Raw genomic sequence first — 106,256 nt, 5'->3', positions numbered from 1 at the left:
ATTCTTCATTTAATAAAAAGGTTACGGTAGAGGTTGTTATAGGCTTAAGAGGAGATTTAACTAGTCCGGAACCAAATTTTGATATTCAGTTTCCTTCTGTAAGTAATGTTTTAAAATCAGAAATACAATATAAACTGGATGACAAAGACATTCGTCAGACTCAGGCATTATATTTATTATCCACTGGTTCTTTTATGAGTACAGATGGTTTTAGTCAGGGAGATTTGTCAGGAACATTGTCTGAAACAGCTATGAGCTTATTGGGAGGGATAATTAAGTCAGATAATGATAAAATCAATGTTGGGTTTAATTATGTTTCTGCAGACAGACGTATTGGTCAAGAGGCTGATGGTCGGGTTGTAGCAACTGTAACGTCGCAAATTAATGAACGTATTGCTATTAACGGAAAACTTGGAGTGCCGGTAGGAGGTGTAAATGAATCGGCAATTGTAGGTGATATTGAAGTACAATACAGAATTAATGAAGATGGAACTGCAAACCTTCGTTTATTTAATAAGGAAAATGATATTAGTTATGTAGGTCAGGGAATTGGTTACACACAAGGTGTTGGTATTAGTTACGAAGTAGATTTTGATACTTTTAGCGAGTTAGTCAATAAAATTTTCAAAAAATATAAATTAGAAAAAACGGGTAAAAATTCCAATGACTTGCAGGATTCTAATTTAAACCCAGATTATATTAATTTTGTAAACTCTAAAAAGAAGCTGAAAAGGATAAAAAGAAGTCCGATAAAAAAGAAGAAAAGAAACAAGAACAACAACAAAATAACAACAATCAGGGACTAATACCAGACAATGACTTTTAAAAATATCATTATAAATTTAACCCATTGGGAAATTGATTACATTTGATTTGATGAAAAGACAGATCTGAAATGTAATTTGAGTATAAAAACATTCTTAATGAAAATTTGTCATTATGAGTTGAAGGCTTTTAACAGAAATGGGTTTTGAATCTAAAATTAGCACATATTTTTATTCGTCAAAAGGTTGTGATATAATATTTTAAACATCTTTTCTAAATCATTATAAAATACAAAATTTTGTAACACTTCATTTCTGGATTGTTAATTTTACATTTTTAATTAAAAAAGGATACTTTTATTATTTTAAATGAATTTTTTGCGATATAAAAACTTATTAACCGAAAACGTTTGAATTTGGTGATTTACCAATTTATAATAATCATCTACTGAAAAGTGGTGAATGTTTGCTAATTTTACACTTTAATACTTAAATAATGCCAAAAACAATAAAAAAAGTAGGTGTTCTTACTTCAGGAGGAGACTCACCAGGAATGAATGCCGCAATACGATCAGTTGTTCGAACATGCGCCTATCATAATATAGAATGTTTGGGAATTTATAGAGGTTATCAGGGAATGATTGAAGGAGACTTCAAAGAAATGGGACCTAGAAGTGTAAATAATATTGTAAACAAAGGTGGAACGATTTTAAAATCGGCACGTTCAATTGAATTCAGGACACCTGAAGGAAGAAAAAAGCACACGACAATCTTGTAAAAGCCGGGGTTGATGCTTTGGTAGTTATAGGTGGAGACGGAAGTTTTACCGGGGGTTAATTTTTAATTCTGAATACGGTTTTCCTGTTATGGGTATTCCGGGTACAATTGATAATGATATTTTTGGAACAAGTCATACTTTAGGTTACGATACTGCCTTAAATACAGTTGTAGATTGTATCGATAAAATTAGAGATACTGCAAGTTCACATAACCGATTGTTTTTTGTGGAAGTTATGGGTAGAGATGCAGGTCACATTGCTCTTAATGCCGGTATAGGTGCAGGGGCAGAAGAAATTCTTATTCCTGAGGAAGATTTAGGTCTTGAAAGGCTTTTAGATTCTCTTCAAAAAAGTAAAGCTTCAGGAAAATCATCAAGTATAGTAGTAATCGCTGAGGGTGATAAAATTGGTAAAAATGTATTCGAATTAAAAGACTATGTTGAAGCTAATTTACCTGAGTATGACGTGCGTGTATCTGTTTTGGGACACATGCAGCGTGGAGGTTCTCCTTCATGTTTCGACCGTGTTTTAGCAAGTCGTTTAGGAGTAAAAGCAGTAGAGTCATTAATAGATGGTAAATCAAATTACATGGTTGGTTTACAGCAGGATAAAGTAGCTTTGACTCCGTTGGAACAGGCAATTAAAGGAAAGTCTGAAATTGACAGAGAATTATTAAGAGTATCAGATATAATGTCAACATAAAAAGAAACGAAGTTTATAGTGAGAAAATTAAACTTTAAATAGTTAAATAAAAACAAAAACAAAATCGAGTAAAATGTCAAAAGTAAAATTAGGAATAAACGGATTTGGACGTATTGGAAGAATCGTTTTCAGAGAATCTTTCAACAGAGATAATGTAGAAGTAGTTGCAATCAATGATTTATTAGATGTAGATCACTTAGCTTACTTATTAAAATATGATTCAGTTCACGGTCGTTTCGACGGAACTGTAGAAGTAAAAGAAGGAAAACTTTATGTAAACGGAAGAAATATCCGTATTACTGCTGAAAGAAATCCAGCTGACTTGAAATGGAATGAAGTTGATGTTGATGTAGTAGCTGAATGTACTGGTATTTTCACAACTATCGAAACTGCAAATGAGCACATTAAAGGTGGTGCTAAAAAAGTAATCATTTCTGCTCCTTCTGCAGATGCTCCAATGTTTGTAATGGGTGTAAACCACGAAACTGCAAAAGCTTCTGATTTAGTTGTTTCTAACGCTTCTTGTACTACAAACTGTTTAGCTCCTTTGGCTAAAGTTATTCACGATAATTTCGGAATTGTAGAGGCTTTAATGACTACTGTTCACGCTACAACTTCAACTCAAATGACTGCTGACGGACCTTCTAGAAAAGACTGGAGAGGTGGACGTGCAGCGGCAATCAATATCATTCCTTCTTCAACAGGTGCTGCAAAGGCGGTTGGAAAAGTTATCCCTGAATTAAACGGGAAATTAACTGGTATGGCTTTCCGTGTACCTACTGCTGACGTTTCTACAGTAGATTTAACGGTAAAAGTGGCTAAAGAAACTTCATACGAAGAGATTATGGCAGTTTTGAAAAAAGCTTCTGAAAATGAATTAAAAGGTATCTTAGGATATACTGAAGATGCAGTTGTTTCTCAGGATTTCATTTCTGATAAAAGAACTTCAATCATTGATGCTACTGCAGGAATTGGTTTAAATTCAACTTTCTTCAAATTGGTATCATGGTACGATAATGAGTACGGGTACTCTAGTAAATTGATTGATTTATCTGTGCATATCGCAGGTTTAAAATAATATTTTATTAAATGATAAAATCCCGTTATCTCAAAGTAACGGGATTTTCTTATTTTGTTATGTCTTTAATTAATGTGAAAAACACACTTTTAATTAAAGTTAAACTAACTAAAAAAAACTAAACTAAAATGAAATTAATAGTTGATAGCGGTTCTACTAAGGCTGATTGGATAGCGATTGATGATAATGGTAAAGTATTGTTTACTACGCAAACTTTAGGATTGAACCCGGAAATTCTTGATGGTCCTGAAATTATTGAAAGAGTAAATGATCGTTTTGATATTTCTCAAAATCGAAAAGAAGCTACACATTTGTTCTTTTACGGTGCAGGTTGCGGAACTGAAAGAATGCAAACTGCATTAAAAGAGGTGTTTAGAGTGTATTTTGAAAATGCAATTGTAGAGGTTCATGAGGATACCTATGCAGCAGTTTATGCAACTACACCAAAAGGAGAAGAGGCAATTGTTAGTATTTTGGGTACTGGTTCTAATTGCAGTTATTTTGATGGGAAAATATTGCACCAAAAAGTACAGTCATTAGGCTATATTGCGATGGATGACTGTAGCGGAAATGTTTTTGGAAAAGAATTGATCAGAAAAATATTATTTCAATAAAATGCCTAAAGAACTGGCAGTTGAGTTTGAAAAAGAATACGATTTGGATCCTGATTTTATTAAAAATAAATTATATAAAGAGCCAAACCCAAATGCTTATTTAGCAACTTTTGCCAAGTTTTTGATTCAGCATAAAGAGTCTGAGTTTTGTAGAAAAATAATTTTCAAAGGGATGAAATCTTTTGTTAAAAACTATATTAAACAATATGATAATTGCCAGGAAGTTCCTGTTCATTTTGTTGGTTCTATAGCTTTTTATTTAAAAGATGAATTACAGGAAATATTTGATAAGTATGAACTTAAATTAGGTAATGTTTTGAGACGTCCAATTGACGGTCTGATAGCTTATCACGTTGCTAATAAATAAGAATTTAGAATGGAAATTGCAATTATTGCACATGATGGTAAAAAAGCAGACTTGATTAATTTTTTAATTAAAAATACAGAGGTTCTGCAAAATGAGAATGTAAGTTTAATTGGTACTGGTACAACAGGAGGCAAAGCGGAAGCAGCCGGTTTTAAAACAAGGCGAATGCTCTCAGGGCCTTTGGGCGGAGATGCTCAGATTGCCGGAAGAGTAGCCGAAGGATTAACTCAAATGGTTTTCTTTTTTAAAGACCCTTTGTCCAGTCACCCGCACGAAGCAGATATAAATATGTTAATAAGGGTTTGTGATGTACATAATGTGCCATTGGCAACCAATGAAGCAACGGCACAATTATTATTAGAGGCTATTGCACAGCGATTATAGAAATCTCAACATTTACATTTTTTGGCAAACAAGCCACTTGAACCGTTTCACGTGCTGGAGCGGTTTTTTCATTAAAATAAGATCCGTAAACAGTGTTTATTGCTGCAAAATTATTCATATCCATAATAAAAATAGAAGCCTTTACAATATTCTCAAATGTCATATTTGCGGCTTCAAGAATGGCAGAAATATTTTGCATAACCTGATGTGTTTCATCGTTTATGTTTTCTGTAACAAGTTCTCCTGTAGACGGGTTTATAGCTATTTGTCCGGAAGCATACAATGTGTTTCCTGATAAAACAGCCTGATTATAAGGTCCTATTGGTGCCGGTGCTTTTTCGGTAAAGATTATTTTTTTCATATCACAAAAAGATTAAAATTGTATTTTGATTATCTGTTAGAAGCGCTTCGTTTATTCCATTTAATATCACTAAGCATTCCTGATTTTATTCCAATAAAGAAATTCCAGTTAGCATAGGTACCAAGAGGTGTCCAGTTAAAAGACATTCTCCAGCTTAATAAATCTCTTTCAAAACGCAGTTGGGTAAAAGTAACGCCTTTTTGTACAAAATCATAACCGGTTGAGATTCCGCCTTTCCATTTAGGGGTAATATCCATATTTGCAGAAATCATTAAAGAATTACCCGAAATCTTATTTTCTCTTTTTGTATTTGTATAAGTCAACGAATAAGCCATAGTCATGTCCCAGGGAAGTTTTGAATTGAAGAATTCTGTAATTACATTCTCAGAATCTTCTTCGGCAAATTGGCTTTTCCTGGTGTCATTAAGGTCGGTGTTTGTTCCAAATAAATCATCACTACGGCCTCCATTTCGCTCACTTTGTTTGTTTTCATCCTTTTTGTCGTTTTTGTTTGAAAAAGAATAATTCAGGGTCATATTGGCACTTGTCATTCTAAACAAGCTTCCTCCATTATTGATGTTGAATACATTAATTTGCTGTCCGGAATTATCAATAGCATAAGGGTTTAATGTTGCGGCAAAATTGACATTCATTTTATTATCAAACAATTGAGTTCCTCCACTAACCCGAACAGGCTCAAGTGCGAATGTTGTTTTTCCGTCAGCATTAAAATTATAACTGGTGCTGAAATTTAAATTATTTAACAACATCACTTTCTTAGGCTCTGTTTTAGTGCTGTCCTTATCTGTTACTTTTGCTTCAAAAGTATTGCTTAAATCAAAACCGATTATATTAGAATTTGATTTTCCTGGTTGTCCGTAAACTCCGTTTTCAAATCGGGTGTAATCTTTATAAGTGGCTCCGGTTGCATCTATGGCGTATGTGTCATAATATCTTTCAAAACTAGGTGTGTAGGAGTAGGAGAATGATGGGCGCATTACATGTCGTATAGCTTGTATTTTCTTTGTGTCCCCAAATTTGAAAGTACCATAGATAGTGGTTCCTAAACTTGAACTAAAGTTATACGTTCTAAAGGCATCAAAACCATTAACTGTTTTATCAACAACAGTATTTAAGTCGCTATCAAAAGATCTGTTAATTGTTTTTGTTACCCAGGTCTCCTGATAATTTGTTGATGCACTAGCACTAAAATATTTGAATATTTTAAAATTGGTGCTAAGAGGGATGCTGTGTTGCATTCCAATTTGTGCGTTATCAAACATTTGAGGTTTAAAAAATAAAGAATCAGTAGTTACAAAACTGTTTTTACCACTCAGATTGTATTGTAGGTTAATATTTTTAATTAGACCTTTTTTGACACCGTCTTTTCCAACAAATGGATAAATACGATCAACACTTGCCTGTAACGAAGGTAAAGTCATATTTATTTCTTCGGTTTGTGTATTTTGAGAATGCGTTGCAGTTAAGGCTATTCTGGCTTGTGGGATAGTATTGAATGTTTTATTCCACGAAATGGAAGAACTAAGTGTGTTGTTTAAACTGGAACCAATATTAGCCTGATTAATGGATTGTTTGAAATATTTACTACTACCCATATTCACAGAAGCAGAAAAACTCGAATTAGGATTCGATTTGGAATCTTTTGAGTGTGACCACTGAATATTGTAAATATTTTGTTTAGAATAATCAGGATAGCCTCTTTCGCTTGATATTAAATTCTCAAATCTAAAATTAACATTCCCTCTATACTTGTATCTTTTTGCATATGAGGATTCAAAACGCATAGCATAACTGCCGTTGGTATAGTAATCTCCTAAAACAGTTAAATCATAATTGTCACTTAAAGCAAAATAATAACCTCCGTTTTGTAATGAAAACCCTCTGGTGTTTGAGTCGTTATAACTGGGAACAATAATACCCGAAATGCTTTTTTCTTCGCTCATTGGGAAATAGGCGTATGGTAATGCAATTGGAGTAGGAACATCTGCAATAACCATGTTTGTTAATCCGGTAATTACTTTTTTTCCGGGAACAAATTTTACTTTGCTCGTTCTGAAATAATATTCGGGGTTGTCAACGTCAGTCGATGTAGTAAAACGAGCTCCTTTTAAATAGTAAACCGAGTCATTCTCCTTTTTGGTGATTTCTGCTTTAATTTTAAATTCTCCCTGTTCTGTTCTGGAATTATAAATTAAAGCCTTTTTTGTTTTGAAATTAAAGCGAATTGAATCCGGTTGAACTTCATTAGCCCCTTGTTTAAAATTCGGATATTGTACCAAAACACCTGCAGAATCTTTTATCCTTCCGGCGTATACTTCATCATTTTTATAATCAAGAATAATAATTCCGGATTTTAATTCAATATCTTTATAATACAATTCGGCTTCATCATAAAGAGTCAGGGTATTCTTTTTTTTATCTATCTTTTCGTAACCTTTGGCATTATGTTTAAGTAGTCCCTCGAGAAAAGCTTTTTTGGGCTTAATGCTGTCAATTTTAATTGTATCCGTTATAGTCTTTGTAGTATCTGTAGAAGCTTTTTTTGATTTATCAGATTGTCTTGCAGCCGGTAACGGAGTTTTTTTTGGTTTTATTTCCTGAGAATATAAATTACCACATCCTATAGTTAGGAAAAATGATATTAAAACGATATTAAATAAGTTTGTATGCAAAGGTTTAAATGCTATTTTTGTAAAAGTATGGCTTGTTTTTTGACATGTCAAACTTACATATAATTTTTGGCAAAAATAATCAATTGTAAAAATTATAGCTTTGCATTTTATTAAAATTAACTTTTAGATTTATGAACATTTTTAACAAAACTAAACTAATATTTATTTTTTTTCTGACCATAACGTGTTTTTCTGTTTACTCTCAGTCAAATGTTTTTAAAGTAACACTTGATGCAGGACATGGAGATCATGATTTTGGTGCTGTTTATAGTGGTCGTATTGAAAAAAATATTGCTTTGGCTATTGTTTTGAAAGTAGGAAAGATTTTAGAACTTAATCCAAATGTTCATGTTATATATACCCGAAAAACGGATGTTTTTATTGATTTGGTAGAAAGGGCCAATATTGCTAACAGAGCCAACTCCAATATTTTTGTTTCGATACACTGCAACGCCAATAAAAATACAGCTGCAGACGGAACAGAAACATATGTAATGGGTTTGAGTAAAGTTTCTTCGAATCTTGAAGCAGCGAAAAAAGAAAACTCGGTTATTACACTCGAAAAAGATTATAAACGTAAGTATGAAGGATTTGATCCCAATTCGCCTGAGTCAATGACGGCAATGATGTTGATGCAGGAAGAATATTTGGATAACAGTATTTCCTTAGCTAGTAAAATTGAAGATAATTTTGCAAAACTTGGAAAAAAAATTAGAGGAGAAGGAGTAAAACAAGCTCCTTTTATGGTACTTCATAAGGCTTACATGCCAAGGGTTTTAGTAGAAACAGGATTTGTTTCTAATCCTACTGAAGGAGATATTTTAAATTCAGAAGCAGGACAGGATGATATAGCTCAGGCAATTGCTCAGGCTATTTTAAGTTATAAAAGAGAATACTTTGGAACAGGCGCCCCAGAAATAAACGACATAAAGCCTGCAAGAGACACTTCTATCCCTGCAAAGCCTAAAACCGTTCAAAATACTCCAAAAACAGTTAAGGATACTGTAAAAGGAACTTTTTTTAAGGTGCAGCTTATTGCCAGTATAAAAAAGACACCTTTAGAGCCTAAAAACTTCAAGGGGTTAAAAAATGTAACGATGATCTATGAAAATAATATTTATAAATATTTTTATCAGGAGACTTCAGATTACGAAAGCGCTAAAAAATATTTGCAAGAAGCTAAAAGTAAAGGATATGGTGCTTCTTTTTTAGTAGCGACTAAAAATGGTGAAAAAATCAACATTCAGGACGCCATCAAATAATACTGGTAAGTTCGAATATTTATATTATTTTTGTACAAACACTTACAATTTTGAAACTAACAAGAGAAATCAAAACGGCTATTTTAGTCATCGCATCAATTTTATTATTTATTTGGGGGTATAGTTTTTTAAAAGGGAAAGACCTTTTTACTAATTATCAGACTTTATATGTTGAATATGATAATGTAGAAGATTTGCCACAGTCAGCTCCAGTAACTTTAAACGGACTTGGGATTGGTAAAGTAAGTAAAATTACAATCAATGAAACAACAGGTAAGTTATTAGTAGAGCTTCAGTTAAAAACTGATTTTCCAATTTCTAAAACCAGTAAAGCAGCATTATATTCCCCAAGCTTAATTGGAGGAAAACAAATTAAAATTATACCAAATCTGGAAGATAAAAACCTTGCGGTAGATGGGCAAACTCTGGAGGCTGCTATAGAATTAGGATTAACAGAGTCCTTAGGTGGTAAAATTGAGCCAATTCAGCAGCAATTAAATTTAATGCTTGCAAATATTAATACTTTGGTTTCCGGACTAAACAATGTTTTGGATAAAAAAGGACAGGAAGATTTAAAGAAATCATTGTCAGAATTGAGTCAGACTATGGAGCAGTTTCATAGAGCTTCAGGAAGCCTTAATTCTATTTTAGATACTAATAAAGGGCAGATTAACGGAGTTGTGACAAATTTTAATAAAATGTCAAGCAATTTTAATAAAATTTCTGATTCTTTAAACAAGGCCGATTTAGGTAAAACGGTTAGAAATCTAAATCAGACACTTGCAAAAGTTGACGGTATTATGAGTAATTTGAATTCGGGGAAAGGAACTGCCGGAAAATTACTTAATGATGATGCCCTGTATACTAATTTGTCAAAAACTTCAAAAGAATTAGAATTATTATTACAGGATGTGCGCCTTAATCCAACACGCTATGTAAATGTTTCTGTTTTTGGAAAGAAAAATAAACCTTATGTAGCTCCGACAGAAGATGTAAATTCGACAACTAAAAAATAATAGTAATGGGCTATCTAGATAATATTTTATTTGCTATAGTGCTGATAGCTGGTTTCGCTTTTTTTGCTTCAAACGTAAAAAAAATCATTCGAAATATCAATTTGGGAGTTGATGTAGACAGAAAAGATAATCCTAAAGCACGTTGGGCAAATATGGCTTTGATTGCACTGGGACAATCAAAAATGGTTAAGCGTCCTATAGCCGGAATACTTCATATTGTTGTCTATGTGGGGTTCATAATTATTAATATCGAATTACTTGAAATAATTATTGACGGGTTATTTGGAACTCATAGAATTTTTGCCCCTTATCTGGGATTTGTTTATGATATCTTAATAGCTTCTTTCGAAATATTAGCAATACTTGTAATTTTTGCAGTAACAGTTTTCTGGATTAGAAGAAATCTGATTAGATTAAAACGTTTTATACATTCGGATTTAACCGGATTTCCTAAAAGTGATGCTAATTATATTTTGTATTTTGAAACCGTTCTTATGGTTTTGTTTTTACTGATGAATGCCTCTGATTTGCATTTGCAAAATGTTCCGGGAGGAGTTTTTCATAAGGCAGGAAGTTTTCCGGTAAGTCAATTCATAGCTCCTGTTTTTAACGGAATGTCAAATGAATTGGTGGTTTTGTTATTTGAAGTTTTTTGGTGGTTGCATATTGTTGGTATTTTGGTTTTTATGAACTACTTGTATTTCTCAAAACACCTTCATATTCTTTTAGCATTTCCAAATACTTATTTTGCAGATTTAAATCCTAAAGGAAAATTTAATAATCTTGAGTCGGTTACCAAAGAAGTAAAATTAATGATGGATCCAAATGCCGATCCGTTTGCTGCTGCTCCTGTAGATGAAAATGCAGTTCCTGCAAAATTTGGTGCAAGTGATGTTCAGGATTTAAACTGGGTACAATTATTAAATGCTTATACGTGTACAGAATGTGGACGTTGTACATCTTCTTGTCCTGCAAATCAAACAGGAAAAAAATTATCTCCTCGTAAGATTATGATGGATACGAGAGACCGTTTGCAGGAAGTAGGAAAAAATATAGATAGCAATAAAGGTATTTTTGTTCCGGATAATAAAACATTATTAAACGATTATATTACTCCCGAAGAATTGTGGGCTTGCACGTCTTGCAATGCCTGCGTTGAAGAATGTCCCGTTAATATAAGTCCGCTGTCTATTATTATGGATATGCGTCGTTATTTGGTAATGGAACAAAGTGCTGCCCCGATGTCATTAAACGCTATGATGACAAATATTGAAAATAATGGTGCACCTTGGCAATACAGCCAGCAAGACCGATTGAACTGGAAAAACGAGAATTAGGATTTATTGTTTAAATGGTTGCTTGTTTATAACCGTTTGCCGATTTTAAAATAATTTAGGTTTTACAAATGGGTTGTCAATTCGTTATCAACGTTTAAGCAATTCAATGATTAACCGATATAACAAAATAATAAGATGTCAGAAAGTTTAGTAGTACCAACAATGGCAGAGATGTTAGCAGAAGGAAAACAACCGGAAGTGTTGTTTTGGGTTGGTTGTGCAGGAAGTTTTGATGATAGGGCAAAAAAAATCACAAAAGCTTTTGTGCGAATTCTTAATCGTACAAACGTTTCTTTTGCTGTATTGGGTGCTGAAGAAAGCTGTACCGGAGATCCTGCAAAAAGAGCAGGAAATGAGTTTTTATTTCAGATGCAGGCCATGATGAATATTGAGGTTTTGAATGCTTATGAAGCAAAAAAAATAGTTACTGCCTGTCCACATTGTTTTAATACTTTAAAAAATGAATATCCTGAATTGGGAGGTAATTATGAAGTTATTCACCATACGGAGTTTTTGAAGTCATTAATTGACGAAGGAAGACTTACTGTGGAAGGTGGTCAGTTTAAAGGCAAAAAAATTACTTTTCATGATCCGTGTTATTTAGGAAGGGCTAATAAAATTTATGAAGCACCAAGAAATTTAATTGAGAAACTGGACGTTGAATTAGTTGAAATGAAACGTTCAAAAGCTAATGGTTTGTGTTGTGGAGCTGGGGGAGCACAGATGTTTAAAGATGCAGAACCCGGAAATAAAGAGGTAAATATTGAAAGAACCGAAGATGCACTTGAAACCCAACCCGATATTATTGCAGCAGGTTGTCCGTTTTGCAATACGATGTTAACGGACGGTATCAAAAACAAAGAAAAAGAAGGTCAGGTTAAAGTAATGGATATTGCTGAGTTAATTGCGAATGCACAAGATCTTTAGTTAGGATTCTGAGCTATTAAGAGGCTAAGGTTCTAAGTTTTGAAACCTGAAACTTGAAACAAAAAAATAAAATCTAAAATTAAAAATGTATATACCTTTTGAAAATTTACCAGGTGAATCCAGAGTTTGGATTTATCAATCGAACAGAAAATTTTCTGAGGAAGAATTTTCTGATATTGAAACTGATTTAAAAGCTTTTGTAGAAGAATGGGCCGCGCATGGAACAAGTCTTGAAGCTTCTTTTTTGCTTAAATACAATCGATTTATAATATTGGCTGTTAATCAGGATGTGCAGGCTGCTACAGGCTGTTCAATTGATAGTTCTGTTGAGTTTATTCAGGGTTTAGAGAAAAAGTATAATGTTGATTTATTGGATAAAATGAACGTAACTTTTAAACTTGGAGAGCATATTGCCCACAAAACATTAATTGATTTCAAGAAAATGGTTAAAGATAAATCGGTATCTGAGAATACGATAGTTTTTAATAATTTAGTAAATAATATTGAAGAGTTTAATGAGTCTTGGGAAGTTCCTGCCGCCGACAGCTGGCATAGCAGATTTTTTTAAAAATAATACTATTTATCGAAAGGCATGAAATTCATTTTTCATGCCTTTTTTGTTTATAAAAATAGGTTTTTACTTATTAAAAATGTATTATTGTAAACAAATACTAAAATAAAAAGATAAATACTTATGAATGAAGAAATTAAGATTATTGCTAAAATTACAGCAAAATCATCCTTCAGATGGTTTACAATTGTATCGGTTGGAACTTTATTTACATTAATATGTTTTTTAATAATTCTATTTCAGGACAATGGTGGAGCTGGAGGCGGACACGGAAGTATATATGTATACCTGATAAATCTATTTTCTCATAATTTCTGTGGATTTCTTTTATTTATTGGCGCTCCAATGTTTATTTTGGCCTATTTCATGTTTGCAAACAAAGTAGCTATCCAGACTGCTATTCATCAAATTTGGGAAAACAAGATGGGAGGTTACATTGAAGGGAAAATTGTCTTACTTGTAGATAAATTGACAGCTTCTAATAATTGGACTAATTCAATTTCGAATAAAACAATGCTAAAATTGAAACTTTTGGAAGCGAATAAAAATGATAAGGAAAGTTCTAAGATCAAGAAAAAAGTAATTAGTTATTTACTCAATAAAATCAGTTTTGATAATGTAGATTTCGCTAATAAAGATCTTAAACTATCCGAAGTTATTTCAGGTAATATAAAAAGATTTGTGTCTGAAACTATTGAACCTTCATTTTTGGTTTTCTGGCTGCTGCTTTTGTTTCAGTTGGTTTTAATAGTTGTTGCTATATTTTTTTAGACAACAGCTTTGGTAGATTTTGAATTTAGTTTTTTTAATTAATATTGTAATCTTATTTTTATTTCTTATAAAAACGAAACCTCTAAACTAGCCCCGATGGGAGTTTTATCCTTTTATGGTTTCGTTTTTTAACCAGACCATAAAAGATTTAACGGACAGCGGGATAAATTGTTTTTTGAAAATTGATTTTTTGCTCCTTAAGCTAAATAAGAAACTCTTGGTTTTAAGTTGAATTTATAGATTATTATCCTTTAACTTTAATAAGGATAAAAGAAGTAAGGAGTTGAAGTTTTCTAAAAAATCTAACATTGTAAATACTTATTTAAACGTGATTTTTGAGTATTTTCGTAGTATTAAATTTAATACATGAAAATAGCAATAGTTTGTTATCCTACATTTGGTGGTAGTGGGGTAGTAGCCACAGAGTTAGGTCTGGAATTAGCCCGAAGAGGACACGAAATACATTTTATTACGTATAGCCAGCCGGTACGATTAGCACTTTTAAATCCGAATGTTCATTATCACGAAGTAAACGTTCCTGAGTATCCTCTTTTTCATTATCAGCCTTATGAATTGGCTTTGTCAAGCAAATTGGTTGATATGGTGAAACTTTATAAAATAGAGTTGCTTCATGTTCATTATGCAATTCCACATGCTTATGCGGGTTATATGGCGAAGCAAATGCTAAAAAACGAAGGGATTAATCTTCCAATGATTACAACGCTTCACGGAACGGATATTACGCTGGTTGGAAATCATCCTTTTTATAAACCTGCAGTGACCTTCAGTATCAATAAATCTGATTATGTGACTTCTGTTTCGCAGAGTTTGAAAGATGATACGCTGAAATTGTTTAAAATTAAAAATAAAATTAAGGTGATTCCTAACTTTATTGAATTAGATAAAGTTAAAAAAGACCCGCTTGCTCCTTGTCATCGTAATGTTATGGCAAAGGAAAATGAGCGTATTATTACGCATATCAGTAACTTTAGAAAGGTAAAACGAATTCCGGATATTATTAAGATTTTCTATCAGATCCAGAAAGAAATGCCAGCTAAATTGATGATGGTTGGTGATGGTCCTGAAAAAGAAAAGGCAGAAATTTTATGTCAGAAGCTGGGAATTTATGATAAGGTAATTTTCTTTGGAAACAGTAATGAGATTGATAAAATTTTACTTTTGACAGACTTATTTTTGCTTCCTTCAGAAACAGAAAGTTTTGGTTTGGCCGCTTTAGAAGCGATGGCATGCGGAGTACCGGTGATTTCAAGTAATTCAGGTGGTTTGCCGGAAGTAAATTTTGATGGTATTTCAGGATACCTGAGTGATGTAGGAGATATTGAGCAAATGGCTTCAAATGCGATTAAAATTCTTAAAGATGATGCAGTTTTGAAAGAGTTTAAAAATAATGCTTTAGAGGTTGCAAAAAAATTCGATATTAAAAACATATTACCTATATATGAAGCGTTATATCAAAAAGCAATAGACGATTATAAAGAATAGATTTAACCCATAAAAAAAAAACGGTAAATGAAAAAAGTAATTTCGGTTTTAGCAGTTTTTGTTTTGATTTCCTGTGGAGCAAAAAAAACATCAAAATCAAATGTCGCATTGTATGAAGTTTTAACACAACAATCTGACGGTGGTGGAAATATCAAATTTTTTGAGATTTTGAGTGAGCCAAATGAAATTTTAATGCTTCAGAATGACCCGCTTTTAAAGAGTAAGATGAAACAGGATGATATTAATAATTCTAATTATGTGATTCTGAATATGGGTGAAAAGAACAGTGGAGGCTACTCAATAGGAGTTGAAAAAGTAGAAGAAACAGAAAAAAATATTATTATTACTGTTAAAGAAAATGCTCCTGCTAAAGATGCTATGGTGATCCAGGTAATTAGCTATCCTTACACGGTTGTTAAAGTACATTCTAAAAAAGAAATAATTGTTAAGTAAAAAAAATCCTGTCGCATAAACGACAGGATTTTTTTTATAAAGTAGATGATTTATTTAGAAATTTAGAATCTAAATCTTGCTCCTAGACCTACATCGAAGCCAAAGTTATCGTCATCGTAATATCCTGATCCAATTTCAGGTCTGGCATCTAATGATAAGGTAAGAGGGAACTCTTTAAATCTGTATTCTATGCCAATATCACCGGCTGCAAAAATATATGTGTCACTACGATCTCCATCATAATCACCAGGACCATCATAATCCCAGGCTGCAACACCACCTCCAACACCGGCATACCAGTTGAAACCTCCTTCAATGTTCCAGACCCATTGATATAGAGCAACTCCTTTTATAGCATTAACATATTTACTGTCTCTCAACCCTAAGTCAAATTCAAGTCTGTTTTTTTGGTTCAACCCTAATTGGTATGATACTTCTCCTCCAAATCCGTTATTGTCTCCCAGACGTAATCCTAATGCATGTTTAGAAATTTGTTGTGATTGCGCAGTAAACGCTATACCTAATAGCGTAATAGCAGATAAAATGATTTTTTTCATAAAAAATGGTTATTAATTTTTGTTCAAAATTATAATTATTGTTCAACTCAAACGTATAAAATTATTTAAAATTGTTATGTAATTCCCATATTTTATCAAAAAAACATCTACTGTTAAGCTAATTTTTAGGTAAGTTGTTAGTTGTTAAAAAGTTACTTTTGTTTTATGATCGAAGTAATTAATTGTGATGTTAAAATATCTTCCATTTCAAAAAGATTTTCGTCTGTTTCAGTAAAGTCTGCATTAGAATACGAGAATAATTTCCATCGTTTTTTGTGATATTCCAAGGCAGTTAAATTTTCAATCCAGTCTCCCGAGTTTAAATATAAAGTTGAACCATACTTATTTTCTTTTTCAATAATTTTGGGTTCATGAATGTGCCCACAGATAACATAATCGTATTTTTTTTCTATGGCGAGATCAGTAGCAGTAGTTTCAAAATCTGAAATAAATTTAACGGCTTTTTTTACACTGGCCTTTATTTTTTTTGAAAATGAATAAGGTTCTCTTCCTAGTTTGGCTAAAAACCAATTTACAAATCGATTGCATAGAATTAAGTAATCATAACCTAAACCACCTAATTTTGCAATCCATTTAGAATGTTGTACAGATGCATCAAAAACGTCACCGTGAAAAATCCATGCCTTTTTATCGTCTAATTCTAAAACTAATTTATCTAACAAAGAAAAATTCCCCATATTCATATCACTAAATTTTCTCAGGATTTCATCATGGTTTCCAGTAATATAATATACTTTTGTACCTTTTGAAGCCATTCCAATTATACGCTGAATAACTTTTAAATGTGATTTTGGGAAGTAAGATTTTCTAAATTGCCAGGCATCAATGATGTCTCCATTTAAAACTAATGTTTTTGGTTTAATGCTTGAAAGGTAGTTGTTTAGCTCTTTTGCATGGCTGCCGTAAGTTCCTAAATGTACATCGGAAATGATGACTAATTCGACATTTCTTTTTTTCAATTTTTCTTAATTTGAAGTTTAACAAATTAAAGAAACTGAAATGAGTTTTGTTTTATCATAAGGTTATCAATTTAGCTTCAGTTTTAATAAATTATGATTTTTCAAAAGAGAGTTATCGGGGAATACTAATTTTAAATTTTTTAATTTAATTCATAAAACTTACATTTGCTCAAAACTAATTATAATGGCAGGAAATAGCTACGGCACACTATATAAAGTTACCACATTTGGAGAATCTCATGGGGAAGCTTTAGGCGGAATCATAGACGGTTGTCCATCAGGAATTGAACTTGATTTTGAAGCGATTGAATTGGATATGGCCCGAAGAAAACCGGGACAGTCCGCAATTGTAACTCAACGAAAAGAACCGGATGCAGTTCAGTTTTTATCAGGTATTTTTGAAGGAAAAACTACCGGAACTCCAATTGGATTTGTTATTCCGAATACCAATCAAAAATCAGATGATTATTCACATATAAAAGATAATTACAGGCCAAGCCATGCTGATTATGTATACGATCAGAAATATGGTTTTAGGGATTATCGCGGAGGCGGAAGAAGTTCGGCACGTGAAACTGCAAGCAGAGTAGTAGCAGGAGCAATTGCGAAACAAATGCTGCCTGAAATTAAGATTAATGCCTACGTTTCATCAGTAGGTCCAATTCATTTAGATACACCTTATCAGGAATTGGATTTTTCAAAGATAGAAAGTAATCCTGTACGTTGTCCTGATGAAAAATCAGCAGCAATTATGGAAGAGTATATTCGTGATATCCGCAAGCAGGGAGATACAGTTGGTGGAGTGGTTTCATGTGTAATTCAGAATGTACCTGTTGGTTTAGGGGAACCGGTTTTTGATAAACTTCACGCAGAATTAGGAAAAGCAATGCTGTCTATTAATGCAGTAAAAGGTTTTGAATACGGAAGCGGTTTTTCTGGTTCAGAAATGAAAGGAAGCGAGCATAACGACTTATACAATCCTGACGCAACTACAAAAACAAATCTTTCAGGAGGAATACAGGGCGGAATCAGTAATGGGATGGATATTTATTTCAGGGTAGCTTTTAAACCTGTTGCGACTATCATGCAAACTCAGGATTCATTAGATAATAAAGGAAATATCACACCAATGACCGGAAAAGGACGTCATGATCCTTGTGTAGTGCCAAGAGCTGTGCCTATCGTAGAAGCTATGGCAGCTATTGTTTTGGCTGATTTTTATTTGATCAACAAGACATATTAATTTAAAAGCAGGCAGTGAGGGTCTTTTTTTAATTATAAATTCAAACAATAATGGATACAATCCAAAAGCAAAAAAAATCTTTTTTTTCCGGACTGACAGGTCAAATTTTAATAGCCATGATTTTGGGTGCTATTTTAGGAATCATATTGCATAATTCGATTTCAACTGAAGCAGCACAATCGTTCAGCAATAAAATAAAAATGCTGGCAACTATTTTTATTCGATTGGTTCAAATGATTATTTCTCCGTTGGTTTTCACTACTCTGGTAGTCGGAATTGCAAAATTGGGAGATATTAAAAGTGTTGGAAGAATTGGAGGTAAGGCACTTGGATGGTTTTTTACTGCTTCTTTTATATCCTTATTAATAGGGCTTTTTTATGTAAATATTTTAGAGCCGGGTGTTGGTATTAAATTAGGGAATGTTGATATGGGAGCTGCTTCTGAGGTAACGGCTAAAACGCAAAATTTATCTTTTGAGAATTTTGTTGAGCATATTGTTCCTAAGAGTATTATTGAAGCTATGGCAACTAACGAAATTCTGCAGATTGTAATCTTTTCAATATTTTTCGGATTAGCTGCGGCATCTTTAGGAGCTAAAGTAAAACCGGTTATAGGCGCTTTAGATAAAATGTCACATATTGTATTAAAAATGGTGAATTATGTAATGAACTTCGCTCCAATTGGAGTTTTTGGAGCTATTGCAGGAGTATTTGCTGTTAGAGATGCTGAAGAATTATTAATAACTTACTTTAAGTTCTTCGGTTCGTTTTTATTAGGAATAGGCACATTGTGGGTTGTTTTGATTGCGGTTGGTTTTATTTTCTTAAAAGGAAGAATGATCGAATTATTAAAACGTATAACCGGGCCCTTAGCAATTGCTTTTGGAACAACGAGCAGTGAAGCCGTTTTTCCAAAATTGACGGAAGAATTAGAAAGTTTTGGAGTAAAAGATAGAATCGTTTCTTTTATGTTGCCGCTTGGATATTCTTTCAATCTTGACGGAAGTATGATGTATATGACTTTTGCAAGTATCTTTATTGCACAGTTTTACAATGTGCATTTAGATTTAGGTACCCAAATGGTTATGCTTTTAGTTTTAATGTTAACCAGTAAAGGAATTGCAGGTGTACCAAGAGCAAGTTTGGTTGTAGTGGCGGCAACCTGTGGTATGTTTGATATTCCGGTTGAAGGAATTGCTTTGATTTTACCGATTGATCATTTTTGCGATATGTTCAGAAGTGCAACAAATGTTTTAGGAAATGCTTTGGCAACTTCAGTAGTGGGGCAATGGGAAGCAGATAAAGAATAAAAAGCAAAAGGATTCAATAAGAATTAATACTTAAGAGCTTTAAATATAAGTTTTTACAGATATTTTATATAAAAGAGTTGTAATTTGTTGATCAAATACAGCTCTTTTTGTTTTAAAGTGTATATTTGGCGAAATTAGCCCCAATTATGCCCCAAATGAGGATTTTTTTGTACTTGTTATTTCTGTATTGCTTTTGTAATCCAGTAATTGTACATTCTAAAGAAATTTCAGATGCTAAAATTGATGAATTAATTAGTCAGGCATGTTTATATTTAAAAAAATCAAATTTTGAAAAATCATTAATTAATTCCAGGGTAGCTTTAAATTATGCTTTTTTAAAAAAAGATAATTTTTTAATTGCCGACTGTTATAGAATTATTGCTGATAATTATAATGAATTGTCAGAATTTGATAAGGCTATTTTTTTCTACAACAAGAGTTTGTTTTATGCTAATAGAACAACTGCAGATTCAATAAAGTATAGTATTTATAATAATTTGGGAAATATCTATTGTTTTGAAAAAAAACAGTTAGATAAAGGTATCCGTTATTACAAAAAATCAATTGCTTATGGTTTAAAAATCAATGATTTTAAGCAGGTTTATTTTATAAACGTAAATATTGCCTGGGTTTATTTTGATATTGGGCGTTTTGATGAAGGTGCTCCTTTTTTAAAATTTATAAATTTATATCAAAAGAGGGATGGGGATGAATCAGTTGCAATTGTTGTAAACATGCTTAATGGTATGTTTTACAGTCATAAAATGGATTATAAAAAAGCAGATGCCTATTTTAAAAAATCAATTGATTCAGGAAAAAATACTGAGGAACAAGGTGAGAAACAATCTGACTTGTCCTATGCATATTTAGAATACTCCCATTTTTTGATCAAAATCAGAAAGTATAAAGAAGCTTACGAAAATTTGTCTAATTATAATAAAATTACTGATGAGTTGTATGGTCAGGAAAAGTTAAAAAAAGCCTCTGTTGCAGGATTTAATTTAGAGCTTGATGAATACAAAAGAGAAATAGATAAAATTGAAAACGAAAAGATTACACAATCCCAAAGTCTTAAAAAGTCCAGAATTATTGTTGTTTTATTTATTATAATATCGTTTGTTTTTTTAATATTGATTTTTACTTTATATAAAAATATTGTTATCAAGAAAAAAGCAAATGAAGAGCTTTTAAAAGCAAAGGAGATTGCTGAAGAGGCATCGTTGCTGAAGACACAGTTTATTTCTACCATAAGTCATGAATTACGAACTCCTTTGTATGGCGTGGTGGGTGTTACGAATATGTTATTAGAAGAACACAAAGAATTGTCGGGAAGCCCTTATCTCAGTTCATTAAAGTTTTCTGCCCGATATTTACTGACCCTGGTAAATGATATTCTTCAAATTAATAAAATAGAAGAAAATAGAGTCGTTTTGGAAAATTCGACTTTTGATTTATTAGAAGAGATCGATATGATTAAAAATTCTTTATCATTTTTATCTAAAAAAAATAATAATCAAATTTTGGTTAATATTGATTCGGAAATTCCTCGATATTTAATCGGTGATAAGCTTAGATTTGGTCAGATTTTAATGAATTTGGTTGGAAATGCACTTAAATTTACCAAAAACGGAAAAGTTACAATAAAAGCAAAATTGTCGAAGATTGAAGAGGATAATCATTTTATTGAATTTAAGGTAAAAGATAATGGTATTGGTATTGCATTAGCTGATCAAAGCAAGATTTTTGAGAAGTTTGTACAAGTGGGAAGGAAAGAAGAGGATTATCAGGGCACAGGATTAGGACTGAGCATTGTAAAGAAGTTGCTTAATTTGTTTGGAAGTACTATTTCCTTAAAAAGTGCAATAGGGAAGGGTACAGCATTTACTTTTACAATTCCATTTAAGAAAAATCCTGAAAAAAATAAGGCCGCTGTTGATCAATTTGATTTTGAATTCAATTCTCAGTTTAAAGTTTTAATAGTAGATGATAATTTTGTGAATCAGCTGGTTACAAAAAAAATAATTGAAAGAAATAATTATAAATGTAGTGTTGCAGATGATGGTTTTGCAGCAATTGATTTGCTTAAAAAAGAAGAGTTTGATGTTGTTTTAATGGATATTAATATGCCATTAATGAATGGATTTGAAACAACCAGGCGAATCCGTTCCAGTGGGAATGTAACGCCTATTGTGGCTCTCACTGCTTTTGATAAGGATGAGATTGCTGATGAAGCTATTTCTTCAGGAATGAATGATATTATAGTTAAGCCTTTTGAACCTGATAAATTATTCAGAATAATAAATAATCTTATTTTAGAAGAAAAAAGCGTTGGTTATTAGTACCAACGCTTTTTGTTTTGCTTAGATGCATTTGATTTTCTTGATTTATGAGCACCACCGCTTCTGTTTGAATTTTTAGGTTTTTCTGAAGTTGCTTCAGGGCTTCCGGCATGCCATTGGTACGGATGATCACTAATGGTTTTTACATCAACTTTTATTAATTTTTGAATGTCTTTCCAATACGGATGTTCGTCTTTACCGCAAAATGAAATTGCAATTCCCCCATTACCAGCACGTCCGGTTCGGCCAATTCGATGCACATAGGTTTCCGGAATATTTGGTAAATCAAAATTAATTACAAATGGTAACTGATCAATATCAATTCCTCTTGCAGCAATGTCTGTAGCAACTAATACACCAACTTCTTTGTTTTTAAAAGCATCTAAAACACGTTGTCTTGCATTTTGAGATTTGTCTCCGTGAATAGCTTCTGCGGGAATGTCTTTTTTACGAAGCGCTTTAACCACATTATCTGCTCCATGTTTGGTTCTTGCAAAAACCAGTACATTTGATAGCCCCTCTGTTTTTATTAAATGATAAAGTAAGTTTCTTTTTTCTGTTTTGTCAACAAAATAAACGCGTTGCTCCACATTTTCTGCAGTTGAAGATACAGGAGATACGGTAACTGTTTCAGGTTCTGTTAAAAACACTTCTGCCAATTCTCTTATAGCTATTGGCATAGTAGCTGAGAAAAATAGTGTTTGTCTGTTTTTAGGGGTTAGTTTTACTATTTTTTTTACATCGTTTACAAATCCCATATCCAGCATTTGATCAGCTTCATCCAATACTAAGACATGTAAATGATCTAAATCAAGAAATCCCTGTTTTTGTAAGTCTAAAAGTCTTCCTGGTGTTGCTACCAAAATATCAACTCCTTTTTTTAGTGTATCTACTTGTGGATTTTGAGAAACTCCGCCAAAAATTGTCAACTGAGTCAGGTTGGTGTATTTGGCATACGTATCAAAACTTTGTCCAATTTGTACGGCCAGTTCACGTGTTGGAGTAACTATAAGGGCACGAATTTGTTTAGCTTTTTTTGATGAGCCTACAATTCGGTGTAATTGATGAATAATCGGAATCGCAAATGCGGCTGTTTTTCCTGTACCGGTTTGTGCACAGCCAATTAAATCTCTCCCGGCCAAAACAATCGGAATAGCTTGTTCCTGAATAGGTGTAGGGTTTAGGTAGCCTTCTTCAAATACGGCTTTTTGTATACTTTTTGAAAGTGATAAATCTTCGAATAACATATCTTATGTGTTAAGAATTTAGTTTTAAGTGCTAAATTCTGTGCAAAGATAGTTTTATTCGGTCAATCGTTTAATTGATTCGGGGTTTATTTGGAAAAGGGAAAATTATAATTACACTTTTTCGTGATTAGCTTTGATAAAATCGGTTATCAGATAGCCAATTAATTTGCCAATTAAATGATTGTTTGGTGAGCTGTCCAGATCAGGTGCTCCTTCACAAATATGTAAATAAGCAGCATTTTTATGCTGTCCGAAATAGGAGATAAACTGCCGTAATTGTTCGATTGAAAAACCACTTATTGTCATGGCACTGCTGGCAATGTTTGGAATAGCGTCCAAATCGATTTCTATCCCAAATGAATCAGTTTTTATAAATTCAAGTGCAGCTATCATTTCATTATTAAAATCCTTTTCCTCACGTATGTTGATGCTGTCATAAGTATTGTAACGCACGCGGTCTTCCAGTTTTTTTATAATATCCAGTACGCTTTTTGAGGTATAATTTTCATGTAAACCAAAAATGAAGTATTTTTTAAGGAAACCTTCTTCATACGCATACGAAAATCCGTTTCCGCTATGACGTCCTTCAAGAATCCTAAAATCTGAATGAGCGTCAAAATTGATAGCATTTATAGGCTTTCCTTTTGCAAGTGCAGAGCCTTTTATATTGCCGTAAGCATTATTATGCCCTCCGCCAATAATAATAGGTGTTTTTCCAGCCTTGATTACAGTAAAGATAATATGAGAAACTTCTTTGTCAATTTTTTCAACCAGCTGACTCAGTTTTGATCGGTCATCAATATCGTTGAAATCCAGATTTTCAACATCACGCATTTCTTGAGCTACATCGATATGCCCTAAAATGATAATTTGACTTCCTTTACAAAAACGATTGTGCTGAATGTTGGCAATGCTTTTTAAAGCACTTTCCCATGCAGATGCTGCACCGGGTCTTCCGTAATTAGCACGTACGCCAATATCCTCAGGAATGCCTAAAAGCACATATTTAGCCTCACTTTCTTTTAAAAAATCAATTATATCTACTCCTTTTGGAATAGTAATCATTTTTTCCCCAAATTTTATCTCACCACTTCGGTGGTTGGTGACTTTTGCTAAATCATTAACAGTAAAAGGGATTAATTTATCCATAAAAAAAAATATTATCCAAAAATAATATAATTGTGTTAACTAACGTTATTACCTTACATTAATTATTTAAATTTGTTATTAAAGAAAATTATTAAATATGGAAAACCCAAACAAAAACAACTCAAGTCTAAAGGCGGTAATCGCTGTTTTAGCAGTCCTACTAATTGGTAGTTTAGTATACATTTTTAAACTTTCTTCTGATTCTGATGGTGTAAAAACAGAACTTACACACACTCTGACAGAAAAAGAATCTGTAATGAAAGATCTTCAGGAATTGAAAGCAACATATGATGCTGCTATTGCTGAAAACACTTCGATGTCAGATGAGTTAATTCAGGAAAGAGACAAAGTTGTGGCTTTGATGGATGACTTAAATAAATCAAAAGGGGATGTTTCTAAATTCAAATCACAGGTTCAGGGATTGCAGACTAAAATGAAGACTTTGGTTGCTGAAAATGATGAATTAAAAAAACAAAATGGTGTTTTAACAGTTCAAAGAGACAGCACAATTGTTGTCCTGGGAGAATCTAAAAAGTTTAATGAAGTTTTAGTAGGGCAAAATGAGGCCTTAGCTAAAACTGTTGAAAAAGGTTCTAAATTGTCTGTTTTAAATACAAAAACTGCTGCTTACAAACTGAGAAGTTCAGGAAAGCAAATTGAAACTGATAAAGCAAGCCGTGCTGATGTTTTAAAAATAAGTTTTACTATTGCTGAAAACCAAATTGCCAAGTCTGGAGACAAAAGCTATTATGTACAGGTTATTGACAGCAAAAATAATGTTTTAGGTGATAAAAAGACAGAAAGTTTTGGTGATAATTCATTGACATACAGTTTTAAAACAACAGTGCAGTATGAAAATAAATCAGTGAATGTTTCTGAGGATTTGCCGGGTAAGGATTTCGAAAAAGGAACTTATTTTATTAATATTTTTGATAATGACGAGTTGGTTTCTAAAACAAGCTTTTCTTTAAGATAAGAAAAAAAATCAGTATTGTATAAAAAAGAGGAGCTCAAACTCCTCTTTTTTTATGAGAAAATTTCACCTTCAATAAATACACTTTCTATTAAGTTGCTTCCAAAAGCATATGGAATCTGATAATAGGATGAAATAGGTTTTGTGATAATCAGATTGGCTTTTTTGCCTTTTCTAATACTTCCGTGGGTTTCTGAAATTCCCATGGCATAGGCTCCGTTTATGGTAGCTGCGTTTATGGCTTCTTCTGGAGTCATTTTCATTTTGATGCATGCTGTGGCAACTACAAAATTCATGTTTCCTGACGGAGTAGAACCAGGATTAAAATCGGTTGCTAAAGCAATTGGTAATCCTGCAGTAATCATTTCTCTTGCAGGGGTGTAAGGAATGCTTAAAAAATAAGAGCACGATGGTAATGCAACTGGCATTGTTTCTGTTCCTTTTAAAGCTTCAGTGTCTTCTGGATTCATAATTTCCAGATGATCTACAGAAAGAGCGTTAAATTTAACTCCAGCTTGAATTCCTCCAATAGAATTAAATTGGTTTACGTGAATTTTCGGCTTTAAGCCAAAATCGATTCCTGCCTGCATGATTTTTTCCGTTTCTTCTACAGAGAAATAGCCGTTTTCGCAAAAAACATCAACATAATCTGCAAGCTTATTCTGAGCAATTTCAGGAATCATTTTCGTAATGATTTCATCAATATAACCCGCTTTGTTTTCTTTATAATGTATTGGAAATGTGTGAGCGCCTAAAAAAGTAGCTTTAATTGAAATTGGATAATTTTCTGCCAGTCTTTTAATAACACGAAGCATTTTTAATTCGCCTTCAATTGTCAGGCCGTAACCCGATTTTATTTCTACAGCTCCGGTTCCTAAACGCATTACTTCTTCTAAACGAATTCTGGACTGTTCGTAGATTTCTTCTTCGGATGTTTCGTTTAACTTTTTTGCAGAGTTTAGGATCCCGCCGCCACGATTTGCAATTTCCTCATAAGTAAATCCATTAATTCTGTCAACAAACTCCTGCTCGCGATTGCCTGCATACACGATGTGTGTATGACTGTCGCACCAGGATGGAAGGACAATTCTTCCTGTTGCGTCAATAATTTTATCAGCTTTTACTTCCGGAAGATTTTCCATAGCACCAAAATCAGCAATGAGATTGTCTTTTATAATTAAAAAGGCATTTTTGATAGTGGGAAGAATTGCCATTTCAGCGCCTGAAACTTTCGAAACAGAAGTTTCACGAACCTGTAGCAGTTCTTTTATGTTTTTAATTAAAGTGATCATTGCCTTAGATTTAATTTTATTTAGAATGCTATAAAAACACAAATTTCACAAATTATCACGAACTAAGCCGTGAAATCTGTGAAAGTTATGTGTAAATTATTTTCTTAGATTTATTCAGAAACGGTAATTTCGAACATTTTATTCCAATTTTTACCTGTTACAAAAATCGTCTTTGTTTTAGGATTGTAAGCTATTCCGTTTAAAGCATCATCTTTCTTAACGTCTGTCATAGTTTTTCTTAATGCGGACAAATCTAAAATTTCTTCAACAGCACCAGAGTTTGGGTTTACAACTGCAATGGCGTCTTTAAACCATACATTAGCATAAATTTTTCCATCAATCCATTCCAATTCATTAACCTCTTTAATTTTAGAATCTCCAGAGTATACATTAATATGATCTACCATTTTTTGAGTTGCGGGATCTACTTTCCAGATTTTTTCAGTTCCGTCCGTTTGATAGATATATTTTCCGTCATTTGTCATCCCCCAGCCCTGAATATCTTTTTCGTAATCAAAAGTTTTTTCCAGTTTTAATGTTTTAGCATCATAAATAAAACCTTTTTTGTTTTTATAGGTCAATTGAAATAATTTACCATTTATGAATGTAATGCCTTCTCCAAAATATTTTGAATCCAAATCAATTTTTTTGAAAACTTTACCTGTTTTATAATCGTATTTTTTTATGAAAGAAGCCCCTTCCTGACCAGTACTTTCGTATAAAGTATCATTGTAAAACTCTAATCCTTCGGTGAAATCTTTTTTGTCGTGAGGGAAAGTATTGACAATTTTATACTTCAATAGTTTAGGATTAACGTTAGAAACTAACTCAACTCTTTTTGTAGCTTCAGATGAATCGGTGCCAAAATAAACAGTCGCTTTTAAGTATTGATATCCTAATTTTTGATCTTTTAATTCAAACTTAAATTTTTCGGAACCTTTTGTACTTCCCACTTTTTTGTCGTTTACAAAGTAGGCAATACTGTCGATTTCTTTCGATTTTGGATTTAAAACAGTAATTGAAATGGCTTCCTGAGGCGTAAAATGTGCCGGAAATGCAGAATCGTCTATAGTAAATAAAGAATTTTCACCTTTATTTTTATCCCCACAGCCAATCAATGTGATTCCTAATAATATGGCAGTTAGAAAGTTATGTTTTTTCATGGTTTAAAATTTGAATAGTCCAATATACGATGATATTTTTATAGCAACAAAGCTCTTGCAAAAATATAAAAAGATTGTATATTTGCACCGGCAAGTCCTACACGACCAGCTCCTGCAGACTCCCCAGGATGGGAACATAGCAAGGGTACGTGGTTGAGCGGTGCGATGTAGGTCGCTTGCCATTTTTTATTTTTAGAATTTATACAAAAGTAGTCTTCCTTCGGGAGGATTTTTTTATTTTTACCCTTTTGGGAGTTAAAAGTTAGAGGTTAAAAGTTAGAAGTTTTAACCGTAAGAATAGCTTCTAACACAAAAATACATTTAACTTATAACATTTAACATCTAACTTAAAAATGAGCAAAGTCGTTTTAATTACCGGAGGATCCTCAGGGATTGGAAAATCAATTGGAGAGTTTTTACATCAAAAAGGCTTCGTGGTTTACGGAACAAGCCGAAATCCTGATAAAGTAGTAAATTCTGTTTTTCCACTTGTTGCTCTGGATGTTCGAAATGCAGAATCAATTAAAAATGCTATAGCTAAAATCATAGAAACTTCAGGACGGTTAGATGTTGTGATTAATAATGCAGGTGTGGGGATTACAGGTCCTTTGGAAGAAATTCCGATGGAGGAAATCAAGAATAACTTTGAAACCAATTTTTTTGGACCAATTGAAGTGATGAAAGCTGTTTTGCCTCAGATGCGTGAACAAAAATCAGGTCTGATTATCAATATTACTTCGATTGCTGCATATATGGGATTGCCGTATCGCAGCGTTTACTCGGCTTCAAAAGGAGCTTTGGAGCTGATTACAGAAGCTTTGCGAATGGAGGTAAAGCAATTCGGAATACAGATTACAAATGTTGCTCCGGGCGATTTTGCTACTAATATCGCTTCAGGGCGTTTTCATGCTCCGGTTATTAAGGGATCGGCTTATGAAAAAGTTTATGGTGATACGCTTGCAACTATGAATGAACATGTTGATGCAGGAAGTAATCCGAATGAAATGGCTGAGGCTGTTTATAAAATCATGCAGCAAAAAAGTCCAAAAGTACATTATAAAGTGGGTGTTTTTATGCAGAAGTTTTCAATTGTTTTAAAACGTGTGCTTCCGGATAAGATGTATGAAAAAATGTTAATGAATCATTATAAATTGTAATATTATGGATAAAGAAATCATTCAGCCTATTATTATCATAGCTATTTTTGTTGTTATTTGGTTTGTAATTCGCAGAATACTAAGTACAATAAGTAATAAAATTAATAATTCGGAAGTTTATAAAGAAGATACTTTAAGAGTTTTGGAAGAAATCAGAGATGAATTAAAACAATTAAATCAAAAGGATCCTTCAAAATAATTATTAGTTGTAATTTTGCACCGGTTTTGCGTGAGGGGGTAGAAGCGGCATCCTTTTTATTTTTTCTTTAAAAATAAAAAGATACAGCGGAACACCCGACCCTTGGGGCACGCCCAGATTATGAACACAATTAAATAAATATAATTATGAAATTTTTTATTGATACAGCTAATTTAGCTCAGATTAAAGAAGCACAGGCATTAGGTGTTTTAGATGGTGTAACAACAAACCCGTCTTTGATGGCAAAAGAAGGGATTACAGGAAAAAACAACATTTTGAAACATTATGTTGATATCTGTAATCTTGTTGATGGAGATGTAAGTGCTGAAGTAAATGCGCTGGATTTTGAAGGAATGGTGAAAGAAGGTGAGGAATTAGCTGATTTACATGAGCAAATTGTAGTGAAATTGCCAATGACAAAAGAAGGAGTTATGGCTGCAAAATATTTCTCAGATAAAGGAATTAAAACAAATGTAACTCTTGTGTTTTCTGCAGGTCAGGCTTTATTGGCTGCTAAAGCAGGAGCAACTTATGTTTCACCTTTTATTGGCCGTTTAGATGATGTTTCTACAGATGGTCTGAATTTGATTCAGGAAATCAGAGAAATCTATGATAACTATGGATATGAGACACAAATCTTAGCGGCTTCTGTACGTCATACGATGCATATTGTAAACTGCGCTAAAATTGGTGCAGATGTTATGACAGGACCTCTTTCTGCAATTTATGGTTTGTTGAAACACCCATTAACTGATATCGGATTGGCTCAGTTTGTGGCTGATTTTGAAAAAGGAAATAAATAGTTTTAGATATTTTATAAATTAAAACTCCCGTTTTACAATATGTAGAACGGGAGTTTTTTTATGAATATGTTTTCGGGTTTAGTGACCTCCGCCACCGCCTTCAACATGATTAATTCCTTGTCTTTTTAATATTTTAGGACAGTAGTAACCATAGAATCCTAAATATGCGAAACCAATAAGCGGAACGATGTATGAGAAGTGTGTCCATGTGATTCCGAGTATTCCTTTTGGATTTGTAATGTCAAAGTCACAGATACTTCCCTGAATTAAAGGGATAACTCCTCCTCCGAGAATCATCATAATCAGGAATGAAGATGCTTTTCCGGTGTTTTTACCTAAACCTGCAATCGCTAAATCGAAAATTGACGGCCACATGATAGATAAGAAAAGACCTCCGGAAATAAAGAAAAATTTAGCAATTTGCGGATCTGGCCAAACTAATCCTGCGAACATCATCAATACGCCCGATATTCCAAAAAGCATTAAAGTTTTTCCGGCATTTTTACCTCCAACAAAACATACCGCTATAAATAATAAAATCCAGATTGGGTAAATATAAAAAGAAGAAACATCATGGGCTGCAAAAATATTAGCTCCGATAATTACTCCAAAAGCTAAAGCCGGTACAATAAATTTTAAGGCTGTATTGACTAAAGTTGAAGTGTTGAATACGTTTACTCCGCCATTCCAGCGGCCAATCATTAAACTTCCCCAATAAAGAGCAATAAAGGGTGCAATTGCATCTTCTAAAACATTACCAAATTCTGCGGTATGTAATAAAGCAGGCAGGTTACTAATGATGGTTACCTCCGTACCAACATAAATAAAAATACCTAACATTCCTAAATACAACTGTGGATAGTCTAAAATATTAAATTTTTCATGTGCGTGTTTAATTACTGCTTCTTCCTCTTTTACAGGATCTTCAATTTTAGAAAAATTCATAAAAACGGCAACAATAATAAAAGCAAGTCCCAGAATGATAAAAGGCAGTTTAATATCTTCTAATGAAAGAGCTGTTTTTTTGTCATCTCCCATTCCAAATAAAGCGATACCCAATAAAATTGCACCTATTGTTGTTCCGAAAGAATTGATACCTCCTGCTAAAGTTAAACGGTGAGCTCCGGTTGCAGGACTTCCCATTTTAATAGCTAATGGATTGGCTACAATTTGTTGAATCGAAAATCCCAGACCAACAGTAAATAAAGCGGTTAAGAAGAAAGGGAAGCTTTGCATTGTGGCTGCAGGGACAAATAAAAATGAACCAACAGCGGAAAGAATTAAACCGGCTGAAAGTGTTTTTTTGTATCCGAATTTTTGTAAAACATCTAATTTAAGAGATACCAAAAAGAAAATAATTGATCCCACGAAATAAGCGGCATAAAACGCCCATGCTACCAGTTGTGACTGAACTTGTGATAAAGTAAATACTTTTTTGAATACCGGGATTAGAATGTCGTTGGCTGAACCAACAAAACCCCAGAAGAAGAAGACGATTATCAATGAGATAAATTGTCCCCACTTGGTTTGTACATTTTCTGAATTCATAATTGTAATAAAGTTTTTTTTATGTTTTTAGTGGTTTTGAAAGACGTAAATATATTTGTTACAATTATCAAAAAAAAATAAAAAATCATAAAAAAGGTAGAAATTATACAAGCAACACAATTTATTCAACAATGTGTTATTATTTTAAGACTTACGATATCGATTAAGTAAATTATTCTAAAATTTTGTTCTTCACGTCTTTACTGTAATTTCTGCCAATAGGGATCGTATAAGTCATTATCTGAATTCTGTTTCCCTCAATAGACTTAACTTTGTTCAGGGCAATTACATATGATTTATGGATGCGTAAGAATTTATCTCCCGGAAGTTCTTCGGATAAGGAAGTAAGCGATTTATGAGTGATATAAGTTTTATCAGGAGTAACAATTTTAATATATTCTTTCATTCCTTCAACAAATAAAATTTCTTCAATATTAATCTTCATCATTTTTTTATCTACTTTGATAAAAATGTGCGAATCGACTTTCAATGTTTCTGTTCTAATATTATTTTTTAAATTATATTCGGTAGTGATTTTGTTAATACATTTAATGAATCGTGGCAATGGAATAGGTTTTACCAGATAATCTAACACATCCAGATCATAACTTTCTGCAGCAAATTCTCTAAAAGCGGTTGTAATAATAACTTTTGTTTTATTTTCGATCAGGCTGATTAATTCAAAACCAGTCATCATAGGCATGTTGATGTCAAGAAAAACGGCATCGACAGGAGTACTGTTTATAAAATCGAGTGCTTCTAAAGAATTATTGAATGCACCAATAACCTCAAAGTCTGGAAAATTTGTAAAGTAATTTTGTAAAACTTTAATAGCTAAAGGTTCATCATCGATTAACAAGCATTTAATCTTCATTATCAATAGGTATTTGCAAACTTATTATATAGTAATTGAGTTTTGTTTTGTATTGAAGGCTAAAATTATTTCTGTAAATTAATTTCAGTCTTTTCTTGGTATTGACTAATCCAATACCGCTTTTAGGGTCATTTTTTTGTGAAATTACAAAATTATTAAGGATTTCAAAGTGCAGCTTATTGCCAACGACTTTGCAGTTTATTTTAATTTTAAGGTTCTTGTTTTGCAGTCCACCGTGTTTAAAGGCATTTTCGACCAATGAAATATAAATTAAAGGCGGAACTTTGATATCTTCAATGTCAGACTCCAGATTAATGGTTACTTCAACATTTTCAAAACGAAGTTTCTCTATTTCGATATAATTCTGGATATAGTCGATTTCTTTTATCAAAGGAACGAATTTGGTTCCTTTTACATCATACAAAACATATTCCATCAGGTTTGATAATTTAATAATCACATCCGGAACCTTGTCTGAAGATTCTAATGATAAAGCATATAAATTATTTAATGTATTGAAGAAAAAATGTGGCTGAATCTGATTCTCGAGATATTTAAGTTTGATTTTAAACTGATTTTCTCTCAACGACCTGTTTCTTTCCCTTTCTCGCAGCCAGGTCAAAGTAAGATAAACAGAGGATGCCATTGCAAGAACATACAACTCCCCAATGCAGACTGCAACGATATGGTTTATTTCGAAAGGATGATATTCACGATTTGCCTCGGGCCAGATATTTTCAGAAATGATATAATAGGTCAGAGCAGTTTTTAGTAAATAGACAGCAAAAAGACTCATCAATAATGCAATAGTATATTTGATGTACTGCTGTTTCAGGACATACCGGCGCACTAAAATAAAAAGGTTAAAATAAACTAAAGGAATGTGAAGGGAAAATTCAATCAGATTCGATTTAAATGAATATTCGTAATCATTGAAATAAGCACCCCATCTTAAAAAATTCAAAGTAAAGTAACTTCCCCAGAACCAGATATGATTTCGAAGTTTAATGTCGAAGTTTAATTTTTGAATTTCGCTCAACTTTAGTGATAGTTAGGGTTTAGAAGCAGTTTGTTTTAGTTGTGCAACTTTAAACAATTAGTTGGTAAAACGCAATTTTTTTGAATAAAAAATTATTATGATCGATTTTAGATGTGTTTTGTTGTAAATATAACGTTTTCGTAAAACGTATTATTGAATGTTTTATGTCGTTGGTTTAAAGTTTGGTGTAGTTTGTATAAATTATTTTTTTTAACAATACCTTAAGAATAAATTTACCCCATAACTAACAAAATAAATAAACATGAAAAAAAAATTATTAATCTTTATGATTGTTTTTACAGTGCAGGTTTCTCTTGCTCAGGTAAAAAATATCAAGGGTTTGATTACAGATTCTGATGGAATGCCATTACCAGGGGCATCTGTTGCTGTACAAGGTGGTCAAAAGGGAGCTACTACCGATTTTGACGGCTTGTACTCTATTGAAGTGCAAAGTGGACAAACATTGGTTTTTAGCTATGTAGGTCTGGAAACACAAAAGATTGTTGTAGGAGATGCTGGTACAATTAATGTAAAAATGAAACTGGCTACCTCAAATGCTTTAAATGAAGTAGTAGTTACTGCATTAGGTATTAAAAGACAAAAGAAAGAACTGGGCTATGCAGTTCAGGACCTTAAAGGAGATCAATTAAACAAAGTGATTACTACAAATGTTACGACAGCACTTTCAGGTAAGATTGCCGGAGTTGATGTTTCTATCCCGGCCACTGGCGTTGGGGGATCAACAAGAGTTATTATTAGAGGTATTTCAAGTATTGGCGAAAATAATCAGCCGCTTTATATTGTAGATGGTGTACCTATCGACAATACAGGATTATCAAACGACAGTGCCGCTACAAGTAAATGGTTTGACGGAAGAGATAACGGAGATGGGATTTCGAGTATTAATCCAAATAATATTGAAAGCTTAACTGTGCTTAAAGGAGCTGCTGCTGCTGCATTATATGGATCCCGAGCTTTAAATGGTGTTATTTTGATTACAACCAAAAAAGGCAGCAAAGGAAAATTGCAGGTAGAACTTACAAGTGGTGTAAGTTTTGACAGGGTAGATGCTAAGTATGATGATTATCAGACAGAATATGGTTCCGGATCAAATGGTATTTTACCCGATCCTACAAAAGCACCTTCTGAATTATATGGTTATACTACAAATGCATGGGGACCTAAGTTTTCTCAGAGTGTTGGACAGGAGATAAAAATATTTGACGGTTCGATGAAGCCTTATGCCAGAGTAGATAATAATATTCAGGATTTTTTTAAAACCGGGGTTACACTTACAAACGGAATCTCATTATCAGCAGGAAGTGACAATGCTTTTGTTCGTTTTGGTTATAATAACCTGACAAATGATGACGTGATTCCCGAATCTGGCTTAGAAAGAAATGATGCAAGTTTAAACGGAACTATAAAATCTGATAAATTTACTTTGGCAGCAAATGTAAATTATATGGTTGAAAACACACAAAATAGGCCTGGATTAGGAGATTCTCCAAATAATGTTGGTTATTCATTAAGCGGATTAGCACCAAATATTGATCAGGCATGGCTGAAAAATTATAAAAACGAGGAAACAGGTCAAATTTACCCCTGGAATAATAATGTGTATCAGTTGAATCCCTATTTTACTACACAGGAAAATCACAATTCATCTGTAAAAAATCGTTTTATAGGAAATGTTACCGGAACTTATCAATTAAAAAACTGGGTAGCATTAACTTTTAGAACTGGTTTAGACAGCTACGCTTTCAGTTCTAAAGATTTTATGGAGGCAGGAAGCACATGGCCAGGAAGAGATGAAGGATATTTAGGATTGGATAATATCAATGTTTCAGAGATGAATACGGATGTTATTGCCACATTTAGTGATATAAAATTAGCTACAGATTTTACTTTCTCAGGAATTTTAGGTACAGGAAGAAGAGATTTTAAAAGGGAACAAAATTCAAGATTTGGTACTAAAATTATTGAGCCGGGTACAGAATATATCAGCAATTTTGTAAACCAGACAGAAAATGCTCCTGTTGTAACGAAAACCAGAACCAACTCAGTTTACGGTTCTGCAAAATTTGACTACAAAGGCTACTTGTATGCTGAGTTTACAGGAAGAAACGACTGGTTTAGTGTAATCAATGATAATGCTTTTTATCCTGCAGCTTCATTAGGGTTCATATTTTCTGATGCTTTTGGTATTCAGAATGATACATTTAGTTATGGAAAATTCAGAGCTTCATGGGCGCAGGTTTCAAATGCACCGGGAGCTTATAAAAATGCATTAAACTATACAACATTTTCATCTTATGACGGACAGAGTGTTGTTAATATTAAAAATTCGGCAGCGCCAAATGCTAATTTGACTTATCAATCTAAGACAGGTGTTGAGTTTGGGGTTGAAACAGCCTTCTTTAAAAACAGATTAAAAGCAGATATAACACTTTACCGTGAAGATACAGCTGACCAAACGCTTGATTTAGCGTCATCTGCAACATCAGGATACGAATTTCTTTCGGTAAACGCAGGACAATTACGAAATGAAGGTATTGAGGTTTTCTTATCAGGAACTCCAATTAAAACAGCTAATTTCGAATGGGGGATTGATTTGAACTTCTCAAAAAACAAAAACTCAATTATCTCTTTGCATCCAAATATTAATACGTATGCTATTTCTGAAGCTCGCTGGGCCGGAGCGGCTATTGTAGCTCAGGTTGGAGGTCAATATGGAACCATCATCGGAAAAGATTTTTTAAGAACGCCTTCGGGAGAAAAAATTGTAGATGCAAACGGAATGCCTTTGTTCACAGATTCTAAAGTAAATTTAGGAAAAGGACTTCCTGACTGGGCTGCCGGTTTAACTAATAGATTTTTTTATAAAGGAATAACACTTCAGTTTTTAATTGATATGAAGTTTGGAATGGATGTATATTCTATGACAAATTCATTAGCAGCACAAAAGGGGCTTTTAGATGTGACTACTGAGGGCAGAGATGCTTACAATGCAGCAAGAGCAGAGGCAGTAGCAAACGATCCTAATTTTAGTCAGGCCACATGGATTCCTACTGCGGGTTATGTAGCACAAGGTGTTGTAAATACCGGAACCGCTGCTAATCCTGTGTATGTAGAAAATACGAAACCTGTAAATCCTCAGGATTATTGGAATACCGTTTTCAACAATACACCAGCGCCTTTTATTTATGATGCTTCTTATGTGAAATTAAGAGAAGTAAGTTTAGGTTATACTATACCAAAGAGTGTTTTTAGCGGAGCAAAAATTAGCTCAATTTATGTGTCTGCATTCGCAAGAAATTTATTGACTTTTAATAAAGATTTGCCAAACGTTGACCCGGAATCGATGTATACCTCCGGAAATGGACAGGGATTTGAATATGGCTCACTGCCATTCAGACAATCGTATGGTTTTAATATTAAAGTAGCATTCTAAAAAAAAGAAATTATGAAATTTAAAAATATAATACTAGCCATAGTCATATTGTTTACTGCAGTTGGCTGTACCGAAAACTTTGAGGAACTGGAAAAAGATCCGGTTGCACTATCAGCAAATCCGGCAGGACAGCTAACATTTACCCAATTGTGTATGTCCGGAGACGGATACTATCAGTGGAGAGCAAACCTGATTTATTCAGGAGGATTTGTACAGCATTATGCAGGTGCGTGGAATGTAACAGAATTTGGAAGTAAATTCAAGAAAAATGATGATTACGCAACAGCAATCTGGAGAAATGGTTATGCAAATGAATTGAAAAACGTTGTTGATATTCTGGAAAAAACCAGTAATAATCCGGCAATGGTTAACATGAATGCAGTCGCAAAAATCATGAAAGTAATGGTAGCACAGCGTTTAACAGACCTTTACGGAGATATTCCTTATTCTCAGGCAGGATTAGGATTTTCACAAGGAATTGTAACACCAAAATATGATACACAGGAAGAAGTTTATACTGCCTTTTTTAACCAATTGGAAGAAGCATATAACCAGTTAAATGCAGAAGGTGGAACGGTTAAAGGAGATTTGTTTTACAATGGTGATATTGCAAAATGGAAAAAACTGGCTAATACGTTAAGACTACGTTTAGCCATGAGGATTTCTGAAGTAAAACCGCAAGAAGCAGAAAAACAAGTGAAAGCAGCATTACAAAATGGTGTTTTCGAAAGCAATCTGGACAACTGTATCATGCGTCATCTGGATGCAACTTTTAGTGATAATCCTGCGGCTATAGATTTTAGAGGAAACGGTTTGGCATACGCTTTTGTAGGGAATGAAAACGGAGATCATTTTAGCTCATTAGTGATAGATTATTTGAGAGATAACGGAGATCCAAGATTAACTATGCTCGCAACTCCAAAAACAACATCTTCTATGGCCGGAAAAGCTGGTCAGCCTGTTCAGCCGGGAGAAAAATTATACGAAGGAGTACGTCCGGGGACTTTCAGATGGGATGCTCCGGGAGGTTCAACCGCTGCTTCGGGAATCCAGTCTTATTACAAGCAAAAAACAACACCTTATTTGCACGTAAGTTATTCAGAAACACAATTATTATTGGCAGAAGCTGCGTATAGAGGCTGGGTAACTGGTACTTCTGCTACTGAATATTACAAAAAAGGAGTTGAAGCCGGTATCAAACAATTGCTGATTTATGGTGTACCTGCAGCAAATCAGACAGATATTGATGCTTATTTAAATGCTAAACCTTTGGTTGCAGGAACAGAAAAAGAGCAAATTGCAACGCAGCTTTGGATTACCTATATCTTTAATAGTATTGAAGCCTATTCAAACTGGAGAAGAACAGGATTCCCGCATTTATTGCCAATAACAAATCCTGATTCTGAAACTGGTGGAGTTACTCCAAAACGTTTGTATTATCCAAATGATGAGATGCAGAAAAATGAAGTAAATTATTTAGAGGCATTGTCCAGAATGGGAGGAACGAATGACTGGCTGAATAAGGTTTGGTGGGATGTAAACTAAAAAAATAATCCCAAAATATAAAGTTATACCGAATGAGGTGTTATTTTTATTCTGATAAATTAAAAAACATTTTAAATTAAAAATAATGATAAAAAATAAAGCCTTATTCGGTATTCTTTTTTTTATTAGTTCACTTTTTTCATCTTACAGCTGTTCAAAAGAGAACGATACAGAGAATGATCATTCAAAAAATAAAACAACCAGGGTTGTCGGCTATTTGTCTTCGGATAATTACAGTAAAATAAGTTCCATACAATTTTGTAAACTCACACATCTGAATCTGTCATTCGCAAATCCGGATAATAAAGGAAATTTAATTTTTGATGGCGACATTGATGCCGTTATTAAATATGTGAGAACTGTGAATCCGAATATCAAAATAAGTATTTCTATAGCCGGCGGAGTTATCTCTGCAGAGCAGGCAGCCAACTGGTCATTGCTTATTGATAAACCGGAAAACAGACCCGGTTTTATCAAAAAAATAATAGATTTTGTTGAAGTACATAAACTGGATGGTGTAGATGTAGATCTGGAATGGGATGCAGTCACGACAGGTTACAGCGGTTTTGTGATTGAATTGAAAAATACCATAAAAAGCAAAAACAAGCTTATTACAGCAGCATTGCCAAATAACACACGTTTTACGAATATAAGTAATGAGGCATTAAATGCTTTTGACTTCATCAATATTATGGCTTATGATATGACAGGTCCATGGGCACCTGAAAAACCTGGACAGCACAGTTCTTTTAGCGATGCAAAACTGGGAATCGATTTTTGGAATAAACTGCAAAATGTTTCAAAAGAGAAGCTTACACTCGGGGTTCCTTTTTACGGATATAATTTCACAGATGCAACAGTTACCATTGCAACTTACGGACAAATGGTTGCAGCCGGAAAACAGTTTGCGGAGCAGGATGAATTGGGTAAAATTTATTATAACGGAATACCAACAATTGAGCAAAAAGTTCAACTTGCATCAGAAACCACAGGTGGTATCATGATTTGGGAAATTGCTCAGGACTCCTTTGATGAGTATTCTTTATTGGATGTAATTCATAAAAAATATACAAAACTGGGTTTTATCACGACTGATTTATGTGGTAACTAAAAAAGCCTGTAAAATAGACAAATCTTTGATGTAGTGAAGTTTTTTTATTGTACAAAACGTATTATTGACCAAATAGTGCTGTTCGTTTAAAACATTGAGCAGTTTGTATAAATAATTTTTTTGAAGAATGCTTTAAAAATAAATTTGCAGAAAGAATAAAAGTTAGATTGGTAAGCGCAGTAAGTATAAGTTATTTATTAGGTTACGTAAAATCTTACTTTTATAAGTAATATTATCAAAAAAAGAAAAAAAATGAAAAGTGCTTTAGAAATAAAACCTGATATCAGTTATAAAAGTGCAGGAAAATTTGAAGAAACAAGATTCGAAAAGATTCACAATGAAATCTTCAAAAGTTCAGCAGAAGCTTCAGTAATTGTAGCGCAGGAAATCGCACAATTAATCAGATCTAAACAAGAAAAAAATAAAACATGTGTATTAGGTTTGGCAACAGGTTCTTCTCCTATAAAAGTATATGAGGAACTAGTGAGAATGCATAGGGAAGAAGGACTAAGTTTTAGCAATGTAATCACTTTCAATCTGGATGAATATTATCCAATGACAAAAGAGAACAATCAGAGCTATCACTATTTCATGCATCAGCATCTTTTTAGTCATATTGATATCGATCCTGAAAATATTAATATTCCCGACGGTACCGTTGCAATTGATGAGTTGAATCAATATTGCATCGATTATGAAATGAATATTAAAAGAGCCGGAGGTCTTGATTTTCAGCTATTAGGTATCGGACGTACAGGTCACGTAGGCTTCAACGAACCGGGGTCGCATATTAACTCCGGAACCAGAATCATTACACTGGATCATATTACAAGAGTAGATGCTTCGTCTGATTTTAATGGTATTGACAACGTTCCTAAACGTGCGATTACGATGGGAGTTTCGACCATTATGAGATCTAAGCGAATTGTATTGATGGCCTGGGGACAAAATAAAGCAGATATCATCAAGAGAACCATTCAGGGTGATATCAGTTCTGAAGTTCCTGCCACATTTTTACAAAATCATCCTAATGCTACTTTCGTTTTAGACCAGTCTGCAGCCTCTGAATTAACACGTTTCAAAACACCCTGGTTAGTTGGAGAATGTATCTGGACACAGGAATTAAAAAGCAAAGCGATTGTTTGGTTGTGCCAAAAAACAAAACAGTCGATTTTAAAATTAACAGACCGTGATTACAACAACAACGGAATGTCTGATCTTCTCGCACAGGAAGGTTCTGCTTATGATTTGAATATTAACATGTTCAACGTATTGCAGCATACTATTACAGGATGGCCGGGCGGAAAACCTAATACGGATGATTCACATCGTCCGGAAAGAGCCAATCCTGCAAAAAAACGAGTGATTCTTTTTAGTCCGCATCCTGATGATGATGTGATTTCTATGGGAGGAACTTTTTCAAAATTAATTAAACAGGGACATGATGTGCACGTAGTATATCAAACATCCGGAAATATTGCAGTTACAGATGATGAAGCGCTAAAATTTGCTGAAGTATGTAACGATTTTGTTGGAGATGCCGATCCTAAAATTAATTTCAAATCGGTAATTGAATTTCTGAATAACAAATCAGAAGATCAGGTAGATTCTTTGGAAGTCCGAAAATTAAAAGGGTTAATCAGAAGAAGAGAATCGTATGCAGCCACAAGATATATTGGTCTGAAAGACGAAAACACACACTTTTTAGATCTTCCTTTTTATGAAACCGGGCAGGTAAAGAAAAATCCGCTGGGTCCTGAAGATATTGCTATTGTGAAGGATATTATTGCCAAAATAAAACCGCATCAGGTATTTGCTGCAGGAGATTTGGCGGATCCGCACGGAACACACGAGGTTTGCCTAAACGCCATATTTGCAGCCTTAAAACAATTAAAATCAGAATCCTACATGGATGATTGCTGGTTATGGCTGTACAGAGGTGCATGGCACGAATGGGACATTCACGAAATTGATATGGCTGTTCCGCTTTCTCCGTCTGAAGTATTACTGAAGCGTCATGCGATTTTATATCACCAGTCTCAAAAAGACAGGGTTATGTTTCAGGGGAATGATTCAAGAGAGTTTTGGGTTAGGGCAGAAGACCGAAACAAAAATACAGCAGTGCTGTACGACGAATTAGGTCTGGCAGAATATGAAGCTATTGAAGCTTTCAAACGCTTTGATTACTAAGATTATTTTTAGGATTTGATTTATAGCGAATCAAATTACCAAATTCAGATTGATTTCATACTGATAGTGAGGATCAATAGAGAGATCATTCTGGATTTTTTATCTATTTATTAATGTTGTCTCAGGATAACCATTTTTCAAGCGTCATAAAATGAAATATATACTAGTCCTACTATTAGCAGGTTTAACTTCTAGTGCTCAGATTAAAAAAGAGCAGCTAAATCTTATGCCCTGGCCGCAAAATGTTGTTTTAAATGACGGAAGTTTTACTTTGAGTAAAAATTTTAAAGTAAATATTACCGGCAATCCAAATCCGAGAATTTTTGGAGGGGTAACTCGTTTTTTACGCCGCTTAGATGGCAGAACAGGTCTTTTTTTCGGACAGGATTTTGTTACAAAACTAAATGAAGTTCCAACAGCAGAACTTCAGATTAACTGTACCAAAAGCGATAAAATTGGTTTGTATGGAGACGAAAGTTATCATTTAGATATCAAACAAAACAAAATCACAATAGAAGCAACCACTGATTTGGGTGCTTTGCATGGGCTTGAAACGTTACTGCAGCTGCTGCAGAATAATAATAAATCATTTTATTTTCCGAATTCACAAATTTCAGATTTTCCAAGGTTTACATGGAGAGGTTTGATGATTGATGCTTCAAGACATTTTCAGCCGGTAGACGTAATCAAAAGAAATCTTGACGGATTGGCTGCTATGAAAATGAATGTTTTTCACTGGCATCTGGTTGATGATCAGGGCTGGAGAATCGAAATGAAAAAACATCCAAAACTAATTGAATTGGCTTCGGATGGAATGTATTACACACAGGAAGAAATTAAAAATATCGTAAAATATGCTGACGAGCGCGGTATATTGATCGTTCCAGAAATTGATGTTCCAGGTCACGGAACTGCAATATTGACGGCTTATCCTGAAATAGGAAGCAAAGTGATCGCATTAAAAGGCGGAGCAGAAAAAAATATTCAGGGAACAGCAATTACAACCTATACAGTCGAAAGAAACGCAGGTATTTTTACGCCAACATTAGATCCCACAAATCCAAAAACATATCAATTGTTAAGCGAAATATTTGATGAGGTCTGCCCATTGTTTCCCGGAGATTATTTTCACATTGGAGGAGATGAAAATGAAGGGAAAGACTGGGATGCCAATCCTAAAATTCAGGAATTTAAAAAGAAAAATAAATTAGCAACAAATCACGAATTACAAACATATTTCACCATGCAGTTGGCTCCGATGCTAAAGAAACACGGTAAACAGCTGATGGGCTGGGAAGAAATTTTAACCAAAAATCTTTCAAAAGAAGCAATCGTTCATTCCTGGAGAGGTCCAAATGAAGGTGTTTTGCCAGGCCAGTCTTTAGCGGAAGCAGTAAAAAAAGGATATAAAACAGTATTGTCAAACGGATATTATATCGATTTGATGTATCCAATTGAAAGTCATTATCTAACTGATCCAATGCCGAAAGGAGTTGAGTTAACAGTAGAAGAAAAAGCAAGAATTTTAGGTGGAGAAGCTCCAATGTGGACAGAATTAGCAACACCGGAAACAATTGATTCCAGAATTTGGCCAAGAACGGCTGCAATTGCAGAAAGACTCTGGTCAGCCGAAAATATTACTGATGTTGCCGATATGCGCAGACGTCTTGAAACCGTTTCGTTCCGATTAGAAGAACTTGGTCTGACACACATTCGTAACAAAGACATGATTTTAAGAAATATTGCAAACAACCAAAATGTAAATTCCCTTAATGAATTCTCAAATGTCTGCGAACCATTAAAAGGATATACAAGAAATAAGGACGGAACCGAATATCAAACGTATTCTCCGTTCACACTTTTTGCAGATGCCTGCACACCTGATGCAAAAGATGCTTTAGCTTTTGATGATGCTGTAAAACAATATTTGGCAAATAAAACCCCGGAGAATAAAGTAAAAGTCACAACATTTTTAAACAAATGGATTACCAACAATAAAGAGTTAATCGATTTGAGTGCCAATGCGCCTTTGGTACATCCAATTTTGCCATTGTCGAAAAAATTAAGCGATGCATCACAGCAATTACTGCTTCTGTTAGATAATAAATCAGGTTTAAAACCAGCCGATTTAAAAAGCCTGATAGAGCAATGCAATACAAAAGATCACGCCGATGTTGAGCTTGCAGTTTATACAAGCTTTAAAAAGTTGATATAAAGTTTGAGTTAGTAATGTAGTTTAAGTTTAATGATTATTTAATTGGTTTTATCTCTGCCGGAAAGCCTAATCTGGCAGAGATTATTTTAACCAAATGGGGTGTATTGAATGTTTTAAAAAGAAATAGAAATAAAATGTTGGGACGGTTAAATTTGAGTTTGGTTATTTATTTTTTAATCTAAGTTTTATTTCAAATAATGTGTCAGTTTTGGGTAATTTGTTATTTGGTTTTTACCTGAAAAAGAACATTGTAAACCTGGCAATTCGTTGTCAGTTTTTTTTTATGCTCTAAAATTAAATGAATATTTTTCAGGAGCTGTTTCCTGCTCTCCGCTTAATCTTTTGTGGCTAACCCCACCACAAAAGGATAACGCTTCGATCAGGGCTATGGCGCTAGGTTTCATAGGTGTACTTTAAAAATTCTTGAATTTGCCAGACATTATAAAAGAAATTCAATTGTCAATTTTTATGTTTAATTTTCTATTTATCCATTTATCGACAAGAATTTTATATTCAACATATTCTGAATAATCTTTGTGATTAACTAAATCTATGAAAGTAACATAGAATTTTTTGCCGTCTTTTGATACTTTGAAGTTTTTGAAATCATCGTAATAATGGGAACCTCTAAGATAATTGTCGCACAATTCGAATGTTTTTATTTTGTAAAAGGGATCAAATTCTGTTGGTTTTTCTATAATCTCGAAATAGATTGTTTTACCATCACAGTTGTAGCCATTTATTTGGATGATTTCTTGTTTTCGTTTTTCAAAAAAAACTAGAATTTCTTTTTCCTTATCGTTGTATTCAAATTGATACGGAATGAACTCATGCTTTTCTGTTTCAAAATCTTTGGGATGATTTCGTTTGCTAGTTGGTTGTATTTCAATTCCGTTTTTGCCAACAAACCCCCAGGTTCCACCAACTAAAGGAGCATGCTCTTCATCTTTTGAATAATCAAAATAGCAGCCATTACAAAATTGAGCAAAGCCAAAGTTTATAGATGACAGCCAATCGTATTTTGCCGGAATAATTTTTTCTCCCCAGTCATTAAATAAGCCTACTTTTTTATTTTCTTCGTAACGAATAAATCCTTCTTCAAAACTGTCAGGTCCTTCGCCAGTGAGATATGGTCCAAATAAAAATTTTCCATTTCGATCATAATATCTCATGAAATCGACCATAAAAATCTTGCTTTTTATTTCGCGGCCATTCTCATAAGGGCCTGCGCTTAATGAAAGTTTTGCCGGAACAATGATTTTTCCATTTTGATTTTTAACTCCCAACAAACTATCTTTTTCAACAAAATAATAAAGTCTTTCTGTTTGGGAAAATCCAATAAAGCAGCATTGAAGTACAATTAAAGTAAATAGATTTCTCATTATTAAATGATTTTTGAAAGTGAAAACGAAATTTTAGCAGGTGTTATTCTTATCAAAAATACTAATAAAGTCTTTAGATATTTGAGTAATTTTGAAGCCAAAATATTATCTTATTTAATGAAAAAGTTATTTACGCTTACGTTTTTATTTTTAATTTTTACTTCATGTACAGGTCAGACTAATTATGGAAATCCCGAAGTTGATCCGTTAAAGATTCAGGGAAATTTTACGAACTGGTGGACATATCAAAGCAGAAATATTATGCTTTCACGGGATTATATTGCACTGGATGAATCCTCAAAAGAAATCCCCAAAAAAGCATTTTTGAATGCCCTGACAAACGAAAACTTTATTCCAATCCGATTAAAATCAGCTGATTCAGTTTATTATTACAAGCTGTGTAAAATTCTTCCAAAATCAGATACCAGCATAAAGGCAACGATTAATCAGGAAGCTTTTGATGCCTTAAAAAATTATGAAATGGAAGGGAAACCTTTTCCGGAATTCTCCTTTAAAGATTTAGAAGGAAATACAGTTTCTAATGCATCCATGAAAGGTAAAATCATCGTAATCAAATGCTGGTACATTCATTGTGCAGCCTGTATCAAAGAATTTCCGGAAGTCAACGCATTAGTTTCAAAATACAAAGATAGAAAAGATATCGTTTTTATAAGTCTTGCCGAAGATACACCGGAACAGTTAAAAACTTTTTTAGCAAGAAAGCCACTTTCATATTCCGTTATTCCAAACATGAAAACTTATATGAATGAAAAACTTGAGTTAAATGCTTTTCCAACACATATCATTTTGGATAAAGAAGGATTAATCAAAAAAGTAGTTTCTAACTATGAAAGTTTGGAAGTTGCGTTGGAGAAAGAAAGTAAATTATAGTTGAAATAATCTCGCGAAGTTTTGACTCACTAAGAAGATTATTACCCAATCTTGTCATTTCGACGGAGGAGAAATCTCCGCAAGAAACTCTACAAAGATTGGCGACGTAGATTGTGGAGCTACTTATAGAGATTTCTCCTTCGTCGAAATGACAAAAATGAGGCTACTTTGTTTAAGCCTTTGTTTCTCTGTGTCTTTGCGAGAGAATACTCTTTACAATATAAAAAACTTAGCAACTGAGCCCCCTTTGCAACTTAGAACCTTTTTTCGTACTTTTGCACCAAATTAATAAAAAAGACATTCATGTTAACAGTCAATAATTTATCAGTACAATTTGGCAAACGAATTTTGTTTGACGAAGTAAATACAACTTTCACTCACGGAAACATTTACGGTGTTATTGGAGCCAATGGTGCTGGAAAATCTACATTTCTAAAAATCATTTCAGGTGATATGGATCCAACTTCGGGACATATTCACTTAGAACCGGGAAAACGTATGTCGGTTTTAACCCAAAATCACAATTTGTTTGATGAGCATACGGTTTTAGAAACCGTTTTGATGGGAAATAAAGTTTTGTACGCTGTTAAAAAAGAAATGGATGAACTTTATTTAGACTACAACGACAAAAATGCTGACAGAATAGGGGAGCTTCAGGTTCAGTTCGAAGAAATGAACGGATGGAACGCTGATTCTGATGCTGCAGCGATGTTGTCTAACTTAGGAATTTCTGAAGCAGATCATTATACTTTAATGGCAGACATGGAAGGAAAAATGAAAGTTCGTGTGCTTTTGGCGCAGGCCCTTTTCGGAAATCCTGATGTACTGATTATGGATGAGCCTACCAACGATTTGGATTTCGAGACCATCGCCTGGTTAGAAAACTTCTTAGCAAACTACGAAAACACTGTAATCGTTGTATCTCACGACCGTCACTTTTTAGATGCGGTTTGTACACATATTTCTGATATTGATTTCGGAAAAATCAATCACTACTCAGGAAACTATACGTTCTGGTACGAGTCCAGCCAATTAGCGGCAAAACAGCGTGCTCAGCAAAACAAAAAAGCAGAAGAGAAGAAACAGGAATTGGAAGAATTTATTCGTCGTTTTAGTGCAAACGTGGCGAAATCTAAACAAGCAACTTCCCGTAAAAAAATGATTTCGAAACTGAATATTTCTGAAATCAAACCTTCAAGCCGTCGTTACCCTGCGATTATCTTCGATCAGGATCGTGAAGCAGGAGATCAGATTCTAAACGTAGAAAACTTATCAGCGTCAGTAGATGGAGAAGTTTTATTCAAAGATGTTGATTTGAATATGGCTAAAGGTGATAAAATTGTGCTGTTTTCTAAAGATTCACGTGCTACAACTGCTTTTTATGAAATCTTAAACGGAGAGCAAAAAGCTGATTCAGGAACTTTTGACTGGGGAATTACAACCAACCAGGCCTATTTACCGGCTGAAAATCACGATTTCTTCGAAAATGATTTAAGTTTAGTAGACTGGCTACGTCAGTATGCTAAAACAGAAGAAGAGCGCGATGAGGTATTTATTAGAGGTTTCTTAGGGAAAATGATTTTCTCAGGAGAAGAAGCTTTAAAAACATCAAGAGTTTTATCCGGAGGAGAAAAAGTACGTTGCATGCTTTCCAGAATGATGATGGAGCGTGCTAACGTTTTAATGCTTGATGAACCGACAAATCACTTAGATTTGGAGTCGATTACCGCATTCAACAACTCATTGAAAAACTTTAAAGGTTCTGTAATCTTCACTACGCATGACCACGAGTTTGCACAAACTGTAGGTAACCGAATTGTAGAATTGACACCAAACGGAGTTATCGACCGCTACATGACATTTGACGAATATCTTGATGATGAAAAGATTCAGGAGCAAAGAAAAAAGATGTACAATCTTTAGTTATATAAATTACAATATTTAAAATCCCAAATTCCAATTTATAAAGGAATTTGGGATTTTTTATGTTTTACCTTTTGAAGACTTTGGCAAAGATCCAGATAATGATCGCGATTACAAAAATCACGATAAAGATTCCAACACCCATTCCGGCTTTAAAAATGTCTCCAACTAATTCGCAGCTTGTAAATGAAAATAGTATAAACAATACCATTAACAATCTTGTAATTTTATTTTGCATGATTTTGAGTTTTTAAATTCAATTTAAAATTACTTTACGAATCAGGAAAATGTGTTATAGAATTTTTTGGAAATGTTTTAGGATTTAGATTTGATTTAAAAATTTGAAGAGTGAAAGTATAGCTATAGTCTCGGCTAAATATTGTAGTGCCGGATTTTAATCCGGTCTATGAATATGAGAATAGGATAAAGAGCCGTAGGTTCGACAAATATTCTACATTTGAACCGTTCCGATAGAACTTTATAATTGGTCGTTCAATTTTACAACGGATTGAAATCCGCTGCTACAAAATGTTTCATTCCTACGGAATTTTTTAAAATTACCATTGTCGCTTTATTGCCTTTATTTCCAGGTAAACAATTCCACCAATTGCTATTATTTCTCCTAAAAAGTAAATCATCCCAAATATTGAAATATTTTGATAATTGAAAATTATAATCCCAAAAGTCAAAACACAGTAAAGTATGTTTGCAGTGCAGATTATTTTCAAAAAAGATTTCAAATTATCGCTTACTAAGAAATAACAGGAAATAGAATAGATTGAAAATACCAAGGATAATGAAGCAAGATATTCTAAAGTGTTTTTTGACAAACCAAAGAAATCATTGAAAGTTCGAAGAACGAAAAAAATCAATAGAGTAGTGAGTAAAGCACCAAAGCCATCTAACAGAAATATGTTTTGAGGTTTTGTTACAAATTTCAGGATACTTTCTTTCATTTAGTTATTAGTATTTTAATATAGATCATTGTTAAAAAATAGCCATCGGCTCGATTGAATATTGTAGGTCCGGATTTTAATCCGGTCTGAAATTTGGTGTGAGATAAAAACAACCATAGGTTCGATATATATTATACGTTTATGAATATGAACCGTTCCGATGGAACTTTATGTATGGTCGTTCTCTTTTACAACGGATTGAAATCCGTTGCTACAATATAGTTCATTCCTACGGAATTTTAATGTTTATTAAGTTGATATGCTTTGCGGACACGGAAAGAATTTCCGCTATCGTTGCTTATATCCGAGTGATTGGGGTTATATTTTAAAATATATTCTAATAAAATGTTTACTTAAAACAAAATCCTATTTGCAGATGAAATAGGATTTGTTTTTTACTTAATAAGTAAGATTATTTTTTACAGATCAAATTGACTATTTTCTTATATAACTAATTTTATTTTTTAATTATTAATTTTTTTCTGGTTGAAAATTTATCTGTTTTAATTTCCACAATATATACACCATTATTTAAATCTTTAATATCTATAGTTTGTTGATTATTATCTAATTTTTTTGATTTTACTATAATACCATTTATATTAATGATATTTATTTTTAAAATCAAATTTTTATTATTTTGATAATCTATTGAAAAAGAATCAGATGTAGGATTGGGATACATTATTAATGAAGAATCCTCTTTACTGCTTTCATCAATGCTTAAAGTAGGTGCATCTGTAATTATTTCTCCTTGATCTGCTACAGCAATAAATCTATTATTGATATATATAATGTCATTTAGAGATTTAACAGTGCTTATTCCGGAAGCTTCTGCTGTCCATGTTACTCCTCCGTTGATTGTTTTTAATAGTGTTGCATTAGCACCACCTGCATATCCTGTTAACGCATCTTTAAAACAGATAGTGTATAGCCAGTTGGTAGTTCCTGAAGTTAAGGCGGTCCAGGTTTGTCCGCCATTTGTTGTTTTAAGAATTGTTCCCGTTCCTCCTGCAATGAACCCAGTATTTGTATCTACAAAATAGATGTCATATAACTTTTCAGAAGTTCCACTCGCTATTGTATTCCAGGTTGCCCCACCATTGGAAGTCTTTTTAATTTTTCCACTATCACCTATGCATATACCATTATTTGCATCAAAAAAATAAACTTCTTGTAACCCTGTTGTCAAACCTGAAGTTTGACTAGTCCATGTTGCTCCACCATCTACAGTTTTTCTAATTGTTCCTGCACCACCTACTGCATATCCAGTATTTACAGAAGGAAAGCTTACGGATAATATGGCATACGGACTTGCATTTGGATTCTGATTTGTCCAATTGGCACCCATGTCAGTTGTTTTTGCAACAATATTGTTATTGCAACCATAATATCCAACAGTTGCGCTTGGAAAGGAAAAACTATTTATTGAAAAGTTAGTTATAGATTTTGATGTCCAGGTATTACCACCGTCAGTAGTTTTTAAAATAGCAGTATTTGCACCAATAAATCCATTATCCTTGTCAAAGAATTTTATTGTCCATAAATTTCCTGCGTATGGCGATGTAATTTTACGCCATTGTGCATGGCTGTTTTGTAAAACGATTAAGAATAATACTAAAAGTAATTTTGTTTTCATTTTTATTGTGTCTTATTATGTTTTAGAGGTTTGTTTGAGGTTTAGTAGGAAATAATTTTTGTGCAATAGAGTAATTTCAAATCCATGATAAAGCAATGTTTTAATTAGTTTTTTTGTATGAAAAATTCCATGTTAATATTTGGCTAAAGTATAATTTTAAATAAAATTTTTCTTAAAAAAATCAAGATTTATTTTTTTTAATATAACTCAATTGCTATCGTGAAAATCCTTCTTTTAAAACTCTAAAATCACTGTCAATTCAACAAAAAAATATTTACCTACCCAACACCCTAACAAATAAATTCTGATTCCGTATATTTGCCCGACCAATCATTACAATTAATTATGAGCCAAAAAGTATTACTTAATTCAAAAGAAGTTACTATCATACTCCATCGTTTGGCTTGTCAGTTAATCGAAAAACATCTTGATTTTTCAGACACTATTTTAATCGGAATTCAACCGAGAGGTATCTTTCTTGCGGAGCGTTTAAAACAAATTTTAGAGAGCGAATACAAAACACCTGAAATTTCATTGGGTTATCTGGATATCACTTTCTTTAGAGATGATTTCCGCAGAACCGATAAACCTCTTGAAGCTAATAAAACCCAGATTAATTTTATAGTCGAAAACAAAAAAGTCATTTTTATTGATGATGTATTGTTTACCGGACGCAGCATTCGTTCTGCCTTAACCGCAATTCAGTCTTTCGGAAGACCTTCAGAAATCGAACTGCTGGTGTTAATCGACAGACGTTTCAGCCGTAATTTACCTATTCAGCCCGATTACCGCGGTCGTCAGGTAGATGCCATTAATGGTGAAAAAGTAAAAGTGAGCTGGAAAGAAAATGACGGTGAAGATGTAGTGCATTTGGTTACTAATTAAAATGAATCATTAAAAATTGAAGAAACAATCATGACAGAGAACGAAGCGTTTATTTATGAATCAATTTTTAATCAGGTAAGAATGGGATTTCTTTCTATTGATGAAATCAAAGAAAACATCATAGAAGAAATTGAAGACAACGAATTCGAAGACGAAATTTCAGAAGATTGGGCTTTCGAAAAAATAGATCAGGAATACCAAAAATTACTTTTAGAAAGTAAACAATGGAAAACTCCGACAGATACTGAAAAGCTGATAAAAGCGTTTGATGAATTAGCAGACGAAAACATCATCGCACTGCATAATGCAGGATATACCACAAGCGACGGCGAATATGAAGTAGTTGAGGTAGAAAGAGAACTTCAGGAAAACGAAGTAGAATCTGATGGGTATTGCTTTTATCACGAACAGGATTTAGCGAGAGCCATTGATATTGAAGATCCCGGTTTGTATATCGCTTTTCAAAAAGTAGATAATTCAGATGATGCTATTACAATAGAGGTTGGGAAAAGAATTGCAGAAGTTTTAATAGATAACGATTTTAAAATAATATGGAACGGTTCTGCAAGATCTAAAATTGAAATTCCGGGTTTCAGATGGCAAAAGATTTTTGACGAAGATGCCAGAGATTTGCAGGATTATAGTGAAGTTGTAGACAGAATGCTCCAATGAGGCAGTAGCTCTTTTAAAAGTATTGAAGGACTGAATATTTCAGAAATTCAGAAATTTGACAAAATAAATATAAAGAAACAAAAATGAAAGAATTAAGCGTAAATCATTTATTAGGAATTAAATATATCAACGAAAATGATATAAACCTGATTTTTGAAACGGCAGATCATTTTAAAGAAGTCATTAACAGGCCAATTAAAAAAGTTCCTTCATTACGAGATATTACCATTGCCAATATTTTTTTCGAAAACAGTACCAGAACCAAACTTTCCTTTGAATTGGCGCAGAAACGTTTATCTGCTGATGTGATCAGTTTTTCTGCAGCTCAGTCATCGGTTAAAAAAGGAGAGACCCTGATTGATACTGTAAATAATATCCTTTCGATGAAAGTAGATATGGTTGTCATGCGCCACTCCAATCCCGGAGCGGCTTATTTTTTATCTAAAAACGTCAAAGCCAGTATTGTAAATGCAGGTGACGGTGCACACGAACACCCGACACAGGCTTTGTTAGACAGTTATTCCATCAGAGAAAAACTGGGTGATGTTGCCGGAAAAAAAGTGGTGATTGTGGGTGATATTCTGCATTCGAGAGTTGCCTTATCCAACATATATGCTTTACAGATGCAGGGCGCAGAAGTTAAAGTCTGCGGGCCAAAAACACTGATTCCGAGATATATTGAATCGCTTGGTGTTACGGTTGAACCCAATTTACGTAAAGCTTTAGAATGGTGCGATGTTGCCAATATGCTTCGTGTACAAAACGAACGTATGGATGTAAACTTTTTCCCGTCAACACGTGAATACGCACAGCAATACGGAGTGGATAAACCGCTTTTGGACTCACTAGGAAAAGAAATCGTAATCATGCACCCGGGACCCATCAACAGAGGGGTAGAAATCACTTCTGAAGTTGCGGACTCTGATCATTCGGTGATTTTGAATCAGGTAGAGAATGGTGTAGCGATTAGAATGGCGGTTATTTATCTTTTGGCTTCTAAGATTCAATAGATTTAGTTTTGTTTCAGGTTTCATGTTTCAAGTTGCGTAACGTTTGTCATTTCGACCGGAGGGAGAAATAGCAATACTTTTTCTAAACAAATATTAGAAACAAAGCAAAAACTTTAAACCTGAAACCTGAAACAAAAAAACTTCGTACCTTTACTCTCAGAAATATCAATTTTTATATAAGCCCCACAAATTATAAAATGAAAGTAGATCAAAAAGGACATACCGTTACCATTAAGGATACTCAGGGAGATGTTAATTCTTTCCTTGAAAAAGTAACGCAACAGTTTAAAACCTTTCAAAAACACAATATTATTATCGATTTATCTGCCGATACTGCTTTGACAGAAAATGATTTGAAACTTTTTTTACCAATTTCAAAACAGCAGAAAAAGTCAAAAAAATCGTTTGTAATTGTAGTTTCAGATCTTGATTTTAATGCTATTTCTGATAAATTAACTGTTGTGCCTTCTCTTTTGGAAGCGCACGATATTATCGAAATGGAAGAAATTGAAAGAGATCTTGGATTCTAAAATTGATTTAATTGTTTATTCGTTTAACTGTTTAATCGATTTGATTTAATTTTAGACAATTAAACGATTTACCAAATTAACGAATAAACATAAAATTGAAATTAACAATACTAGGCTGTTATGCCGCAACTCCCAGAACGCTTACTAATCCAACTTCGCAGGTTTTAGAAATTAAAAACCGATTGTTTTTGATTGACTGTGGCGAAGGAACTCAGGTACAGCTTCGAAAGAATAAGATAAAATTTTCTAAAATCAACCACATTTTTATTTCGCATCTTCACGGAGATCATCTTTATGGATTGATTGGAACGATTTCGACTTTTTCATTGTTGGGAAGAACTACAGATTTACATGTTTATGGACCAAAAGGAATCAGGGAACTTATTCTTCTTCAATTAAAGCTTACAGAATCCTGGACGACTTATCAGCTGTTTTTTCATGAACTGGAGTCAAAGGAAAGTGAAATTATCTTCGAAGATCAAAAAGTTATAGTGAAAACAATTCCGCTAAAACACAGGGTTTACACAAACGGATTCCTTTTTCAGGAAAAACCCGGAGAAAGAAAGCTAAACGTAGAAGCTGTTCAAAACTATAATATTCATACTGCTTATTATCAAAAAATAAAAAACGGTGGAAACGTTACACTTGACGACGGAACAGTTATAGAAAATGAAAAATTATCTTTTGATCCGATTCCGTCAATGAGTTATGCTTTTTGTTCGGATACGGTTTATCACGAGGCCATTATTCCGATTATTGAAAACGTTGATGTTTTGTATCACGAATCTACTTTTTTGCAATCAGAAGCTGCTCTGGCTGAAAAAACACTACATTCGACAGCAAAAGAAGCTGCTGCAATTGCATTGAAAGCCAATGCTAAACAATTGATTTTAGGTCATTATTCGACACGATACGAAGGAATTAAGCCTTTTAAAAACGAGGCAGAAACTATTTTTCCAAATGTACTTCTGGGAGATGATGGAGTTTCGTTTGAATTTTAGTGGTGTAAAGAGTAAAATGCAATCTGTTTTTCGGTTTTAGGGGTGTTATTTTACATTTCACAATTAACTTGTAACAATAAAAAAAATGAATGATTTAAGTAATTATAGAAGATCATACGAGAAAAGCGAACTGCTTGAAAGTACTATTCCGGAAGATCCTATTAATCTTTTTAACAGATGGTTTCACGAAGTTGAAGATTTTGGAGGTAGTGGAGAAGTAAACGCCATGACAGTTTCTACTATTGGTTTAGACGGTTTTCCGAAATCAAGAGTAGTTTTGCTGAAGAAATTTTCTGAAGAAGGATTTATTTTTTATACCAATTATAATTCTGAGAAAGGAAAGGCAATTGCTCAAAATCCACATGTTTGTCTTTCTTTTTTCTGGCACGAAATGGAGCGCCAGGTTATCATAAAAGGAATTGCCCAAAAAACTTCTGAAATTATTTCTGATAATTATTTTGATTCCCGACCTGACGGAAGCAAGTTAGGAGCTGTCGTTTCAAACCAGAGCGAAGTGATTCCGTCCAGATCTTTTCTGGAAGAGAACTTAAAAGAGCTGGAACTTAAGTTTGAAGGAAAACCTGTTCTGAGACCTGCACATTGGGGTGGATTTTTGGTAACTCCTTTAGAAGTAGAGTTTTGGCAGGGAAGAGCTAACAGACTTCATGACAGAATTCGTTATTTCAGCCAGTCTGATTTTACATGGAAAATTGACAGATTAGCTCCATGATGTAAGTTTTTTATTTGTTAAAATGCCTTTATAGCGCTTTTCATCGATTAATTTTGGTTTTTAGACGCAAATTTTATTATTTTTAAAACGATGATTAATTATTTTGTTTAAAGATTTAAATAAGTTGCCCCACAATTTATTTACACATACTCAACCAATTTATGAAAAAATGGCTTCGGACAATGTTGCTTCTTGCACTTGTTTTTATTTCAAATTCCTGTTCATCAGATACTGCTGAAGGAGTTAATGATTCTGAACTCGTAAGTGATTATACTTATAATGATACCGAATTAGAAGTTCTGCAATTGGTTAACAAATACCGAATGAGCATTGGTTTAAATGCTTTGGAAAAGGTAAATCATATTTCTTTTAAATCTGAAGAGCATGATTATTATATGATTGCCAATAAAGTAGTTAACCATAATGATTTCGTAGCACGATCAGAGAACATCATTAATGTTTTAGGTGCTAAGAAAGTGGGTGAAAATGTTGCTTACAATTTTAATTCTGCAGAAGCTGTGCTACAGGCATGGTTAGCTAGTCCAACACATAAAGAAAATATAGAAGGTGATTATACCCATTTTGGGATTGCCGTTAAAATTGATGCAGAGACCGGTAAAAAATACTATACCAATATTTTTGCAAAAATTTAGAAACAAAGTTAGTATTCAGGTTTAGTTATTAAGTCGTTGTAAAGTCATGTTTGCAACGACTTATTTATTTGTAAAAAAAGGCTACCCCGAAAGGTAGCTGTGGTTATTGGTTTTTGGTTGTTTTTATAATGCGGTAATAATAAATTCGCTACGTCTGTTTGCCTGATGTTCTTCTTCTGTACATTTTACACCGTCAGCACATTGGTTTACGAGTTGTGTTTCGCCGTGGCCCTTGCCGGTTAAACGGTTTTTGTCAACACCATTTGTAATAAGCCATTCGATGGTAGATTTTGCTCTTCTGTCTGACAAAGCTTCGTTGTACTTATGGCTTGCTCTGCTGTCTGTATGAGAACGGATGTCGAGTTTCATTTTCGGATTTTGATTTAAAACATCCAATATTTTTTCTAAATCCAAGGCCGCTTCTTCTCGGATATTGGATTTGTCCAGATCAAAATAAATCATTTTTATGCCAAAGCATTTTCCTAAATCATCCCCAATTGTAACTTTGCATTTGATGCTTTCCAAAGCAATTGGAAGATTGGTTTTTCCAGTCTGATCCGGAATTTCAATACTTACTTCTTTTGTAGCATAATCCGGTTTTTCAGCTCTTACATAATATTTTTCTGCACATTCAACCGAAAAAGTATAATTTCCTGTTGCATCGGCAATAGTCGTATTTTTAAGATTTAAGTTTCGGTCATACAGGCTTACTTTTGCTTCGGGCAAAATCCTCCCGGTTTGGGCATCAGTAATAAGTCCATATAATTCCTGAATACATTTTAATCTTCGTGTTTCCAGAAACTTATAAATATCGTCTGAACCACGGCCTCCATCTTTGTTGGAACTAAAATAACCTTCTCTTGTGCCAGAGTCTATTATATAAGCAAAATCATCTTTTGGAGAATTGACATCGGCTCCTACGTTTTGGATATCACTAATATTTCCGTCGGTATCAATCTGGCCAACAAAAACATCCAGTCCTCCAAGTCCGGGATGTCCATCAGAAGCAAAGTATATTTCGTTTTCATTGCTTACATACGGAAACGTTTCCTTGCCTTCAGTATTAATCGATTTCCCTAAATTTTGAGGGGTACCATATTCACCTTTTTTATTGATACTGACTTTAAACAGATCAGACTGCCCAATACTTCCGGGCATATCAGAAGCAAAATATAAAGTTTTTTCATCAGTACTAAGTGCAGGATGAGCAGTACTGTAATTGTTGCTGCTGAAGGGAAGCTCTCTAATATTAGTCCACTTACCATTTTCGAGAGTTGCTTTGTAAATTTTGATAAAAGTAATTTTGTCTTCATTTTTTCCTTTTTTTCCATCGATATAATTATTACGTGTAAAATAAATTGTTTTTCCGTCTTTGGTAAGTACGGGAGATGATTCATGAAATTTAGTGTTTAATGTAGTTCTGAATTTTTTTACTTTGACAGAATCTACATCTGTTACATATAAATTAGTAAAATATTCGCCCGTCCATTTGTGTTTGCGGTTCGAAAAATTACCGGTATCTCTTGCCGAAGCAAAATAGATTTTATTATTGGCTACAAAAGTGCTGTAGTCAGAATATTTAGAGTTGATTCTGGCATCTTCAATTTTATAACGTCCTGAATTGGCTTTAATCTTATCCAGATAGTTTAAATTTTCTTTATAAAGTCTGCCACGGTTATCATTTTGATATTTGGAGTTAAATTCGTCAAGGATTTTATTAGCTTGGGCTGTTTGTCCTGTTGCTTTTAAGGACTGTGCATATCGATAATAAAACTCAGGTTCCGGACTTGGGTTCATAGCAAATAATTCTCCATACCATTTGGCAGCCCCTTCAAACTCAGAATTAAAATAATAGGCATTTCCCAATTTTTTAAACATATCTTCAGACTTGGATCCTTTCCGGGCTACTCTCTCATAGGTCTTTATGGCATCGATATAAGCATAGCCATCGTATTTTTTATCAGCAGTGTTTACTTTCGATTGTTGGGAATAACATCTGAATGAAAAAACACTTACTATTGTGAAGCAAAGGAGTATAAACTTTTTCATAATAACTATTTTTAGAAGAAACGAGGAGTTGTTATTTTACCTTTTTTACTAAGGAATTCATAACGCAGGAATATTTCATGCGATCCTGAGTTATAATTGTTTAAGTTCGTAGTTTCACGATCATAGCCATAACCCAGATAAAGTCCGTCACTAATCTGAAATCCTACCATAGCACTCAAAGAAGCACTCCATCTGTAAGCAACACCCACTACAAATTTGTTGATAAACATAAAATTGGCTGATACATCTACTTGTAGTGGGGCTCCTTCTACCATTTTGGTCAATAAGGCCGGTTTGAATTTTATATACTGATATTGGTCCAGATCGAAAATATAACCAGCCATAAAATAATAATTGATTTTATCTTTATAAATAACAATATCATTGTCATTGTAACGATTGGTTTCGATAAAATTTGGTACAGACAAACCTACATAAGCTTTATCTGAATGCCAGTAAACTCCGGCACCTACGTTGGGAGAAAATTTATTATCAAAGTCCTGAAATTGTGGATCTCCTGAAACATCCGGATTAAGTTTATTGACATCAAGATTGAACATATTTGCTGTTCCTTTAATACCAAAAGACAATTTAAAATCAGCCGATGTCTGTACGGTATAAGAAATATCAACAGAGAAGTTAGTCTCATTTGTAGGGGCAATTTTATCATTGACCAAAGAACCACCAATGCCTAAATTGCTGTTGTTTATAGGTGTATTGACAGAAAGACAGCCTGTTTCGGGAGCACCATCCAGTCCAACCCACTGTGTACGGTATAAACCGAATACGCTTAAGGCTCCCCGGGAACCTGCATAAGCAGGGTTGATGTTTATGGTATTGTACATGTATTGCGTAAATTGAGCATCTTGCTGTGCAAAACTTACCATGGATACAAACATAATAGCGAAGGAAAATAATTTTGTTCTCATAGTAGATATTTTTTTTGCAATTATTACTAACGATTTTTACAATAAAATCCTTAACAATAAGCCCTAATATTCACTTACCCAAACAAGGATTTTGTATTCATTATTTTGTTGTAATTCGGCGCAGGGAAAGCACTGAATTACAAATTGTATTTATTTCGATAAATAAAGAAAACCATCTTTTTTATTAGACTGAAGCGCGTTATTACCATCTAATGATTTGTAATTGATGATGTAAAAGTATGTTCCTGTAGGCAGTCCTTCGGATTGTTTGATGGTTGTTCTGCCTCTGGAAGTTCCGTCAAAAGCGTTGGTGGTATTATTGTAATTTGTAGTTTCGAATACCAAAATTCCCCAGCGGTTATAGATTTCTACAGTATTTGTTGGATAACAGTCTGTTAGGTCAATATTGTCAATTTTGAAAAAATCATTGATACCGTCACCATTAGGAGAGAAAGCATTATGAACTAATACATTCTCACAGGCTAATACCCTGCAGTCATCATTTACAAGTAAGTTTAATGAAACACTTTTTGGACAATCTTCATTAGTTGTTCGATATTCAAATGTATAATTCCCCAATGCAAGACCAAAAACATTCAGGATGTTTCCCTGTAACGCATTAGTACCATTTGTATCCGTCCAGATTCCGGTTGCAGATATGTTCTCCGGCAATAAACCGGATAAGTTAAGGAGCGTTGAATCTGCGTTACAGGCCTCACTGCTAAGGTTGATAATAACGTTTGAAGGTTGTGTGATGGTTACAGTAGCAGTTGAAGAACAAACCTGATTGTTATTGTTTACTGCCGATGTTGCTGTAAGTGTATATACTCCGGCACGTAAACCTGTGTTTCCAACAACTTCATTGTTTTCATTTCTGATAACGACTACAGAGCCTGGACTATTGGTTACCAGAATAGAGCCGTTATTACCATCAAAACAGGTAACATTTGAAGCCGTTCCCATGACAGAAATTTTATTTTCGACAGTAAATTTCTGTACCAATTCAGTTTTATTGCCAGCACAATCTGTCAAAGTATAAGTTCTGGTTAAGATAAATGCATTTCCTTCGCAGCCGCTTCCTCCATTATTCGAATCACTTATCGAGATGTTTACGCTTTCGCTGCAGTTGTCTGATGCATTTATTATGTCTTGAGGGCTTCCGGCAGGAATAGCAGCTACATTTTGTAAATTTGTTACATCTGCAGGTGCTGTGCCTGTTGGTGGAGTTGTGTCTCTTACAGTTATAATTTGAAAATGAGTAGCTGAATTTCCACTGCAATCACTTGTTGACCATGTGCGGGTTAACGTGTAGTTGGTTGCACATTCATTTTCAATACCAGTTTTTATTTCTGTGAATATGATTGGTAAATTGCCGTTACAATTATCAGAAGCCTGCATAACGGCGGGCTCAGGAACTGCGTCGCAAGAAACTGTAATATCTGTTGGAAGTGTTCCTGTAAATATCGGCGCACTAGTATCTTCAATAGTGATCACTTGCGTGAAAGTATCAGAAGTATTTCCACAATCATCTTTTACAGTCCAGATATTGGTATAAGTTCCTGAATTTCCACAACCTTCAGAAGCCATGAACTGAACGCTTACTTTTACGATGTTCGATACATCGGCATCACAAAGATCAGAAGCTGTTGGAAACATTGCCTGCGCATTTTCCAATCCTGAAAGGTCGCTGCATTGCAAAGTTACATTCAAAGAAGCAGTTTCAGTAGTCCAAGTCGGAGCAGTAGTATCTTCAATTGTTATCACTTGCGTGAAAGTATCAGAAGTATTTCCACAATCATCTTTTACAGTCCAGATATTGGTATAAGTTCCGGAGTTTCCACAACCTTCAGAAGCCATGAACTGAACGCTTACTTTTACGATGTTCGATACATCGGCATCACAAAGATCAGAAGCTGTTGGAAACATTGCCTGCGCATTTTCCAATCCTGAAAGGTCGCTGCATTGCAAAGTTACATTCAAAGAAGCAGTTTCAGTAGTCCAAGTCGGAGCAGTAGTATCTTCAATTGTTATCACTTGCGTGAAAGTATCAGAAGTATTTCCACAATCATCTTTTACAGTCCAGATATTGGTATAAGTTCCTGAATTTCCACAACCTTCAGAAGCCATGAACTGACCGCTTACTTTTACGATATTCGATACATCGGCATCACAAAGATCAGAAGCCACAGGGAACATTGTCTGAGCGTTTCCCAATCCAGAAAGATCGCTGCATTGTAAAGTCACATTTAAGGAAGCCATTTCACTAGCCCATGTTGGTGCTGTGGTATCTTCGATGGTGATTACCTGAGTGAAAGTATTGGAAGTGTTTCCACAATCATCTTTCACGGTCCAGGTATTGGTGTAAGTTCCGGAATTTCCACAACCTTCAGAAGCCATGAACTGACCGCTTATTTTTACGATATTCGATACATCTGTGTCACAAAGATCAGAGGCTGTTGGGAACATTGCCTGAGCGTTTGCTAAACCTGAAAGGTCGCTGCATTGTAGAGTTACATTCAAGGAAGCTATTTCAGTAGCCCATGTTGGTGCTGTAGTATCTTCGATAGTGATCACTTGAATAAAAGTATCCGTAACATTTCCACAATCATCTTTTGCAATCCAGCTATTGGTATAAGTTCCTGCATTGGCACAGCTTTGAGAAGCTCTGAATTCGCCGCTGGTTTTAATATAAGTAACTACAGTACAATTTGCGGTTGCAGTTGGAGCCTGATTTTGAGCGGCTAGTAATCCAGAGGTGTCGCTGCATTGTAAAGTAACATTTAAAGTACCTGCCTGTGTAATCCATGTTGGTGCTGCATTATCTTCAATGGTAATTACTTGTGTAAAAATAGTAGAAGTATTTTGGCAAATATCTTTTGCTTCCCAGGTATTGGTATAAGTTCCTGTACTTCCACAGTTTCCTTTTTGTAATTCTCCGCTTGTTTTGGTATACGTTACAGTTCCTCCGCAATTATCGGTAGCTACCGGAGCCTGAGCCTGAGCTGTTGCTAGGCCAGCAGTGTCACTACATTGTAAAGTAACATTCATGGAAGCCGCAACAGTTGTCCACATTGGCGCAGTTGTATCCTGAATAGTGATGGTTTGTGTAAATATTGTTGAAGTATTCAAACAAACATCTTTTGCTTCCCAGGTATTGGTGTAAGTTCCGGAGTTTACGCAGGAACCAGCCATAAAGCTTCCGCTTGTTTTGGTATACGTAACAGTTCCTTCGCAATTATCGGTAGCTATTGGAGCAGCAGCCTGAGCGTTTGCCAAACCAGAAAGATCACTACATTCCAGAGTTACATTCAAAGCATTAGCAGCAGTTGTCCACATTGGCACAGTTGTATCCTGAATAGTGATGGTTTGTGTAAATATTGTTGAAGTATTCAAACAAACATCTTTGGCTTCCCAGATATTGGTATAAGTTCCGGAGTTTACGCAGGAACCAGCCATAAAGCTTCCGCTTGTTTTGGTATACGTAACAGTTCCTTCGCAATTATCGGTAGCTATTGGAGCAGCAGCCTGAGCGTTTGCCAAACCAGAAAGATCACTACATTCCAGAGTTACATTCAAAGCATTAGCAGCAGTTGTCCACATTGGCACAGTTGTATCCTGAATAGTGATGGTTTGTGTAAATATTGTTGAAGTATTCAAACAAACATCTTTGGCTTCCCAGATATTGGTATAAGTTCCGGAGTTGATACAAGAACCTGCTACAAAGCTTCCGCTTGTTTTGGTATACGTTACAGTTCCACCACAATTATCGGTAGCTACGGGAGCCTGAGTCTGAGCTGTTGTCAAACCTGCGGTATCACTACATTTTAAAGTCATATCTAAAGCACCTGCAATAGTAGTCCACATCGGAGCAGTGGCATCCTGAATAGTTATAGTTTGAGTGAAAGTAGTTGAAGAGTTGTTGCAAACATCTTTAGCTACCCATCTATTAGTGTAAGTTCCGGAGTTAACACAGGAGCCTGCTGTAAAGTTTTCACTGATTTTGGTATACGTTACAGTTCCGCCACAATTATCGGTAGCTATTGGCGCTGCAGCCTGAGCAGTTGCCAAACCGGAAAGGTCACTACATTCCAACGTTACATTCAAGGAAGCTGCAGCTGTTGTCCACATTGGTGCAGTAGTATCTTGAATAGTGATGGTTTGTGTAAATATGGTTGATGAATTGTTACAAACATCTTTGGCTTCCCAGGTATTGGTGTAAGTTCCGGAGTTGATACAGGAACCTGCTACAAAGCTTCCGCTTGTTTTGGTATACGTTACAGTTCCTCCGCAATTATCAGTAGCTATTGGCGCTGCTGCCTGAGCAGTTGCTAAACCGGAAAGATCGCTACATTGTAAAGTTACATCTAGAGAAGCTGCAGCTGTTGTCCATGTCGGTGCAGTTGTATCCTGAATTGTAATTACCTGAGTAAAAGTAGTTGATAAGTTGTTGCAAACATCTTTTGCTTCCCAGGTATTGGTGTAAGTTCCGGAGTTGATACAGGAACCTGCTACAAAGCTTCCGCTTGTTTTGGTATACGTTATGGTTCCTCCACAATTATCGGTTGCGACTGGAGTTGCTGCCTGAGCATTTGCCAAACCAGAAAGATCACTACACTGTAAAGTTACATTTAAGGCATTTGTAGTAGTTGTCCATGTTGGTGCCGTTGTGTCGTTAACAGTAACTATTTTTTCACAAGTAGAACTGCATCCATTTAAAGTAGTAGTTAATAATAATTTAAACGTTGTACTACAAGTAGAACCAGCTAAAACAGTTACGTTTTGTGCATTTGAAGCAGATGTAATTGTAGCACCATTTGCAGTTGCTGAAGGCAAAGACCACGCATAAGTAGTCATATTGGCTGGAGCCGTATAAACATTAGAAGAAGACAAACATACAGGACCATAAGTACCAGCAATGGAACAACCAATAGGAGCATTTACCGTTATGGTTGCTTCACTTGTAGCAATAGCATTTCCAGAGCATAACCCTGAATTAGAAAATATTGCTCTGAATAATGTAGTTTCTGTTAAATTACCTGTATTATAAGCTGTTAAACCTGCAGTATTAGGAATATCTACCCAAACTGAAAATGGAGCAACAGATGATTGCCACTTACTTACAGTAGAATTAGCATTGAGACCGGTTATTGTTAAAGCGCTGCTAGCCCCTGAACAAATAGTCGCGTTTGGTCCAACTGTTCCTTTTAGTGGAATTCCAAAAGTAAGCGGGGTATTAATACATTGACTTGAATTAGGTGAGTTCCCGCTAACAGATGCTAATTTTGTAATATTGATTATACCAGGGTTATTTGGATCACAAATATTAATTCCTAAACTTCCAAAAGGAATATTAAACTCTAAAAATGTAGCACCAGAATTACAATTTGCGTTACCAGACTGCGCCGCAAGGCCTGGAGGAATAACGTTAGTTTGAGTTTTAACATTTCCATTTCCTGTATATAAAGTAAAACCATTTCCGTTAGAATTAATCTCTAAGATATATTCAGCACCAGCTACACTAATGGTTCCTCCAAATGAGTCTGATATTAATCCGGTTAAAGAATTATTATTGGTATCTAAGTACAATCTAAAAAGTGCTGAACCACCATTACCAATGTCCATACCTAATCTTAATACTTGATTTTGAGTGTCAACTTTAGCGTGAATCGTTCCAATTTGACACGTTGAAGAAGGACTAACTAATAATAGTGTGCTATAAACAGTGCCAGTTGCATATTCATCACCAACTGTACTAGGGCCTGGGCAGTAATCTCCATCATACGTATTTTGAGAATAGCCATTTGTAATAAACATTAAAAGTAATGCTATCAAAACGCCTTTAATATTAATGTTTTTAAAAAAATAAGTAATGATTTTCATAATCTCTAATTTTATTAAGTTAGGATTAAAATGTTTTGACTTCTTGCTTTTTAAATTGAATTTTTGGGGATATTCTATTAAAAAACATTTTAGATTTATAGATTTGGAATAATGTAGTATTGTGATTATCTCAAATTTTTAACAGAAAATATATGAATCAAAATTATATGGATTGGTTTAATTATGTTTTTTTATCTGTAACTAACCTGAAAAAACGTTTAAGTGCGTTTTTTTTGTTAAATAACTCACGTAAATTGTCTTTTTTAAAAGAATTATAACAAGAATAAAATGGTTTTTTGTATTTTTTTATTCCTTTTTTTAACTGTAATTTTATTTTAAATAATTGACAGTAAATATTTTATATGTTTAATCCTTGTGCTTTCATAAAATCGATAAAGGGATAATTTTAACAGATGAACAACACTTTTTTTTGAACTAAAAAAATCATTCTGTTTCATGTCCTTATAAAATTTCATCCAAAATGTTAACAGAATAAAAAAAACGTAGCCTATTGAAATTTCTTTTGTAAATTAGGAATTGAATAATTCTATTGGTATCTACATTTAAAAATATCCTTATTTATGAAAAATTTAATCTTAATACGTCATGCAAAATCAAGTTGGGATGCTCCTTTAAAGGATTTTGACAGACCATTAATGAAACGAGGGATTTTAGATGCCCATAGCGTTTCAGGAGCTATTTCAAAATATCTCCCCAAAACTTATATTATCTGGAGCAGTACTGCAGCAAGAGCTTCAGAAACAGCAATAATTTTTGCACAGAACTTATCTTATCCAATAGAAAGTATTTTATTCAGAGACGAATTGTACACTTTTGACGACAGACATCTTGAAAAAGTTATTAAATCATGTGATAATAGTTTAGAAAGCGTTATTCTTTTTGGACATAACGAGGCTATTACAAATTTTGTTAATAAATTTGGAGATGTTTTTATAGATAATGTTCCAACTTCTGGTTTTGTATCATTACAATTCGATTCAGAAAGCTGGGATTCGATAAATAAAGGCATAACCCATAAAACAATTTTCCCCAAAGATTTAAAATAAATAACGTGCACGAACAGAAATATATCGACAGAGAAAAAAGCTGGTTAGCATTTAATGCAAGAGTACTTCAGGAAGCAGGAGATAATACAGTTCCTCTTTTAGACAGACTGCGTTTTGTTGGAATTTTTTCAAACAATTTAGATGAGTTTTTCAGAGTTCGATATGCTGCAATCCGCAGATTGAGCCTTTCAGGTATTTCCGGCGAAAAATATTTAGGAGGTATTTCTGCTCATCAGTTAATTAAAGATATTACTGAAATCGTAATTCAGCAGCAATCTGAAAGTTTACGTATTCTAAGTAATATCGAAGCGGAACTGGAGGCTGAAAATATTTTTATCATTACCGAGGATGAAATTACAAAAGAGCAGGAAAATTATTTGAAAGACTTTTTTGTTCAAAAATTAAGCCCTGAATTAGTAACGATTATTTTGAATGATTTAGCCGAATTCCCTGTTCTTAAAGATACTTTAGGATATTTGGCAGTTCGATTAGAAATGAATAAAAATGACGAAATTCGTTATGCCGTAATCGAAATACCAAAGACAATTAATAGGTTCGTTGTATTGCCTTCAGATGATGAGAAGCATTATGTCATTTTAATTGATGATGTTATTCGACATAACCTCAAAAATATTTTTAATATATTCGATTATAAAAGTGTTTCGGCACACATGATCAAAATCACACGTGATGCTCAGTTAGACATAGACAGTGATTTGAGTAAGAGTATGCTTGAGAAAATTGCAACTTCTGTTAAAGACAGGCGAATTGGTGAGCCGGTTCGTTTTATTTACGACAGTCAAATTGAAGAAGATACTTTACGTTTCTTTTTGGATAAAATGAAAATCGTAGAAACAGATAGTATAATTCCGGGTGGAAGATATCACAATCGTCGTGATTATATGAATTTCCCTAATTTAGGAAGATACGATTTACTTTATAAACCAAATGAACCATTACCCATACCGGGTTTAAGTTTAGGAGGAAGTATTCTGGAGAAAATCAGTAAGAAAGACTATATGTTACACGCTCCATATCAGTCATTTTCTTACCTGACAAAGTTTTTGCGGGAAGCAGCATTAGATCCAAAAGTTACCAGCATAAAAATCACTTTATATCGTTTGGCAAAAAATTCTCAAATTATCAGTTCCTTGATAAATGCAGCCAAGAATGGTAAAAAAGTGACCGTTCAAATCGAACTTCAGGCACGTTTTGATGAAGCCAGCAATATCTCATATGCAGAACAAATGCAAACAGAAGGTATTGAGCTTATTTTTGGAATTAAAGGCTTAAAAGTACACAGTAAAATTTGTGTAATCGAAAGAGTTGAAGACGAAAAAACACGTCGTTACGGCTTTATTTCTACAGGTAATTTTAATGAAGCTACCGCTAAAATTTATACAGATGTAACTCTTTTTACCTGTAATCAGGGAATTTTGAAGGATATTTCGAAAATATTCGAATTTTTTGACATCAATTACAGGGTTCATCGTTACAAACATTTAATTGTTTCACCTCATTATACACGAAGCAAGTTTATTAAGCTTATAGATCGTGAGATTTTGCATGCTTTGGCAGGTAGAAAAACACATATAAAATTGAAAATGAATAGTTTATCTGATTTTAAAATGATAGATAAATTATATGAAGCAAGCAATGCAGGAGTAAAAATTCAGCTTCAGGTAAGAGGAATTTGTTCTTTGATCCCCGGAATTCCCGGAATGAGCGAGAATATTGAGGCAATCAGCATCGTTGATAATTACCTCGAACATACAAGGGTTTATATTTTTGGAAATGCCGGATTAAACGAAGTATACATATCATCTGCCGATTTTATGACAAGAAATCTCGATGGAAGAGTAGAAGTTACGTGTCCAATTTATGATTTGTCTATTAAAAAAGAGCTGATAGATAATTTTAATATTGCTTGGAAAGGGAATGTAAAAGTGAGATATCATTCTTATAAATTAGATAATAAATATAAGGCCCGAAATCATCATGCTCCTTTTAGGGCACAACTGGAAACATATAAGTATTACCAAAATAAAATAGAAATAGCTGAAGAAGCTATTCAGAAAACAAACTTAACGACATAAAATTTAAATTTCAAATCATAAGTGAGCATGATTAAAATAAAAAAATATGCAGCAATAGATATCGGTTCGAATGCCATGAGGCTTCTGATATCGAATGTTGTAGAACAAGAAGGCAAAGAGCCTCAGTTTAATAAAAGTTCACTTGTTCGTGTGCCGATACGTCTAGGGCAGGATGCCTTTACGGTTGGTGAAATTTCGGCAGAAAATATAGACAGAATGGTTGATGCCATGAAAGCATTTAACCTTTTAATGAAAGTTCATAAAGTAGAAAGATATATGGCTTTTGCAACTTCAGCAATGCGAGAGGCTTATAATGCTAAGGAAGTTGTAGAGTTGATTAAGAAAAAAGCCGATATAAAAATTGAAATTATAGATGGAAAAAAAGAAGCGGCCATTATTGCTTCGACAGATTTGCATCATTTGCTTAGAACTGACCAAACTTATCTTTTTGTGGATGTAGGTGGCGGAAGTACTGAATTTACGCTGTTTTCTGATGGAAAAATGATTAATTCGAGATCATTTAAGGCAGGAACAGTTCGTTTGCTGAATAATATGGTCCATGATGTGGTTTGGGATGAGATTGAAAAATGGATCAAAGCAAATACCAAAGATTATGAAGAAGTTACCCTTATTGGTTCAGGAGGAAATATCAATAAATTATTTAAAATGTCAGGAAAGCAACAGGAAAAACCGCTTTCATACATATACATCAATTCACAATATGCCTTTTTAAATTCGTTGACTTACGAGCAAAGAATTGCTGAATTAGGTCTGAATTCTGACCGTGCCGACGTAATTATACATGCAACACGTATTTATCTCAATGCGATGAAGTGGAGTGGTGCCCGCCAGATTTATGTTCCAAAAATTGGACTTTCTGACGGAATCGTAAAAGCAATGTATTACGGTAAAATTTAAATTTAAAAGAAACACGCCACAGATTTTTTAATAATAGGAATCTGTGGTAAAATCATAATTCTTAGAAACAGTATTTTATAAATGAACAAGACTAGACTGGAGGCCTTTAGCGATGGGGTATTAGCTATTATTATCACCATTATGGTTTTAGAGATTAAAGTGCCTCACGGACATGAGTTTGCTGATTTAAAACCGCTTATCCCAAAATTTTTGAGTTACATTCTAAGCTTTATTTACGTCGGAATTTACTGGAATAACCATCATTATTTGCTACATAGTTTGTCTAAAGTAAATGCAAAAATTCTTTGGGCAAATATGCATTTATTATTTTGGCTTTCCTTAATTCCGGTGGCCACAGGATGGATGGGTGAACACAAATTTGCGCAGGCATCTATGACTTTATACGGAGCAGTTTTGTTTTTATCCGCAGTAGCTTATTTTATTTTGCAGAGGGTTATAATTGTGAATGAAGGAAAAAATTCGGTTCTGGCAAAGGCGATAGGCAATGATTTAAAAGGAAGTGCTTCTGCTGTTTTATATCTCATTGGTATTCTTTGTTCTTTTTACAGTGAATGGTTCTCAGGACTGGCTTATTTGTCGGTAGCTTTATTATGGCTTGTTCCGGATAAAAGAATAGAAAAAGTTTTTACATCAAAAAAATAATTAAAATTTGATGAAAGCTATTTTTCAGTCAATCCGGAATTTCTCTTCAGAAGAATTAAATCTTTTAGACCATTTAATTACGTTTAGGACACTCAGAAAAGGTGATTTTCTATTGACGGAGAATCAGGTTTGCAACGAAATTGTTTTCATCAAAAAAGGAATTCTTCGTTCTTTTTTTGTTAATCATAAAGGAGATGAAATTACAAATTGTTTTGCTTTTGAAAATGAATTTATGGCTTCGTTTGCCAGTTTTATAACCAAAGAAAAAGCAGAAGAAAATATTCAGGCTTTAACCGATACAGAATTACAGGTTCTGGATCGTAAAGCTTTGGAAACCCTCTACGAGTCGGGTTCTAATTGGCAGGAAACAGGTAGAAAATTGACCGAAACAGAGTTTGTAAATCTAAATAAAAGAATGATTTCTTTTCAGAAATTATCTGCTGCACAGCGATATGAAGAACTTTATAAGAACCATCAAAAATACCTGCAGTTGATTCCACTTCAATTTTTGGCTTCTTATTTAGGAATCACACCAAGACATTTGAGCCGGGTTCGTAAGGCAATTTTATAGACATTTGTCCTGAACATTTAATAAGTGTGTTAGTATTTTTGAAAAAAAACTAACATGAAAAAAATACTAATTATAAACGGACATCCAAATCCCAACAGTTTTAATTTTGCTATAGCAGAGCAGTACCAAAAAGGGGTACTTGCTTCTGGTGCAAATGTAGAAACCATTACAATTGCGTCTCTAAATTTTAATCCCAACCTGCAATTTGGCTATCAAAAACGAACAGAATTAGAACCTGATTTATCAGATGCCTGGAAAAAAATTCAGAATGCAGATCATTTGGTCTGGATTCATCCAGTTTGGTGGGGAGGTCTGCCGGCAATTACAAAAGGATTTATCGATCGCTTATTTTTACCCGGAATGGCATTTCAATATCGGGAAAATTCAGTTTGGTGGGATAAGCTCTTAAAAGGAAAGACTGCTCATATCATTACTACTTTAGATCAGCCCGGATGGTATTACCGATTTGTTTATGCAAGACCAAGTGTTAATCAGTTAAAGAAATGCATACTGCAGTTTTGTGGTGTTAAGCCGGTAAAAGTAAGTTATATAGGGATCATAAAAACTGCTGATGAAGAGCAAAGAGAAAAATGGTTGCAAAAAGTCTACACTTACGGATTAAGAAATAAATAGGTGTTGTTGAAAGAGGTATACAATATAAAAAATGGACTAACCAGGTAAATCTAATCCAAATGTTGAACGTAAAAGTTCAATGTTTGGGTTGATTTCTAATAATCGGTTGTAGCGGTCCTGATCGTTTAAGTTTCTTTTGGTTTCTACAGTTTCATTTACAATTACTTCAATTGTGATGTCGTGATTATGTAAATGACCTTTTAAATGGCCTAAAAGTCCGTTAATCTGGCTTTCAAAATCTAATTTAGAACCTTCATTAGGCAATTCAAGTGTAATTACTGTTCCGTTTAATTTTGGATCGTTAATTAGTAATAACGATTCCATAATTTTGAAACCTTTTTCACCCAAACGCTGTGCATATTTGTTCCAGTGCAAAAGCATATCAGTTTCAGAAAATTCTTCTGTAAGCAGAACTGAAGAAGGTTTTATATAGGATTTACTTTGTGCCTCAAGCTCTTTTTTCTTGCGGATACTTGCCAGAGAAAAAGCAGAAACTTTAGGTTCACTACTAACTTCAGGTTTTACATCGACGGGAGTTTGTGATGGTAGAATTTCAGCTGTTTCTATTTTTTGAGATCCTGCTGCTTCAGTCGAATTATTCGGGTTTTCAATTTTTGAAACCGGATTTTCGGATTCAGTTTTACTTTCAACGTTGGACTTTGGACTTTGAACTTCAGTTATAGAATATCCTCCATTTTTAAAATAAACGGGCGGAATTATGAATTGCTCAACTTTTTTTTTTCTCCATCAAAGTTGATAGAGGCCAATTGCATCAAACATAATTCGACCAAAAGACGCTGATTTTGGCTTAATTTATATTTTAAGTCACAATCGTTTGCAATGTCAATTCCTTTAAGTAAAAAATCCTGAGAACATTTTTGAGACTGAACTCCGTACATTTGTTGTGCCTGTTCCCCAACTTCCAGTAAAGCTATGGTTGAAGGTGTTTTACTCACCAGTAAATCTCTAAAGTGAGAAGCAAGCCCTGAAATAAAATGATGTCCGTCAAAACCTTTTGAAAGTATGTCGTTGTAAGCAAGCAAAAGTTCCGGGATTTTATTCTCTAAAAGTAAGTCGGTAATTGAGATATAGGTTTCGTAATCTAAAACATTTAGGTTTTCGGTTACGGCTTGTCTTGTCAGGTTTGTACCGCAGTAAGAAACGACACGGTCAAAAATGGATAAAGCATCACGCATTGCACCATCAGCTTTTTGAGCGATAATGTGTAAAGCATCGTCTTCAAAATTGATGCCCTGACTGGCAGCAACATCAGCTAAATGTTCTTTAGCATCTTTTACAGTAATCCTTTTGAAATCAAAAATCTGACAACGTGATAAAATCGTCGGAATGATTTTATGTTTTTCTGTTGTTGCTAAAATAAAAATAGCATGTTTTGGCGGTTCTTCTAATGTTTTCAGGAAGGCGTTAAAAGCCGCCGAAGACAACATATGAACCTCGTCAATAATGTAGACTTTGTATTGCCCGGTCTGGGGCGGGATTCTAACCTGATCGATAAGACTTCGAATGTCATCAACCGAGTTGTTTGAAGCAGCATCTAACTCAAAAACGTTAAAAGCAAAATCTTCGTTTGGATCATCATATCCCGGCTGGTTTATTTTTCTGGCCAGGATACGGGCGCAGGTCGTTTTACCAACTCCACGCGGTCCGGTGAACAAAAGAGCCGAAGCCAAGTGATTGCTTTCAATGGCATTTAGCAAAGTGTTTGTAATGGCTTTTTGCCCCACAACATCCTTAAAGGTCTGCGGGCGGTATTTACGGGCCGATACTACAAATTGTTCCATATTCTGTTTTATTCGATAGCAAATATAGGGTATAATTTAATGATTAAAAAATTTAAAAATTGAAAGATTTTAAGTGTTTTCAAGATTAGAAAGTAACATCTTTTTTTAGAGAAAGTTGTGTTTACAATTTGTACTTTTTACCTTTTAATTATTTATAGTGAAAATATTATGATTGATTATTTTGTAATAAAAAATGCACTATTTTTAATCCCAAACAAAATTCAGTTTTGAAAAAATAATTAAATATAATATCATTTATGAATGCAAAACAAATAGTTAAATTAAGTAACATCATCGGAATAACTTCAATACTTTTATTGGTTTATTGGGTTTTTACTTTTATAATGATTCAGGTTTTTGGTTTAAAAGTTTTTAGGGAAAATATGACCGAAACTTTTTATTTCAGTGTTTTCGGTATTCTTGCCCTTATGTTTGGCTCACTAATTATTAATATTATGTTTAATTTAACCAGAATTGCTGAAAAACATAATCTGGATGTCATAATTCACAAATCGAATAAATGGAAGTTTATGACTTTGCTTTTTATCTTTCCATTATTAGCATTAATTCTTTTTGGAGGAGATTATCTGACTTCTAGCAAAAAAGAAAGTATGCTGATTGAATCTGCTAAATCAATAGTGGATAATAATAAAGTAAATAATGATAAATTAGTAAATTATACTTTTTCAGAAAAATATATTAAGGAAACTGCAAACACTTTGAGAATTTTATCAGAAACGGATAAAAATTTTCCAAGCGTAACATTAATTGTTAAAGATTCACTTAAAGGTTCTCCAGTTTATTTAGGTTTTAATCCGTATTATGAAGGTGATTTGAATGACACTATTCATCCTCAGAAAATAGGATATATCCATAAAACAACTAAAGAAGAAAGAGAATACTTAAATTCAATATTTGATAAAAATAGTAGCGAGTTACGATATAGTGCCAATGATGGAACTTACGAATTGTTTTATCCATACAAAAAAAATGGAAAAACTATAATCATATATTTTTCTGAACAACAGCGTTACGGTAAATTAGGAAGCTAATTGAATTTTGATGTTCTTTTCCTTTTCTTTAAACAGACTTTAAAATTAGTTATTAATAAAACATGCAACAATATTATCTTCAAAACAATATCCTCAATCTAAAAGTAAAAAAATCTCCAATCTTAGTTCGGGCAGTAATGTTTGGGTTAGCTTTTTGTTTTTTTGTTTTACCTGTATTAGGAGTAATTTCTGCTATTGCAGACGGGAGTGGATTACATTTTGGTTATTTTTTAGCAATAGGAATATTTTCTCTTATAGGATTTTATACATTACGAATTTCTTTATGGAATACGTATGGCGAAGAAACTTTTCAAATAGCAGAGAATAAAATCATTTACGAAGCCAATTATGGCTGGTTTAAAGATGGAAAAAAGGAAACTTTAATTTCAAATCCAAACTATTTTTCTGTACAGGCAGGATATGAAGAGGACAACGAATCGGTTTTGGTTATTGCTTCTGAGGAATCGAAAATAGAGTCAGTGGTAAAAATGCCAACAGTGCAGTTGGAGGAATTAATTATGATTTTGAAAAAAAATAAATTTTAAAAATATAGATGAAAAAATATCTGTTAATACTAGCTGTTGTATGTTGTTTCTTTAAAATCCAAGCCCAAACCGCTCAGGATACATTAGATATTAAGCGTGTAGCTTTAGCTTATATTGAGTCACAGCATAATCCTAATCCAAAATTGATGGAAGGCGCTTTGCATCCCAGAATGGTTAAAAGATCGGTTTTTAGAAGTAAGGCAGCGAAGAAAGATTATATTTCAGAGTATTTTGCAGAAAATATGGTGATACTTGCTGAAACTTATAATGTAAAAGGAGATAAGTTTCCGAAAAATCCAAGAAAGGAAATTAAGTTACTGGATGTTTCGGCTAAAACGGCATCGGTAAAATTACTTGCAGATACCTGGATTGATTATATGCATATTGTGAAAACCAATGGCGAATGGAAAATTATAAATGTGCTTTGGCAGTATAATTATGTTTCGCAGCATGATTAAACAGGTTTTAAGCAGAGGAGACAATAAGATTTACGCAAAGTTTGCGAAGGTTAGTTTTTTATGTCATTTCTTTAAAAGCACATATTTCGATTACGTTTAAAGAAATGACATAGGTTATAAAATGTTGTTGTTTCTTTGATTTTGAAAACCATAATTTTCTTTTGAGAGCTAAAGCCCTAGCCCTGATGGGAACGACATCCTTTTGTGCCGGGGTTCGGCACAAAAGATACAGTGGACAGCAGGAGACAGCTCCTGAAAAATCACCTTCCTTTTATGCTCAAATCGAATAGAAATTTTGCGGTTTCCTGATCTGAGTGTGTAGAAAAGCCTGCTACATAAACACCCTTTTTGCCCGAGTTCGATTTAATTCCGTATACAACTGCCTCATCGCCAGGGTCTGATTCCCCTTCGTATCGATACACATGAACAATTTCAAATTTCTCAGGATTCTTTTTAATCATGTCTGCATTTCGATTAAAATCACAGGTGAATCCTTTTTCATTCAATTGATCTAAAGCTTTTGAAACAGTTGCGTAATGATACATTTTAGCCATAATAAATGAATTTAAAATTAAGGATTTTAAAGATAACCAATTTAAAATTAAAACATTGCGAATTAAAAGGAAATCTAAAATCTAAAATTATTATTGTTAGTTTATAAATCGCTACTTTTGCGCCGCAGACCGCCTTATCGTCGTCTTGTCTTATGATGAGAGGGAGGAAAGTCCGGACACCACAGAGAAGCATAGCGGGTAACACCCGTCGGCGTTAGAAATGGCGCAAGGACAAGTGCAACAGAAAGTATGTACAGGTAATGCTGTAGTGAAACCAGGTAAACTCTATGCGGTGAAATACCAAGTATATCAGCATTTAAGGGCTTCTCGTCCGTTGTTGAAGGGTAGGTAGCTTGAGTCTCGCAGTAATGCGGGATCTAGATAAATGATAAGGTATTGTTTCGTTTCGATGAAACAAGAACAGAATCCGGCTTACAGGTCTGCATTTTTTATATATTTGTGAGCAACTAACTTACTTTCATGAATATATCAACTCCAAAACCTTCATCTTCAAAAAACAAGAAATCTTTTTTTCGGGCTGTCGTTACGAATCTCACTTTCTGGGTTTTAGTCGCTATTATTGCGGGTATTTTATTAGGACATTTTTCGCCGGAAAAAGGTATAAAAATGGAGAAAATCGGTAAAGGATTTATTGATCTTATAAAGGTATTTATTGGCCCGATTATATTTTTGACAATCGTTTTGGGAATTTCAGGAATGGGAAACTTAAAGAAAGTAGGGCGAATAGGCGTGAAGGCTCTGGCCTATTTTGAAGTGGTTTCGACAGTTGCCCTGGCAATTGGTGTAACGATTGCTTATTTTTTTCAGCCTGGAAAAATTGATAAATCGGGGTTAGCGATTGGCGATGCAAGTCAGTATACAAAAGGTGCAGCAGAAAATTTTTCATGGCTGCAGTTTTTTCTTTCGAATTTTACTTTGCAGGTCTTACTGGCTGCAATTGTTTGTGGAATAGCACTAAATTTTTATCAAAAAAGAGAACAGACAATCCTGATTCTTGAACGGGTTTCGAATGTCGTATTTACAGGTTTGAAATATGTGATGTATTTGGCTCCAATTGGTGCTTTTGGCGGAATGGCGTATACAATTGGTAAATTTGGTCTCGAGACATTGATTCCGCTTGGTAAATTGATGCTTTGTGTTTATTTGACCATGGCTTTGTTTGTGTTTTTGATTTTGGGAAGCATTCTGAAGTATTATAAAATTAGTATTCTTTCGATTTTAAAATATATTAAAGAAGAACTCCTATTGGTTTTGGGGACGTCATCATCTGAAGCTGCACTGCCAAGTATTATGATGAAGCTGGAACGAATGGGCTGTAGTAAATCGGTAGTTGGTTTGGTTATTCCGACAGGGTATTCTTTTAATTTGGATGGGACTTCGATTTATTTGTCGATGTCGGTTATTTTCCTCGCTCAGTTGTACGATGTGCATTTGAGTTTCTTTGAGATTCTGACTGTTATCGGAATTTTGATGATTACTTCCAAAGGTGCGGCGGGTGTTACCGGAAGCGGATTTATAGTTTTGGCCTCGACTTTAACGGCAATTCATAAAATTCCTGTAGAAGGTCTGGCATTTTTACTTGGAGTGGATAAATTTATGAGTGAAGCCAGGGCGATTACAAATTTAATTGGAAATACCGTGGCGACGATTATTATCTCAAAAACGGAACGTGATTTTACAGATCTGAATCTGGAAACTACTGTAGAAGCAGCACTTTAATAAATTGGCTCTCATTTATTGTTTCTCGCAGATTATGCTAATTGAGTAGATAAAACATCGTTTATATCTGCGAGAAATAATTTTTGATTTTTAGTTTTTCGTAAAAAACTACGATTCGTCTTTTGTTGTACGTACCAGGCTAATTCCTGACATAAAAAATACAATTCCAAGAATGCCATAAATAATTAGTGACTTGATATCCCTTGTTTCGCCAGATGTACCGGCAAATATAACAGCTGTATAAATTAGGCCTACAATACCAAGAATGGTAAGCAAACCTCCGAAAAATCTTTTTAGGTTCATGGTAATATGTTTTTAAGGTTTACTACAAATTTATCTTAGAATTGCTAATTGTTGTTATACAATTGTTTTAGAACCTTATATGATTTCAGGATAATTCCTGAGAAAATGTTTTGCGTTTTATTATTAGTGTTGTTTAAATCTTACTTTTGCTGCGATTAATTTTAAAGTCCAGATGAAAGGAAACATTTTTATTTATTTTATTTTATTTACAGCCTTAAATAGTACCGCACAAGAATTGCGTCCTTTTGTTGGAATTGGAGGTTTTGTTCATTTGTATTCGTTTGAAAAAGATTTGCAATCATCTACTGCATTAAGTCTTTCAGCAGGTTTAGAATATAAAGTAGCCGGTTTTTTATCACCGGAAATAGAAGTAAATTATATGTATGGTAAGTATAAAGATAACGTAGATTCAATTGATTTAGGAAATGTTATAAGTGCTACTGACAGATCATTCTCTACTGTAAATTTTAGTTTCTGTCCTAAAATACTTTTGGGTGATCATGAAGATCCCTCCGGTGGTTATATACAAATACTTCCAAAGTATATGTACTCATTAATTAATGTCAGAGAAACTAGTGGTAATAATACAATAGGTTCTCGAATAACCGAAAGAAGTTTATCCGTTTCGTCCCATAATTTTGGATTGGGTGCAGGAGTTGTTATTAATTTTGACACCTGGTATTCAAATTCTTTAGCAATCAACGTATGTTATAATACTATTCGCGTTTCGGACTCTTTTGATAAATTAAATCGAAAAGAACCTACAGATAATATGGGGGTTTATGGAGTAGAATTTAAATATTATTTTGGAGTAAAAAGACTTAAGTAGTATGTTTTGTATGTTTAGTTTTTGGGTAATTATAAAGGAACTAATTTATTTTCATTATCCTAAGTAAACATACAAATCATCCTTCATCATCTTCTGTATCTTTTGCTGATAAATTGCCCGGAAGTTCTTCATCGTCATCGGTTGAATTCAATTCAAAGAAACTAAAAAAGGAACCGCCATAACTTTTCTGAAAAGAAAAATTACTCAAATGATCCATTTTGGTATACTTAGAATGTTCAATAATCATCATTCCGTCTTCATGAAGTAATTCTCTTTCGAAAACTGTCAGAACAATTTTTTCAAAAGCAGCCTGATCTAATCCGTAAGGAGGATCGGCAAAAACAATATCATAGGAAGTTTTGCAGTTCTCCAGAAATTTATAAACATCACTTTTGGTTGCAGCAATATCAAAATCATATTCTGATGCAACTTGTTTGATAAATTTTACGCACCCAAAATCGCCATCAACAGATGTAATTGGGGCGCTTCCGCGTGAAGCAAATTCATAACTGATATTGCCGGTTCCTGAAAATAAATCTAAAACCTTTAAGCTATCAAAACTAAAATGATTATTCAAAACATTAAATAATGCTTCTTTACTCATGTCAGTCGTTGGTCTTACAGGAAGGTTTTTTGGCGGAAAAATGCGGCGTCCTTTGTATTTTCCAGAAATGATTCTCATGATTGAAATAAGATATAATGTTTTTGATTCTCGGCAGTTGTGAAGCTGTTTTTTTGTTGTAAAGGGCTTACATCCAAAAAGGATACATTTCGAATGTACTTATAAGCAATAGCATAAAATGGGTCATTTTTATGAATAGTACCCAATAATTCGAGTGGAAAAACTTCCGGATTTAAACTCAATTGCTCGGCTGTAAAAAGTAAATAATAAATAAAATCTTCCGGGGTATGATATTCAAAAGAATTGAATAACAGTAGTTTTTGATTTTGAACTACAATAATTTCAAAATAATCGGGATTAAAATTGACGATCATTTTTTTGTGATCATTATTCTTTGAAGCTTCAAGAATTTTTTCGACCAAAATACTGTTGACATGTTTGTAATCAAATGATCCAACATTGTCAATCAGGAAGTTATTGATGTTTACATACGGAATGTATACAGCATTCATTTCGTAATTTGAAATTTTATCGTAAGTAAAAAAATCGGTTTCAAAAACTTTTGTAGTGTATTGTAAATAACTCCCCATATAATCCTCATCAAAAAGTGCGGAAGGGACAAAAGTCGAAAGATTGTTATTATGAATGACCATAATTTCGTCATAAGAATCCTTTAGTTCCGGAAATTTTTTAAAAGCTTCTGCATAAGATTCTTCTATTGTAATTGTCTTTTTTGAAGTGTTAAATTGAACTTCATTAAACGTAGTGATAGTATTATTCAATGTATCGAAACAACAAAAAGAAAAACCAGACAGGGAAACCTGAATAGAAAGTTTTTTATAAAGTTTTGATGTAATATTGGTGCTTTGAAATGCCATAATTTTATTTACGATCCTTGCCTGTTGCAGTTTCAGGGAAAAATTTAATTCGATCACAAACTTACAAATAAAATAAATAACAATATCAATGTCAAAAATCAATGTCAATGTCAAAAATCAAAATGCAATATTAAAATTCAATATTAAAATTCAATGTCAAAAGTCAATTTCAAAAATCTAAATTAATTCTAATGTTTTTCCGTAAAAATTAAATATCTACAATGATTAAATTTAATTTCAAACTTGATATTGGTATAATTTTCAAACTATCAATGCTTTCAGAATTGTTTCTTGGAGATGTCATTGAAATTTGATATTGCTATTGACATTGATTTTGACCTTTGCCATTGCCATTTAAAAGAACGTACTTTGTATTTCAATTTTACCTTATGAATTCAGCATTATTTTATAGTGTTCTGCAAAAAAGATTTCCCTTTGCACCAACTTACAAACAGGATATTTTTTTTCAGAAAATTGCCATTTTTTTAACCGAACCTCAAAACGATACCATTTTTGTACTAAAAGGATATGCCGGAACGGGTAAAACAACCGTGATTTCGACCATTGTAAATAATCTTGGCGATATCAATAAAAAATTTGTTTTGTTGGCACCAACCGGTCGTGCGGCAAAAGTAATTGCTAATTATTCGAATACACCAGCTTTTACAATTCATAAAAAAATATATTTCCCTAAGAAATCATCGGGTGGAGGAGTAGCTTTTACCAAACAGGTCAATAAGCATAAAAACACCATTTTTATTGTCGATGAGGCATCTATGATTTCAGACAGTACGCTGGATAGCGGCTCTCTTTTGGATGATTTGATTAATTATGTGTATTCCGGAACCAACTGCAAAATGATTCTTTTGGGAGACACAGCCCAGCTGCCTCCGGTAAATTTAGATATTAGTCCGGCTTTGGATATTCAGACTTTGGGAATCCATTATGATAAAGAAATTGAGCATATTGAACTAGATGAGGTCATGCGTCAGGAAGAAAGTTCAGGCATTTTATTTAATGCGACCGAATTACGTGAACTATTGAAAGAATCGTTTATTACTGAATTCAGGTTTAATGTCAAGAAGTTCAAAGATATTGTAAGATTAACAGACGGTTACGATATTCAGGATGCAATTAATACCGCATACAGCAATTACAGTATTGAAGACACTGCTTTTATAGTACGTTCGAATAAAAGGGCAAATCAGTACAATGAACAGATCCGAACCAGAATATTGTTTAAAGAAAGCGAACTTTCGGTGGGAGATTTTTTGATGGTGGTAAAGAATAATTATTTCTGGCTAAAAGAAACCGATGAAGCCGGATTTATTGCGAATGGAGATATTATTGAAGTTTTGGAACTCTTCGGAATCAAAGAATTATACGGATTTACTTTTGCAAAAGTCAAAATCAGAATGGTCGATTATCCGGATCAGAAACCTTTTGAAACGGTTTTACTGTTGGATACTATAAAAAGTGAATCGCCGTCTTTAACGTATGAAGAATCCAATCGTTTGTATGAAGAAGTGATGAAGGACTATGAAGACGAACCAACTAAGTACAAAAGATTCCAAAAAGTAAAAGAGAACGAATATTTTAATGGACTGCAGGTTAAATTTTCTTACGCCATAACCTGTCACAAATCTCAGGGAGGACAGTGGAATACTGTTTTTATCGAACAGCCATATCTCCCAAACGGAATAGACCGTGACTACATCAGATGGCTTTATACCGCTATGACACGTGCCAAAAATAAGCTATATTTGATAGGATTTAAAGATGAGAGTTTTGAGGAATAAATCAGGACTCTTAATCTTATAAAGTTTGCAATTTGAAAACTTTTTAATATATTTGTTCTATGAAAATTCTTGTAAAGAAAACTATTTTATATTATATCAAAGAGTATCCAACTGCGTCTACACAATTATTAATTTGGTATAATGAGTTTTCTAAGTTTCCATTTAATAATTTCAATGAATTAAAACAGGTTTATGGAAATTCCAGTATTGTAAATAATAATAGAGTTGTTTTCAATATTAAGGGAAATGATTTTCGATTAGTGGTTTCTATCAATTTTTTGCAGCAGGCCTGTTATGTAATTTGGTTTGGAACACATAAGGAGTATGACAAAATTAATGTTGAAACTGTAGAATTTGATACTACAATTTTAATGGATAAAACTTTATAATTATGAATTGGAAAGTATTAAAAACAGAAGGAGATTATAACAAGGCATCGATGAGATTGATGGAAATTTTTCATGCAGAACCAAATACTCCGGAAAGTGATGAACTGGATTTGTTAATTGTTTTGGTAAAGGATTATGATGAAAAAAACTATCAGTTGCCTGAATTAGATGCATTAGAAGTTATAAAATATAAGATGCAGGAAAGAGGGATGAAGGCAAAAGATCTTGAGCTAATTATTGGAAGTAAAGGACACGTTTCTGCAATTTTATCAGGTAAACGTGAAATTACTTTAAAAATGGCACAGAAACTTAAAAATTATTTTAGTATTCCTGCGGATGTTTTTCTGCATAGTACTTAAAAGATTATTCATTTTTATAAGCTACTTTGCAATGACAACACTAAACGATTTACATTCGATTTCGTCAACGTTTTCGAATACAGATAAAATGCCGGTTTTGTTTTTGGGGCATGGAAGCCCGATGAATGCTATTGAAGAGAATCAGTTTGTGGCCGGTTTTCGTAATCTGGCTAAAACATTGCCACAGCCCAATGCAATATTGTGTGTATCGGCACATTGGTTTACCAACGGTACAAAAGTGACTTCGATGCAGATGCCAAGAACAATTCATGATTTTGGAGGTTTTCCACAAGCGCTTTTTGATGTGCAGTATCCTGCAAAAGGAAGCCCGGAACTGGCTTTGGAAACCCAAAAAATATTGGATCCGGTTTTGGTCGATTTAGACGAACACTGGGGTTTAGATCATGGGGCTTGGAGCGTAATTAAACATTTGTATCCAAATGCTGATGTTCCGGTAATTCAGTTGAGTATTGATTATACCAAATCAGGGCAATATCATTTTGAACTGGCTCAGAAACTGCAGTCGCTCCGTTACAAAGGTATTTTGATTATCGGAAGCGGTAATATAGTTCATAATTTACGATTGGTTGATTTCAGGAATTTTGATAAAGACAATTATGGTTTCGACTGGGCGATTGAAGCTAGAGAAACGGTGAACAATTATCTGTTGGATGGCAATTTCCAGCCATTAATAGATTACGAAAAAATGGATAAAGCAGTTCAGCTGGCGATTCCTACTCCGGATCATTATTTGCCTTTACTTTATACTTTAGGATTAAAAGATAAAACAGATGAATTGGATTTGTTTAATGATAAGTTATTGGCCGGTTCATTGAGTATGACTTCTGTAAAAATTATGTAAAAAAAAATAAAACTAAAATTTCATAAAGAACTTTATATGCGTACGTGTTTTAGGTGTATATTTGTTGAATAACTGCAAATATTAATCTTATACATTATGTTAATAGAGATTTCAATAACAAACTTTAGATCATTTAGAGAAAAACAAACTTTTTCGTTATTACCATTTGGTAAGATAAGAAACAGGGAAATAAAAGTTTTACAGCCTGAAAATTACCCTAAAGTTCAGATATTACCTTCAGCAATTTTATATGGTCCGAATAATTCTGGAAAAAGTAATTTTATTAAAGCTTTTCAAGCTTTAGAATGGCTTGTTTTAAAATCTGGAAATTTTAATTCTGATCAAAAATTGCATGCAAATGAGTATTTTCATTTTGATAAGCAAACAAAAGAGAAACCAAGCACTTTTGAATTAGATTTTATAGCTCCTAATAGAAAAAGATATAATTATCAAGTTACTTTTGGTGAAAAATCTATTATAAAAGAATATTTATATAGTTATAACATAACTAATACAGGGAAAATAGCTTTAAATACTTTGTTCGAAAGAAATGAACAAGCAATTAAGTTTATTGCTTTAAAAGGAGCTAAAGAAAGTGTTAATTTTGAACCAAACCAATTGTTCCTTTCAAGAGGAGACATTGCTGGTAATGCAGAATTAAAAGATGTATATTCTTTTTTTTCTAATCAAGTTATTTCCCTGACTTTTACAGAAACAGAGTATACTAATTTTTTAACTAGAAAATACGGTGAGTTTATAATTGATAATCCAAATAGTAAAATTTCTACACTTGTTGAAAGTATTTTGCAAGAAACTAATTCAGGGATTTTAGGAATAGAAACTAATATGGTTGATATTTCAAAAATTAATTTTCCAGATGATATTTCGCAAGAAATTAAAGATAAGTTGTTTGAGCAAATAAAATATGATTTAAGGTCTAAACATAAACTTTTTGATGGTGATTCAGAAATTGGAATAGACACAATACCACTTAAAGAGCAATCAACAGGCACAAGAAAACTTATAGGAATCTCACCTGTAATTTTGAATGCCTTATTAAATGGACAGGTTTTGTTAATTGACGAAATGAATACAAGTTTACATACTGAAATTACTTCTTGGTTAATTGAATTATTTAATAATCCAATTACAAATCCGAATAATGCCCAGTTAATTATCACAACTCATGACATATCATTATTAGACAGGAATTTATATGAAAGAGATCAAATATATGCTATTGAAAAAAATGAATTTGGAGCTTCAAATATGTATTCTTTTGCAGAGTTTACAGGATTAAGAAAAATTGATAATAATAGATTAGCAGATTTTTACGAGACTGGTCGATTAGGAGGTTTGCCACATATAGCAAAACCATATCTGGAAAATCTTATAAGTCAATTTATTCAAGATGGCGAAACCGAATAATAAGAATAATCGTAAATCAAGAATTGGGTTAAACTTAAAAGCCCCAATTATTCCAATTAAAACAAAAAATAAAATACCTTTAAATAATGATTTTAATAAAAGGATATTAATTGTTTGTGAAGGACCTACAGAGTATAGCTATTTTGAAGGATTGTGCGATGTTTTTAATATTCGCAAAAAAAATAATTTTAATATTGTTGTTTTACCTGAAAATAATAATCAACCTTATAAAGGTTCATCGGTGAAAGGGTTGCTGTATGAAGCAATGAAATATAAATACAAACATAACTATGAAGATTCTGATGAAGTTTGGATTGTTACTGATAATGATGAGGAAAATTCATTTAAATTAGATGCGAATAGTCTTTTTAAAATCAAACCACATATAAATTCAGAGATATATGAAAGATTGGAAAAATTTCAAATATTTCAAATGAATGTTAGAAATAGTGAAAAAGAAAAAGGTGAAAATAAACGAGTAAGATATTTTTTAAATAAGTTAGATTATGAATCTTTTTTAATGCAAAATGTTTTACTTAAAGAAGCAGAAAAAATATTTTTAGATTCTATAATTGAAAACACAAGTAAATCAAATGATTTTCAATTATTGTATGATGGAGATTGTAAAGCTTTTTTTTATGATGAGGATGAAAATTTCTTGAGTAAAAATTCTAGTGAAGAAGAAGTTTTTGAAGAGAAATATTTTGATGAAAATTGGAAAAAATATAAAGTAGCATATACTTCAATAGCATTTGAGCATTGGCTATTATTGCATTTTGAAATGAACAATCAAGGATTTTATAATTCTAGAGAGATCATTAAATTCTTCGATGATAAAAATTATTTCAATTTAGAATTTAAGAAAAACGAGCCTAATGGATTTATAAAAGGATTTCATTTATATACATTATTAAAAGAAGCAAATTCTCATATAAGGTCTTTTTTCAAACTTGCAAATCGAGCTATTTTTAATAATCTGTTGTTAAATAATGAAATGCAATCTAAAATAAACGAGAAAAATAAATTTTATGAACTGAACCCTTTTTCAGATGTTTTTGTTTTAACAAATTTATTATTAAATAATACTAATATTAAACAAGCATTTATAAATGTAGAAGCATCTTGTGTTTCTTTCGATAAAATTTTAGTTCAGCATAAAGAGCAAAATATAATTCAAATTTCTTTTAATTACATTGGTAAAAACTCAATATTGAAAACAGAGATTGAAACATTATTTTCTATAGTTGACTTTAATAATTTAAAAATTCCATTCAAATTGAATATTGATTGTGAAAGTATAATCCAGAAAGATAATAATATTACAATTAAAATGATATTAACCAAAATAGACAATCCTTATTTTCTTTTTTTTAATAATATGAAAGGGCAAGATATTGTTTGGGTTATGAATGAACTTAATTGAATATTATTTTATTAGGTTCATTTAAGAGAATGGGGTTTGAAAAGAATATGAGTTGAAATTAGACAAGATAAATTATAAAATAAATGAAAATAATAGCTGTAATTCCGGCACGATATGCATCAACACGTTTCCCTGCAAAACTAATGCAGGATCTTGGTGGTAAAACGGTAATTTTAAGAACATATGAAGCGGCTGTTGCTACAAAATTGTTTAACGATGTATTTGTCGTAACCGATTCTGATTTGATATTTGATGAAATTGTTTCGAATGGCGGAAAAGCCATTATGAGTATCAAAGAGCATGAATCAGGAAGTGACCGAATTGCAGAAGCTGTTGCAAATCTTGATGTTGATATCGTTGTAAATGTTCAGGGAGATGAACCTTTTACAGAAGTAGGTCCTTTACAACAGGTTTTGTCGGTATTTAAAAATGATGAAGAGAAAAAGATTGATCTGGCTTCGTTAATGCGTGAAATCACTGATGAGGACGAAATTAACAATCCGAACAATGTAAAAGTAGTGGTAGATCAGTCGCAGTTTGCCTTGTATTTTTCACGTTCTGTAATTCCATATCCGAGAGATAAGGATGCTGGCGTGCGTTATTTTCAGCACATCGGAATTTATGCATTTAGAAAACAGGCTTTATTGGATTTCTACAGCCTGCCAATGAAGTCATTGGAAGCTTCTGAAAAACTGGAACAGCTGCGTTATTTGGAATTCGGTAAAAAAATTAAAATGGTCGAAACAACTCATGTTGGAATTGGGATCGATACGGTTGAAGATTTGGAAAAGGCGAGGGGGATTTTGGAGGCTAAATAATTTTAGTCGTAAAAGTAGACTCATGAAATTGATTCGCTTTCGCGAAAGCGCGGATTAAACCTGGTTTTGATTAATGATTATCCACAATATTGCCATTTTTAGGGACAAGGACAGGAGCGATAGCGAACTGGCGAAGCAATCTCTGCAAGTAACTCTACAATCTAAATCCTCAATCTTTATCGAGCTGCTAACGGAGATTTCTCCTTCGTCGAAATGACAAACTTGCGTAAAAACAAAAAAAGCTCCAAAATTTTGGAGCTTTTTCTATATCTGAAATATTCTAAATCTTAGTATAAGTTTGGAAATTTAGAAGGATTAACCTCATTCATCATTTCATAAACTTTCTCGAAAATATCTTCGGCAGAAGGTTTCGAAAAATAGTCTCCATCAGTTCCATATGCAGGTCTGTGTGCTTTTGCAGCAAGAGTCTGCGGTTTGCTGTCAAGATATTTGTAAGCATCCTGTTCTTCCAGAATTTGCTGTAAAATAAAGGCTGAAGCTCCACCCGGAACGTCTTCGTCAATTACTAAAAGACGATTTGTTTTGGCGATACTTTTTACAATATCCTTGTTGACGTCAAAAGGTATTAATGACTGAATGTCAATAACTTCACAGTCAATTCCTAATTCTACTAACTCTCTGGCAGCTTGTTCTACTAATCTTAATGTTGATCCATAGGAAACAAGTGTAATATCTGAACCTTCTTTTAGAGTTTCAATAACCCCGATTGGCGTTTTGAATTCACCAAAATTTAAAGGTGTTTTTTCTTTTAAACGATAGCCATTTAAACATTCGATCACTAAAGCTGGTTCGTCACATTCTAAAAGAGTGTTATAAAAACCTGCAGCCTGAGTCATGTTTCTAGGAACCAAAACGTGGATGCCGCGAATAGCGTTTATGATCATTCCCATTGGAGAGCCGGAGTGCCAGATACCTTCCAGACGGTGTCCTCGGGTTCTGATGATCAATGGTGCTTTTTGTTTTCCAACAGTTCTGTATTGCAGCGTTGCTAAATCATCACTCATTATTTGAATAGCGTACAATAAATAATCCAGATACTGAATTTCAGCAATTGGTCGTAAACCCCTTAAGGCCATACCAATTCCCTGACCAATTATAGTCGCTTCACGAATCCCGACATCGGCAACACGAAGTTCACCATATTTCTCCTGCATTCCTTCTAGACCCTGGTTTACATCGCCAATATTTCCAACATCTTCGCCAAAAATTAATAATTCAGGGTATTTGGTGAATAAGACGTCGAAATTATCACGAATAATCATTCGTCCGTCTAAATCCGGTTTGGCGTTTTCCGGATATTCCGGAAGTATCTTTTGAACAGAAAATACGTTTTGTTGGGATTCAGAATATAAATTGCTGCTGAATTTTGGCTGTGTAATTGCAATGTAATTGGTGATCCAGTTTGATAATAATACTTTACTGTCCGGAACTTCAATGAATCGCAATATTTTTCGTGCAATGACAAGCATTTCCTTTTTTAAAGGAGCTTTGATTGCTTTTAATTCAGAAATGTATTTTTGAATTTTATCTTTATGGTTAATGCTGGCAGCTGAAATTTGTTCTAATAAAGCCAGAAGATTTTTTTGATCTTCAATAATTGGATTAATAAATTGATTCCAAGCTTCTTTTTTAGCATCATAAACTTCTTTCTTAATTTCAGATTCCATCTCTTCTAACTCTTCAGGAGATGCAATATTAATGGCAATCATCCATAATCGCATCTGGCGAATACAGTCGTAATTTTTTTCCCAACCTAACCTTTCTCCATTTTTATAGCGTTCATGTGAGCCCGAAGTGGAGTGGCCTTGTGGTTGTGTCAGTTCATTCACGTGAATTAAAACCGGAATATGCTGTTCGCGTGCAATGGCCCCGGCTCTTTCATAAGTAGAAACCAGTTCGGCATAATCCCATCCTCTTACCCTTAAAATTTCATATCCTTCTGAATCTTCATCTCGCTGATATCCTTTTAGGATTTCAGAGATGTTTTCTTTGGTTGTCTGATGTTTAGCGTGTACAGAAATTCCGTATTCGTCATCCCAAACACTCATTACCATCGGAACTTGTAAAACTCCGGCAGCATTTATGGTTTCAAAAAACAAACCTTCAGAGGTACTTGCGTTTCCGATAGTTCCCCATGCCACCTCATTTCCGTTTACAGAAAATTTATCTTTGATTTTGATTCCGTCAACTTCTCTGTAAATTTTTGAAGCCTGCGCTAATCCCAATAATCTTGGCATTTGTGCAGCTGTAGGAGATATATCTGCGCTTGAATTTTTTTGTTGGGTTAAGTCTTTCCAGGAGCCGTCTTCGTTTAAACTGTGGGTTACAAAGTGCCCGCCCATCTGTCTTCCTGCTGACATTGGGTCAAAGTCTATATCGGTATGGCCATATAATCCTGCAAAAAATTGTTTAGGAGTAAATTCACCAATGGCCATCATAAAAGTCTGGTCGCGGTAGTATCCTGAACGAAAATCACCGTTTTTAAAAGCTTTTGCCATAGCAAGCTGCGGCACCTCTTTACCGTCACCAAATATTCCAAATTTGGCTTTTCCTGTCAATACTTCTTTACGCCCTAAAAGACTGCATTCCCGACTGGTAACTGCAATTTTATAGTCATTTAATACTTCAGTTTTAAAATCCTCGAAGGTTAATGTAGTATTGCTTTTTTCTGTAATCATAATCTGGAATGGTCATGTTTAGGCAGCGAAATTACTCAAAATCTACCAATAATCATAATTCATTAAAATAAATATAATTTAATTATTTATACTTAAATTCAGAAAAATACGTATTTTTTTTGATTTATTATTACCTAAAACTATCGAAGTTTGATAATAATTCATGTTTTTGTTTAAAAAATATTAATTAAAACCATTTTCGGGTAAAAAGATTAATTAATGTTTTAGGAGATAATGTGATGACAAATCTTATTTTTTCGTTGTAATTATTTTGTGAAATTTCCCAGCCATTATTAGAATAGACCGGAAAATAAATTTCAAAATAGTCTGGTACGAGATTCAAACGGATACCGCTATCATACACAAAATGTTCGTTTTGGTGTTTGCTTTTCATGAAACCCACATCACCATAGGCTTCTATCCAGTTCCATATAGAATAACTTGCATTTAGTGTTGTCATCCATTGATTAGCGTATCTGGGTTCAATCATAGATTTAAACCCGCCTTCGGCAATTATATATTGCTGACTGAAAAAGCCAGTACTTTCAGATCTTCCGTAAAAATTATAATCGAATAAATAATCCGTTGGACGATCCAGACCAAAACTGAAATAATCTGAATTTGTAGTGTTGTATAAAAAGCTTCCGACAAATAACCTCAAATTTAATTTGCGGTTGTTTTCAAAAAGCCTTCTGTATTCAATTTCTCCGCCCAGTTTTCCAAAATCTCCTGAAAACTGTGCATCTGTCATAAAGTTTAAATGATTAATCAATTCGGTTTTAGTATTCATGTACCGAAGATTAAAGACGGAATAATTAGGACTTGAATTGTCTGTAACATAGGCGCTCGCCTGTCGATTTACAATTACCTGTCTGGCGATAATAAATTGTTTTCTGTTGTCTCTGAAATCTTCTTCCCGAATTCTAAACTGTACCATAGGATTAAGCCTGAAATAGGTCGCATCTGGAGCATAATGAAAATAATTTTGACTTATAGAATACCTGATATTGTAAAGTTTACTGTCACGATAATAATGATTTAGTGAAAAAGCGGATGATCCTGAGAGGGTTCCGGTCTTGAGTGAATAAGCAGGATTGATATCAAATGTAAACGGCTTGTCTAATATAGTTTTGTTATGAAAACGGATTCCGGGCGCAAATCCGTCATAATAGTTATAACCAACCGTTGGGACATATAATATCTGATTGTAGTATGGGTCTTCTAAATCTTTGGCAAAATTAAATTTGATTGGACGATTTGTAAGTACTATACTTTTCAATGATTTCCAGTTGTCTCGCTGATTGTATTCCGGAACTTCATTGTCGTAATTCAAAACAATTTTATCTGCATTTTTTCTTTCGAAAATATAAATGGAGTCATTGTTTTTTGGCTCAATCCATTGTTTAAATACTATTTTGTTTTTTTTGAGGCCATAAACCGGAATCGGAACAAAAACGTCTGTTTTGTTTTTTACAGAAAACCGGATACTGTCCTGGGTTCTGGATACACCGGTAAATTTATAGTCGATAATTTCACGTGAACCGATGATAGTTTTAAAAAACCAGTCAATTTTTTTTGAGCTGTTTTTGGTTAGTATTTTTTCAAAATCATATCGGTTTGCCTGTTGTGTTTTGTTTAGATTATAGAACTCCTTAACACTTTCGGGCACTATATTATGATTTAAATAATTATCGAGATAACTGAGGCTTAAACCAGCACGGTACTTACTTGCAATCTGCTCATTGAATTTAATGAGTGTATTTTTTGGGTCTCCCAATGGCTGATCCAGGTTTTTTCGAGCCATCAGCATGTAGTAGTAACTGTATTGCTCATTAAAAGTTAGATTGGTAATATTGTAGCTTTTAAAGAGTTTCATTTCAGATAGCCTGCCCAGCATCTTTTGATCCATGTGGTTTTCTTCCATGAATTTCATCATCGTATAAATCTGGATTCCGTCATAAATCCAGTTGTCTTTTCGCGGATCCAGAAGAAGACTGTACTGAAGATAATTGTTTAAAAAGGTTTTTAAAAAGGTAATTTCAAATATAAATTCATCCGAAAAAGGACTTATAAAGGAGGGTAGTTGATTTAACCCGTAAAAAGGATTTCGGTCATAATCTGCCTGTGAGACTGTGATTTTTTTATGTGGATATTTTCCAATAAAATTATTGGCAAAACTGATTATCCTGTTGATGATTACTGCTTTTTGTATCTCGTTCAGTCTTTTGTTTTTTAAATTTGAAAGAACTTCAAGTTCACCATTGCTAAAACTATTAAAAGTATTTTGTTTTTCAATAAATAAATTAAAATCGGTTCTGCTGTTTCCTGAAAAAAGATAAGTGCTGAACGAAGGGGAAGACGAATCCTTTGAAACTGAATCCAGATCTGTGGTAATAGTGTACAGATTTGGAACTTTAATTGCTAATTCGTAATCAGTTGCAGCGTTTGCAATATCATCAAGGTTATAGTTATGATATTTTATAAAATTATGATTTTCAAAACGGGCAGGGCTCAAAAACCAGTGTCTTAGATTCATTCCGCCGTTTTGGGTATAGCCGTAACGAGTAAATTTATCGCTTGGAATTTTAGAAATATAAGTAAGATGTAAATCAATTTTACTGTTAGGAGGTAATTTGTTTTTTAGTTTGATTACAATAAAATCCGGATTTTCACTGGTTCTTTGCCATTCTAAAGCCATAAATTGGGCATCTGTGAGTTCAAGTACGTTTGTGTTTCCACGTTCTTCAGGTTTTGCCAAATGAAAGCCTTTATAAAATTCATCAGAAAAACGTAGAGCCAGAGGCGTATTTTTATCAGAGAAAGCATTATTCCAGTCATTTAAAACAATAAAATCCAAAGAATCGCCTGAAGTATTATAATAAGTAATATCCTGTTTTACGTGCAGTGTTTTAAGTTCAGGATTCACCGCCACCTCCATCTTAGACTGATGCTGCGCGAATTGTTTTAATGAAGACATCAAAACAATAACGAAAAGAATGATTTTAAAAAATGGTTTCAATGCTGGCTTAAAATTTAGATATATAACTTAAGTTACGGTCTTATGGCTGTTTTGGGTTTATTGTAAAAATAGTATAAAAAAAGCTGTTTTAAAAACAGCTCTCATTTTTTACAAAAGTTATGAAAATTTCATCATATAAGTGATAAATTGCGTTGAAAAAGCAGGAACTTATATTTTCTTAGATCATCTATATGGTTTTAAAAAAAATTAGAAATTTGGACTTAAGTCGTATTTCTTATAGAATTTATCAAGAACGTCAACTACTTCATCTTCTGTGTCTACGATCTTAAATAAGTTTAAATCATCAGGGCTAACGGTATGCATTTTTTCAACTAAAACCGTTTTTACCCAGTCGATTAATCCTGACCAAAATTCAACCCCGACTAATATGATTGGAAACTTACCAATTTTTTTTGTCTGGATCAGGGTAATGGCTTCAAACATTTCGTCAAGAGTTCCAAATCCACCGGGCATCACTACAAATCCCTGTGAATATTTTACAAACATTACTTTTCGAACAAAAAAGTAATCAAAATTCAGGTTTTTGTCATGATCAATGTAAGGATTGAAATGCTGTTCAAAAGGCAGTTCGATATTTAAACCTACAGATGTTCCTCCGCCTAAATGTGCCCCTTTATTTCCTGCTTCCATAATTCCGGGTCCACCGCCTGTGATAACGCCATAACCGGCTTTACTAATTTTATAAGCAATTTTTTCGGCCAGTAAATAATATTTGTCTTCCGGTTTTGTCCTTGCCGATCCAAAAATGGACACACATGGTCCAATACGTCCCATACTTTCGTATCCGTTAACAAATTCGGCCATGATTTTAAAAATTGCCCAACTGTCATTGGTTCTGATTTCATTCCACGTTTTTTGTTTTAAACGATCCTGAATTACTTTGTCCTCATCATTATCAAAATCTTCTAATCTCATTTTGCGTATTATTAATTTATTATTTTGCTGTAAAAGTTTAAACTCTTTTTATGGCATTATACCAGAAAATAACAGCTTTGACATGTTTTAAAAACATTGGCAAAGCTGTCGCACTAAATTAACTCTTTTTTTGAAAATTGTTATAAAAATAGAGTATTTATTCCCTTACAGTTAAAGCTGTTTCTTTTAACTATTTTGTTTCTATTGTTTTATGAAAATAAATTTATGGTTTTGATTATTTTTTTACCAGTTTTTCTTTAAAAAAGTCAATAGTTCTTTTCCATGATGAAGTTGCTGCTGCTTCATCATATCTTGGTGTTGTATTGTTATGAAAACCATGGTTTACTCCCTGATAAAAATGGGCTGTGTGCTCAACTTTATTTTTATTAAGAATTTCTTCAAAAGCAGTCCAGCCTTCGTTGACACGGGTATCCAGTCCTGCGTAATGCAAAAGAAGCGGTGTCTTTGTTTTTTCAGCTTCCTCTTTAGTGGGCTGTCCACCGTAATAGGGAACTGCAGCTGATAAAGAAGGTATTTTTACCGCCATCATATTCGAAACCCATCCGCCAAAACAGAATCCGACTACTCCCAAATAACCGTTGCAGTCTTTATGTGATTTAAGGTATTCATAAGCAGCAATGAAATCTTCAAGCATTTCTTCATGTGTTCGTTTTTTTTGAAGTTCTCGTCCGGCATCATCATTGCCGGGATATCCGCCTAATGGTGTTAATGCATCGGGAGCTAATGTAATAAAGCCTTCTATAGCAGCTCTTCTTCCAACATCTTCTATATAAGGGTTTAATCCTCTGTTTTCATGTACTACAATGATTCCGGGTAATTTTTTTTGGATTTCCAAAGGCTGTGACAATTGACCTTTAATTCTTCCTCCGCCTTTTGGGGAATCATACTTGATGTATTGGGTTTTTAATCTCGGATCGCTAAGCGGAATTAAAATGCTATCAACATAATTAGGGGTTATAAAACTTAAAAGAGATGGAAGCGTAATTGCTCCTACGGCAAAAATGGATAGTTTTTCGATAAACTGCCTTCGTTCAATTTTATTGTGAGCATAGTCATCATATAAATCAAATACTTCCTGAGCGATATCTTCTTTGGTTAATTTTTGCATAGCGGTTAATTTTTTGAAAGTTATTTAGATACTAAATGTCTGCATAAATATTTATATCCTATAAAAGTAAAGAATAACGAATTAAGATATTTTTTTAAATGAAAACAGTACTCTTTTTATTTTTAGGAGTATTATATCAATTAAAATATGCGCTTAACTATATGTTTTTTAGTATTTTTATTAAATTATAAATTCATATTGATAAAGGATGCTTAAACTTTAATAATGAAATTATCTAATCAAATACTTTTAGCGTTTACGCTGATAATTTTATTATCCGTTGCAGATTCTTACACAAATTATTTGTTATCCAAAAAAGTACAACTGAATTCACTATTTCTTGCCAGATCCGAAGAGATAATACGAAATTCTAATAAAACCCACAAAGCAATTATTGAAATGCAGAGCGCTTTTAGGGGTTATTTACTTACAGATGACAAGGCTTTTCTGAACTCGTATTTTAAAGGACTGAAAAATGTACCGGAATTAATAAAAGAGCAACAGCTTCGGATTGGCACTCATAACAAACAGCGCATAATATTAGATTCAATCCGGAACATGCATAACAATTGGCTGGAATATTCAGCTCAAATAATATATTCACGCGAAAAAGTGCCTGGTTCTTATAAAAACCTTTTTGAAAATTCCTTAAAAAAAACACGTAGGTAAAAAAATTAACGATGCAATTGCCTATAAATTTTCAAGATTTGATAAAATAGAATATAAAATGAGGAAACATCATACAGACAGATTACTCATTTCTTTAAAAAATGCCCGTACATTTTCTCTTATTTTCCTAACATTGACAGTTGTAGTAGGGATAGTTAGTACAGCATTTATCATAGTCGTTACCACTAAAAGAATCAATTCGATGGTAAGTCTTGCTAAAAATATTTCAAGAGGTAATTTCACCAGTGTTAAAGATACCCGTAACGATGAACTATCAGTATTAGTTGTTTCACTCAATATGATGTCTGAAAAATTAGATAAAAATATCCGTGAATTAAAAAACAGAAATGCTGAGTTAAATAAATTTGCTTATGTAGTTTCTCATGATTTAAAAGCACCCATCAGGGGAATTCATAATGTTATTACCTGGATTGAAGAAGATTATGGAGGTGAGCTTTCTCCGGAACTTAAAAGATATTTATCGATAATTCCGCAAAGAACCCGCCGTATGGAAGCGCTCATTAATGGCTTACTTGATTATGCCAGATTAAATTTGAAGACTCCACCGGAAAAGATAAATACAAATGCTTTGGTTCAGGAAATTGCAGATTCTATTGTCCCAAGGGCTTTTACAATTGAAATTGGTGATCTGCCGGATTTGTTTACACAACGAATTAAACTGGAACAGGTTTTTGCTAATTTGATAAGTAATGCTATAAAACATACGCCAAAGGATAAAAAAGGAATAATTCAGATTAAATGCAAAATATTCCCTAACTTTTATGAATTTTCAGTTAAAGATAATGGGACTGGAATTGCGGTAGAATACCATCAAAAGATATTCGAAATATTTCAGACACTTCGCGAGCAAAATGAGCAGGAAAGTACTGGAGTAGGTTTGGCAATTGTAAAAAAAATAATTGACGATCAGCAAGAAAATATCATAGTTAAATCAACATTGGGTGAAGGTTCTGAGTTTATCTTTACCTGGAGAAATAGTTAATATCATGAAATGAGCACAGTCTTAAAACTTTTTAAGACTTATGAGAAACGAAGCTCAAATGATTTCACTAAAAAATAGAAGTAAATGATATACTCCTAAAAATAACATAGTACCACATACATGAAAAAATCAACAATTTTATTAATAGAAGATGATGAACTTGACATTATAAGTGTAGAGCGGTCTTTGAAAAAAATAGAGAGTGAATATGTACTGCATACAGCTTATAATGGTATTGAAGCATTAAAAATTCTTAGAGATACCAATTTAGGGCTGATTCCGGATGTTATTCTTTTGGATATTAATATGCCCAGAATGAACGGAATAGAATTTTTGAAAATTATAAGAGAAGATACAAAACTTAAAAATTTAAAAGTTTTTATAATGACAACTTCTTCAGAAGGAGAAGACAGGTTTGAAGCAGAACAATTTGGTATATCAGGCTATATTATTAAACCCTTAAATTATACAGATAATTCAAAAAGACCGGATTCTATGGATGCTTTTGTACAATTTTATTTAAGGAAAATATTACTTGATGAGCATATATAATATTGGTTTTTGATGATAAATACCTCTTTCATTATTAAAATCTAATTACCTTAATTCGATTATCAGCATTTTTTAAATCATTCTTTTTAAAGAATTGAAAATATGAAGAAAACTAAAAATAATAATACAGAAAGCCCTGAAAATGTATTAGTACTTCCGGTTGTTTCTGGTGAAAAGCCATTAAAAACTAAAACAAAAAAAGCCGATTTAGAGGAGTCTATTTTGACAGATGCAGAGTTTTTGAAAATTTTGCTTAAGGTTAAAAATGGTAATTTCACTCAGCGCTTCCCAACCGATCAAAACGGAACTAAAAGATCCATTTGTGAAACTTTAAACGAAATCATCGACCTTAACGAACGCATGGTTTTTGAATTTCAAAAGGTTGGTAAAAGTATTGGTAAACAAGGAAAACTGACTAATAGGGTAGCTCTTGATGGTGCAAGAGGTTCATGGAGTTCCTGCGTCGATTCGGTTAATACATTGATTTCAGATCTGGTACATCCAACTATTGAGATTGCTCACGTAATTACATCGGTGGCAAAAGGAAATTTATCTCAGGAAATGCCGCTTTCTATTGAGGGAAATCCGCTTCAGGGAGAGTTTTTAAGAATTGCAAAAGAGGTAAACGGAATGGTAAAACAGCTGAATCTGTTTTCGATGGAGGTAACCCGTGTGGCACGTGAGGTAGGAACTGAAGGTAAACTGGGAGGTCAGGCAAAAGTGCGGGGTGTTGGTGGGGTTTGGAAAGATTTGACCGACTCGGTAAATAAAATGGCGAGTAACTTAACAGGTCAGGTACGTAATATTGCTGATGTAACAACAGCCGTAGCAAAAGGAGATTTGTCTAAAAAAATTACGGTTGACGTAAAAGGAGAAATCCTTGAACTTAAAAATACCATTAATACGATGGTGGATCAGCTGAACTCGTTTTCATCAGAGGTAACCCGTGTGGCACGTGAGGTAGGAACCGAAGGAAAACTGGGTGGTCAGGCGCAGGTAAAAGGAGTTGGGGGAACCTGGAAAGATTTGACCGATTCTGTAAACCAGATGGCATCGAACTTAACAGGACAGGTACGTAATATTGCAGATGTAACTACGGCCGTAGCAAAAGGAGATTTATCTAAAAAAATTACCGTAGACGTAAAAGGAGAAATCCTGGAACTTAAAAACACCATTAATACGATGGTGGATCAGCTGAATTCCTTTTCATCAGAGGTTACGCGTGTGGCAGTAGAGGTAGGTTCAGAAGGAAAACTGGGAGGGCAGGCGAGAGTACGTGGTGTTGGTGGAGTTTGGAAAGATTTGACCGACTCCGTAAATCAAATGGCATCCAACTTAACAGGTCAGGTACGTAATATTGCCGAGGTAACAACAGCCGTGGCGAAAGGGGATTTATCTAAAAAAATTACTGTAAACGTTGCGGGTGAAATCCTTGAACTTAAAAATACCATCAATACTATGGTGGATCAGCTGAACTCTTTTGGTGCCGAGGTAACGCGTGTGGCACGTGAGGTAGGTTCAGAAGGAAAACTGGGCGGTCAGGCTAAGGTAAAAGGGGTTGGTGGAACCTGGAAAGATTTAACCGATTCGGTAAATCAGATGGCATCCAACTTAACGGGTCAGGTACGTAATATTGCCGAGGTAACAACAGCCGTAGCAAACGGAGATTTATCTAAAAAAATTACGGCTGTAGCCGAAGGAGAAATCCTGGAGTTGAAGAAAACCATTAATACGATGGTAGATCAGCTAAACTCATTCTCATCTGAGGTTACGCGTGTGGCACTTGAGGTAGGAACGGAAGGAAAACTCGGAGGTCAGGCAAAAGTAAAAGGAGTTGGAGGAACCTGGAAAGACTTAACCGATTCGGTGAACCAAATGGCATCCAACTTAACCGGTCAGGTACGTAATATTGCCGAGGTAACAACCGCGGTAGCAAAAGGAGATTTATCACGCCAGATTACCGTAGATACAAAAGGGGAAATTCTGGAGCTTAAAAATACGATTAACACCATGGTGGGGCAGCTAAACTCATTTGCATCCGAGGTAACCCGTGTGGCGCGTGAGGTGGGAACCGAAGGAAAACTGGGAGGTCAGGCTCAGGTAGAAGGTGTTGGTGGAACATGGAAAGATTTAACAGACTCGGTAAACCAGATGGCATCTAACTTAACCGGTCAGGTACGTAACATTGCTGAGGTAACAACCGCCGTGGCAAAAGGCGATTTATCATTACAAATTACCGTAGACGTAAAAGGAGAAATCCTTGAACTTAAAAATACAATTAATACCATGGTGGATCAGCTTCGAGGCTTTGCTTCGGAGGTAACAAGGGTTTCACGTGAGGTTGGTACAGAAGGAAAACTGGGAGGTCAGGCGAATGTACCGGGAGTTGCCGGAACGTGGAAAGATTTAACGGATTCGGTTAACCAGATGGCGGGTAACTTAACCGCTCAGGTACGTAACATTGCCGATGTGGCGATTGCCGTGGCGAATGGGGATATGTCCCGAAAAATTACCGTTGACGTTCGTGGAGAAATTCTTCAGTTAAAAGAAACCCTGAATACGATGGTGGATCAGTTAAGGGAGTTTGCATCAGAGGTAACGCGTGTGGCACGTGAGGTTGGTACAGAAGGAAAACTTGGCGGACAGGCGAATGTGCCCGGAGTTGCAGGAACCTGGAAAGATTTAACGGACTCTGTTAACCAGATGGCGGGTAACTTAACAACGCAGGTACGTAATATTGCAGAGGTTACGATAGATAGCTGTTGCCAACGGAGATATGTCCAAGAAAATTACGGCCGACGTTCGTGGAGAGATTCTTCAATTGAAAGAAACTGTAAATACGATGGTGGATCAGCTTCGAAGTTTTGCTTCGGAGGTGACAAGGGTATCCAGAGAGGTTGGTACCGAAGGAAAACTGGGAGGGCAGGCATTCGTGCCCGGAGTTGCAGGAACCTGGAAAGATTTAACGGATTCTGTGAACCAAATGGCCTCCAACTTAACAGGTCAGGTGCGTAATATTGCCGATGTAACGAAAGCGGTAGCTAATGGCGACCTTTCGAAACAAATTACCGTAGACGTAAAAGGAGAAATTCTGGATTTAAAAAACACCTTCAACACGATGGTAGAGCAGCTGAACTCGTTTTCATCTGAAGTAACCCGTGTGGCGCGTGAGGTGGGAACCGAAGGAAAACTGGGAGGACAATCTGAAGTAAAAGGGGTTGCGGGAACGTGGAAAGATTTAACGGATTCAGTTAACCTGATGGCTTCGAATTTAACGTCTCAGGTACGTGGAATTGCGAAGGTTGTAACCTCTGTGGCCAAAGGAAACTTAAAACAAAAATTATCGATCGATGCAAAAGGCGAGGTGGCACAACTTACAGACACGATCAACGAAATGATTGATACTTTGGCAACCTTCTCAGATCAGGTAACTACGGTGGCTCGTGAGGTTGGGGCCGAAGGAAAACTGGGAGGTCAGGCAAACGTACCGGGTGCATCAGGAACATGGAAAAACTTAACAGAAAACGTAAATCAGCTTGCCGCAAATTTAACAACACAGGTACGTGCCATTTCTGAGGTGGCTTCTGCGGTAACACAAGGAGATTTAACCCGAACCATTGGTGTTGAAGCTAAAGGGGAAGTTGAAGCCTTGAAAGATACGATCAACCAGATGATTTCGAACCTGAAAGCAACAACATTACGTAATCAGGAGCAAGACTGGCTGAAATCGAATTTGGCGAAATTTACCCAAATGCTTCAGGGGCAAAAAGAATTGAATTCGGTTACCAAAAAAATCCTTTCGGAGTTGGCGACGGTTGTAACCGCACAACACGGATTATTTTATATTCTTCAGGAAGACGAAGAATTCATGGATTCTAAACTGAATCTGATTGCTTCTTATGCTTACATCAAAAGAAAAAATTCTCCAATGCAGTACGCAATGGGGGAAGGACTTATTGGTCAGGTTGCTGTCGAAAAAGAAAGAATTATTCTGAGTAATGTTCCTAAAGATTACATCAAAATCAATTCAGGACTTGGAGATGCAAAACCCAAAGACGTTATTATTTTACCGGTACTATTTGAAGGGCAATTAAAAGCGGTTATCGAACTGGCTTCGCTGGATACCTTTAGCGAAACGCATTTGGATTTTCTTGAAGGACTGACAGAAAGTATTGGTATTGTATTGAATACGATCGAATCGAATTCCAGAACCGAAGAATTATTGGTACAGTCACAATCGTTGGCAGGAGAGCTTAAAAGCCAGCAGGAAGTATTAAAAAATACAAATGAGGAACTGGAAGAAAAAGCATTCTTATTGGCGAATCAAAAAGAAGAAGTAGAGCTTAAAAACCAGGAAGTTGAGGTGGCGAGAAAAGCATTGGAAGAAAAAGCAGATCAGCTTACTTTGACATCCAAATACAAGTCGGAATTTTTAGCGAATATGTCGCATGAGTTAAGAACACCGCTGAACAGTTTACAGATTTTGGCAAATGAGTTAATTGCAAATCGCGACGGTAATTTATCCGAAAAGCAAATTCAATTTGCAAAAACCATAAATGCCTGCGGTGATGACCTTATTCAATTAATTAATGATATTCTGGATCTTTCTAAAATTGAATCGGGTTATATTTCTGTTGATTACAACCCAATTAGTTTTGAAGACATTAGCCGATTTGTTGCTTCTACTTTCAACCCAATTTCAGAAGCCAAACATCTTCGTTTTAATATTATTATGGATGAAGAGCTTCCGGAACTGATGGAAACGGATTCGCAAAGGTTAAATCAGATTTTGAAAAACCTGCTTTCAAACTCTTTCAAATTTACCGAAAAAGGAGAAGTAAAACTTAAAATTTACAAAGCCAATAACAATTGGAAAACCAATAATCTAAGACTTGAAAATGCAGAAGATGTTGTGGCATTTGAAATTTCAGATACCGGTATTGGTATTTCTAAAGAAAAACAAAACATTATTTTTGAAGCTTTCCAGCAAGCAGAAGGTTCAACAAGCCGTAAATATGGTGGTACAGGATTAGGATTATCAATAAGCCGCGGACTTTCAGATTTATTAGGAGGAAGCATTGAATTGGAAAGTGAAACCAATGTAGGAAGTAAGTTTACTTTATTCCTTCCTCTAAAATATGTTCATATTCCTGAAATAGAAAATATTGATGTAGAAGAAGAAGCTGATGTTAAAGGCCGAATCAAATCATTGCCATCAGAAAAGTTCAACAGATCTGATATCGATTTGTTTTTTGTTGATGAAGTAGGAGATGATAGAACGGATATCAAACCGGATGATAAAGTGTTGTTGATTGCTGAAGACAACCTTATTTTTGCTAAAATTATGTTAGAACAGGCGCATATCAATGGTATTAAGGCTATTGTTACTACAAAAGGAAATGACGTAATTGATTTTATAAATCAGTTTCACCCTCACGCCATTACAATGGATCTTAATATGCCGGATACGAGCGGGTGGAAAATTTTGGACAGGTTAAAAACAGATTTTAACCTGCGTCACATTCCTGTTTATATCATCTCTGGTGAGGACGAGAGAAATAAAGGTCTTAAGCGTGGTGCCAGAAACTTTTTCCTTAAGCCAGTAAAGAATGATTCGCTAAATTATCTTTTTAACGATATCCATGATTTTAAAAATAAAAAAGTAAAAAACTTATTAGTAGTTGATGATAATCAGAAGGAATTAGACAGAATATTAAAAGCTGTTGATGGTGATGATATTACAGTATTTTACGCTAAAACGGCCACAGAAGCTGTTGCACTTATTAAAGATCATTCATTTGACTGTATTATATTAGATTTAAAACTGCCGGACGCAGACGGACTTGATATTATTACCGACTTAGAGAATAATATAACAGGACAGGAAACTGCGATTATTATTCATTCTGCGGGTGATGTTACTAAGAAACAAAAGATAAAACTAAACAGATTTGCTCATAGCATCATTACAAAAAATGCTTCATCACTGGATGAATTAGTAGATCAGACAGCTTTGTTTATGCATCGTGTTCATAAAGAATTGCCACATGCTATGAGAGAGACCATAGAATCGTTTTATTTGAAAGAAGATGTGCTCTATGGCAAAAAAGTATTGCTTGTAGATGATGATGTGCGTAATTTATTTGCCCTGACTACAGCCTTAGAACGTTATGGATTGAATGTTATCAGTGCAGAAAGCGGTCAGGAAGCCATTGATATTCTTAATCAGGATAAAGCCATTGATATTGTTCTGATGGATATTATGATGCCCGAAATGGATGGTTATGAAACGATGAAACGCATTCGTAAAGACTCGATACATAAAGATCTTACTATTATTGCAGTAACGGCAAAAGCCATGAAAGGAGACAGACAGCGTTGCATAGAATCCGGTGCATCAGATTATATAACCAAACCAGTAAATGTAGAACAACTGTGTTCGTTAATGCGTGTGTGGCTTAAATAATAATTTTATATTCAATGCAAAATAGAATGGGAGACAATGGAATAAAAATCCTAATAGTCGATGACAAGAAAGAAAACCTGCTTTCTTTACAAGTCATTCTGGCTGATCGTGGTTATCAGTTTGTTGAAGCAACTTCAGGAAAAGATGCTTTGCGGATTCTGTTGAAAAGCCAGGATTTTGCCATTATACTTATGGATGTGCAAATGCCGTTGATGGATGGTTTTGAAACAGCCGAATTAATTCGACAAAGTGATAAACTCAAACATGTTCCTATTATTTTTCTGACTGCCAATATGAATACAAACGAGTATATATTCAAAGGCTATCAGTCCGGTGCTGTAGATTATATGATTAAACCGCTTTCGCCTGAAATTTTACAGGCGAAAGTCATGGTTTTTACCGAATTGTTCCGAAAAAATCAGGAATTAAAAAAGAAAGAAGAAGAAACTCATGCTCTGAATGAGATTATTTTAAAGACAAACGTCCAGCTTGCTTCACAAAATGAAGCTATAACAAAACACGCTGAAGAACTCAAAAAGAAGAACATGGAACTTGATGCCTTTACGTACATATCAAGTCATGATCTTCAGGAACCACTCCGAAAAATTCAAACTTTTGCTAATCTTATCCTATCCAACGAATATCCAAATTTATCAGAAGATGGTAAAGCAAAATTCAACAGGATTCTTTATGCCACAAACAGAATGCGTGAACTGATAAACAGTCTTCTAACTTTTTCACGCGCGACTCTTGATGACAGAAGGTTTGAGACAGTAGATTTGAATGCCATTATTGCTGATGTAAAAGCAGCTTTATATGAAAATTTAGTAGAAAAAAAAGCTGTTATAATTACTGATTTTCATGATAATGTCAAGATAATTCCTTTTCAATTTGTTCAATTAATGGAAAATCTGATTCATAATGCAATTAAGTTTTCACAATCAGAAGTTACATTGGAAATTACTATTAAAAGCCGTTTTGTTGATAGTTCAGTTTTAAAAGACATCCAGTTATTACCCAATGTAAAATATTGCCATATTAGTTTTGAAGATAATGGAATAGGATTTGAACCGGAACATAGTGAAAAAATATTTGGAGTTTTTCAGAAATTGCATGGCCGGGATTTGTATGAGGGAACCGGAATAGGGCTTGCAATTGTCAAGAAAATAATTGAAAACCATGATGGCTTTATAAATGCTACAGGCGAACCTATGAAAGGAGCCACATTTAATATATACATACCATACTAAAGTAATTGCTTTAATCTAATAAAAAAAATAATAGGCTGCCTTTTTGAGACAGCCTATTATTTATAATTTAATATTTAAAACTTATCGGATTGTTTACAGGGTTCGTTTCTTCAAGATCCTGATCAATGTCGTATTCCAGATCTAGCAGATCCTTTTTTTGATTATCTGCGGCAATCTTATTTTACATAACTGTCATTTTCGTCAGAATCTTCTTTAGGATCATCGTCAATGTCCTTTACATCTACCTGGCTGTCCCATTCATCTGCATAAAAATTAGCATCGGCATTATTTTTCTGGTCATCATTTTTTTGCAGGCTGCTAAAATGATTGTTTAATTCATCGTCATCTTCATTATTAATTATGTCATCATCCGGATTAACAATCTCTTCTTCATTATTGTCCTTCTCGTATTGATCCACATAGCTTTTGTTTTCCGAATCCTGATAATTATTTATATCTGAAGGAGCCTTCATATCATCTTCCGGATGATGAAAACTACGAACATCCCGACCATAGTTTTCTTTGTTCTGTGTTGTCATATAAAATAATTTAAAAGTGATTATAATTTAAAATATACTGTGATTCGAGAGGAGAAAAACTCAAATTTAATTGTAAGGTTCAAATTTTATTTATAGAATTTACAGCAGTAGTTATATAATTATCAGTTTTGTATAGCTTTCCTTCAAATCACAAAAAGGATTTTAAAAGGGATTTAGATTTTTCAAACATCTAAATGAAATACCGGAATGAAAATTATATAATTCACGATGTATATTTTGTAAGTTTTTTTTGTCTGAAATTTAAAATATTTGTGTTGTAAATTTATTGTTTAGAGATATAAACATAACTAATTATCAACCCTCATGTAATTTTAAGATTTAAATTATGGCTTATGAATAAAAAAGGCCCCATAATAATTGTAGAAAACAAACAGGAAGACCGGAAGTTATTTATAGAGGTTTTTTCTGAATTGAATTATCCAAATCAGGTAATCTATTTTAATGATCCGGAAATTGCTTATCATTATATACTGCGAAATAAATTAAAGCCGTTTCTTATTTTTTCTGATATTGTTTTATTGAATATTATGAATGATAATGTGGTAGAAGCAAAACTTGATAATGTAGGTGAGTTGTTTCATTGCCCTTATCTGTTTTTCACAACATCTTTTAATCAGACATACGTAATAGATCCGTACTCGATACCTACGCAAAGTTATTTTGTGAAACCTTATGATTATGCTGAGTTCAAACAAATCATAAAGACAATAATTGAGTATTGGATCAAATCTAAATCAATTGTTTCGTATAAAAAAAAACAGGTAAAAATTGGCTTTATCGATAAAATCGATAAATAAGAGAAAAAGATATCATTTTTATCGTGTTTTTTATAATGGTAAATAAATGTAGAAAGTTGTTCCCTGATTTATTTTGCTGGATACTTTTATAAATCCTTCATGGTTGTCAACAATTTTTTTAACCAGCGTTAACCCCAGACCGCTTCCGTGATATTTATCGCTATTATGCAATCTAAAGAAAGGATTAAAAATTTTAGACGCATATTCCTGACTAAAGCCAATACCATTATCGCTGATACAAATCTTTACGTAATTAATATCTGTTTT

87 protein-coding genes, 2 other RNA genes and 3 pseudogenes (1 of these 92 only partly in view) are annotated in these 106,256 nt (G+C 33.8%); 61 read left to right on the top strand and 31 right to left on the bottom strand.

The annotated features are described in order from the left end of the window. From BXU10_RS17485 to BXU10_RS17465, 5 genes and pseudogenes are all read left to right on the top strand, one after another. Positions 1-806: translocation/assembly module TamB domain-containing protein (locus tag BXU10_RS17485; protein WP_223255493.1), on the top strand; the 806-nt coding region annotated here is incomplete at its 5' end. A 454-nt stretch (positions 807-1,260) separates the two neighbouring features. Next, a pseudogene (pfkA, locus tag BXU10_RS17480) lies at positions 1,261-2,245 on the top strand (6-phosphofructokinase). A gap of 73 nt (positions 2,246-2,318) precedes the next feature. Next, positions 2,319-3,323: a type I glyceraldehyde-3-phosphate dehydrogenase gene (gene gap, locus BXU10_RS17475; RefSeq protein WP_078226710.1), complete on the top strand. Its 1,005-nt coding sequence runs from the start codon at positions 2,319-2,321 to the stop codon at positions 3,321-3,323. A 128-nt stretch (positions 3,324-3,451) separates the two neighbouring features. Then, positions 3,452-4,304 (top strand): annotated as a pseudogene (locus tag BXU10_RS17470) (N-acetylglucosamine kinase). Positions 4,305-4,313: 9 nt separating this feature from the next. Beyond that, positions 4,314-4,688: a methylglyoxal synthase gene (locus BXU10_RS17465; protein ID WP_078226712.1), complete on the top strand. Its 375-nt coding sequence runs from the start codon at positions 4,314-4,316 to the stop codon at positions 4,686-4,688. Here BXU10_RS17465 and BXU10_RS17460 read toward each other — a convergent pair. Continuing rightward, positions 4,669-5,049, bottom strand: a complete 381-nt coding sequence (locus tag BXU10_RS17460) for a RidA family protein (RefSeq protein WP_031455868.1) — start codon at positions 5,047-5,049, stop codon at positions 4,669-4,671. The two genes, BXU10_RS17465 and BXU10_RS17460, sit on opposite strands and share 20 nt — an antisense overlap. A gap of 29 nt (positions 5,050-5,078) precedes the next feature. After that, the gene (locus tag BXU10_RS17455) at positions 5,079-7,793 is read right to left on the bottom strand and encodes a putative LPS assembly protein LptD (RefSeq protein ID WP_078228834.1); all 2,715 of its coding nucleotides are present in this window, start codon (positions 7,791-7,793) and stop codon (positions 5,079-5,081) included. An 80-nt stretch (positions 7,794-7,873) separates the two neighbouring features. Here BXU10_RS17455 and BXU10_RS17450 point away from each other — a divergent pair, with 80 nt between their 5' ends. From BXU10_RS17450 to BXU10_RS17415, 8 genes are all read left to right on the top strand, one after another. Then, positions 7,874-9,004, top strand: coding sequence for an N-acetylmuramoyl-L-alanine amidase (locus BXU10_RS17450; RefSeq protein WP_078228833.1), 1,131 nt, complete (start codon positions 7,874-7,876; stop codon positions 9,002-9,004). Between the two features lie 50 nt (positions 9,005-9,054). Continuing rightward, the gene (locus BXU10_RS17445) at positions 9,055-10,020 is read left to right on the top strand and encodes an MlaD family protein (RefSeq protein ID WP_078228832.1); all 966 of its coding nucleotides are present in this window, start codon (positions 9,055-9,057) and stop codon (positions 10,018-10,020) included. 5 nt (positions 10,021-10,025) lie between these two features. Next, complete coding sequence (locus BXU10_RS17440; RefSeq protein WP_078228831.1) at positions 10,026-11,357, top strand: (Fe-S)-binding protein; 1,332 nt, start codon at positions 10,026-10,028, stop codon at positions 11,355-11,357. A gap of 135 nt (positions 11,358-11,492) precedes the next feature. Beyond that, the gene (locus BXU10_RS17435) at positions 11,493-12,284 is read left to right on the top strand and encodes a (Fe-S)-binding protein (RefSeq protein ID WP_078228830.1); all 792 of its coding nucleotides are present in this window, start codon (positions 11,493-11,495) and stop codon (positions 12,282-12,284) included. Positions 12,285-12,369: 85 nt separating this feature from the next. After that, on the top strand, positions 12,370-12,852 hold the full coding sequence (locus BXU10_RS17430) for an ABC transporter ATPase (protein ID WP_078228829.1): 483 nt from the start codon (positions 12,370-12,372) through the stop codon (positions 12,850-12,852). Between the two features lie 126 nt (positions 12,853-12,978). Continuing rightward, positions 12,979-13,626: a hypothetical protein gene (locus BXU10_RS17425; RefSeq protein ID WP_078228828.1), complete on the top strand. Its 648-nt coding sequence runs from the start codon at positions 12,979-12,981 to the stop codon at positions 13,624-13,626. Positions 13,627-13,992: 366 nt separating this feature from the next. Beyond that, the gene (gene bshA / locus BXU10_RS17420) at positions 13,993-15,129 is read left to right on the top strand and encodes an N-acetyl-alpha-D-glucosaminyl L-malate synthase BshA (protein WP_031457473.1); all 1,137 of its coding nucleotides are present in this window, start codon (positions 13,993-13,995) and stop codon (positions 15,127-15,129) included. A gap of 27 nt (positions 15,130-15,156) precedes the next feature. Then, positions 15,157-15,582, top strand: a complete 426-nt coding sequence (locus BXU10_RS17415) for a protease complex subunit PrcB family protein (RefSeq protein WP_078228827.1) — start codon at positions 15,157-15,159, stop codon at positions 15,580-15,582. Between the two features lie 62 nt (positions 15,583-15,644). Here the strand turns inward: BXU10_RS17415 and BXU10_RS17410 are convergent, their stop codons facing one another. Further along, positions 15,645-16,139: a hypothetical protein gene (locus BXU10_RS17410; protein WP_078228826.1), complete on the bottom strand. Its 495-nt coding sequence runs from the start codon at positions 16,137-16,139 to the stop codon at positions 15,645-15,647. 152 nt (positions 16,140-16,291) lie between these two features. Next, positions 16,292-17,119 (bottom strand): UDP-2,3-diacylglucosamine diphosphatase, encoded by an 828-nt coding sequence (locus tag BXU10_RS17405; RefSeq protein WP_078228825.1) that lies wholly within the window; start codon positions 17,117-17,119, stop codon positions 16,292-16,294. Positions 17,120-17,303: 184 nt separating this feature from the next. Between BXU10_RS17405 and aroC the strand changes: the two genes are divergently transcribed. The 3 genes from aroC to BXU10_RS17390 all read left to right on the top strand — a co-directional run bounded on the left by aroC (position 17,304) and on the right by BXU10_RS17390 (position 22,011). Next, positions 17,304-18,362 carry a chorismate synthase gene (gene aroC, locus BXU10_RS17400; RefSeq protein WP_078228824.1) on the top strand — a complete coding sequence of 353 codons (1,059 nt, stop codon included), beginning with the start codon at positions 17,304-17,306 and terminating at the stop codon, positions 18,360-18,362. A 50-nt stretch (positions 18,363-18,412) separates the two neighbouring features. Then, entirely contained in the window at positions 18,413-19,672 is a 1,260-nt protein-coding gene (locus tag BXU10_RS17395; RefSeq protein WP_078228823.1) for a dicarboxylate/amino acid:cation symporter, read from the top strand. Between the two features lie 125 nt (positions 19,673-19,797). After that, entirely contained in the window at positions 19,798-22,011 is a 2,214-nt protein-coding gene (locus BXU10_RS17390; protein ID WP_223255492.1) for a response regulator, read from the top strand. Here the strand turns inward: BXU10_RS17390 and BXU10_RS17385 are convergent. Together BXU10_RS17385 and BXU10_RS17380 are read right to left on the bottom strand one after the other, a co-directional pair. After that, positions 22,008-23,258, bottom strand: coding sequence for a DEAD/DEAH box helicase (locus BXU10_RS17385; protein ID WP_078228821.1), 1,251 nt, complete (start codon positions 23,256-23,258; stop codon positions 22,008-22,010). The two genes, BXU10_RS17390 and BXU10_RS17385, sit on opposite strands and share 4 nt — an antisense overlap. A gap of 111 nt (positions 23,259-23,369) precedes the next feature. After that, positions 23,370-24,407 carry a formimidoylglutamase gene (locus BXU10_RS17380; RefSeq protein WP_078228820.1) on the bottom strand — a complete coding sequence of 346 codons (1,038 nt, stop codon included), beginning with the start codon at positions 24,405-24,407 and terminating at the stop codon, positions 23,370-23,372. Positions 24,408-24,504: 97 nt separating this feature from the next. Between BXU10_RS17380 and BXU10_RS17375 the strand changes: the two genes are divergently transcribed. After that, on the top strand, positions 24,505-25,383 hold the full coding sequence (locus tag BXU10_RS17375) for a hypothetical protein (RefSeq protein WP_031457482.1): 879 nt from the start codon (positions 24,505-24,507) through the stop codon (positions 25,381-25,383). Positions 25,384-25,433: 50 nt separating this feature from the next. On the opposite strand, the gene hutI is transcribed toward BXU10_RS17375, so the two are convergent. After that, a complete protein-coding gene (gene hutI, locus BXU10_RS17370; protein WP_078228819.1) occupies positions 25,434-26,672 on the bottom strand; it encodes an imidazolonepropionase in 1,239 nt (412 codons plus the stop codon). A gap of 110 nt (positions 26,673-26,782) precedes the next feature. Next, positions 26,783-27,835: a glutaminyl-peptide cyclotransferase gene (locus BXU10_RS17365; RefSeq protein ID WP_078228818.1), complete on the bottom strand. Its 1,053-nt coding sequence runs from the start codon at positions 27,833-27,835 to the stop codon at positions 26,783-26,785. Between the two features lie 88 nt (positions 27,836-27,923). Between BXU10_RS17365 and ffs the strand changes: the two genes are divergently transcribed. The 4 genes from ffs to fsa all read left to right on the top strand — a co-directional run bounded on the left by ffs (position 27,924) and on the right by fsa (position 29,994). Further along, an RNA gene (ffs, locus tag BXU10_RS17360) (signal recognition particle sRNA small type) lies at positions 27,924-28,020 on the top strand. 168 nt (positions 28,021-28,188) lie between these two features. Beyond that, complete coding sequence (locus BXU10_RS17355; protein WP_078228817.1) at positions 28,189-28,992, top strand: SDR family oxidoreductase; 804 nt, start codon at positions 28,189-28,191, stop codon at positions 28,990-28,992. 4 nt (positions 28,993-28,996) lie between these two features. After that, positions 28,997-29,191: a hypothetical protein gene (locus BXU10_RS17350; RefSeq protein ID WP_078228816.1), complete on the top strand. Its 195-nt coding sequence runs from the start codon at positions 28,997-28,999 to the stop codon at positions 29,189-29,191. Positions 29,192-29,337: 146 nt separating this feature from the next. Next, positions 29,338-29,994, top strand: a complete 657-nt coding sequence (gene fsa, locus BXU10_RS17345) for a fructose-6-phosphate aldolase (RefSeq protein ID WP_031457487.1) — start codon at positions 29,338-29,340, stop codon at positions 29,992-29,994. Between the two features lie 78 nt (positions 29,995-30,072). Here the strand turns inward: fsa and BXU10_RS17340 are convergent, their stop codons facing one another. From BXU10_RS17340 to BXU10_RS17330, 3 genes are all read right to left on the bottom strand, one after another. Beyond that, positions 30,073-31,542, bottom strand: coding sequence for an MFS transporter (locus BXU10_RS17340; protein ID WP_031457488.1), 1,470 nt, complete (start codon positions 31,540-31,542; stop codon positions 30,073-30,075). A gap of 172 nt (positions 31,543-31,714) precedes the next feature. Then, entirely contained in the window at positions 31,715-32,416 is a 702-nt protein-coding gene (locus BXU10_RS17335) for a LytTR family DNA-binding domain-containing protein (RefSeq protein ID WP_078228815.1), read from the bottom strand. Next, positions 32,406-33,455, bottom strand: a complete 1,050-nt coding sequence (locus BXU10_RS17330) for a sensor histidine kinase (protein ID WP_078228814.1) — start codon at positions 33,453-33,455, stop codon at positions 32,406-32,408. Before BXU10_RS17330 ends, BXU10_RS17335 begins: the two co-directional genes overlap by 11 nt. Positions 33,456-33,717: 262 nt before the next feature. Here BXU10_RS17330 and BXU10_RS17325 point away from each other — a divergent pair, with 262 nt between their 5' ends. From BXU10_RS17325 to BXU10_RS17305, 5 genes are all read left to right on the top strand, one after another. Further along, positions 33,718-36,909 carry a SusC/RagA family TonB-linked outer membrane protein gene (locus tag BXU10_RS17325; RefSeq protein WP_078228813.1) on the top strand — a complete coding sequence of 1,064 codons (3,192 nt, stop codon included), beginning with the start codon at positions 33,718-33,720 and terminating at the stop codon, positions 36,907-36,909. Between the two features lie 12 nt (positions 36,910-36,921). Further along, positions 36,922-38,454: a SusD/RagB family nutrient-binding outer membrane lipoprotein gene (locus BXU10_RS17320; protein WP_078228812.1), complete on the top strand. Its 1,533-nt coding sequence runs from the start codon at positions 36,922-36,924 to the stop codon at positions 38,452-38,454. A gap of 85 nt (positions 38,455-38,539) precedes the next feature. Next, positions 38,540-39,565 carry a glycosyl hydrolase family 18 protein gene (locus tag BXU10_RS17315; protein WP_078228811.1) on the top strand — a complete coding sequence of 342 codons (1,026 nt, stop codon included), beginning with the start codon at positions 38,540-38,542 and terminating at the stop codon, positions 39,563-39,565. Between the two features lie 252 nt (positions 39,566-39,817). Further along, complete coding sequence (nagB, locus tag BXU10_RS17310; RefSeq protein ID WP_078228810.1) at positions 39,818-41,755, top strand: glucosamine-6-phosphate deaminase; 1,938 nt, start codon at positions 39,818-39,820, stop codon at positions 41,753-41,755. Between the two features lie 151 nt (positions 41,756-41,906). Further along, entirely contained in the window at positions 41,907-43,970 is a 2,064-nt protein-coding gene (locus BXU10_RS17305; protein WP_078228809.1) for a beta-N-acetylhexosaminidase, read from the top strand. 281 nt (positions 43,971-44,251) lie between these two features. Here the strand turns inward: BXU10_RS17305 and BXU10_RS25635 are convergent, their stop codons facing one another. Both BXU10_RS25635 and BXU10_RS17300 read right to left on the bottom strand, forming a co-directional pair. Further along, the gene (locus BXU10_RS25635; protein ID WP_255406159.1) at positions 44,252-44,374 is read right to left on the bottom strand and encodes a hypothetical protein; all 123 of its coding nucleotides are present in this window, start codon (positions 44,372-44,374) and stop codon (positions 44,252-44,254) included. Positions 44,375-44,422: 48 nt separating this feature from the next. After that, positions 44,423-45,352 carry a hypothetical protein gene (locus tag BXU10_RS17300; RefSeq protein WP_078228807.1) on the bottom strand — a complete coding sequence of 310 codons (930 nt, stop codon included), beginning with the start codon at positions 45,350-45,352 and terminating at the stop codon, positions 44,423-44,425. A 117-nt stretch (positions 45,353-45,469) separates the two neighbouring features. Here BXU10_RS17300 and BXU10_RS17295 point away from each other — a divergent pair, with 117 nt between their 5' ends. Beyond that, a complete protein-coding gene (locus BXU10_RS17295; protein WP_078228870.1) occupies positions 45,470-46,243 on the top strand; it encodes a TlpA disulfide reductase family protein in 774 nt (257 codons plus the stop codon). Between the two features lie 303 nt (positions 46,244-46,546). Beyond that, positions 46,547-48,166, top strand: a complete 1,620-nt coding sequence (locus BXU10_RS17290; RefSeq protein ID WP_078228806.1) for an ABC-F family ATP-binding cassette domain-containing protein — start codon at positions 46,547-46,549, stop codon at positions 48,164-48,166. A gap of 67 nt (positions 48,167-48,233) precedes the next feature. Here the strand turns inward: BXU10_RS17290 and BXU10_RS25050 are convergent, their stop codons facing one another. The 3 genes from BXU10_RS25050 to BXU10_RS17280 form a co-directional block, all read right to left on the bottom strand. Further along, positions 48,234-48,404 (bottom strand): hypothetical protein, encoded by a 171-nt coding sequence (locus BXU10_RS25050; protein WP_180909204.1) that lies wholly within the window; start codon positions 48,402-48,404, stop codon positions 48,234-48,236. Between the two features lie 319 nt (positions 48,405-48,723). Then, complete coding sequence (locus BXU10_RS17285) at positions 48,724-49,122, bottom strand: hypothetical protein (protein WP_078228804.1); 399 nt, start codon at positions 49,120-49,122, stop codon at positions 48,724-48,726. Between the two features lie 457 nt (positions 49,123-49,579). Then, a complete protein-coding gene (locus BXU10_RS17280; protein ID WP_078228802.1) occupies positions 49,580-50,761 on the bottom strand; it encodes a YCF48-related protein in 1,182 nt (393 codons plus the stop codon). 345 nt (positions 50,762-51,106) lie between these two features. Between BXU10_RS17280 and pyrR the strand changes: the two genes are divergently transcribed. The 7 genes from pyrR to BXU10_RS17245 all read left to right on the top strand — a co-directional run bounded on the left by pyrR (position 51,107) and on the right by BXU10_RS17245 (position 56,242). Then, entirely contained in the window at positions 51,107-51,646 is a 540-nt protein-coding gene (pyrR, locus tag BXU10_RS17275) for a bifunctional pyr operon transcriptional regulator/uracil phosphoribosyltransferase PyrR (protein WP_078228800.1), read from the top strand. Between the two features lie 30 nt (positions 51,647-51,676). Next, complete coding sequence (locus BXU10_RS17270; protein ID WP_078228799.1) at positions 51,677-52,318, top strand: hypothetical protein; 642 nt, start codon at positions 51,677-51,679, stop codon at positions 52,316-52,318. Positions 52,319-52,401: 83 nt separating this feature from the next. Next, entirely contained in the window at positions 52,402-53,328 is a 927-nt protein-coding gene (locus tag BXU10_RS17265; protein WP_029273654.1) for an aspartate carbamoyltransferase catalytic subunit, read from the top strand. Positions 53,329-53,525: 197 nt separating this feature from the next. Continuing rightward, positions 53,526-53,858 carry a ribonuclease Z gene (locus BXU10_RS17260; protein WP_078228797.1) on the top strand — a complete coding sequence of 111 codons (333 nt, stop codon included), beginning with the start codon at positions 53,526-53,528 and terminating at the stop codon, positions 53,856-53,858. Positions 53,859-53,953: 95 nt separating this feature from the next. Next, positions 53,954-54,859 carry a ribonuclease Z gene (locus BXU10_RS17255; RefSeq protein WP_078228795.1) on the top strand — a complete coding sequence of 302 codons (906 nt, stop codon included), beginning with the start codon at positions 53,954-53,956 and terminating at the stop codon, positions 54,857-54,859. Between the two features lie 85 nt (positions 54,860-54,944). Continuing rightward, positions 54,945-55,589: a pyridoxamine 5'-phosphate oxidase gene (gene pdxH, locus BXU10_RS17250; RefSeq protein WP_031457509.1), complete on the top strand. Its 645-nt coding sequence runs from the start codon at positions 54,945-54,947 to the stop codon at positions 55,587-55,589. 182 nt (positions 55,590-55,771) lie between these two features. After that, positions 55,772-56,242 (top strand): CAP domain-containing protein, encoded by a 471-nt coding sequence (locus BXU10_RS17245; protein ID WP_369803413.1) that lies wholly within the window; start codon positions 55,772-55,774, stop codon positions 56,240-56,242. A gap of 123 nt (positions 56,243-56,365) precedes the next feature. Here the strand turns inward: BXU10_RS17245 and BXU10_RS17240 are convergent, their stop codons facing one another. The 3 genes from BXU10_RS17240 to BXU10_RS17230 form a co-directional block, all read right to left on the bottom strand. Beyond that, positions 56,366-58,291, bottom strand: a complete 1,926-nt coding sequence (locus BXU10_RS17240) for an OmpA family protein (protein ID WP_078228791.1) — start codon at positions 58,289-58,291, stop codon at positions 56,366-56,368. A gap of 11 nt (positions 58,292-58,302) precedes the next feature. Further along, positions 58,303-59,220 carry a type IX secretion system membrane protein PorP/SprF gene (locus BXU10_RS17235; RefSeq protein WP_078228789.1) on the bottom strand — a complete coding sequence of 306 codons (918 nt, stop codon included), beginning with the start codon at positions 59,218-59,220 and terminating at the stop codon, positions 58,303-58,305. A gap of 150 nt (positions 59,221-59,370) precedes the next feature. After that, on the bottom strand, positions 59,371-65,100 hold the full coding sequence (locus BXU10_RS17230) for a gliding motility-associated C-terminal domain-containing protein (protein WP_078228788.1): 5,730 nt from the start codon (positions 65,098-65,100) through the stop codon (positions 59,371-59,373). Between the two features lie 581 nt (positions 65,101-65,681). Between BXU10_RS17230 and BXU10_RS17225 the strand changes: the two genes are divergently transcribed. The 6 genes from BXU10_RS17225 (at position 65,682) to BXU10_RS17200 (ending at position 71,048) form a co-directional block, all read left to right on the top strand. Further along, on the top strand, positions 65,682-66,167 hold the full coding sequence (locus tag BXU10_RS17225) for a histidine phosphatase family protein (protein ID WP_078228787.1): 486 nt from the start codon (positions 65,682-65,684) through the stop codon (positions 66,165-66,167). A 5-nt stretch (positions 66,168-66,172) separates the two neighbouring features. Then, entirely contained in the window at positions 66,173-68,263 is a 2,091-nt protein-coding gene (gene ppk1, locus BXU10_RS17220; protein WP_078228786.1) for a polyphosphate kinase 1, read from the top strand. Positions 68,264-68,290: 27 nt separating this feature from the next. Continuing rightward, the gene (locus tag BXU10_RS17215; RefSeq protein WP_031453195.1) at positions 68,291-69,181 is read left to right on the top strand and encodes a Ppx/GppA phosphatase family protein; all 891 of its coding nucleotides are present in this window, start codon (positions 68,291-68,293) and stop codon (positions 69,179-69,181) included. An 81-nt stretch (positions 69,182-69,262) separates the two neighbouring features. Beyond that, positions 69,263-69,844, top strand: coding sequence for a TMEM175 family protein (locus tag BXU10_RS17210; RefSeq protein ID WP_078228785.1), 582 nt, complete (start codon positions 69,263-69,265; stop codon positions 69,842-69,844). A gap of 10 nt (positions 69,845-69,854) precedes the next feature. Next, entirely contained in the window at positions 69,855-70,415 is a 561-nt protein-coding gene (locus BXU10_RS17205) for a Crp/Fnr family transcriptional regulator (protein WP_078228783.1), read from the top strand. Between the two features lie 54 nt (positions 70,416-70,469). Further along, the gene (locus tag BXU10_RS17200) at positions 70,470-71,048 is read left to right on the top strand and encodes an NAD(P)H-dependent oxidoreductase (protein ID WP_078228782.1); all 579 of its coding nucleotides are present in this window, start codon (positions 70,470-70,472) and stop codon (positions 71,046-71,048) included. Between the two features lie 36 nt (positions 71,049-71,084). On the opposite strand, the gene BXU10_RS17195 is transcribed toward BXU10_RS17200, so the two are convergent. After that, positions 71,085-71,429, bottom strand: a complete 345-nt coding sequence (locus BXU10_RS17195) for a DNA polymerase III (protein ID WP_078228781.1) — start codon at positions 71,427-71,429, stop codon at positions 71,085-71,087. A gap of 335 nt (positions 71,430-71,764) precedes the next feature. Beyond that, complete coding sequence (dnaX, locus tag BXU10_RS17190) at positions 71,765-72,850, bottom strand: DNA polymerase III subunit gamma/tau (RefSeq protein ID WP_078228779.1); 1,086 nt, start codon at positions 72,848-72,850, stop codon at positions 71,765-71,767. 257 nt (positions 72,851-73,107) lie between these two features. On the opposite strand from dnaX, the gene BXU10_RS17185 reads away from it, so the two are divergent. The 3 genes from BXU10_RS17185 (at position 73,108) to BXU10_RS17175 (ending at position 74,905) form a co-directional block, all read left to right on the top strand. Next, positions 73,108-73,902, top strand: coding sequence for a hypothetical protein (locus BXU10_RS17185; RefSeq protein WP_078228777.1), 795 nt, complete (start codon positions 73,108-73,110; stop codon positions 73,900-73,902). Positions 73,903-73,964: 62 nt separating this feature from the next. Next, positions 73,965-74,447, top strand: a complete 483-nt coding sequence (locus BXU10_RS17180; RefSeq protein WP_078228775.1) for a hypothetical protein — start codon at positions 73,965-73,967, stop codon at positions 74,445-74,447. 8 nt (positions 74,448-74,455) lie between these two features. Beyond that, positions 74,456-74,905, top strand: a complete 450-nt coding sequence (locus tag BXU10_RS17175) for a nuclear transport factor 2 family protein (RefSeq protein WP_078228773.1) — start codon at positions 74,456-74,458, stop codon at positions 74,903-74,905. Between the two features lie 260 nt (positions 74,906-75,165). On the opposite strand, the gene BXU10_RS17170 is transcribed toward BXU10_RS17175, so the two are convergent. Next, complete coding sequence (locus tag BXU10_RS17170; RefSeq protein WP_031453205.1) at positions 75,166-75,459, bottom strand: hypothetical protein; 294 nt, start codon at positions 75,457-75,459, stop codon at positions 75,166-75,168. Positions 75,460-75,580: 121 nt separating this feature from the next. On the opposite strand from BXU10_RS17170, the gene rnpB reads away from it, so the two are divergent. After that, positions 75,581-75,910, top strand: an RNA gene (gene rnpB, locus BXU10_RS17165) — RNase P RNA component class A. A 29-nt stretch (positions 75,911-75,939) separates the two neighbouring features. After that, positions 75,940-77,199, top strand: coding sequence for a cation:dicarboxylate symporter family transporter (locus BXU10_RS17160; protein ID WP_078228771.1), 1,260 nt, complete (start codon positions 75,940-75,942; stop codon positions 77,197-77,199). Between the two features lie 108 nt (positions 77,200-77,307). Here the strand turns inward: BXU10_RS17160 and BXU10_RS17155 are convergent, their stop codons facing one another. Further along, on the bottom strand, positions 77,308-77,502 hold the full coding sequence (locus BXU10_RS17155) for a hypothetical protein (protein ID WP_008467912.1): 195 nt from the start codon (positions 77,500-77,502) through the stop codon (positions 77,308-77,310). A 172-nt stretch (positions 77,503-77,674) separates the two neighbouring features. On the opposite strand from BXU10_RS17155, the gene BXU10_RS17150 reads away from it, so the two are divergent. After that, positions 77,675-78,331, top strand: a complete 657-nt coding sequence (locus tag BXU10_RS17150; RefSeq protein ID WP_078228769.1) for a hypothetical protein — start codon at positions 77,675-77,677, stop codon at positions 78,329-78,331. A gap of 76 nt (positions 78,332-78,407) precedes the next feature. Here the strand turns inward: BXU10_RS17150 and BXU10_RS17145 are convergent, their stop codons facing one another. Both BXU10_RS17145 and BXU10_RS17140 read right to left on the bottom strand, forming a co-directional pair. Then, on the bottom strand, positions 78,408-79,013 hold the full coding sequence (locus BXU10_RS17145; RefSeq protein WP_078228767.1) for an RsmD family RNA methyltransferase: 606 nt from the start codon (positions 79,011-79,013) through the stop codon (positions 78,408-78,410). Beyond that, on the bottom strand, positions 79,010-79,831 hold the full coding sequence (locus BXU10_RS17140; protein WP_078228869.1) for a DUF3822 family protein: 822 nt from the start codon (positions 79,829-79,831) through the stop codon (positions 79,010-79,012). Before BXU10_RS17140 ends, BXU10_RS17145 begins: the two co-directional genes overlap by 4 nt. 389 nt (positions 79,832-80,220) lie before the next feature. On the opposite strand from BXU10_RS17140, the gene BXU10_RS17135 reads away from it, so the two are divergent. The 7 genes from BXU10_RS17135 to kdsB all read left to right on the top strand — a co-directional run bounded on the left by BXU10_RS17135 (position 80,221) and on the right by kdsB (position 86,909). Then, positions 80,221-81,630: an ATP-dependent RecD-like DNA helicase gene (locus BXU10_RS17135; RefSeq protein WP_078228765.1), complete on the top strand. Its 1,410-nt coding sequence runs from the start codon at positions 80,221-80,223 to the stop codon at positions 81,628-81,630. 59 nt (positions 81,631-81,689) lie between these two features. Further along, a complete protein-coding gene (locus BXU10_RS17130; RefSeq protein WP_078228763.1) occupies positions 81,690-82,019 on the top strand; it encodes a type II toxin-antitoxin system HigB family toxin in 330 nt (109 codons plus the stop codon). Between the two features lie 2 nt (positions 82,020-82,021). After that, a complete protein-coding gene (locus BXU10_RS17125) occupies positions 82,022-82,378 on the top strand; it encodes a type II toxin-antitoxin system HigA family antitoxin (protein ID WP_078228762.1) in 357 nt (118 codons plus the stop codon). A gap of 31 nt (positions 82,379-82,409) precedes the next feature. After that, entirely contained in the window at positions 82,410-83,240 is an 831-nt protein-coding gene (ygiD, locus tag BXU10_RS17120) for a 4,5-DOPA dioxygenase extradiol (RefSeq protein WP_078228760.1), read from the top strand. Positions 83,241-83,336: 96 nt separating this feature from the next. Further along, positions 83,337-84,668: an ATP/GTP-binding protein gene (locus BXU10_RS17115; protein WP_078228758.1), complete on the top strand. Its 1,332-nt coding sequence runs from the start codon at positions 83,337-83,339 to the stop codon at positions 84,666-84,668. Continuing rightward, complete coding sequence (locus tag BXU10_RS17110; protein WP_078228756.1) at positions 84,652-86,091, top strand: RloB domain-containing protein; 1,440 nt, start codon at positions 84,652-84,654, stop codon at positions 86,089-86,091. Before BXU10_RS17115 ends, BXU10_RS17110 begins: the two co-directional genes overlap by 17 nt. 83 nt (positions 86,092-86,174) lie before the next feature. After that, complete coding sequence (kdsB, locus tag BXU10_RS17105) at positions 86,175-86,909, top strand: 3-deoxy-manno-octulosonate cytidylyltransferase (RefSeq protein WP_078228754.1); 735 nt, start codon at positions 86,175-86,177, stop codon at positions 86,907-86,909. Positions 86,910-87,196: 287 nt separating this feature from the next. Here the strand turns inward: kdsB and BXU10_RS17100 are convergent, their stop codons facing one another. The 4 genes from BXU10_RS17100 to BXU10_RS17085 all read right to left on the bottom strand — a co-directional run bounded on the left by BXU10_RS17100 (position 87,197) and on the right by BXU10_RS17085 (position 94,692). Then, positions 87,197-89,608, bottom strand: coding sequence for a thiamine pyrophosphate-dependent enzyme (locus tag BXU10_RS17100; protein ID WP_078228752.1), 2,412 nt, complete (start codon positions 89,606-89,608; stop codon positions 87,197-87,199). Positions 89,609-89,795: 187 nt separating this feature from the next. Further along, positions 89,796-92,546: an aminopeptidase gene (locus BXU10_RS17095; RefSeq protein WP_078228868.1), complete on the bottom strand. Its 2,751-nt coding sequence runs from the start codon at positions 92,544-92,546 to the stop codon at positions 89,796-89,798. 288 nt (positions 92,547-92,834) lie between these two features. Then, positions 92,835-93,563, bottom strand: coding sequence for a TIGR00730 family Rossman fold protein (locus BXU10_RS17090; RefSeq protein WP_031453217.1), 729 nt, complete (start codon positions 93,561-93,563; stop codon positions 92,835-92,837). 235 nt (positions 93,564-93,798) lie between these two features. Next, positions 93,799-94,692, bottom strand: coding sequence for a dienelactone hydrolase family protein (locus BXU10_RS17085; RefSeq protein ID WP_078228750.1), 894 nt, complete (start codon positions 94,690-94,692; stop codon positions 93,799-93,801). A gap of 225 nt (positions 94,693-94,917) precedes the next feature. Here BXU10_RS17085 and BXU10_RS17080 point away from each other — a divergent pair, with 225 nt between their 5' ends. The 6 genes and pseudogenes from BXU10_RS17080 to BXU10_RS17060 all read left to right on the top strand — a co-directional run bounded on the left by BXU10_RS17080 (position 94,918) and on the right by BXU10_RS17060 (position 104,632). Continuing rightward, positions 94,918-95,361 (top strand): CHASE3 domain-containing protein, encoded by a 444-nt coding sequence (locus tag BXU10_RS17080; protein ID WP_078228748.1) that lies wholly within the window; start codon positions 94,918-94,920, stop codon positions 95,359-95,361. A gap of 58 nt (positions 95,362-95,419) precedes the next feature. After that, the gene (locus BXU10_RS17075; RefSeq protein ID WP_078228746.1) at positions 95,420-96,364 is read left to right on the top strand and encodes an ATP-binding protein; all 945 of its coding nucleotides are present in this window, start codon (positions 95,420-95,422) and stop codon (positions 96,362-96,364) included. A gap of 120 nt (positions 96,365-96,484) precedes the next feature. Further along, positions 96,485-96,916: a response regulator gene (locus tag BXU10_RS17070; RefSeq protein WP_078228744.1), complete on the top strand. Its 432-nt coding sequence runs from the start codon at positions 96,485-96,487 to the stop codon at positions 96,914-96,916. A gap of 102 nt (positions 96,917-97,018) precedes the next feature. Further along, positions 97,019-99,487 (top strand): annotated as a pseudogene (locus tag BXU10_RS25335) (HAMP domain-containing protein); the annotation flags it as partial. Between the two features lie 205 nt (positions 99,488-99,692). After that, a complete protein-coding gene (locus tag BXU10_RS25330; RefSeq protein ID WP_255406155.1) occupies positions 99,693-103,382 on the top strand; it encodes a response regulator in 3,690 nt (1,229 codons plus the stop codon). 14 nt (positions 103,383-103,396) lie between these two features. Continuing rightward, positions 103,397-104,632, top strand: coding sequence for a response regulator (locus tag BXU10_RS17060; RefSeq protein WP_078228742.1), 1,236 nt, complete (start codon positions 103,397-103,399; stop codon positions 104,630-104,632). Positions 104,633-104,808: 176 nt separating this feature from the next. On the opposite strand, the gene BXU10_RS17055 is transcribed toward BXU10_RS17060, so the two are convergent. Next, a complete protein-coding gene (locus tag BXU10_RS17055; protein WP_078228740.1) occupies positions 104,809-105,171 on the bottom strand; it encodes a hypothetical protein in 363 nt (120 codons plus the stop codon). A 353-nt stretch (positions 105,172-105,524) separates the two neighbouring features. Between BXU10_RS17055 and BXU10_RS17050 the strand changes: the two genes are divergently transcribed. Next, positions 105,525-105,989 carry a hypothetical protein gene (locus BXU10_RS17050; RefSeq protein WP_078228739.1) on the top strand — a complete coding sequence of 155 codons (465 nt, stop codon included), beginning with the start codon at positions 105,525-105,527 and terminating at the stop codon, positions 105,987-105,989. A gap of 30 nt (positions 105,990-106,019) precedes the next feature. Here BXU10_RS17050 and BXU10_RS17045 read toward each other — a convergent pair whose 3' ends face one another. After that, positions 106,020-106,256, bottom strand: partial view of a CheR family methyltransferase gene (locus BXU10_RS17045; protein WP_078228737.1) — the final stretch only. It continues 3,042 nt past the right edge of the window; only the last 237 of its 3,279 coding nucleotides appear in the window; its start codon lies beyond the right edge, outside the window; the stop codon is at positions 106,020-106,022.

It is taken from the genome of Flavobacterium sp. LM4 (genome assembly GCF_002017935.1).
GTDB classification, from domain to species: domain Bacteria; phylum Bacteroidota; class Bacteroidia; order Flavobacteriales; family Flavobacteriaceae; genus Flavobacterium; species Flavobacterium chungangense.
Note: the sequence above shows the minus strand (reverse complement) of the source record. Positions and strands in the feature narration are given on the sequence as shown.

What these genes read in the sequence shown, in the direction of transcription:
- gap (WP_078226710.1), top strand. Translation starts at nt 2,319, where the DNA reads ATGTCAAAAGTAAAATTAGGAATAAACGGATTTGGACGTATTGGAAGA.
- BXU10_RS17465 (WP_078226712.1), top strand. Translation starts at nt 4,314, where the DNA reads ATGGAAATTGCAATTATTGCACATGATGGTAAAAAAGCAGACTTGATT.
- BXU10_RS17460 (WP_031455868.1), bottom strand. Translation starts at nt 5,049, where the DNA reads ATGAAAAAAATAATCTTTACCGAAAAAGCACCGGCACCAATAGGACCT.
- BXU10_RS17450 (WP_078228833.1), top strand. Translation starts at nt 7,874, where the DNA reads ATGAACATTTTTAACAAAACTAAACTAATATTTATTTTTTTTCTGACC.
- BXU10_RS17440 (WP_078228831.1), top strand. Translation starts at nt 10,026, where the DNA reads ATGGGCTATCTAGATAATATTTTATTTGCTATAGTGCTGATAGCTGGT.
- BXU10_RS17435 (WP_078228830.1), top strand. Translation starts at nt 11,493, where the DNA reads ATGTCAGAAAGTTTAGTAGTACCAACAATGGCAGAGATGTTAGCAGAA.
- BXU10_RS17430 (WP_078228829.1), top strand. Translation starts at nt 12,370, where the DNA reads ATGTATATACCTTTTGAAAATTTACCAGGTGAATCCAGAGTTTGGATT.
- BXU10_RS17425 (WP_078228828.1), top strand. Translation starts at nt 12,979, where the DNA reads ATGAATGAAGAAATTAAGATTATTGCTAAAATTACAGCAAAATCATCC.
- bshA (WP_031457473.1), top strand. Translation starts at nt 13,993, where the DNA reads ATGAAAATAGCAATAGTTTGTTATCCTACATTTGGTGGTAGTGGGGTA.
- BXU10_RS17415 (WP_078228827.1), top strand. Translation starts at nt 15,157, where the DNA reads ATGAAAAAAGTAATTTCGGTTTTAGCAGTTTTTGTTTTGATTTCCTGT.
- BXU10_RS17410 (WP_078228826.1), bottom strand. Translation starts at nt 16,139, where the DNA reads ATGAAAAAAATCATTTTATCTGCTATTACGCTATTAGGTATAGCGTTT.
- aroC (WP_078228824.1), top strand. Translation starts at nt 17,304, where the DNA reads ATGGCAGGAAATAGCTACGGCACACTATATAAAGTTACCACATTTGGA.
- BXU10_RS17395 (WP_078228823.1), top strand. Translation starts at nt 18,413, where the DNA reads ATGGATACAATCCAAAAGCAAAAAAAATCTTTTTTTTCCGGACTGACA.
- BXU10_RS17385 (WP_078228821.1), bottom strand. Translation starts at nt 23,258, where the DNA reads ATGTTATTCGAAGATTTATCACTTTCAAAAAGTATACAAAAAGCCGTA.
- BXU10_RS17380 (WP_078228820.1), bottom strand. Translation starts at nt 24,407, where the DNA reads ATGGATAAATTAATCCCTTTTACTGTTAATGATTTAGCAAAAGTCACC.
- BXU10_RS17375 (WP_031457482.1), top strand. Translation starts at nt 24,505, where the DNA reads ATGGAAAACCCAAACAAAAACAACTCAAGTCTAAAGGCGGTAATCGCT.
- hutI (WP_078228819.1), bottom strand. Translation starts at nt 26,672, where the DNA reads ATGATCACTTTAATTAAAAACATAAAAGAACTGCTACAGGTTCGTGAA.
- BXU10_RS17365 (WP_078228818.1), bottom strand. Translation starts at nt 27,835, where the DNA reads ATGAAAAAACATAACTTTCTAACTGCCATATTATTAGGAATCACATTG.
- BXU10_RS17355 (WP_078228817.1), top strand. Translation starts at nt 28,189, where the DNA reads ATGAGCAAAGTCGTTTTAATTACCGGAGGATCCTCAGGGATTGGAAAA.
- BXU10_RS17350 (WP_078228816.1), top strand. Translation starts at nt 28,997, where the DNA reads ATGGATAAAGAAATCATTCAGCCTATTATTATCATAGCTATTTTTGTT.
- fsa (WP_031457487.1), top strand. Translation starts at nt 29,338, where the DNA reads ATGAAATTTTTTATTGATACAGCTAATTTAGCTCAGATTAAAGAAGCA.
- BXU10_RS17340 (WP_031457488.1), bottom strand. Translation starts at nt 31,542, where the DNA reads ATGAATTCAGAAAATGTACAAACCAAGTGGGGACAATTTATCTCATTG.
- BXU10_RS17335 (WP_078228815.1), bottom strand. Translation starts at nt 32,416, where the DNA reads ATGAAGATTAAATGCTTGTTAATCGATGATGAACCTTTAGCTATTAAA.
- BXU10_RS17325 (WP_078228813.1), top strand. Translation starts at nt 33,718, where the DNA reads ATGAAAAAAAAATTATTAATCTTTATGATTGTTTTTACAGTGCAGGTT.
- BXU10_RS17320 (WP_078228812.1), top strand. Translation starts at nt 36,922, where the DNA reads ATGAAATTTAAAAATATAATACTAGCCATAGTCATATTGTTTACTGCA.
- BXU10_RS17315 (WP_078228811.1), top strand. Translation starts at nt 38,540, where the DNA reads ATGATAAAAAATAAAGCCTTATTCGGTATTCTTTTTTTTATTAGTTCA.
- nagB (WP_078228810.1), top strand. Translation starts at nt 39,818, where the DNA reads ATGAAAAGTGCTTTAGAAATAAAACCTGATATCAGTTATAAAAGTGCA.
- BXU10_RS17305 (WP_078228809.1), top strand. Translation starts at nt 41,907, where the DNA reads ATGAAATATATACTAGTCCTACTATTAGCAGGTTTAACTTCTAGTGCT.
- BXU10_RS25635 (WP_255406159.1), bottom strand. Translation starts at nt 44,374, where the DNA reads ATGAAACCTAGCGCCATAGCCCTGATCGAAGCGTTATCCTTTTGTGGT.
- BXU10_RS17300 (WP_078228807.1), bottom strand. Translation starts at nt 45,352, where the DNA reads ATGAGAAATCTATTTACTTTAATTGTACTTCAATGCTGCTTTATTGGA.
- BXU10_RS17295 (WP_078228870.1), top strand. Translation starts at nt 45,470, where the DNA reads ATGAAAAAGTTATTTACGCTTACGTTTTTATTTTTAATTTTTACTTCA.
- BXU10_RS17290 (WP_078228806.1), top strand. Translation starts at nt 46,547, where the DNA reads ATGTTAACAGTCAATAATTTATCAGTACAATTTGGCAAACGAATTTTG.
- BXU10_RS25050 (WP_180909204.1), bottom strand. Translation starts at nt 48,404, where the DNA reads ATGCAAAATAAAATTACAAGATTGTTAATGGTATTGTTTATACTATTT.
- BXU10_RS17285 (WP_078228804.1), bottom strand. Translation starts at nt 49,122, where the DNA reads ATGAAAGAAAGTATCCTGAAATTTGTAACAAAACCTCAAAACATATTT.
- BXU10_RS17280 (WP_078228802.1), bottom strand. Translation starts at nt 50,761, where the DNA reads ATGAAAACAAAATTACTTTTAGTATTATTCTTAATCGTTTTACAAAAC.
- pyrR (WP_078228800.1), top strand. Translation starts at nt 51,107, where the DNA reads ATGAGCCAAAAAGTATTACTTAATTCAAAAGAAGTTACTATCATACTC.
- BXU10_RS17270 (WP_078228799.1), top strand. Translation starts at nt 51,677, where the DNA reads ATGACAGAGAACGAAGCGTTTATTTATGAATCAATTTTTAATCAGGTA.
- BXU10_RS17265 (WP_029273654.1), top strand. Translation starts at nt 52,402, where the DNA reads ATGAAAGAATTAAGCGTAAATCATTTATTAGGAATTAAATATATCAAC.
- BXU10_RS17260 (WP_078228797.1), top strand. Translation starts at nt 53,526, where the DNA reads ATGAAAGTAGATCAAAAAGGACATACCGTTACCATTAAGGATACTCAG.
- pdxH (WP_031457509.1), top strand. Translation starts at nt 54,945, where the DNA reads ATGAATGATTTAAGTAATTATAGAAGATCATACGAGAAAAGCGAACTG.
- BXU10_RS17245 (WP_369803413.1), top strand. Translation starts at nt 55,772, where the DNA reads ATGTTGCTTCTTGCACTTGTTTTTATTTCAAATTCCTGTTCATCAGAT.
- BXU10_RS17240 (WP_078228791.1), bottom strand. Translation starts at nt 58,291, where the DNA reads ATGAAAAAGTTTATACTCCTTTGCTTCACAATAGTAAGTGTTTTTTCA.
- BXU10_RS17235 (WP_078228789.1), bottom strand. Translation starts at nt 59,220, where the DNA reads ATGAGAACAAAATTATTTTCCTTCGCTATTATGTTTGTATCCATGGTA.
- BXU10_RS17230 (WP_078228788.1), bottom strand. Translation starts at nt 65,100, where the DNA reads ATGAAAATCATTACTTATTTTTTTAAAAACATTAATATTAAAGGCGTT.
- BXU10_RS17225 (WP_078228787.1), top strand. Translation starts at nt 65,682, where the DNA reads ATGAAAAATTTAATCTTAATACGTCATGCAAAATCAAGTTGGGATGCT.
- BXU10_RS17215 (WP_031453195.1), top strand. Translation starts at nt 68,291, where the DNA reads ATGATTAAAATAAAAAAATATGCAGCAATAGATATCGGTTCGAATGCC.
- BXU10_RS17210 (WP_078228785.1), top strand. Translation starts at nt 69,263, where the DNA reads ATGAACAAGACTAGACTGGAGGCCTTTAGCGATGGGGTATTAGCTATT.
- BXU10_RS17205 (WP_078228783.1), top strand. Translation starts at nt 69,855, where the DNA reads ATGAAAGCTATTTTTCAGTCAATCCGGAATTTCTCTTCAGAAGAATTA.
- BXU10_RS17200 (WP_078228782.1), top strand. Translation starts at nt 70,470, where the DNA reads ATGAAAAAAATACTAATTATAAACGGACATCCAAATCCCAACAGTTTT.
- BXU10_RS17195 (WP_078228781.1), bottom strand. Translation starts at nt 71,429, where the DNA reads ATGCTTTTGCACTGGAACAAATATGCACAGCGTTTGGGTGAAAAAGGT.
- dnaX (WP_078228779.1), bottom strand. Translation starts at nt 72,850, where the DNA reads ATGGAACAATTTGTAGTATCGGCCCGTAAATACCGCCCGCAGACCTTT.
- BXU10_RS17185 (WP_078228777.1), top strand. Translation starts at nt 73,108, where the DNA reads ATGAATGCAAAACAAATAGTTAAATTAAGTAACATCATCGGAATAACT.
- BXU10_RS17180 (WP_078228775.1), top strand. Translation starts at nt 73,965, where the DNA reads ATGCAACAATATTATCTTCAAAACAATATCCTCAATCTAAAAGTAAAA.
- BXU10_RS17175 (WP_078228773.1), top strand. Translation starts at nt 74,456, where the DNA reads ATGAAAAAATATCTGTTAATACTAGCTGTTGTATGTTGTTTCTTTAAA.
- BXU10_RS17170 (WP_031453205.1), bottom strand. Translation starts at nt 75,459, where the DNA reads ATGGCTAAAATGTATCATTACGCAACTGTTTCAAAAGCTTTAGATCAA.
- BXU10_RS17160 (WP_078228771.1), top strand. Translation starts at nt 75,940, where the DNA reads ATGAATATATCAACTCCAAAACCTTCATCTTCAAAAAACAAGAAATCT.
- BXU10_RS17155 (WP_008467912.1), bottom strand. Translation starts at nt 77,502, where the DNA reads ATGAACCTAAAAAGATTTTTCGGAGGTTTGCTTACCATTCTTGGTATT.
- BXU10_RS17150 (WP_078228769.1), top strand. Translation starts at nt 77,675, where the DNA reads ATGAAAGGAAACATTTTTATTTATTTTATTTTATTTACAGCCTTAAAT.
- BXU10_RS17145 (WP_078228767.1), bottom strand. Translation starts at nt 79,013, where the DNA reads ATGAGAATCATTTCTGGAAAATACAAAGGACGCCGCATTTTTCCGCCA.
- BXU10_RS17140 (WP_078228869.1), bottom strand. Translation starts at nt 79,831, where the DNA reads ATGGCATTTCAAAGCACCAATATTACATCAAAACTTTATAAAAAACTT.
- BXU10_RS17135 (WP_078228765.1), top strand. Translation starts at nt 80,221, where the DNA reads ATGAATTCAGCATTATTTTATAGTGTTCTGCAAAAAAGATTTCCCTTT.
- BXU10_RS17130 (WP_078228763.1), top strand. Translation starts at nt 81,690, where the DNA reads ATGAAAATTCTTGTAAAGAAAACTATTTTATATTATATCAAAGAGTAT.
- BXU10_RS17125 (WP_078228762.1), top strand. Translation starts at nt 82,022, where the DNA reads ATGAATTGGAAAGTATTAAAAACAGAAGGAGATTATAACAAGGCATCG.
- ygiD (WP_078228760.1), top strand. Translation starts at nt 82,410, where the DNA reads ATGACAACACTAAACGATTTACATTCGATTTCGTCAACGTTTTCGAAT.
- BXU10_RS17115 (WP_078228758.1), top strand. Translation starts at nt 83,337, where the DNA reads ATGTTAATAGAGATTTCAATAACAAACTTTAGATCATTTAGAGAAAAA.
- BXU10_RS17110 (WP_078228756.1), top strand. Translation starts at nt 84,652, where the DNA reads ATGGCGAAACCGAATAATAAGAATAATCGTAAATCAAGAATTGGGTTA.
- kdsB (WP_078228754.1), top strand. Translation starts at nt 86,175, where the DNA reads ATGAAAATAATAGCTGTAATTCCGGCACGATATGCATCAACACGTTTC.
- BXU10_RS17100 (WP_078228752.1), bottom strand. Translation starts at nt 89,608, where the DNA reads ATGATTACAGAAAAAAGCAATACTACATTAACCTTCGAGGATTTTAAA.
- BXU10_RS17095 (WP_078228868.1), bottom strand. Translation starts at nt 92,546, where the DNA reads ATGGAGGTGGCGGTGAATCCTGAACTTAAAACACTGCACGTAAAACAG.
- BXU10_RS17090 (WP_031453217.1), bottom strand. Translation starts at nt 93,563, where the DNA reads ATGAGATTAGAAGATTTTGATAATGATGAGGACAAAGTAATTCAGGAT.
- BXU10_RS17085 (WP_078228750.1), bottom strand. Translation starts at nt 94,692, where the DNA reads ATGCAAAAATTAACCAAAGAAGATATCGCTCAGGAAGTATTTGATTTA.
- BXU10_RS17080 (WP_078228748.1), top strand. Translation starts at nt 94,918, where the DNA reads ATGAAATTATCTAATCAAATACTTTTAGCGTTTACGCTGATAATTTTA.
- BXU10_RS17075 (WP_078228746.1), top strand. Translation starts at nt 95,420, where the DNA reads ATGAGGAAACATCATACAGACAGATTACTCATTTCTTTAAAAAATGCC.
- BXU10_RS17070 (WP_078228744.1), top strand. Translation starts at nt 96,485, where the DNA reads ATGAAAAAATCAACAATTTTATTAATAGAAGATGATGAACTTGACATT.
- BXU10_RS25330 (WP_255406155.1), top strand. Translation starts at nt 99,693, where the DNA reads ATGTCCAAGAAAATTACGGCCGACGTTCGTGGAGAGATTCTTCAATTG.
- BXU10_RS17060 (WP_078228742.1), top strand. Translation starts at nt 103,397, where the DNA reads ATGCAAAATAGAATGGGAGACAATGGAATAAAAATCCTAATAGTCGAT.
- BXU10_RS17055 (WP_078228740.1), bottom strand. Translation starts at nt 105,171, where the DNA reads ATGACAACACAGAACAAAGAAAACTATGGTCGGGATGTTCGTAGTTTT.
- BXU10_RS17050 (WP_078228739.1), top strand. Translation starts at nt 105,525, where the DNA reads ATGAATAAAAAAGGCCCCATAATAATTGTAGAAAACAAACAGGAAGAC.